This window comes from Nocardia higoensis, from assembly GCF_015477835.1.
Taxonomy (GTDB): Bacteria; Actinomycetota; Actinomycetes; order Mycobacteriales; family Mycobacteriaceae; genus Nocardia; species Nocardia higoensis_A.
The window spans coordinates 342,549-428,783 of record NZ_JADLQN010000004.1 but is presented as its reverse complement, the minus strand read 5'-3'; the positions used below and the strand labels follow the sequence as shown (position 1 = coordinate 428,783).

Annotated in this window: 74 protein-coding genes and 1 pseudogene (1 of these 75 cut by a window edge); 32 read left to right on the top strand and 43 right to left on the bottom strand. The window is 70.5% G+C overall.

Annotation, left to right across the window (positions count from 1 at the left end; all coding sequences use genetic code 11):
* A partial coding sequence (locus IU449_RS22570; protein WP_195004089.1) for an AMP-binding enzyme occupies nucleotides 1-713 on the top strand: 713 nt, incomplete at its 5' end.
* A gap of 55 nt (nucleotides 714-768) precedes the next feature.
* Here IU449_RS22570 and IU449_RS22565 read toward each other — a convergent pair.
* The 3 genes from IU449_RS22565 to IU449_RS22555 all read right to left on the bottom strand — a co-directional run bounded on the left by IU449_RS22565 (nucleotide 769) and on the right by IU449_RS22555 (nucleotide 3,091).
* Complete coding sequence (locus tag IU449_RS22565) at nucleotides 769-1,236, bottom strand: VOC family protein (protein WP_195004088.1); 468 nt, start codon at nucleotides 1,234-1,236, stop codon at nucleotides 769-771.
* Between the two features lie 173 nt (nucleotides 1,237-1,409).
* Complete coding sequence (locus IU449_RS22560; protein ID WP_324188380.1) at nucleotides 1,410-2,141, bottom strand: hypothetical protein; 732 nt, start codon at nucleotides 2,139-2,141, stop codon at nucleotides 1,410-1,412.
* Nucleotides 2,138-3,091 (bottom strand): hypothetical protein, encoded by a 954-nt coding sequence (locus IU449_RS22555; RefSeq protein ID WP_195004086.1) that lies wholly within the window; start codon nucleotides 3,089-3,091, stop codon nucleotides 2,138-2,140. Before IU449_RS22555 ends, IU449_RS22560 begins: the two co-directional genes overlap by 4 nt.
* 147 nt (nucleotides 3,092-3,238) lie before the next feature.
* On the opposite strand from IU449_RS22555, the gene lspA reads away from it, so the two are divergent.
* The 3 genes from lspA to IU449_RS22540 are packed head-to-tail and all read left to right on the top strand — an operon-like array spanning nucleotide 3,239 to nucleotide 5,902.
* Nucleotides 3,239-4,045, top strand: coding sequence for a signal peptidase II (lspA, locus tag IU449_RS22550; protein ID WP_195004085.1), 807 nt, complete (start codon nucleotides 3,239-3,241; stop codon nucleotides 4,043-4,045).
* Nucleotides 4,042-4,968, top strand: coding sequence for an RluA family pseudouridine synthase (locus IU449_RS22545; protein WP_195004084.1), 927 nt, complete (start codon nucleotides 4,042-4,044; stop codon nucleotides 4,966-4,968). The genes lspA and IU449_RS22545 overlap by 4 nt, the downstream gene beginning before the upstream one ends.
* A complete protein-coding gene (locus IU449_RS22540) occupies nucleotides 4,961-5,902 on the top strand; it encodes a hypothetical protein (RefSeq protein WP_228805481.1) in 942 nt (313 codons plus the stop codon). The genes IU449_RS22545 and IU449_RS22540 overlap by 8 nt, the downstream gene beginning before the upstream one ends.
* A 123-nt stretch (nucleotides 5,903-6,025) precedes the next feature.
* Here the strand turns inward: IU449_RS22540 and IU449_RS22535 are convergent, their stop codons facing one another.
* The 4 genes from IU449_RS22535 to IU449_RS22520 form a co-directional block, all read right to left on the bottom strand.
* Nucleotides 6,026-6,853, bottom strand: a complete 828-nt coding sequence (locus IU449_RS22535; RefSeq protein ID WP_195004083.1) for a PhzF family phenazine biosynthesis protein — start codon at nucleotides 6,851-6,853, stop codon at nucleotides 6,026-6,028.
* Between the two features lie 151 nt (nucleotides 6,854-7,004).
* Complete coding sequence (locus tag IU449_RS22530) at nucleotides 7,005-9,425, bottom strand: cation-translocating P-type ATPase (RefSeq protein WP_195004082.1); 2,421 nt, start codon at nucleotides 9,423-9,425, stop codon at nucleotides 7,005-7,007.
* Nucleotides 9,426-9,458: 33 nt separating this feature from the next.
* Complete coding sequence (locus tag IU449_RS22525) at nucleotides 9,459-10,448, bottom strand: serine hydrolase (RefSeq protein ID WP_195004081.1); 990 nt, start codon at nucleotides 10,446-10,448, stop codon at nucleotides 9,459-9,461.
* Complete coding sequence (locus IU449_RS22520) at nucleotides 10,445-11,371, bottom strand: LysR family transcriptional regulator (RefSeq protein WP_195004080.1); 927 nt, start codon at nucleotides 11,369-11,371, stop codon at nucleotides 10,445-10,447. The genes IU449_RS22525 and IU449_RS22520 overlap by 4 nt, the downstream gene beginning before the upstream one ends.
* Nucleotides 11,372-11,538: 167 nt before the next feature.
* Between IU449_RS22520 and bla the strand changes: the two genes are divergently transcribed.
* A complete protein-coding gene (gene bla / locus IU449_RS22515; protein ID WP_324188379.1) occupies nucleotides 11,539-12,474 on the top strand; it encodes a class A beta-lactamase in 936 nt (311 codons plus the stop codon).
* Nucleotides 12,475-12,536: 62 nt separating this feature from the next.
* Here the strand turns inward: bla and IU449_RS22510 are convergent, their stop codons facing one another.
* Nucleotides 12,537-13,289, bottom strand: coding sequence for a serine hydrolase (locus IU449_RS22510; RefSeq protein ID WP_195004079.1), 753 nt, complete (start codon nucleotides 13,287-13,289; stop codon nucleotides 12,537-12,539).
* A gap of 439 nt (nucleotides 13,290-13,728) precedes the next feature.
* Between IU449_RS22510 and rarD the strand changes: the two are divergent.
* Nucleotides 13,729-14,607, top strand: a pseudogene (rarD, locus tag IU449_RS22505) (EamA family transporter RarD); the annotation flags it as partial.
* 271 nt (nucleotides 14,608-14,878) lie between these two features.
* Nucleotides 14,879-15,829, top strand: coding sequence for an ADP-ribosylglycohydrolase family protein (locus IU449_RS22500; protein WP_195004078.1), 951 nt, complete (start codon nucleotides 14,879-14,881; stop codon nucleotides 15,827-15,829).
* 144 nt (nucleotides 15,830-15,973) lie between these two features.
* Here IU449_RS22500 and IU449_RS22495 read toward each other — a convergent pair whose 3' ends face one another.
* From IU449_RS22495 to IU449_RS22485, 3 genes are all read right to left on the bottom strand, one after another.
* Entirely contained in the window at nucleotides 15,974-19,222 is a 3,249-nt protein-coding gene (locus tag IU449_RS22495; protein ID WP_195004151.1) for an arabinosyltransferase domain-containing protein, read from the bottom strand.
* A 143-nt stretch (nucleotides 19,223-19,365) separates the two neighbouring features.
* Nucleotides 19,366-19,866: a hypothetical protein gene (locus IU449_RS22490; protein WP_195004077.1), complete on the bottom strand. Its 501-nt coding sequence runs from the start codon at nucleotides 19,864-19,866 to the stop codon at nucleotides 19,366-19,368.
* 94 nt (nucleotides 19,867-19,960) lie between these two features.
* Entirely contained in the window at nucleotides 19,961-21,598 is a 1,638-nt protein-coding gene (locus IU449_RS22485; RefSeq protein ID WP_324188377.1) for a DNA polymerase IV, read from the bottom strand.
* Nucleotides 21,599-21,826: 228 nt separating this feature from the next.
* Between IU449_RS22485 and IU449_RS22480 the strand changes: the two genes are divergently transcribed.
* On the top strand, nucleotides 21,827-22,711 hold the full coding sequence (locus tag IU449_RS22480) for a UTP--glucose-1-phosphate uridylyltransferase (protein WP_195004076.1): 885 nt from the start codon (nucleotides 21,827-21,829) through the stop codon (nucleotides 22,709-22,711).
* 66 nt (nucleotides 22,712-22,777) lie between these two features.
* Here the strand turns inward: IU449_RS22480 and IU449_RS22475 are convergent, their stop codons facing one another.
* From IU449_RS22475 to IU449_RS22365, 23 genes are all read right to left on the bottom strand, one after another.
* Nucleotides 22,778-23,314 (bottom strand): NlpC/P60 family protein, encoded by a 537-nt coding sequence (locus tag IU449_RS22475; protein ID WP_195004149.1) that lies wholly within the window; start codon nucleotides 23,312-23,314, stop codon nucleotides 22,778-22,780.
* Between the two features lie 486 nt (nucleotides 23,315-23,800).
* Nucleotides 23,801-26,929: an isoleucine--tRNA ligase gene (gene ileS / locus IU449_RS22470; protein ID WP_195004075.1), complete on the bottom strand. Its 3,129-nt coding sequence runs from the start codon at nucleotides 26,927-26,929 to the stop codon at nucleotides 23,801-23,803.
* Between the two features lie 296 nt (nucleotides 26,930-27,225).
* The gene (locus tag IU449_RS22465; protein WP_195004074.1) at nucleotides 27,226-27,423 is read right to left on the bottom strand and encodes a hypothetical protein; all 198 of its coding nucleotides are present in this window, start codon (nucleotides 27,421-27,423) and stop codon (nucleotides 27,226-27,228) included.
* Nucleotides 27,424-27,492: 69 nt separating this feature from the next.
* A complete protein-coding gene (locus IU449_RS22460) occupies nucleotides 27,493-28,335 on the bottom strand; it encodes a DivIVA domain-containing protein (RefSeq protein ID WP_195004073.1) in 843 nt (280 codons plus the stop codon).
* 66 nt (nucleotides 28,336-28,401) lie between these two features.
* A complete protein-coding gene (locus IU449_RS22455; RefSeq protein WP_195004072.1) occupies nucleotides 28,402-28,704 on the bottom strand; it encodes a YggT family protein in 303 nt (100 codons plus the stop codon).
* 68 nt (nucleotides 28,705-28,772) lie between these two features.
* Entirely contained in the window at nucleotides 28,773-29,618 is an 846-nt protein-coding gene (locus IU449_RS22450) for a cell division protein SepF (RefSeq protein WP_195004071.1), read from the bottom strand.
* 107 nt (nucleotides 29,619-29,725) lie between these two features.
* Entirely contained in the window at nucleotides 29,726-30,487 is a 762-nt protein-coding gene (locus IU449_RS22445; protein ID WP_324188389.1) for a YggS family pyridoxal phosphate-dependent enzyme, read from the bottom strand.
* A 154-nt stretch (nucleotides 30,488-30,641) separates the two neighbouring features.
* Nucleotides 30,642-31,373 (bottom strand): peptidoglycan editing factor PgeF, encoded by a 732-nt coding sequence (gene pgeF, locus IU449_RS22440; RefSeq protein ID WP_195004069.1) that lies wholly within the window; start codon nucleotides 31,371-31,373, stop codon nucleotides 30,642-30,644.
* 91 nt (nucleotides 31,374-31,464) lie between these two features.
* A complete protein-coding gene (gene ftsZ / locus IU449_RS22435) occupies nucleotides 31,465-32,727 on the bottom strand; it encodes a cell division protein FtsZ (protein WP_195004068.1) in 1,263 nt (420 codons plus the stop codon).
* Between the two features lie 178 nt (nucleotides 32,728-32,905).
* Nucleotides 32,906-33,607 (bottom strand): cell division protein FtsQ/DivIB, encoded by a 702-nt coding sequence (locus IU449_RS22430; protein ID WP_324188376.1) that lies wholly within the window; start codon nucleotides 33,605-33,607, stop codon nucleotides 32,906-32,908.
* Complete coding sequence (murC, locus tag IU449_RS22425) at nucleotides 33,604-35,043, bottom strand: UDP-N-acetylmuramate--L-alanine ligase (protein ID WP_228805560.1); 1,440 nt, start codon at nucleotides 35,041-35,043, stop codon at nucleotides 33,604-33,606. Before murC ends, IU449_RS22430 begins: the two co-directional genes overlap by 4 nt.
* A 128-nt stretch (nucleotides 35,044-35,171) precedes the next feature.
* On the bottom strand, nucleotides 35,172-36,323 hold the full coding sequence (gene murG / locus IU449_RS22420; protein ID WP_195004067.1) for an undecaprenyldiphospho-muramoylpentapeptide beta-N-acetylglucosaminyltransferase: 1,152 nt from the start codon (nucleotides 36,321-36,323) through the stop codon (nucleotides 35,172-35,174).
* A gap of 28 nt (nucleotides 36,324-36,351) precedes the next feature.
* The gene (ftsW, locus tag IU449_RS22415) at nucleotides 36,352-37,800 is read right to left on the bottom strand and encodes a putative lipid II flippase FtsW (RefSeq protein ID WP_195004146.1); all 1,449 of its coding nucleotides are present in this window, start codon (nucleotides 37,798-37,800) and stop codon (nucleotides 36,352-36,354) included.
* Between the two features lie 113 nt (nucleotides 37,801-37,913).
* Nucleotides 37,914-39,371, bottom strand: a complete 1,458-nt coding sequence (murD, locus tag IU449_RS22410; protein ID WP_195004066.1) for a UDP-N-acetylmuramoyl-L-alanine--D-glutamate ligase — start codon at nucleotides 39,369-39,371, stop codon at nucleotides 37,914-37,916.
* 48 nt (nucleotides 39,372-39,419) lie between these two features.
* Complete coding sequence (gene mraY, locus IU449_RS22405; RefSeq protein WP_195004065.1) at nucleotides 39,420-40,496, bottom strand: phospho-N-acetylmuramoyl-pentapeptide-transferase; 1,077 nt, start codon at nucleotides 40,494-40,496, stop codon at nucleotides 39,420-39,422.
* Nucleotides 40,493-41,992: a UDP-N-acetylmuramoyl-tripeptide--D-alanyl-D-alanine ligase gene (locus IU449_RS22400; protein ID WP_195004064.1), complete on the bottom strand. Its 1,500-nt coding sequence runs from the start codon at nucleotides 41,990-41,992 to the stop codon at nucleotides 40,493-40,495. Before IU449_RS22400 ends, mraY begins: the two co-directional genes overlap by 4 nt.
* A 97-nt stretch (nucleotides 41,993-42,089) precedes the next feature.
* Nucleotides 42,090-43,682: a UDP-N-acetylmuramoyl-L-alanyl-D-glutamate--2,6-diaminopimelate ligase gene (locus tag IU449_RS22395; RefSeq protein ID WP_195004063.1), complete on the bottom strand. Its 1,593-nt coding sequence runs from the start codon at nucleotides 43,680-43,682 to the stop codon at nucleotides 42,090-42,092.
* 148 nt (nucleotides 43,683-43,830) lie between these two features.
* On the bottom strand, nucleotides 43,831-45,708 hold the full coding sequence (locus IU449_RS22390) for a peptidoglycan D,D-transpeptidase FtsI family protein (protein WP_416382225.1): 1,878 nt from the start codon (nucleotides 45,706-45,708) through the stop codon (nucleotides 43,831-43,833).
* Nucleotides 45,705-46,607, bottom strand: coding sequence for a hypothetical protein (locus IU449_RS22385; RefSeq protein ID WP_195004061.1), 903 nt, complete (start codon nucleotides 46,605-46,607; stop codon nucleotides 45,705-45,707). The genes IU449_RS22390 and IU449_RS22385 overlap by 4 nt, the downstream gene beginning before the upstream one ends.
* 61 nt (nucleotides 46,608-46,668) lie before the next feature.
* Entirely contained in the window at nucleotides 46,669-47,643 is a 975-nt protein-coding gene (rsmH, locus tag IU449_RS22380; protein WP_195004060.1) for a 16S rRNA (cytosine(1402)-N(4))-methyltransferase RsmH, read from the bottom strand.
* Nucleotides 47,644-47,977: 334 nt separating this feature from the next.
* A complete protein-coding gene (gene mraZ / locus IU449_RS22375; RefSeq protein WP_195004059.1) occupies nucleotides 47,978-48,409 on the bottom strand; it encodes a division/cell wall cluster transcriptional repressor MraZ in 432 nt (143 codons plus the stop codon).
* Between the two features lie 551 nt (nucleotides 48,410-48,960).
* Nucleotides 48,961-49,392 carry a DUF3040 domain-containing protein gene (locus IU449_RS22370; RefSeq protein ID WP_195004058.1) on the bottom strand — a complete coding sequence of 144 codons (432 nt, stop codon included), beginning with the start codon at nucleotides 49,390-49,392 and terminating at the stop codon, nucleotides 48,961-48,963.
* Between the two features lie 146 nt (nucleotides 49,393-49,538).
* A complete protein-coding gene (locus IU449_RS22365; RefSeq protein WP_195004057.1) occupies nucleotides 49,539-49,964 on the bottom strand; it encodes an SAV_6107 family HEPN domain-containing protein in 426 nt (141 codons plus the stop codon).
* 220 nt (nucleotides 49,965-50,184) lie between these two features.
* On the opposite strand from IU449_RS22365, the gene IU449_RS22360 reads away from it, so the two are divergent.
* The 5 genes from IU449_RS22360 to IU449_RS22340 all read left to right on the top strand — a co-directional run bounded on the left by IU449_RS22360 (nucleotide 50,185) and on the right by IU449_RS22340 (nucleotide 55,401).
* Nucleotides 50,185-50,796 (top strand): GNAT family N-acetyltransferase, encoded by a 612-nt coding sequence (locus IU449_RS22360; protein ID WP_195004056.1) that lies wholly within the window; start codon nucleotides 50,185-50,187, stop codon nucleotides 50,794-50,796.
* On the top strand, nucleotides 50,793-52,355 hold the full coding sequence (locus tag IU449_RS22355) for a phytoene desaturase family protein (RefSeq protein WP_195004055.1): 1,563 nt from the start codon (nucleotides 50,793-50,795) through the stop codon (nucleotides 52,353-52,355). The genes IU449_RS22360 and IU449_RS22355 overlap by 4 nt, the downstream gene beginning before the upstream one ends.
* Nucleotides 52,352-53,191 carry a carotenoid biosynthesis protein gene (locus tag IU449_RS22350; protein WP_195004054.1) on the top strand — a complete coding sequence of 280 codons (840 nt, stop codon included), beginning with the start codon at nucleotides 52,352-52,354 and terminating at the stop codon, nucleotides 53,189-53,191. The genes IU449_RS22355 and IU449_RS22350 overlap by 4 nt, the downstream gene beginning before the upstream one ends.
* Before the next feature lie 180 nt (nucleotides 53,192-53,371).
* The gene (locus IU449_RS22345) at nucleotides 53,372-54,025 is read left to right on the top strand and encodes an LppM family (lipo)protein (protein ID WP_228805552.1); all 654 of its coding nucleotides are present in this window, start codon (nucleotides 53,372-53,374) and stop codon (nucleotides 54,023-54,025) included.
* 80 nt (nucleotides 54,026-54,105) lie between these two features.
* Nucleotides 54,106-55,401 carry a glycosyltransferase gene (locus IU449_RS22340; RefSeq protein ID WP_416382229.1) on the top strand — a complete coding sequence of 432 codons (1,296 nt, stop codon included), beginning with the start codon at nucleotides 54,106-54,108 and terminating at the stop codon, nucleotides 55,399-55,401.
* Between the two features lie 112 nt (nucleotides 55,402-55,513).
* Here IU449_RS22340 and IU449_RS22335 read toward each other — a convergent pair whose 3' ends face one another.
* Nucleotides 55,514-56,479, bottom strand: coding sequence for a methylenetetrahydrofolate reductase (locus IU449_RS22335; RefSeq protein ID WP_416382222.1), 966 nt, complete (start codon nucleotides 56,477-56,479; stop codon nucleotides 55,514-55,516).
* Nucleotides 56,480-56,744: 265 nt separating this feature from the next.
* On the opposite strand from IU449_RS22335, the gene IU449_RS22330 reads away from it, so the two are divergent.
* The 5 genes from IU449_RS22330 (at nucleotide 56,745) to IU449_RS22310 (ending at nucleotide 62,832) form a co-directional block, all read left to right on the top strand.
* Nucleotides 56,745-57,890 carry a polyprenyl synthetase family protein gene (locus IU449_RS22330; protein ID WP_195004143.1) on the top strand — a complete coding sequence of 382 codons (1,146 nt, stop codon included), beginning with the start codon at nucleotides 56,745-56,747 and terminating at the stop codon, nucleotides 57,888-57,890.
* Nucleotides 57,887-58,111, top strand: coding sequence for a hypothetical protein (locus IU449_RS22325; protein ID WP_195004052.1), 225 nt, complete (start codon nucleotides 57,887-57,889; stop codon nucleotides 58,109-58,111). The genes IU449_RS22330 and IU449_RS22325 overlap by 4 nt, the downstream gene beginning before the upstream one ends.
* Nucleotides 58,112-58,276: 165 nt before the next feature.
* Nucleotides 58,277-59,860, top strand: coding sequence for a phytoene desaturase family protein (gene crtI, locus IU449_RS22320; protein WP_195004051.1), 1,584 nt, complete (start codon nucleotides 58,277-58,279; stop codon nucleotides 59,858-59,860).
* A gap of 66 nt (nucleotides 59,861-59,926) precedes the next feature.
* Entirely contained in the window at nucleotides 59,927-61,636 is a 1,710-nt protein-coding gene (locus tag IU449_RS22315) for an alpha-(1->6)-mannopyranosyltransferase A (protein ID WP_416382220.1), read from the top strand.
* A 68-nt stretch (nucleotides 61,637-61,704) separates the two neighbouring features.
* Entirely contained in the window at nucleotides 61,705-62,832 is a 1,128-nt protein-coding gene (locus IU449_RS22310) for a phytoene/squalene synthase family protein (RefSeq protein ID WP_195004142.1), read from the top strand.
* Nucleotides 62,833-62,859: 27 nt separating this feature from the next.
* Here the strand turns inward: IU449_RS22310 and IU449_RS22305 are convergent, their stop codons facing one another.
* Nucleotides 62,860-63,228: an Rv2175c family DNA-binding protein gene (locus tag IU449_RS22305; protein WP_195004050.1), complete on the bottom strand. Its 369-nt coding sequence runs from the start codon at nucleotides 63,226-63,228 to the stop codon at nucleotides 62,860-62,862.
* 99 nt (nucleotides 63,229-63,327) lie between these two features.
* On the opposite strand from IU449_RS22305, the gene pknB reads away from it, so the two are divergent.
* Nucleotides 63,328-65,337 (top strand): Stk1 family PASTA domain-containing Ser/Thr kinase, encoded by a 2,010-nt coding sequence (gene pknB / locus IU449_RS22300; RefSeq protein ID WP_324188375.1) that lies wholly within the window; start codon nucleotides 63,328-63,330, stop codon nucleotides 65,335-65,337.
* A 176-nt stretch (nucleotides 65,338-65,513) separates the two neighbouring features.
* On the opposite strand, the gene IU449_RS22295 is transcribed toward pknB, so the two are convergent.
* A complete protein-coding gene (locus IU449_RS22295; protein ID WP_195004049.1) occupies nucleotides 65,514-66,902 on the bottom strand; it encodes a class II 3-deoxy-7-phosphoheptulonate synthase in 1,389 nt (462 codons plus the stop codon).
* Nucleotides 66,903-67,089: 187 nt separating this feature from the next.
* On the opposite strand from IU449_RS22295, the gene IU449_RS22290 reads away from it, so the two are divergent.
* Nucleotides 67,090-67,578, top strand: a complete 489-nt coding sequence (locus IU449_RS22290) for a polyadenylate-specific 3'-exoribonuclease AS (RefSeq protein ID WP_195004140.1) — start codon at nucleotides 67,090-67,092, stop codon at nucleotides 67,576-67,578.
* A gap of 234 nt (nucleotides 67,579-67,812) precedes the next feature.
* On the opposite strand, the gene IU449_RS22285 is transcribed toward IU449_RS22290, so the two are convergent.
* The 4 genes from IU449_RS22285 to IU449_RS22270 form a co-directional block, all read right to left on the bottom strand.
* Nucleotides 67,813-69,435 (bottom strand): cytochrome b, encoded by a 1,623-nt coding sequence (locus IU449_RS22285; protein ID WP_195004048.1) that lies wholly within the window; start codon nucleotides 69,433-69,435, stop codon nucleotides 67,813-67,815.
* The gene (locus IU449_RS22280) at nucleotides 69,432-70,616 is read right to left on the bottom strand and encodes a ubiquinol-cytochrome c reductase iron-sulfur subunit (protein WP_267468378.1); all 1,185 of its coding nucleotides are present in this window, start codon (nucleotides 70,614-70,616) and stop codon (nucleotides 69,432-69,434) included. Before IU449_RS22280 ends, IU449_RS22285 begins: the two co-directional genes overlap by 4 nt.
* A complete protein-coding gene (locus tag IU449_RS22275; protein WP_195004047.1) occupies nucleotides 70,613-71,476 on the bottom strand; it encodes a c-type cytochrome in 864 nt (287 codons plus the stop codon). The genes IU449_RS22280 and IU449_RS22275 overlap by 4 nt, the downstream gene beginning before the upstream one ends.
* Before the next feature lie 85 nt (nucleotides 71,477-71,561).
* Entirely contained in the window at nucleotides 71,562-72,173 is a 612-nt protein-coding gene (locus IU449_RS22270; protein ID WP_195004046.1) for a cytochrome c oxidase subunit 3, read from the bottom strand.
* 208 nt (nucleotides 72,174-72,381) lie between these two features.
* Here IU449_RS22270 and IU449_RS22265 point away from each other — a divergent pair, with 208 nt between their 5' ends.
* Together IU449_RS22265 and trpD are read left to right on the top strand one after the other, a co-directional pair.
* A complete protein-coding gene (locus IU449_RS22265; protein WP_416382217.1) occupies nucleotides 72,382-72,813 on the top strand; it encodes a ribonuclease E inhibitor RraB in 432 nt (143 codons plus the stop codon).
* Nucleotides 72,814-73,025: 212 nt separating this feature from the next.
* A complete protein-coding gene (gene trpD / locus IU449_RS22260; RefSeq protein WP_195004045.1) occupies nucleotides 73,026-74,132 on the top strand; it encodes an anthranilate phosphoribosyltransferase in 1,107 nt (368 codons plus the stop codon).
* Nucleotides 74,133-74,214: 82 nt separating this feature from the next.
* Here the strand turns inward: trpD and IU449_RS22255 are convergent, their stop codons facing one another.
* Both IU449_RS22255 and IU449_RS22250 read right to left on the bottom strand, forming a co-directional pair.
* Nucleotides 74,215-74,490 (bottom strand): Lrp/AsnC family transcriptional regulator, encoded by a 276-nt coding sequence (locus IU449_RS22255; RefSeq protein WP_195004044.1) that lies wholly within the window; start codon nucleotides 74,488-74,490, stop codon nucleotides 74,215-74,217.
* An 89-nt stretch (nucleotides 74,491-74,579) separates the two neighbouring features.
* A complete protein-coding gene (locus IU449_RS22250; RefSeq protein ID WP_195004043.1) occupies nucleotides 74,580-76,577 on the bottom strand; it encodes a DEDD exonuclease domain-containing protein in 1,998 nt (665 codons plus the stop codon).
* A gap of 707 nt (nucleotides 76,578-77,284) precedes the next feature.
* Between IU449_RS22250 and IU449_RS22245 the strand changes: the two genes are divergently transcribed.
* From IU449_RS22245 to IU449_RS22200, 10 genes are all read left to right on the top strand, one after another.
* Nucleotides 77,285-77,869, top strand: a complete 585-nt coding sequence (locus IU449_RS22245) for a C40 family peptidase (protein ID WP_195004042.1) — start codon at nucleotides 77,285-77,287, stop codon at nucleotides 77,867-77,869.
* A gap of 156 nt (nucleotides 77,870-78,025) precedes the next feature.
* Complete coding sequence (locus IU449_RS22240; RefSeq protein WP_195004041.1) at nucleotides 78,026-79,090, top strand: NlpC/P60 family protein; 1,065 nt, start codon at nucleotides 78,026-78,028, stop codon at nucleotides 79,088-79,090.
* A 7-nt stretch (nucleotides 79,091-79,097) separates the two neighbouring features.
* Nucleotides 79,098-80,168 (top strand): peptidase MA family metallohydrolase, encoded by a 1,071-nt coding sequence (locus tag IU449_RS22235; protein ID WP_195004040.1) that lies wholly within the window; start codon nucleotides 79,098-79,100, stop codon nucleotides 80,166-80,168.
* A gap of 47 nt (nucleotides 80,169-80,215) precedes the next feature.
* Nucleotides 80,216-81,343, top strand: a complete 1,128-nt coding sequence (locus IU449_RS22230; protein ID WP_195004039.1) for a glycosyltransferase family 4 protein — start codon at nucleotides 80,216-80,218, stop codon at nucleotides 81,341-81,343.
* 100 nt (nucleotides 81,344-81,443) lie between these two features.
* Nucleotides 81,444-81,827: a polyketide cyclase / dehydrase and lipid transport gene (locus IU449_RS22225; RefSeq protein ID WP_195004038.1), complete on the top strand. Its 384-nt coding sequence runs from the start codon at nucleotides 81,444-81,446 to the stop codon at nucleotides 81,825-81,827.
* A gap of 57 nt (nucleotides 81,828-81,884) precedes the next feature.
* A complete protein-coding gene (locus IU449_RS22220; RefSeq protein ID WP_195004037.1) occupies nucleotides 81,885-82,322 on the top strand; it encodes an SRPBCC family protein in 438 nt (145 codons plus the stop codon).
* Nucleotides 82,323-82,360: 38 nt separating this feature from the next.
* Complete coding sequence (locus IU449_RS22215) at nucleotides 82,361-83,710, top strand: ArsA family ATPase (protein ID WP_195004137.1); 1,350 nt, start codon at nucleotides 82,361-82,363, stop codon at nucleotides 83,708-83,710.
* A 1-nt stretch (nucleotide 83,711) separates the two neighbouring features.
* Nucleotides 83,712-84,347: a hypothetical protein gene (locus tag IU449_RS29210; protein ID WP_228805476.1), complete on the top strand. Its 636-nt coding sequence runs from the start codon at nucleotides 83,712-83,714 to the stop codon at nucleotides 84,345-84,347.
* A gap of 1 nt (nucleotide 84,348) precedes the next feature.
* Nucleotides 84,349-85,344, top strand: a complete 996-nt coding sequence (locus tag IU449_RS22205; protein ID WP_195004036.1) for an ROK family protein — start codon at nucleotides 84,349-84,351, stop codon at nucleotides 85,342-85,344.
* Nucleotides 85,345-85,521: 177 nt separating this feature from the next.
* Nucleotides 85,522-86,235: the 5' portion of a lysophospholipid acyltransferase family protein gene (locus IU449_RS22200; protein ID WP_195004035.1), read on the top strand. The gene runs 9 nt beyond the window's last position; 714 of the gene's 723 nt are visible here — the first part of the coding sequence; its start codon is at nucleotides 85,522-85,524; its stop codon lies beyond the right edge, outside the window.

Below are 86,235 nucleotides of genomic sequence, written 5' to 3'. Positions count from 1 at the left end.
TCGTCGACACCTGGTGGCAAACCGAAACCGGCGCCATCATGATCTCCCCCCTCCCCGGGGTCACCACCACCAAACCCGGCGCCGCCATGACCCCCCTCCCCGGCATCAGCGCCCGCGTCGTCGACGACGACGGCGCCGATCTCGCGACCGGCAGCTCCGGACTCCTGGTCTTGGACCAGCCCTGGCCATCCATGCTGCGCGGCATCTGGGGCGACATGGACCGCTACCGCGACACCTACTGGGCACGTTTCGCCGAGCAGGGCTGGTACTTCGCCGGCGACGGCGCGAAGGTCGACGAGGACGACGCGCTCTGGGTGCTGGGCCGCGTCGACGACGTCATGAACGTCTCCGGCCACCGCATCTCCACCGCCGAAGTCGAATCCGCCCTGGTCGGGCATTCCAGCGTCGCCGAAGCCGCTGTCGTCGGCGCCACCGACGCCACCACCGGCCAGGGCATCGTCGCCTTCGTCATCCTCACCGCCGACGCCGAGGACACCGGCTCGGCACTCGTCGCCGACCTGAAGGCCGAAGTCGCCCGCGAGATCAGTCCCATCGCCAGACCGCGCGACATCCATGTCGTTCCCGAACTGCCGAAGACCCGCAGCGGCAAGATCATGCGCCGCCTGCTGCGCGATATCGCCGAGGGCCGCGACCTCGGCGACACTTCCACCCTCGTCGACCCGAGTGTCTTCGAGGCCATCGCGCGCGGCTGAATCGGGCGCGGCGTACCCGGTCCGTGAGGGGGATCGGGTGCGCCCGCCCTGCCGATCAGGATTCGCCGAACAGGCGCGCCATGCGCCGGTCCATCTCGTCCGGCGGGACGTCTTCGACGTGGGTGGCGACCGTCCAGCGGTGTCCCCAGGGGTCGATGAAGGAACCGGAGCGGTCGCCGTAGAACTGGAGGGTCACCGGCTCGAGTTCCCGGGCGCCCGATTCCATGGCGGTGACGAAAGCCGCGTCGGCGTCGGGGACGTAGACGTGCAGGCTCACCGGAGTGCCGCCGACAGTCCTGGGATCGAAGAAGCCGACTTCGGGAGCGGGGTCGCCGAGCATCAGCACGGATCCGCCGATCAGCAGTTCACAGTGCGCGATCTTGCCGTCCGGGCGGGGCATGCGCATGCGTTCGGTCGCGCCGAACACCTGTTTGTAGAACTCGACGGCCGCCGCCGCGCCGTCGATGGCCAGCCCGGGGGAAAGCGCCGGGTATCCGTCGGGGATGGGTTCGACATCGGACATGACCGACCTCCAGGTCGAGGCAATTCGTCTGACCTCGCGAGCCTATGCCCCGCCCCGGCCGCGGCACGACCTTCGGTGTGGATCGTCGCGGCTACGGTTCGGTGACGGCGGGGTTCAGGCGGCAGCGGGGTTCGGTGACCGTGGGGTTCGGTAACAGCGATGCTCGGTGACAGCTATGCCCCGCGCAGCGCGCGCACCTGGGCAGCGGTGAGTTCGGCCAGCAGCGCCGGGTCCGACGCTTCCGGCGCGGTGACCGAGATCTGCACGAGGGTGGCGCCGACCTGGACCAGGGTCGCCTGCGCGACCAGAGTCGCGCCCTCGCTGGTCATCCACAACTGGAACGAGGTACTCGCATCGCCGGCGGGCGGCTGGTCCAGCGCGCCGAGCCGGTAGTCGATGCGCGTGTCCTCGCTGTCCTCGCCGAAGTACTCGGTGCAGTTGTGCAGGGTCTGCTGGACAGCGGTGAAGGCCGGGCCCACCTCGGCGTAACTGGCGGCGTCGATATCGATGCCGGCGAACTCCGGGCCCTCGTAGGCGACACCGGTCCAGGTGAGCGCCTCCGGTCGCTGATATCCCAGGGCCATCAGCACTTTGCCGCAGCCGGCGGGAGTGGTCGGTGCCGGCACGGAGGCGGGCCGGGTGGATTCGTCGGCCGGGTCGTAGGCGGCGACCATGCCCGCGGGCAGGTCGTCTTCGCCGAGCAGACGCAGCGCGAGGGTGTCGGCGTCGGTGAACGGCGGGACGGTGACCGGCGCCGCGGGCACGACGGCGCCGAGCGCGCCGAGCTCGATCGGGTCGGCGTCGGAGCCGGTGTCGCCGGAGGATCCGCATCCGGTCGTCACCAGGGCGAAGGCGCAGACAGCGGCGGCGTATACGGCTGTTCGCGCGATGGCGAGAGTCCTCACTCGGCCCACGACACCTGCGTGACGATGCTCTGGCTCAGCAGGCTGACGCTGCGCGGGTCCCGGTAGACCTGGTGGCCGCCGACGGTGATCGACCCGGCCACCGGCAGCGGCAGCCCCAGATCGAAGGTGATGGTGCCGTTGCCCTCCATGAGGTAATCCTCGATGGACAACGTGCCGGTGTCGTTGGGCAGCGCCCACGACGAGGATTTCGGGGTCTGCTCGACCGTCAGTTCGATGGTGAGCCGGTCGCCCTCGCGCTTGGTGAGCGTCGCCGTGGTCACCTGGTCCAACGTCACCCCGCCGGTGACCTCCTGATGCACCGTCCACACCGCGCCTTCGCCGACGGGCTCCTCGGGGAACATGATCGAGCGGTACACCGCCTGGTAGAAGGCGTTCTCCAAGGCCGCGCGCGCGGCGTTCGGCGTGTCGGGGTCGGGGGCGAGGCGAAGGGCGATGATCGCGCCCTCGGCGCTGAAGTCCAGACCGGCCTGCGAACCGTCCGCGGCCGTCAACGCCCGGCTGAGCATGGGGTCGGGACTGGTCACCTCACCGAGAGTGAGATCCACGCCGCCGGTGCCCGCGAGCGCGGTCATCGGGATGGTCAGCGCCGGGGTGGAGAAGTCCCGGGGCGGTTGATCGTTGATCTGCTGTTCGATGTGGTGCTCGGTGTGCAGGGTCACCCGCTGTTCGGTGCCCGGCGCGAAGGTCGGTCGCAGCACGGCGCGCGGCTCGGCGCCCGGGGAGACCAGCGTGGCCGCGGCCACCGAGATCGGCACCGTCACCTCCTTGCCGATGCCGAGCGGCTCGGTGCCCTCGGTGGTCGCGGGCGATTCGGCGTCATCGGCGCAGCCGACGGCGAAGGTCGACAGGCCCAGGGCGATCGCCAGGAGCAGTGCCCGCGGTCGCGCGATCCGGGGTAGATGGGGAGAAGACAACACCGTCACGAGCATCAGGGTACGACCGCTTCCTGAGTGTGGGCTCAGACTCCACCGCGGCCGTGCCCGAGCGTTATCCGCGGCGACGCCGAACGGGCGCGGCATCGCCGGTCCATCGCCGCCCCGGAGGAGGCGCGGCACAGGCGCGGGTGTCCTCGAGCGATGATGGAGAGTGTGAATGACGATCGGCACCCCGAAAACGACGACGCCGCCGACGCTGCCGTCGACGCCGTCGAGGCCGACGCCGCTGTCCCTGGCGACACCGCCGACACCACCGGAAGGGCGGACGAGTCCGCCGGGGAACTCCCCCCGCTACGGCTGCACACGCTGCTGACGCTCGCGGTGGTGCTCTTCGCACTGGACCTGCTCACCAAGTGCATCGTGGTGGCCACCATCACCCCGGGCGACCCGGTCCCGATCATCGGTGACTTCGTGCGCTTCGCGTTGGTCCGCAACCCCGGCGCGGCATTCTCGATGGCCACCGGCATGACGTGGCTGCTGACGCTGGTCGCGGTCGCGGTGGTGATCGGGGTGATCAGGATCGGCCGGAAGCTGCGTTCGCTGTGGTGGGCGATCGGCCTGGGCATGGTGCTCGGCGGCGCGGTGGGTAATCTGGCCGATCGGCTGTTCCGTTCGCCGGGTCCGTTGCAGGGCCACGTGGTCGACTTCGTCGCCGTCGGCTCGTTCCCGGTGTTCAACGTCGCCGACTCGGCGATCGTGTGCGGCGCGGCGCTGCTGGTCGCGGCGACGCTGTTCGGGTTCGAACTCGACGGCACCCGCGTCGGACGCGACAACGAGACCGAATCCGGTGGCGCGGTCGCGGGGGTCGACCGCGAGCACACCGGCGGCAACACGACCGACGACAGTGACACCACCGACGACAGCGTCACGACGAAGGACAGCGTCACGACGAAGGACAGCGCGCGAGAGCGCGGCACCGAGCACACGGGAAAGGGGAACACCACGTGAGAGAGACCAGGGCCATGCCGGTGCCCGACGGGCTGGACGGCATGCGGGTGGACGCCGGTCTGTCCCGGTTGCTCGGGCTCTCGCGCACCGCGGTGGCGGCATTGACCACCGACGGCTCGGTGCTCCTGGACGGGGTCGCGGCGGGCAAGTCCGACCGGCTCACCGCAGGCGCCTGGCTCGAGGTCGAGTTCCCCGAACCCAAGCGCGAATTGACCGTCGAGGTCGCCCCGGTGGAGGGCATGAAGATCCTCTACGCCGACGACGACATCGTGGCGGTGGACAAGCCGGTCGGCGTGGCCGCGCACACCGGGGTCGGCTGGTCCGGACCGACCGTGGTCGGTGGGCTCGCCGCCGCGGGCTACCGCATCTCCACCTCCGGCGCGCACGAACGCCAGGGCATCGTGCACCGCCTCGACGTGGGCACCTCCGGGGTGATGGTGGTCGCCCAGTCCGAGCACGCCTACACCGTGCTCAAGCGCGCCTTCAAGCAACGCACCGTGCACAAGCGCTATCACGCGCTGGTCCAGGGCCATCCCGATCCGAGCAGCGGCACCATCGACGCCCCGATCGGCCGCGCGCGCGGCAACGACTGGAAGTTCGCGGTCACCGCGGACGGACGTCCGAGCGTCACCCACTACGACACGATCGAGGCGTTCCAGGCCGCCAGCCTGCTGGACATCCATCTGGAAACCGGCCGTACCCACCAGATCCGCGTGCACTTCTCCGCGATCCGGCACCCCTGCTGCGGTGACCTGACCTACGGCGCCGACCCGAAACTGGCCGCCCGCCTCGGCCTGGAACGGCAGTGGCTGCACGCGCACACCCTGGGTTTCCACCACCCCGCGGATGGTCGCTGGCTCGAGATCGTCAGCGAGTATCCGGCCGACCTGAGCCATGCATTGGACGTACTGCGCGATGCGTGAGGAGGGCTCGCCCGCCGATCCCGCCGACGAATTCGGCGGGAATTCCGGCCACGCCCCCTCCACACCCCCCGACCGCTCCGCCGACCCCGACGAGCGCCCCGGCAGCCAGCACTCCGGTCCCGCCGCCGAGCCGGGCAGTGGTCCCGACCACGGCGCCACCGCCGAAGCGGCCGTCGGTTCCGGTGACGACGCTGCCCGCACCGCGGGTGCGAGTGCGAGTGCCCACGAGAAGCTCTCCACGGATGCGAACGCGAAAGACGCCTCGGAAGGCGGCAAGGTCCGCGTGCTCACCCTGGTCGTCGTCGCCGTTGTGGCGGTGGGTTTGCTGGCGGTGCTCGGCATTCTGAACCCGCCACGCGATCTCGGGGTGCGCACCGACCGGTTGGGCCCCGAGAACGCCGAGCGGGTGTCCGATTATCTTGCGCGGGCAGCCGATTCGCTGACAGTCGAGGACAACGCCGACCACTGGGCGCTGCTGTCGTTCACCGAGCCGCTGCCACCGGATCAGCTGTCCGCGCACACCGGCGGCCTGCGGATCGGCCAGGTGCTCTATCAGGTGCCCATTCCCCGCGTCCGCACACCACTCACCACGATCCCGGTGCCCGCCAACGAGACCGCCATCCGCGCTTCGGCGGCATCCGCGGCCGGGCTCATGCGCTCCGCGTCGACAGGCGAGGTGTCCGACGAGCGCTACCGCCGGATTCTCCAGGTGAGCGCGCAGCGGCTCGAGGCGGGCTGCGCGTGCGCCGTCGCGGTCGTCGTGCGCGGACCGCTGGACCGGTTACGGGAATTGCGCGCTGATCCGGCGATTCGCGCGGTGGAGGCGTTGCCCGCCGACGCGGTGGCCGGACACTACGGCGTCGCGCCGCTCCTGCCCGAGCACACCGAGACGGTGCTCCCCGGACCGGACGACGGTCCTGTTCCCGGCAACTGAGCCGAGCCGCACAACGCCGAAGCCGGACATATCCCCACCGATGCCGATCGGGCCACGCCGACGCGGGTCGGCGGGGCACTCCCTGGGCCCGCGAGCGCTGTCCGGCCGGACAGCGGCACTGTTTCAATCCGGCAGCTGGACGACCCCGTCGAGGTAGCGGCGGCACCGCCCGATGAGCAGCACCCGGTCGCCGGCCAGTTCACACCGCAGGGCGCCGCCGCGCCGGGACAGCTGGCGGGCGATCACGAGCGGACTGCCGATGCGCTCGGCCCACAGCGGAACCAGCTGGGCGTGGGCCGATCCGGTGACCGGGTCTTCCTGGATGCCGACGCCGGGAGCGAAGAAGCGCGACACCAGGTCCACCTCGTCGCCGGGGGCGGCGATGATCGCGCCGCGGGGCAGCGGTGGGAATGCGCCGAACATCGGCGTCGCCTCGCGTACTTCGCTTTCCGAGACCAGCACGAGGACTTCGTCGGGGCCGCTGTAGGCGCGGACCGGGCGCACGCCGAGCGCCTCGACGAGCGCGGGATCGGGGTCGGTCTCGACAGAGCCGACGGCGGGCAGGTCGAGGACGTATTCGTCGTCGTCGGTGCGGTCGACGTGCAACCAGCCGCTGCGGGTGTAGAAGCTGACGCGATCTTCGCCGGGGTGCAGGTCTTCGAGGATCTGCGCGGCCGAGGCCACGGTGGCGTGACCACACATGTCCACCTCGGCGGCCGGGGTGAACCAGCGTAGGTGGAACACCGGTCGATCGGTGGGGGCCTCCGGGGTCGCGGACGCCTCGGGCGGTAATTGCGAGGTGTAGAAGGCGGTTTCGGCGAGGTTGTTCTCCTCGGCCAGATTCTGCAGCAGCTCGTCGGGCAACCACGACGGCAACGGCATCACCGCCGCCGGGTTGCCGGAGAACGGTGCGTCGGCGAACGCGTCGATCTGGTGCAGCAAGACCTCCATTCACCAGAAGGTACCCCACCGGCGAATGACCGCCCGGCCCAAGGGTTCTCGCGGCGCGGCGGGTCGGACGACCATGTTGCGCCCCGCCACGGGACCGAGTCCCGCGGACCCGCCGGTATCAGCCGTGCGGCGGATCAGCCGTGCGGCGGGATCAGGCCGCTCCGCCCGGCGAGGCCGGGATCAGCCGGTGCTCGCCGTCCTCGGTGGCGCTGAACCACCAGGCGATCTCGACGAGCACGATGCCGAGCGCGCCGAGCGCCAATGCCGTGCCCGTCAGAACGAGGTTCGACGGGTCGAGCGCGAAGAACTCCCGGGTGAACGGCACCGTGAACAGCACGACGTAGGCCAGCATCGACACCACGATCAGCAGCACCTTCCACCAGGCGTAGGGCCTGGCGACGATCGCCAGCACCCACACCGCGATGACGATGAGCGTGATCAGGGCCGTGGTTCCCGCCTGCATCTTCTCCTGTTCGGTGGCATCGACGCCCTGATAGGCGATCAGATAGGCCACGAACGTCGCCACGCCGATGACGATGCCCGACGGGATGGCCTGGCGCATGACCCGGGACACGAACCCGGAGCGGGCGCGCTCGTTGTTCGGGGCCAGCGAGAGGATGAACGCCGGGATGCCGATGGTGAACCAGGCGGCGATGGTGACGTGGCGTGGCAGGAACGGGTAGCCGATGGGGTCGTAGTCGAAGATCTGCGAGCCGAGACCGGCCAGGCCGACCAGGAAGGCCAGCAGCACCGAATACACGGTCTTGGTCAGGAACAGGTTCGAGACGCGCTCGATGTTGCCGATCACCCGCCTGCCCTCGGCCACCACATACGGCAGCGTCGCGAACTTGTTGTCCAGCAGGACGATCTGGGCGACCGCGCGGGTGGCGGGGCTGCCCGAGCCCATCGCCACGCCGATGTCGGCGTCCTTGAGCGCGAGCACGTCGTTGACGCCGTCGCCGGTCATGGCGACGGTGTGCCCGCGCGACTGCAGCGCGCCGACCATCGCCCGCTTCTGCTCCGGGCGGACGCGGCCGAAAGTGGTCTCGTCGTCGAGCACGTCGGCCAGGGCCGAGAGATCCTCGGGCAGCGTGCGGGCGTCGACGGCGTGGTCGCCGCCGGGCAGGTCGAGGGAAGCGGCGACCGCGCCGACCGAGACCGCGTTGTCGCCGGAGATCACCTTGATGCCGACGTCCTGCTGGGCGAAGTACACCAGAGTGTCGCGCGCGTCCGGGCGCACCTTCTGTTCGAGCACCACCAGGGCCACGGGGGTCACCAAGCCGGGAGCATCCGCGGCATCCACCGGGCGGTCACTGTGCGCGAGCAGCAACACGCGCAGGCCCTTGGCGCCCAGTTCCTCGGCCGCGCGAGCGTCCGGCGTCGCCGGGTCGAGCAGGACGTCGGGGGCGCCGAGCAGCCAGTCGCCGTGGTCACCGAAGGAGATGCCGCTCCACTTCTTGGCCGAAGAGAACGGCGCGACCCCGGTGCGCTGCCAACTCGGCGCGGCGGGCAGCGCCTCCGCGATCGCCTGCACGCTGGCATTGGGTCGCGGGTCCGCGGCAGCGAGCGCGGACAGCGCCTCGCGCGCGCCCGCCTCGTCGGCTCCGCCGAGCACCCGGACCTCGGCCAGCCGCATGCCGTTCTCGGTGAGAGTGCCGGTCTTGTCCGCACACACCACGTCCACCCGGGCCAAGCCCTCGATCGCGGGCAGTTCCTGCACCAGGCACTTGCGCTTCCCCAACCGCACCACGCCGACCGCGAACGCGATGGAGGTCATCAGCACCAGGCCCTCGGGCACCATCGGCACGAGCGCGGCCACCATTCCGGTGACCGCGGGCCGCCACGATTCGCCGCTGGAGAACAGCTGGTTGTAGATGCTGAGCAGACCCGCGGGGATCAGCAGGATCGTGATGAACTTCAGAATGCGGTCGATGCCGCTGCGCAGTTCCGAATGCACCAGGGTGAATTTGCTGGCCTCCTCGGCCAGGCGAGCGGCATAGGCGTCGCGGCCGACCTTGGTGGCCCGATAGGCGCCCGACCCGGAGACCACATAACTACCCGACATCACGGGCGCACCGGCTTGCTTGTCGATGGGGTCGGCCTCGCCGGTGAGCAGCGACTCGTCGATCTCGAGCAGCTCGGATTCCTCGACCACACCGTCGACCACGATCTGGTCGCCCGGCCCCAGTTCGATGAGATCGTCGAGCACGACGTCGTGCGGCGAGATCTGCCTCGCCACCCCGTCGCGCCGCACCGTCGGCTTGGCCTGGCTGATGATGGCGAGCTGATCGAGGGTGCGCTTGGCCCGCACCTCCTGGATGATGCCGACCGCGCTGTTGGCGACGATGAGCAGGCCGAACATGCCGTCGATGAGCGAGCCGGCACTCAGCACCAGCAGGAACAGCACACCGAGGATGGCGTTGATGCGGGTGAAGACATTGGCGCGCACGATCTCACGCACCGAGCGACTGGCGCGATCGGGGACGTCATTGGTGAGCCCGTCGCGGCGACGTTGCTCGACCTGTGCCGCGGACAGTCCGGCCGACCCGGAAATCTGCTCGGTTGTCGTCATGAGCGTCAGCCTAAGCGGTCCCGGTGGATGCCCTCATCGGCGAGCGCCGTGTTCAATCGTCCGAGTCGATCGTCCGGGCCGATCGTCCGGGTCCATCGGGTGGCGCAGTGCGGTCACCGCGATCCGGGCGGCCTCGGCGATCGCCGCGTCCACCACGGGAAGCTGCGGGTCGGCGCGCGCGGCGCGCGTGAACACCGCCACAGCGACCGGGTACTCGTGCGGGAACTCGACCATCGCGACTTCGTTGCGGATCACACCGATGGTGCCGGTCTTGCCCGCCACCGTGACCCCGCGATGCGGGAACGCCGCGGTGATGCGGTGCGGCCAGACCTGGCCGGCCATCACCGCGCGCACGAACCCGGTCTGTTCCGGGGACAGGACCGTGCCGGACCAGAGCGCGCGCAGCAGACGGGTCATCTCCTCCGGTGTGGTCGCGCTGGTGTAGGCGGGGTCGTAGGCCGAGACCGACCGGGCTTCGTCGTTGTCGGCCAGCGCCGCGAAGGCCTCGGCGGTGGTGTGGGTGTCGGTGTCACGCAACAGGCTGCGGTGCATATCGGCGGTGCCGCCCACGATCCTGGTCTCGGTGAGGCCGAGATCGGTGAGTACGTCCTCGACCGCGTTCAGGCCGACCTCGCCCAGCAGCACGTCGGCCGCCGCATTGTCCGACACCGTCATCATCGAGGTCGCCAGATCGCGGCGGGTCATGGTCACCGGGTCGTGCAGTGCCGCGATGCCGGTGGGACCAGGGGTGCACTCGGCGGGGTCGATGGTGAGCCGGGAGGTGGGATCGATCTCCCCGGCATCGACGCCGCGGCAGAAGGCCACCAACAGCACCAACTTGTACACCGAGGCGGTCACCACCCGGGCGTGGCCGTCGACCGAGATCTCCGCGTCGGAGAACCCCGCCGCCGAGAACCCCGCCCCGCCGCCGCACCGCCGGGCGTGCAGCCAGCCGGTGCACCCCGCGTCGGCGAAGACGTCACGGATACGGTCCGCCGCCGCGCGACCACGTTCAGCGCTCATCGCAGGCGCTCCCGGTACAGCAGGCGGTCCAACGCTTCGGCGTGCGACTCGGCCTCGGTGCGCGACCCGGCATCGGCCCCTGAACGGGCGCCCGGTGATCGGTCATCCGGGCGTCGCGCGACACGGACCCGCAGAGCCAGCGCCTGAGGCGCCATATCCAGCCAGGTGACCCCCGCAGCGCTCGACGGCGCGGCGGTGGTGAGCCCGAAGCTGGTTCCCGCGGCGACGGCCGCCAGCACGGCACGGTCGTCGCGGGCGGTACCGACCTGCGGGTCGAGCCCGCGTTCCCGCAGCAGGTCGAGGACCGTGTCGAAGGCGGGCGGATTGGCCGCGCGGGGCGGATGCGCGAAGGTCAGATCGGCGAGCATGCGGAAGGTGGGACGTTCGGCGCTCGCGCTGCGATGGTCCGAGGGGACGATCACTCGGCGCGCGATCTTCACCACCGGCCCGGCGTCGACACCGTCGACCAGCGCCGGGTGCTCGATCACCGCCACATCGCACAGGCCCGCGCGCAGATCGGCGAGCAGTTCGACGGTCGCGCCGACGGTGGTCGACACCGTGGCGCCCGCGGCCGACCCGTGACGAAGCGCGCCGACGCAAGCGGTGACCAGCGAGTCCGGGACCGCTGCGGCCACCCCCAGGTGCACGTCTCCGCGGGCGTGGGCGATGCGCTGGGCCTCGGCCAGCAGCCGGTCGGCGTCGTCGACCAGCAGCCGGGAGCGGGGCAGCAGCTGCCTGCCCGCGGCGGTGAGCATCGCGCCCTGCCTGGTGCGGTGCACGAGGTCGACGCCGAGAAACTGTTCGAGTCGACGCAGCCCCTGCGACAGCGGCGGCTGGGTCATGTCGAGCGCGGCCGCCGCCCTCCCGAAATGTCCTTCGTCGGCGATCGAGACGAAGAAGCGGAGGTGACGGATCAGATCCATGCGGCCATTGAACCAACCGCCGCGGCCGAACCGGCGCGGCCGGATCCGCGCCCATCGCTGTTCTGGCGCTGTGCCGACGTCACGACCTGCGACGATATCGAGACCGACTCGCGGCGGGGACCTCACGATATTGGCCGCGCCCCAGCCGACCGTGATCTTCTCGGCCGGTGAAATTCCGCGTACTCGACCTCGTCCCCGTCCATCGCAGGCGATCGCTCGCCGCCGCTGTCCTGGTGCCCGTGCTCGCCGCGTCCGCCGCCTGCGACGCGACATCCGCCACCACCACCGCACCCCCGGAAGTCGTGACCACCTCGGTGGCCGCCGGCCCGCACTTCGCGGCTCTCGAGTCCACCTCGGGCGCGCGTCTGGGCGTCTTCGCCGTCGACACCGGGACCGGGCGCACAGTCACCCATCGCGAGAACGAGCGGTTCCCGATGGCCTCGACCTTCAAGGCGCTGGCCTGCGGCGCTCTGCTGCGCGACCACCCGCTGTCGTCGGGCTATTTCGATCAGGTGATCCATTACTCGGCCGCCGAGCTCGTCGAGTATTCGCCGGTCACCGAACGCCACGTCGAATCCGGGATGACCGTGGCGCAATTGTGCGATGCCGCGATCACCGTCTCCGACAACACCGCGGGTAACCAACTGCTGAAACTGCTCGGCGGACCCGCCGGTTTCACCGCTTTCCTGCGCTCCCTCGGCGACGACACCTCGCGGCTGGATCGCTGGGAGACCGAGTTGAATTCCGCGATACCCGGTGACGAGCGCGATACCACCACCCCGGCCGCGCTCGCCGCCGACTACCGCGCGCTCGTCGTCGGCGACACACTGGCCGAGCCGGAGCGCGCGCAGCTCACCTCCTGGCTCGTCGCCAACACCACCGGCGCCGCCCGCATCCGCGCCGGCCTGCCCGCCGACTGGACCGTCGGCGACAAGACCGGTTCGCCCGCCTACGGGTCGGCACTGGATGTGGCCGTCGCCTGGCCGCCGGGCCGCGCGCCGATCGTCATCGCCGTGTTGTCGACGAAGTCCGACCCCGAGGCCGAGGCCGACAACGCGCTCGTCGCCGACGCCGCCGAAGCCGCCGTGGCAGCGCTCGGCTGATGATGGCTCCGACGGCCGCGAATCCGCGACCAGTCGGCGCCTGAGGCGGTTGCCTCACGGCGTCATGCCCCGCCGACGGCGATGCCCCACTGCTGCAACAAGTCCGGTGAAATCCCGGCCAGCCCGGCCAGCATCTGCGGCAGCGCCGCCAGCACGTCGGCGGTCTGCTCGGCGGGCGTGCCATAGGTGTGGGCCGCCACCGTGAAGCCGGGCCCGAAGGACACCGAGGCCACCTCCGACGTGCCGACATCCGACCAGCCCCATTTTGTGCCGAGCACCCCGGGCAGGCGCGCGGTACCCCAATCCTGTGGCGTGCCGTCGGCGGCGCGGTCTCCGGCGGTGGCCATCCACGCCAGGATCGGCGAGGCGGGATCGCCGCTCGTCTTCGCGTGCAGGAACTCGGCGACATCGGCGCTGCTGGTGGTCGTGGCGCTCCAGTGCCCGCCCGCGCTGGTCGCGGTCAAGCCGTACTCGGCGGCGACCGCGGCTATCGCACCGGGATACTTGCCCGCCAGCGCGTCCGCCGCGGCATCGTCGGAGTAGCGGATCATCCGCTCACCGAGTTCGGTGTCCACGGCCGAACCGTCGCCGTGGCGCAGGGCGTAATCGACCAGATACAGCTTGGCGAGGGAGAGTGCGCCGTGCGGCGCATCCGCGGCACCGAGGCCCCAGCGGTGGCCGAGGTCGGTACGCACGGCGATGGTCGTCCGCGGTGCGGTGACCTCGCCGGCGGGCGCCCGCGCGCCCGCTCCTGCCCCGGGTATCAGGCATGAACCGATGAAGAGCGCCACGACCAGCAATCCGCGATGTCCCATGGTGACTTCCTCTCTCGCCTGAAGACGGGGTCCCCGGGCTCACACCCGGGGTTTCCTGCTTCACCGACAGCTGCCTTCCCACGTCGAACGTGGGACGGACTCACCGCACACAACCGAACGTTCAGGCCACCTGCTCGGCTTGCTCCCCCCGCCGCCCCATTGCGCCAATTCAACACGCCGCACCGCCAGTCTCGAACGGATGTGCGAACTCGATTCGAACAGTGGGGCCTACGCACCACATACTTCGGGTCACCTCCGAGTCCGGTTCCGGTGTCACCTCGGATCGCCACTGCGGCGAAGATCAAACATCACGGTGTCGGCTCCCTGATCGAGGCGAGGGTCGAGGCGTCTGCGATCTCGTTCGCCACGAACAGCGCCCGGGCCGCCGGGGCGATGCTCGACTGCCGGCGGCCCGGGTGAGCGCGGTAGCCTCACCGGAGTGCGCGCAGGCAGATCGCTCCCCGGTGTCGCGTTCGGTGTAGGCGCCTACTTCACCTGGGGCCTGTTCCCCGCGTTCTTCGGCCTGCTGGCCTTCGCGGGGGCCGTGGAGATCCTGGCGCAGCGGATCGTGTGGACGCTGGTGGCGGCGCTGGTCGTGCTCGCGGTGGCCGGACGGCTGCGGGAGTTGCGCGGCATCGACGCCCGCACCTGGCGGCTGGCCGCGCTGGCCTCGGGGGCGATCTCGATCAACTGGGGCGTCTACGTCTATGGCGTCACCTCCGGCCATGTGGTCGAATGCGCGCTCGGCTACTTCACCAATCCGCTGGTCACTGTTGCTTTCGGGGTGCTGATCTTCCGGGAGCGGCTGGCCGCGGCACAGTGGGTGGCGCTCGGACTCGGCGCGGCGGCGGTCGTGGTGCTGACTCTCGACTACGGCAGGCCGCCCTACATCGCGCTCACCCTGGCGGTCTCGTTCGCGCTCTACGGCCTGATCAAGAAGGTGATCCGGCTCGACGCCATGCGCAGCCTCGCCGCCGAGGGGCTGGTCTCCGCGCCGTTCGCGCTGGCCTTCCTGGTGTTCCTGGCGCTGACCGGATCGAACACCCTATTCGAGGGCCCGGTCGAAGCGGGCTTGCTCATATCCACCGGTCCGGTGACGCTGGTGCCGCTGCTGCTGTTCGCGGTCGCCGCCCAGCGGGTGCCGCTGTCCACCATGGGCTTGCTGCAATATCTGACTCCCGCCATGCAGATGGCGTGGGGCGTGGTGGTCGCCCACGAACCGATGCCCGCCTCCCGCTGGGCCGGCTTCGCCCTGATCTGGACCGCCTTGGGCATTTTCACCGCCGACGCGCTGCGCCGTGGTCGCCACGCCCGCCGTGTCCGGCTCACGCCGCCCCTCGGCGGTGAAGCGGCTGCGCCCGGCAGCCCGAATCGAGCTGCACCCGGCGACGACGATCTGGCTGCCGCCGACGACACGGAGGCCGCGCCCAGCGACACGAATCACGCTGCGTCCCGCGACACGAACGAAGCCGCGACCGGCAACGGAGAGCAGGGAGTCGGTGCGGGGCCACGGAATTGATGTCGTTCCTCGGCGGTAGATTCGATCCCGGCACGCAGCCGAGCGTGCCGGAACGAGGGGGACCGTAAAGATGAACGATTTCGCCGACCCGGCGCGAACCGGCATTCAGGACAGGATCGCGGGAGTACTGCTGGGCACCGCGGCCGGGGACGCGCTCGGCGCGGGCTACGAATTCACCCGGCCGGGCCCCGACCGGCCGATCGACATGATCGGCGGCGGGCTGGGCAATTTCGCGCCGGGCGAATGGACCGATGACACCTCCATGGCGCTGGCCGTGGCCCTGGCCGCCGACGAGCACGGTCCCGGCATGAACCTCGACGCGGTCGCCGCGGGATTCGTGCGCTGGTACGAGTCCGGGCCGCCGGATATCGGCGTGCAGACCGCGCGGGTGCTGTCCGGCCGACCAGCGACAGCCGCCGCGATGCGGGCCCGCTCGGACGCGCTCGAGGGGCGCACCGGCGGCAACGGCTCACTCATGCGTACTGCCCCGGTCGCGCTGATCCACCTCGACGACGCGGTCGAATGCGACCGATCCGCCGCGCTTGTCGGATTGCTGACCCACAGCGACCCACAGGCCGTCGACGCCTGCCGCCTCTGGACGCTGGCGATCCGCCACGCCGTGCTCGCCGCGAGCTTCGACGGCGTGCGCGCGGCCGTCGACACCCTGGACGCAGCGGCCGACTGGCACCGGCTGCTCGACGAGGCGGAATCCGGTGGGCCAGGACATTTCCCGAACAACGGCTGGGTCGTGCACGCCTTGCAGACCGCGTGGTGGGCCATCACCCACGCCGACGCGAGCTCGCCGGACCATCTGCCCGCCGCGCTCGAACTGTGCGTCCGCGCGGGCGGCGACACCGATACCACCGCCGCCATCGCGGGCGGGCTGCTCGGCGCCCGCTGGGGCGCCTCCGCCGTCCCCGCCCGCTGGCGCGAGATGCTGCACGGCTACCCCGGTCTCACCGGCGCCGACCTCGTCATGCTCGCCGGACGAATCACCCCGCCGATCCCGGAAGCCGGCTGACCCGGGGCGCACAGGGCGGTGAGCCGCACCGGCCGCGAGCCGATGCGCTCCCGTGTCGACGTCTCTGCGACCGGCGGCCGTACCGACCGCAACGATGTCGTTGAGCCAGGCATAGCGGGTGGACGGCATGCCGCCGTGGTGCCGTCAGTAGGCGGTGTTGATCGCCCCCGGCGACCACAAGCCACTGTGGTCGTGCCGGGTGATCTCCGGTTCGGCGGGCACGGCGGAGTCGTCGATGCGGGTCAACTGTTGCAGCTCACCCCAGTCGCGGTCCCAGTCGCCGTCCAGGTAGGTGGCGAGCGCCTTGGTGTGGAGGAGTTTGCCGGTCCAGCCGAGCGGACCGCCGCTGTCGTGCGACTGCCAGAGGTTGGTCACCGCCGCGCCGCCGCGGTCGGGCAGGATGCGGAAGGCGGGCACCTCGGCGATGCCGTACCGGTGATCGAAGGGGCGTTGCGCGGGGAACTGCAGGCCGACCATCCAGTCGATCAGGACCGGCTGGTCGCTGCCGACGAATTCGTCGAGGGTGACGGTCTTCGGCATCCGGGGCGGGGTCAGCGCGACCCACTGGGCCGGGTTGCGGTCGCGGTCGACAGCGACGATCCGGATGACGTCGGCCTCGGCGGGGATGGCGGTGAAGGGCACCCGCAGGTTGCGCCACGACGGCGCGGGGCCGATGTCGATCGGCGCCACCCGGCCCATCGGCTGGGCATCGCTCCCGGATCCGGCTGTGCCGTATTCGATCTCGACCTGCTGGCCGTCGGTCACCACCCCGTCGGCGTCGACCGATCTGATCCGCCCCGCGGCGCTGAGTGCGAGGATGTCCTCCCGGTCGGCCGGATCGGGCAGCCGGTACCAGCCGGTGGTGAGTTCGGCCGGGCCGGCGTCACCGGAGCGGTAGCTGCCCATGACCGGTACCCGTGTGGCGTCCAGGCCGAACGGCAACGCGGCGGTGGACCTGCCCGCTTCCTCGTTGTCGGAGGAATCCGCGCCCAGCGCGTCGGCGATGCTGCCGGAGGAATTGTCCTCCGCGTCGGGGCGCAGGTCCTGGGCCACGCCTGCCGGGGTGAAACCCGCGCCCACGCCGGTGAAGGTCGACACCACATCGCCGGAAAGCGGTTCGAGCATGCCCTCGTTCGGGTCCCGCTCGACCAGCACGTAGCCGGCCAGCCCGTGCGGCTCGCCGGTCACGGCCTCGATGTTGGACCGGGCCAGCGAGAACGATTCCCCTTGGGCCACTGCGGCTTTGGTGAAGGAACCGAGATCCCACAGGACCAGCACTGCCAGCGCGATCGTCAGCGGCGGCAGGGCCGAGACCCGCCACATGCCACGCGAGACCCGATGCGGCACGCCCCCGCCGGGGGTGCGCACATGCCACCACGCCGCCACGACCAGCAGTGCCAGCGCCAGCGTGAGGAACACCTTGTTCAGGCCGATACCCGCGACCGAAGGCGACTTGTCCCACCACGGCATGCCGTAGGAGGACACATACCACCAGCCGTTGGTGCCGGAGAACACCAGCGCGAGCAGGAAAGCGACGGCCGCGGCGAACAGCGCGCGGTTGCGCGGCGCGCGCAGCACCCGCGGGCTCACCGCCATCGCGGCCAGCACCGCCACGCCGCCGGCCACACCCGCGTACACGCCGAAGTGATGCGTCCACTTGGTCGGGGTGATCATGATCAGCAGCAGCGCGGCCGCGGTGGTGCCGAGCAGACGGCGCGACGGACCCGCGGCGGTCAGCGGAATCCGCCCGCCCCGGCGCAGCAGCACCGCGACACTGATCACCAATCCGGCCAGCATCATGAAGATGCCGATCCGACGGCCGATCGATCCGTCGACCTCCGGCTGGAACAGGTACTGGTAGCGCAGATACTCCTGGAACCAGGGCACATCCGGGCCGATCGCGTGATGCACCCGCTGCATCTCCAGCGCGGCGCTCAACGGCTGGTCGGCGAAGGCGATCGCGAGCACGAGCAGACCGGCCGCCGCCAGCGGAGCCAGCAGGGTCGCGTAGCCGACCACCCGCTGCCGCAGCGAGCCCGCCGCGCCGACCCGGTGCATGATCGAGCGCGCCACCGGGCGGATACCGGCCACCAGCGCCGCGACGCAGATGATCCCGGACGGCCCGGCGGTAACGGTGAACGCGGCCACCAGGATCGCCACCGCCGCGGGCAGCAGCCGACGGGTCGCGATCGCGCGCTCCACCGAGACCCAGGTGAGCAGCAGGCCGAGCGCGACCGGTGGTTCCGGGCGCAGACCGTTGTTGTAGGGCAGCCATACCGCGAGGAACCCGAGCGCGCCGGTCCACAGGGCGAGGTGGTTGTCGCGCACGGCGACGCCGAGCCGCGGCACCACCTCCCGGCTCAGCAACAGCCAGATCAGCATGCCCGCGATCAGGGCGGGCAGCCGCACCCACGGACTGGCGGTGGTCACCTCGGTCATGAGGCGGATCAGGTCGTAGTAAGGGGTGCCGATCGGGTTCTCCGGCACACCGAAGTACGCGAAGTAGTTGGCCATGTAGCCGGACACGCCGGAAGCCCGGGCCATGCCGAACTGGTAGCCGTCGTCGGAGGTGGTCGCGCCGATGAAATGCCAGAGCACCAGCACGCCGATCACCACGCCGTCGAGCACGGTCACGCTACGCAGGCGCGGCAGGATCCGGCGAGCACGCCTGCCGTCCTCGCGGTCGATGCGGTGCAGCGCGATCAGGGCCACGGCGGTGGCGATCAGCGCCAGCCAGATGGCGGCACGCTTGACCGGAGTCGGGGTCGAGGAGAAGCGGCTGTCGATCTCGGCGGTCACCACGGTGCCGTCGGCGACGGCCAGATCGCTGTAGATACCGACCAGCTGCGGGCGGTAGTCGCCGTCGAGCCGGACGGTCGACTCGCCGCCGAAGCCGTTCAATGTCGCCACGGCGGCGGTGGCGTCCGCGCGGACCGACAGTTCGCAGCCGGGCGCCAGTTCGGTGACCGGGACGCTGAACAGGGCCTGATTGCGCAGCACCACGTCCAGCCGGGACGGATCCTCGGTAGTGGCGGCGGTCACGCGTGCGAGGAACCCGTGACGCTCCAGGTCGGGCGATCCGGTGGGGCCGCCGGCAACCAGGACACCGCCCGCGGGGCCGAGCTGGGCGATCGCCGCGCACGGCACGGTCGCCTCGAAGGTCAGCGGCGCGTAGCCGATCAGCGGCGCTTCCACGCTGTCGGCCGAACCGTTCTGCGGCCAGGTGAGCGTGGCGGCGTCGACCCGGACGGGCAACAGCGGCACCGCGATCGCGCACATGACGCCGACCAGCGCGGCGAGCAGAGCGACCGGACGCGCCCACGCGGACCGGGAATCCCGATGCGGCGTAGGGGTTTCCGAATCGTCCGCGGAAGCCGTCCGCGGCCGGACCATGATGTCAGCCACGGCGACCGATAGTAACGGTCGATATCGAGTTCGAGTGACGCCGCGAGCGGCGACGCGGCGATACCGCGTTCGGACGCGAGTACGCACGCGGCCCGGTCCGGTCCGGGCCGCGTACGCTCAGCACGTCGGGATCAGACGCAGGCGGGCGACTGCTGGCCCAGGTTGGTCAGCATGATGCAGGCCCATTCCTTCTGGACCTTCCACTGACCGTCCTCGCTGACGAACGGCACGTCGGCGATGTTCTCCTGGCCGTTGAGCAGGATGGTGGCCTTGGCGTTGACGGTGTCACCGAAGGCGGTCACGTCGGTGACGGTCACGGTGGCGCCGGTGTCGGTGTAGGCCTGGGCCAGGCGTCCGGGGAGCTCGGGGTCGGCCTCGATGCCCTGCACCATCTCCAGCTTCTCGGAGTTGGGCACCGCGGGATCGAGCGCCCGCTGCAGCTGGGCGTTCAGCTCCGCCGCCGTCGGCACCGCCGGCGTGTCCGCCGCGGAGCTGATGGCCGCCGCGCTGGTCGTCGTCTTGGCCGGCTTGGCTTCGTCCCCACTGTCGTCACCGCCGCACGCGGTGAGGGTCAGGGAGGCGATGGCGGCGAAGCCGGCGATCGCGATGCGTCCAGTCGTACGAAGCTTCAACTGCTCGTCCTTTGCGTTCGAGTAAGGGTCGGTATCGGTGCCGGGACAGCGCGCGCTCGAACCGGCAGCGCTGCCCGGCCACCCAGGCTACCGGTCAACCGAGACTGCCGAGCGGGTCCGCCCGGGACAGACTGATGTCGTCGGCGCTGAAAGTACGCGCCGGACCCGGTCCTGTCGAACTCGTCTCGAAGCGCACGGTCACCACCCCGTGGCCGGCGCCCTGAACCCAGCCGTGCCCGTAATCCGGGTGTGACACATCCATTCCCGCGAACCACCGTCGCGCCGCCACCGGTTCGGTCCCACCGATCGAACCCCCGGCGCCCGGCGTAGCCGCGCTGTCGGCCGAGACGCGCCCGGCCGCCCGCTGCGGGTATCCCGCTGATCGCGTGCCCGTCGCACGGTCCGGCTCCCGCTCGACCTGCGAGGCCGCCCCGGCGACCGCGACGGTCGCGCCGATCCGAGCCGGTTCGACAGAGGAGATCGCGGCAGCCGGGGTGAGCCGGCCGGCATCTGTGATCGGGTCGCCCACCGCGACCGGGTGGACAGCCGGGTCCGGACTGCCCGCAGCGTCCGGACCGGGGGCTGTGCCCGGTGCGGCGACCGCGAGATCGCCGCCGAACTCACCGCGATCGAGTTCGGGAAACAGCGACTCCTGCTGAACGGTGGACAGTCCGGCGTAGCCGACGCCGACCAGCCGGATGGGCCCGAGCTCGACGGGGTCGATAGCCGAACGCTGGGCCGCTGCGGCGAGCACCGCGGGGTCGACGGTCGCGTACGGCAGGGTCGAGGAGCGGGTCACGATGCTCATGTCCGCGCGCCGGAGTTTGAGCACCACGGTGCGGGCGGCGCGGCCGTCCTTGCGCAGGCGCGCGTGCGCGGCCTCGGCCATGGCGGCGATGGCCCTCCGCAATGCGGCGAGGGTGACGATGTCGGTCTCGTAGGTGCTCTCGGCGCTGATCTGCTTGGCTTCGGCACGCTCGGTGACCGGGCGATCGTCGATCCCCCGCGCCAGGCGATGCAGTGCCGCGCCGATGCTGCCGCCGAGCAGCGAGACCGCCTCCGATTCCGGCAGCGCGGCGAACGCGCCGACGGTCTCGATACCCACCGATCGCAACCTGCTCTCGGCGACGGGCCCGATTCCCCACAGCTTGCGCACCGGCAGTCCGGCCAGCAGCGCCTGCTGCTCCTCGGGTGCGATCACCCGGATCCCATCCGGTTTGGCCAGGCCGGAGGCGATCTTGGCCAGTTGTTTACCGGTGCCCGCGCCCACCGAGGCGATCAGCCCGGTGCGTTCGCGCACCACCGCGCGCAGCCGGGCGCAGAATTCGCGCACCTCGGTCACGCTCGCTCCGGCCAGCTCGGCCGGTTCGCCGAACGCCTCGTCGAACGACAGCGTCTCCAGCACCGGGACGATCTCGCGCAGCGCCTCGAAGACCTGCCCGCTGAGGTGCGCGTAGACCGCGCCGCGGGGCGGAACCACCACCGCGCCCGCCCCGACCAACCGCCTGGCCTGATGCATGGGCATCGCCGAGCGAGCGCCGAAGGCCCGCGCCTCGTAGCTCGCGCCCGCGACCACGCCGCGCCCGCCTGTTCCGCCGACCAGCACCGGCCTGCCCCGCAGCGTGGGCCTGGTCAACTGCTCCACCGAGGCGAAGAAGGCGTCCATGTCGATGTGCAGCACCCACCGGCGCGCGGTGCGCCCGGGTTCGGGCGACACCCGCACGGTACTCACGCACCGGAATCTACGCCCGGGCACCGACAACCCGGCCCGCCTTGCCGTGGCTACGGACCGCCGATGGCTGTGGACTTGCTGTCGGGCAGCTGTGGATGAACCGAGCTCCCGCGGTGCCACACGGCCGCGTATACCCGCGCCAACCAGCCCTGATAGCGGACACGTCTGGGGCGGATCGCAGGTCCGGTTGGCCCGTTTCCCCGACCGCGATATGTGATGATCGAGGGCATGAAGATCCGAAAGGCCGTCATTCCGGCCGCAGGTATCGGCTCCCGGCTGCTCCCGCTGACCAAGGCGATCCCCAAGGAGATGCTGCCGGTCGGCGACAAGCCGGTCATCGAGCACACCGTCCGAGAGCTGGTCGCCTCCGGCATCACCGATATCACCATTGTCGTCAGCGGTGGCAAGCACGTGATCCAGGACCACTTCCGCCCCAACCCCGGCCTGGTCGAGCAGCTGCGCGCCGACGGCAAGACCGCGTTCGCCGACGCCGTGGCCGAGGTCGGCGAGCTGTCCCGGCTCGGCCACATCACCTATCTCGACCAGCACGGTCCTTACGGCAACGGCACCCCGGTGCTCAACGCCGCGCGCAGCATGGGCGACGAGCCGATGCTGGTGCTGTGGCCCGACGATGTGTTCGTCGCCGAGATCCCGCGCGCCCAGCAGCTCATCGACGCCTACGAGCGCACAGGTGCGCCGGTGCTGGCGCTCATGCCGATGGACCCGGGCGACTCGCAGCGTTACGGCGTCCCGGTGGTCACCGACGACCAGGGCGACGGCCTGCTACGCATCACGGGCCTGCGCGAGAAACCCAAGCCCGAGGACGCGCCGTCGAACTTCGCGGCCATCGGCGGCTACGTGGTGACCCCCGGCATCATCGCCGAGCTGCGCAGGCAGACCGACGAGTGGTACGAGCACCGGACCGGTGAGGTCTACCTCACCGACGCGATCAACGTCCACGCCGCCGAGAACCCCGTCTTCGGCCAGGTCATCCGCGGCCGCTGGTACGACACCGGCAATCCCGCGGACTACCTGGTCGCGCAGTTCGCCTCGGCGCTGGCCCATCCGCAGTACGGCCCGCTGCTGCGGTCGCTGGCCGGCGAACTGGGCTGAAGTGGCCTTCGGCCGGAACCGCGGCGGCCTTCGGCCGGAACCGGCCTCGGCCGGAGACAGCCTCGGTCAGAAGCGGCGAATGGTGTAGATCTCGAATCGGTCCAGCGGGCTGAGCCCGACCGGGACGCCGCGGCCGTAGGCGTTCAGCACCTGACCGAAGCCGGCGTAGATGCCCACGTGCGAGCCGTCGGGGTTGAGCACGACCACATCGCCGGGCGAGAGCGCCCACCTCGGCACCGCGGCGCCGACCTCGGCCTGTTCCCAGGTCGTGCGCGGCAGCGGCACACCCACCTGTCGGAACGCCCACTGCACCAGGGCCGAGCAGTCCCACGAGTGCGGGCCCGTCGCGCCCCATTCGTAGGGCTTGCCGACCTGGGTCGTCGCCGCCGCCAACGCGCCGAGACCGGCGAGGCTGGGCAGCGGGATCGCAGCCGAGCCACTGGCGCTGCCCGCCCCCAGACCGGAACCCAGACCTGAACCGAGGCCGGAGCCCGAACCGGAGCCTGTTCCCGAGCCCGTGCCGCTACCCGTGCCGGACCCGCTGCTGAGGCCCCCGGACACCGGAACGGGGTCGGCCCAGGCGGTACCGCCGAGGACGACCATGGTCACCATGGCGACCAGCAAACCGATGGCAATCCGTCGCAGCGGCCGTCGCACTCGGGCCCGGCACGCCCGGGGATCCGACGAACGGAGCCGTCGGGTCGGGCGCCGTCGCGCGGGGTCGTGTCGCGCCGAGCGATGTCGAGCCTGGAAACGTCTGATCATGCGAACGCGGCCTCCCTGTCGGGCAGATGGTCCGCGACGTCAGCACAGCGGTGGGCGGCGTAGCGGCGGACCTCGGCTCACCCCCGCCGCCGTCGATCTGACACGGCTCGGAGGGACGTCAGGTGGAATCGTCGACGAATCACACCGGCACCAGCGGTTAGCATGTGCCCCACATACAACATGGGCGATTCTGCCGGTCCACCCGGACCGGAAACCAGAGTTCAGCAAATATTCAGCATGTGATTTGAATCACATACTGAAGCCTCGGAGTGGTGACCGGTTGTGGCGGACCGGGGTGCGCCCGGTCCGCCACAGCCGACTCCCTCACTGCCTGACGACCACCGCCCGCATTCCACCGGACAGCTCGACCGCGCCCACACCCGCCTCGCCGAACTCCAGCGTGGTCGCCAGAATCTCCCCGGCGATCAGGTCACGGTGCGCGCGGGCCCAGTCCTGCCGCTCGTCGGACACCTCGAGCACCACCGAGATCCGGTCGGACACCTCGAGGCCGAGCGACTTGCGGGTCTCCTGCAGTTCCCGGATCAGGTCGCGGGCCCAGCCCTCGGCCTCCAGTTCCTCGGTGACGACCGAATCCAAGACGACCAGACCGGCATTGCCGGGCAGCGCGGCGGTGGATTCCGGTTCGGCGGCGACCAGTCGCTGGGTGTACTCCTCCGGCAGCAGCGTGATGCCCGCGGCGCTGACCACGCCCTCGGCATCCTCGCTCCACTGCCCGGCCTTGACCGCCTTGATCACCGTCTGCACGTCCTTGCCCAGCCGGGGACCGGCCGCGCGAGCGTTGACGACCAGCTCGAATCGGCCGTGCACGTCGACATCGGAGGTCAGATCGACCTTCTTGACGTTGACCTCGTCGGCGATGATGTCGGCGTAGGGCGCCAGCCGAGCCGCGTCCGCGGCGGCGATGGTGACCTCCGCCAGCGGCAGACGCACCCGCAGGTTCTTCGCCTTGCGCAGACTCAGCACCGTCGAGCAGACCACCCGCGCCTCGTCCATCGCCGCCACCAGCTCCGGATCGGCGGGCAGCTCACCCTCGGCCGGCCAGTCGGTCAGGTGCACCGAACGACCGCCGGTCAGCCCGCGCCAGATCACCTCGCTGATCAGCGGCAGCAACGGCGCCGCCAGCCGCGTGACGACCTCGAGCACGGTGTGCAGGGTGTCGACCGCGTCGCGCTCCTCGGACCAGAAACGCGAACGCGAGCGGCGCACATACCAATTGGTGAGCGCGTCGGCGAAGGAACGCAGTTCCTCGCAGGCCGCCGCGATGTCGTAGACCTCGAGCGCCTCGGTCATGACGTCGCGGGTTTGCGCCAGCTTCGCCAGGATGTAACGGTCGAGCACGTTCTGCGAGTCCGTGCGCCATGCACCCGGAGTCGAGGCGTAGAGCTGCAGGAACGTCCACGCGTTCCACAGCGGGCGCAGTGCATGGCTGACACCCTCGCGGATGCCGCGCTCGGTGACGATGAGGTTGCCGCCGCGCAGGATCGGCGAACTCATCAGGAACCAGCGCATCGCGTCGGAGCCGTCGCGGTCGAAGACCTCGTTGACGTCGGGGTAGTTGCCCTTGGACTTGCTCATCTTCAGCCCGTCGTCGCCGAGCACGATGCCGTGCGCGGCAACGGTTTTGAAGGCGGGGCTGTCGAAGAGCGCGGTGGCCAGCACGTGCAGGGTGTAGAACCAGCCGCGGGTCTGCCCGTTGTACTCGACGATGAAATCGCCGGGGAAGTGGGAGTCGAACCACTCCTTGTTCTCGAACGGGTAGTGCACCTGGGCGTAGGGCATCGAGCCGGACTCGAACCAGCAGTCCAGGACCTCCGGCACCCGGCGCATCGTCGACTTTCCGGTCGGATCGTCGGGATTCGGCCGGGTCAGTTCGTCGATCGCGGGCCGGTGCAGATCCACCGGACGCACACCGAAGTCGCGCTCGAGCTCGTCGAGCGAGCCGTAGACGTCCACCCGCGGGTAGGCCGGATCGTCGGACACCCACACCGGGATCGGGCTGCCCCAGTAGCGGTTACGGCTGATGTTCCAGTCGCGCGCACCCTCGAGCCACTTGCCGAACTGGCCGTCGCGGATGTGCTCGGGCACCCAGGTGATCTGCTTGTTCAGGTCCACCATCCGGTCGCGGAAGGAGGTGACCGCGACGAACCAGGACGGCACCGCCATGTAGATCAGCGGCTGACCGGAGCGCCAGCTGTGCGGGTAGGAGTGCTCGATGGTCTCGTGACGCAACAGCAGGCCCGCCGCCTTGAGATCCTTGATGATGACCGGATTGGCGTCGAAGACCATCAGGCCCTCGTACGGCGGCACCATCGAGGTGAACTTGCCGCCCGGGTCCAGCGGCTGCACCAGTTCGATGCCGTTGGCCGCGCAGACGTCCATGTCCTCTTCACCGAAGGCGGGCGCCAGGTGCACGACGCCGGTGCCGGAGTCGGTGGTGACGTAATCCGCGTTGAGCACGCGATGCGCGTGGGGGTGACCGACGAAGAAGTCGAACGGCGGGGCGTAGGCCAGGCCGGCCAGCGCCGCGCCGTCGAACTCACCGAGCACCTGGGGGTCCTCGCCGAACTCGCGGACATAGTGCGAGACACGTTCGGCCGCAAGCACATAGCGCTTGCCATCGGCGGCCTTCAGGTGGACGTAGCGCACGTCGGGATGGACCGCGATCGCCAGGTTGGACGGCAGCGTCCACGGCGTCGTCGTCCAGATCAGCGCGTTCGCGCCGTCGAGCTCGCGCAGCGGATGATCCTCGGGCACACGCAGCCGCATGTCGACGGTGACCGCCGGGTCCTGACGCATCTTGTAGGCGTCGTCGAGGCGGGTCTCCTGGTTCGACAGCGGCGTCTGCTCGTACCAGCTGTAGGGCAGCACCCGGAAGCCCTGGTAGATCAGGCCCTTGTCGTAGAGCGATTTGAAGGCCCACATCACCGACTCCATGAAGTCGAGATCGAGGGTCTTGTAATCGTTGTCGAAATCGACCCAGCGCGCCTGACGGGTCACATAGTCGCGCCATTCTCCGGTGTATCGCAGCACCGAGGACTTACACGCGGCGTTGAATTCCGCCAGACCCATCGCGTCGATCTGTGATTTGTCCGTGATACCGAGTTGTTTCTCGGCTTCGATTTCCGCGGGCAGGCCGTGGCAATCCCAGCCGAATCGCCGATCGACGCGTTTGCCGCGCATCGTCTGGAAACGCGGGATCAGATCTTTGACGTAGCCGGTGAGCAGATGGCCGTAGTGTGGCAGGCCGTTGGCGAAGGGCGGGCCGTCGTAGAAGACGAACTCTGCTGCGCCGGAACGATTCTCGATGCTCGCCCGGAAGGTGTCGTCGGCCTCCCATGCGTCGAGCACGAGACGCTCCAGTTCGGGGAACGACGCCCCGGAACCCGAGCCGAAGTCGACGCGGGGATATGCGCTGTTGTTGTCGTCCGCCATCGCGGATCCGTCTCCTCGTGCCACCGCGCCGCAGGCGCGTGTCGATGTGGGCACGGGGACGACATCGGCGCCAGGTGCGCCGAAACCGCGGTACCACCCCGTTTGTCCGGCGTCGAACGCACCGGACCTCTCTTGCGAGCTGTGACGGGCTCACCCGTTCGGTTCTACTGAGTCACTCCCGCGCAGATGCGGAAGTGACCGTTCTTCCGAAGGCTCCCCGGTGATGGCCGGATCGTTGCCGTTGGTTGTGTGTCCATTCTAACGGGCGCTGTCGAGCGGATATCTCCCCGGCCGGTTCAGCGCCGGACGTGCCGACGCGGCGGCGGAGGTCCGCCGTCGGGTCTTCGCGTGGACAGTGCGCTCACCAGCAGCAGCACCGCACCGATGGCACAGACCACGATGCAGCCCCATGCCCACAGCACCGAGCCGGTGGTCAATGCGGTCACCAGCAGCGCGAAACCCACTGCTGCGAGAACGAGCGTCATGACGAGCATGCCGACCCCTCAGGTGTCCCGAGGCCAGATCTGCCTGCGCCGACCGCTGTCCGCTGCGCCCGGGGCGGCTTACTTGCCGCCCTTGGCGAACGAAGCGGCGGGCAGACTGCCGGTGGAACCGCTGTCGGCGAAGGGCTCGCCGCCGTCCACCGGAACCGCCGAACCGCGGTTCTCCAGCTCCTCGAGCTGCGACTCCAGGTAGGACTTCAACCGCACCCGGTACTCGCGCTCGAACGTCTTCAGCTGCTCGATGCGGCTCTCCAGCACGCTGCGCTGCTGGGTGATGGTGGCCATGATCTCGGTGTGCTTGCGCTCCGCGTCGGCCTGCAGCGCGTCGGCCTTCTCCTTGGCCTGGCGCAGCTGGCTGTCGGACCGGGTCTGCGCATCCGACAGCAGGGCATCGGCCTTCTGGCGCGCCTCGGCGACCATCGATTCCGAGCGGGTGCGCGCATCGGTGACCAGACGCTCGGAATTCGCTCGCGCGTTGGCCAGCAGGTTCTCCGACTCGGTCTTGGCGTCGCTGGTCAGGCGATCGGCCATTTCCTGGGCCAGGCTCAGCACCTTGGCAGCCTGCAGATTCGCGTCCGCGGAGTTGTCCTTGGCCGGCGGCGCGGCCGCGATAGGCGCCGGTGGCGCCACGGGGACAGGAGGTTTGATCGGCTCCGGCGGCGCCTGCGGCACCGGTGGCTTGACCGCGGCGGGACCACTGCCACGGTTCTTCTTGGCATCGGCCAGCTCGGCGTCCAGCTCAGCGACCCGCTGACGCAGATCCGCGTTCTCCTCGATCAGCCGCGACAGCTCCTGCTCGACCAGGTCGAGGAAGGCGTCGACCTCATCCTCGTTGTAGCCGCGCTTCCCGATCGGCGGTTTGCTGAACGCGACGTTGTGCACATCGGCTGGAGTCAGCGGCATGGAAGGATCCCTTCACGCGTCTTGTGGAGATCGAGCAGATCTTGCAAGGTATCGTCACCCATTCTGTCACATCGGGGCGACCGGCTGGCCGAGCCTGCTGACGATCGACATCAGGATGAACACGATGAAGAGCAGGACCATTATCGACAGATCCAGGCGGATTCCCCCCAACGACACCGGGGGAATGAGCCGCCTCAGCAGTTTCACCGGAGGGTCGGTGACCGTGAAGATCACCTCCAGGATCACGGCCACGAAGCCGGTCGGCCGCCAGTCCCGGGCGAAGCTACGGATGAACTCGACGATCACCCGGCTGATGAGCAACAGCCAGAAGATGAACAGCACGAAGTACAGCACCGCGAACAAGGCCACCATGTCACTCTGCCCGAAAAACGGCGGTGTGCAAAATGGCCACACCGCCGCACCTCGGAAGCAGGTCGCTATTTCTGGTTGTAGAAGCCGGTTTCCGCGATCCGGCGCCGCTCTTCGGCCGAGACATCGACGTCGGCGGGTGAGAGCAGGAACACCTTGCTGGCCACTTTGTCGAACGAGCCACGTAGCGCGAAGGCGAGTCCGGCGGCGAAGTCCACCAGGCGCTTGGCGTCGGCGTTGCTCAGCTCGACCAGGTCCATGATCACCGGGTTGCCCTCGCGGAACCGCTCGCCGATGATCCTGGCCTCGCTGTAGTCGCGCGGGCGCAGTGTGGTGATCTTGGACAAGGGACCTCCGTCCTCGAAGATCCCGGGACGGCGAGCGGGCGCGGGCTCGGGGCGTAGCCGCTCCTCGAGGCGGCGCTCCTCGGCCACGGGATCGACGGCGAGCGCACCCCGGGTGGCTCCCCGCAACGCCGATGCGCCACCCCCCGCGCGGAACCGGCCGGCGGCGGACGCGGACGCGGACTCGATACGGGTGGGCCTGCGCGGCGGCTCGTAGGGATCCTCGCCGTAGTTGTCCTCCGGGTACTCCTCGCGACGCGGGGGGTATGCCGGCTTGTAGGACTTGTAGGCGGGCTCCGGGTACTCGGCGTCGTCTTCGAAGCGCTCGGCACCGAAGCGCTCGGCACCGAAGCGCTCGGGGCCGAACCGCTCGGCCCCGAAACGATCGGCGCCGTAACGCTCTTCGCCGTAGCGGTCGGCGCCGTAGGCCGGCCGCTCGGAGTACGGACGGGGTCCGCGCGCGCCACCGCGCTCGCTCGCGCGCGAGGCGCGATCGTCGACGTAGTCGTCTTCGTAATCCTCGAGCGGAACCATGCCGAAGTACGCCTTGAACTTGTGCAGCGTGCTCATCTGGTCGACCTTCCTTCGGCCCCGGTGGCGGCCGGGTGTTGAAGACTTGCTCAGCTCCTCGTCCGTCCCAATCTTATGTGTCATATGTGACTGATGAGGTTTCTTTGCTAGCCAGAGGTTATCGGTCGGGCGCCCATCAGAGCGGTACCGACACGCACCCACGTGGATCCGTATGCGATCGCCGATTCCAGATCACCCGACATTCCTGCGGAAAGTTCGCTCGCGCCGGGGTGGCGTTCGCGTAGACGCGTGTGCAAGCTCGCAAGCCGGGCGAACGCGCTATCAGGCTCGACCCCCAGCGGAGGGACGGCCATCAGGCCCGCGAGCCGCAGACTCGAGGCACCGGCGACCGTGTCGGCGAGTGCGTCCAAGCCGTGCGCGGGCACGCCGCCGCGCGCGGGATCGTCGTCCAGACTCACCTGGATCAGCACGTCCAGCGGCTCGAAGCGCTCGTCGGCCTCGAGCGCGGCGCGCGCGCCCCGGTCAAGGGCCGTTGCCAGCCGTTCGCTGTCGACCGAGTGCACCGTGTGCGCCCAGCGGGCCACCGCATTGGCCTTGTTGCGCTGCAACCGGCCGATCATGTGCCACCGGATCCCCTCGTGACCGAGTTCACGCAGGGCGACCACCTTCGCCGCGGCCTCCTGCTCTCTCGACTCGCCGAACTCGCCGAGCCCGAGGTCGGCCAGCAGCGCGACGTCGGACGCCGGAAAGAACTTCGTCACCGGCAGCAACCGAACGGAGTCGCGATCGCGGCCGCTCGCGCGGCAGGCCGCGTCGATCCGAGCGTTCAGCGACGCCAGATTCGCGGCCAGCTCCGCGGTGCGGGCCTGCGCCGCCGCGGCGGTCTGCGGCTGCGCCGCTCCGGTCACGCTGTTCACTTCGTCCTCCGTGTCATGTCCTCGCGAGCGCCGGATACCCGTCCTCGTCACTCTGTCCCCCGCCCGACCTGTCGCGCTGATCACATTCGGCTCGGCGGGCCTGCCGGTCTGCCGCCGAGCCGTCTCTCGGTACTGCCCGCTCGGGTCACTCCCCGCCCCGGGCATCGATCCAGATCACCCCGGCGATGCGCCCGGTCGGCGCACCGCGCCGGTGACTGAAGAGGGTCTTGTCCTCGATGGTGCAGCGCGGATCCTCGGCGATGCCGCCGATGCCCGCCTCGGTCAACTGCCTGCGGATACCCGCCCGCAGATCGAGGCCGGGAGTGCCGCGCACCGTGATGGTGGCGCTGCCGGGCAGATGGGCCTCGACATCCGCGCGCATGGCGGCCGGGACTTCGTACCGACGTCCCGAAGCCGCCGGACCGAGGAAGGCGCCGATGCGTTCGGGGCGCGCCCCCTGGGCGATCATCACCTCGAGCACCCGCGGCACGATGCCGATCCTGGCGCCGATGCGGCCCGCATGCACGGCGGCGATCACGCCCGCCTCGTCGTCGGAGAGCAGGACGGGCACGCAGTCGGCGGTCAGCACCACCAGGGCGAGGCCTGGTTCGGTGGTCACCAGGGCGTCGGTGGCGGGCACCGGCTCGGCGCGCGGGCCGTCGACCACCTCGACATTGCGGCCGTGGATCTGCTCCATCCACACCAGCCGGTCCGCCGGGAGCCCGATGCCCTCGGCGAGACGGAGACGATTGCGTCGCACCGCTTCCGGATCGTCGCCCACGTGATCGCCGAGATTGAACGAGTCGTACGGCGGCATGGAAAATCCGCCGGTGCGCGTGGTGGTGACCCGGCGGACGGTGAGTGTGGGCGCGGTCATGCGTCCCAGGGTATTCATGTGTTCGAGGGTAGTAGCCGCGCGAGCGTGCCCGCACCGGCGTTTCCGGGCACGCTCTGTCGATCGACGTGGATCAGCGACGCATGAAGTCCGGCACGTCGACGTCGTCGTCGTCCGGGTCGGCGTCCTGGATGTGCGAACGACTGTTGTGGGCCACCGTCGGTTCGGCGAGCCGCGGGCGCTCGGTGTCGCGGTAGTTGGGCACCGCGCCGCGGCCGGAACCGCTCGAGCCCGCCGAGGAAGTCGACGAGGTGGAGGCCGTGGAACCACTCACCGGCTCCGAACTCCTCGACGACGACAGCTCGCCCGCCCGGCTGCTGATCTCGCCTGCGCGGCCCGAACCGATGGAGCCCCGGGTGTGCGGCGCGTCGAAGGTGCGCCTGGCCGGACCGCCACCGTCGAAGCCCGCGGCGATGACGGTGACCCGCACCTCGTCGCCGAGCGAATCGTCGATGACGGTGCCGAAGATGATGTTGGCCTCGATGTGCGCGGCCTCCTGCACCAGCGAGGCGGCCTCGTTGATCTCGAACAGCCCCAGGTCGGAGCCGCCCGCGATCGACAACAGTACGCCGTGCGCGCCGTCCATCGAGGCTTCCAGCAGCGGCGAATTGATCGCCGCTTCGGCCGCTTTCACCGATCGTCCTTCACCGCGCGAGGAGCCGATGCCCATCAGGGCGCTGCCCGCGCCGGACATGACGCTCTTGACATCGGCGAAGTCGACGTTGATCAGACCGGGGGTGGTGATCAGGTCGGTGATGCCCTGGACACCGTTGAGCAGCACCTCGTCCGCGGAACGGAAGGCGTCCATCAAGCTGACCGCAGCGTCGCCGAGTTGCAGGAGCCGATCGTTCGGGATCACGATGAGCGTGTCGCAGGACTCGCGCAGCATGTTGATGCCGACCTCGGCCTGGTTGCCCCGGCGCTTTCCCTCGAAGGAGAACGGCCGGGTGACCACGCCGATGGTCAGCGCGCCGAGCTTGCGCGCGATGCTCGCCACGACGGGCGCGCCGCCGGTGCCGGTGCCGCCGCCCTCGCCCGCGGTGACGAAGACCATGTCGGCGCCCTTGAGCACCTCTTCGATCTCGTCCTTGTGGTCTTCGGCGGCTTTGCGGCCGACCTCGGGGTCGGCGCCCGCGCCGAGGCCGCGGGTCAGTTCACGGCCGACGTCGAGCTTGACGTCGGCGTCGCTCATCAGCAGCGCCTGCGCGTCGGTATTGACCGCGATGAACTCGACTCCCTTGAGTCCCTGTTCGATCATCCGGTTGACGGCATTCACGCCGCCGCCGCCGATACCGACGACCTTGATCACCGCAAGGTAGTTGTGCGGGGGCGTCATGGGCTCTCGCCTTCCTTCGATCCAAGCCTGTCATTTCGGAAAACCCTGAACCTCAACCATAGGGTTAGTGTTATGTCAAGTATCCGACTGCTGCCGAACGCTATTCGCCACTGCCGCGATACGGGCGCAGGCGCGCCGAGACGGAGAACAGAATCTCCCTGGACACAGACGGAATCGATCACTTCACCGTGACCAGATTCGGACTCGAAACGTCGAACACCGTGCCCTCTCGCGTCAACAGCGGCAACACCACCGCCGCCTTGCGTTCGGCGTCGTCCGCTGCGCCCCACACTACCGTGCGGCCGTCGGTCAGTTTCAACGAGATGTCCGAAATCGACCGCGCCAGAACCTGGTCCACCTGGATGTTCAGGGCGGGCGGAATCGCGTTGGCCACGGTCACCGCGGCGCGAGTGACCGGGTCGCTGCCGCCGGGGTGGTCGGTGACCAGCTGCGGCACGCCGATCGGTGGCGCCGCGATGGCGAACTCGACGGCGTCGCGGTCGACCAGGTGCGCGCCTTCGGGCGCGTCGAACCAGAGCACCGCGCGGCGCTCGTCCACGGTGACCCGCACGGTCGAGGGGTATACCCGCTCCACCCGCGCCGAGCGCACCTCGGCGATCGAGGCCACCCGCTCGGCCATCGCGACGGTGTCGATGCGCATGAGCGAGAGCCCGTCGGGAATGTCGAGCTGCTCGCGCACCCGCTCCTCGGAAACGGTCGACAGACCGTCGATCTCGATCGTGCGCACCGACAGGGCGGGGGTGAACCATGCGACCGACAGCAAGACGGTGAGAACGATCACCCCGAGCAGCGCCCACCACCGCACCCGTCGCAGACCACCCGGCCCGAGCAGCTCACCCGCCGCGCGCACGCGGCTCACCGACCGTAGCTGGGCCGCGCCCGTAGGCCGTCGAGGATCTGGCTGCCGAGCATGGTGACATCGCCCGCGCCCATGGTGATCACCACGTCACCGGCCCGCGCCAGCCCGGCCACCTGACGGCCGACCCGCGACATGTCCGGCTGGTAGTGCACCGGCGCGGTGACCGTCTGGGCGACCAGGGCGCCGTTCACTCCGGGCAGCGGTTCCTCCCGCGCGCCGTAGACGTCCAGGACGACCACCTCGTCGGCGAGGCTCAGCGCCGCGCCGAACTCGGAAGCGAAAGTGGCTGTGCGGCTGTAGAGATGCGGCTGGAACACCACGATCACCCGGCCCTGCCGGGAACGCGCGCCGTCGCGGGCCTCCTGCTCGACCAGCGCGGCCGCGGCCCCGAGCACCGCGCGCACCTCGGTGGGGTGGTGGGCGTAGTCGTCGAAGACCCGTACGCCGTTCTCCCGACCGACGAACTGGAAACGCCGGTGCACGCCGCCGAAACCCTCCAGACCCTGGATGATCTCGTCGATGTCGGCGCCCGCGGCGCGCGCGGCCAGCAGCGCGCCCAACGCGTTGAGCGCCATGTGCCTGCCGGGCACCGACAGCCGCAACGAACGCGGTGTGTTCTCCTCGCCGAGCTGGAACTGCACCACTCCCCCGACATCACGCGGCTCCCAGCTGTGCATGCGCACACCGACCGGGACCGGAGGGTCGGCGAGTTCGCCGGATCCGTAACCGAGTACGCGCACGCCCCGTTCGGCCAGTCGCGGCCCGACCCGCTCGGCCAGTGCCAGCGAGCCGGGATCGTCGAGACACACCACCAGCAGGCCGCCTTCGGTCAGGCGGTCGGCGAAATCGTCGAAGACCTGGGTATAGGCGGCGTCGGTACCGAAGAAGTCCAGGTGATCGGACTCGATGTTGGTGACGACCGCGACATCCGGGTCGTACTGCAGCAGCGAACCGTCGCTCTCGTCGGCCTCGGCCACGAACGTCTCACCGGTGCCGTGGTGGGCGTTGGTGCCCGCCTCGTTGAGCTCGCCGCCGACCGCGAAGGACGGATCCAGCCCGCAGTGCTGCAACGCCACGATGAGCATCGAGGTGGTGGAGGTCTTGCCGTGTGTGCCCGAGACCAGCAGGGTGCGGTGCCCGCGCATCAGCGAGGCCAGCACTGTGGGACGCAACAGCACCGGGATGTCGCGACGGTGGGCCTCGACCAGCTCCGGATTGGTCTTGGGGATGGCCGCGTAGGTGGTCACCACCGCGGTCGGGCCGCCGGCGAGCAGGTCGAGCGCGCTGGCGTCGTGGCCGATGCGGACCTGGGCGCCGCGTGCCCGCAACGCGAGCACGCCGCGACTCTCCTTGGCATCCGAACCCGACACCTCGCCGCCGCGCGAGAGCAGGATGCGTGCGATGCCGGACATGCCCGCCCCGCCGATCCCGACCATGTGCACACGTCGCAGTTCAGAGGGCAGCGCCGCCGCGCCCGGTGCGTCGGCGCCGCCCGCGGTGTCGGTGCCGCTCCCGGTGTCCGTGCCGTCCATGGCAGGCGTGCCGTCCACGCCGTTCGTGGCGTTCACCGCGCGACCTGCACGGCGATGCGTGCCACCGCGTCGGCGGCGTCGCGATGCCCGGCGCCTGCGGCGGCGCGGCCCATCTCGGTCAACCGGGTTCGGTCGAGCAGCAGCGGAATCACCTCGTCGATCACGTATTCGGGCGTCAGTTCCTGGTCGGGAACGATTCTGCCACCGCCCTGGGTGACGATCGGGCGGGCGTTGAATTCCTGCTCGCCGTTGCCGTGCGGCAGCGGCACGTAGAACGCGGGCAGGCCGACCGCGGAGACCTCGGCGACCGTCATCGCACCCGAGCGGCACACCACCGCGTCGGCGGCGGCGTAGGCCAGATCCATCCGCGACAGGTACGGCACCGCGACATAGCGCGCGGATCCCACCGGCGGGGGCACCTCCAGGGTGTTCTTGGGACCGTGCGCGTGCAGCACCGAGATGCCCGCCGCGGCCAGTTGCGGGGCGGCCGCGGAGACCGCCTCGTTCAGGCTGCGCGCGCCCTGCGAACCACCGAACACCAGCAGCACCGGCCCCTCACCGGGCAGCCCGAAATGCGCGCGCGCCTCGCCGCGCAGTCCGGCCCGGTCCAGCGCGGTGATCGACTCCCGCACCGGGATGCCCACCACTTCCGCTCCGGGCAAGCCCGAATCCGGCACGGCGGCCAGAACCCTCGCGGCCACCCGCGCGCCGATCTTGTTGGCGATGCCCGCCTTGGCATTCGCCTCGTGCACTACCACCGGCACCGCGCGCCTGCGCCGCAGCAGACCGGGGCCCGCCGCGAGATAGGCGGGCAAGGCGACATAGCCGCCGAAACCGATGATCACGTCCGCCTCGACCGCGTCGATCACCGCCCGGGTGCGGCGCACCGAAGCCCGCACCCGGGCAGGCAACTTCAGCAGATCGAGAGTCGGCTTGCGCGGCAACGGAACCGGCGGGATCAGCTCGAGCGGATAGCCGCGCTCGGGCACCAGCCGGGTCTCCAGACCGCGCTCGGTGCCGAGCGCCGTCACGCGGATCGAGGGATCGAGCCTGCGCAGCGCGTCGGCGACCGCCAGAGCCGGTTCGATATGTCCTGCCGTGCCTCCGCCCGCGACGATCACCGAGATCCTCGCGGACGAGGGCAGCGAACCGGAATCCTTCGTGGTCACCTGATACTCCTCCACCGGGCCCGTCGAGCACGTCGCCCGTCACTCACCTGTATCTTCCCCGTTCCTTCGCGTGCGGCATCGGATAGGTCGGCTCCCAGGCTCTGGTGGCCCTGGCCGAGCTGGTACCGCGGCTCTCCCCGGACTTGCGCCGCGGTGCCGGCTTGCCCTGTCCGTTCCCCCGGATCCGGCCACCGTTGCGGACCTGTCCGCTGCCCGAGCGCTGCGCATCCCCGGCGCGCCGGGGCACCCGCGCCCCGGCGCCCCCACGCTGACCGGCTCGTCCCGCCGACCTGGCCCGTGCCGCACCGGCTTTGGCGGGCGAATACGGCTCGGGCTTGGGCAGTCGCAACAACCGGCTGAATCTGCCGTCCTGCCCGGCCTGCAGCGCGGCGACCGCCTCGGGTTCGTGGCGGGCGGCATTGGCGATGATGCCGAACATGAACAGCGTGATGGCCAGCGAAGAACCGCCCGCCGAGACCAAGGGCAACTGCAGGCCGGTCACCGGCAACAGGCCGACGACGTAACCGACATTGATCAGCGCCTGCGCGGTGATCCAGGTGGTGGCCGTCGCCGACAACAGCCGCAGGAAAGGGTCCACCGAGCGGGTGGCGATGCGCAGGCCGGTGTAGACGAACAGCGCGAACAGCCCGAGCACCAGCGCGCACCCGAGGAAGCCGAGTTCCTCACCGATGATGGCGAAGATGAAGTCGTTGTGCGAGTTGGGCAGATAGCTCCACTTGGCGCGGCTCTGGCCGAGGCCGCGACCCCAGATCCCCCCGTCGGCCAGCGAGTACATCGCCTGCCTGGCCTGGTAGCCGATGCCTTGCGGATCCTCACCGGGATTGAAGAAAGCGCGCATGCGATCGGAGCGGTAGCCGGCGGTCAGCGCGAGCACGGCCGCGGCGACGATGCCCGAGAGGGCGATGGTGACGAACAGTCGCACCGGCAGGCCGCCGAACCACAGCAATGCCGCGAGCACGATGCCCAGCGCGATGGTGGTCGACAGGTTCGGTTCCAGCACCACGAGCAGACACACCAGCATGCCCGCGGGTACCAGTGGCACCAGCACGTCCTTGAGCGGCGCCTGCTCGCTGCGCCGGGACGCCAGCAGGTGCGCGCCCCACACCACCAGGGTCACCTTGACGATCTCCGAGGGCTGCACCGAGACGACGCCGAGGTCGATCCAGCGCCGCGAACCCTGTACCTCGGTGCCGATGCCGGGGATCAGTACCAGGAACAGCGCGACCACCGACAGCCCGAACACCGGGAACGACCACTGCCGCAGCCGGCGGATCGGGATGCGCAGCGCGAGGTAGAACAGCACGGTACCGATCAGGGCGAACAGGATCTGTTGCCGGAACAGCGAATACGCGGACCCGCCCGCGGTGTAGGCCTCGACGCTGGAGGCCGAGAGCACCATCACCAGCCCCAGCACGGTGAGCAGGGTGGCGATGGTGACGATCAGATGGAACGACGCGAGCGGACGCGCCATCCAGGTCAGGAACTTGGTGACCGCCGGAGCCCGAGCTCCCGCGGGCCGCGCGGCGCGCGCGCTCTTACCAGGACCGGACTTGGCGCGCCGCAGTCCCCGCCGGCCCTGGTCGGTCACGGCTGCCGCCCGAGGTCACCGTCTTCCAGCGCGTGCACCGCACCGGCGAAGCTGCGTCCGCGATGGGTGTAGTCGGCGAACATGTCCAGCGAGGCGGCGGCCGGCGCCAGCAGCACGGTGTCACCGCTGCGGGCGAACCCGGCGGCCGTGCGCACGGCGCGCGCCATCACGGCGTCGGCCTCGCTCGATCGGTGGGGGTGCGATCGGTTCGGGTCGTCGGCCATGCCAGCATCGTCACCCGCGCGGACCTCGACGACGGGGACTTCGGGCGCGTGTCGCGCGAGCGCGTCGGCGATCACCGGCGCGTCCGCGCCGATGAGCACGGCGGCGACGAGGTGTTCGGCGACCTCTTCGATCAGGTCCTCGACGCCCGCGCCCTTGAGCAGCCCGCCCGCGATCCAGATGACGCTCTGGTGCGCCAGGATCGACGAGCGCGCCGCGTGCGGGTTGGTGGCCTTGGAGTCGTCGACGAACTCGACGCCGCCGAGTTCGCGCACGAACGCCGACCGGTGCGGGCCCACCTTGTGCTCCTGCAGGCCTTCCTTGACGAATTGCGGCGCCACGTCGATCGCCCTGGTCAGCGCGGACGCGGCGAGCGCGTCGGCCACCCCGGCGGGCCCGGGCGGGCTGATGTCGCCGACCTCGGCCAGGATGGCGGCTTTGGTGAAGGCACGGTCGAGCAGTTTGCCGTCGACCACGCCGAGTTCACCGTCGGCGGGCACGCCGACCCGGAAGCCGACGGTGCGCTTGGCCTTGGAGCGCCGGGCCAGCGAGGCCGCGACCGGATCGTCCAGGCCGACCACGCCGACCCGCCCGACCAGCGCCCTGGATTTGGCGGCGGCGTAGGCGTCGAGCCCGCCGTGCCAGTCGAGATGGTCTTCGGCGACATTGAGCACCACGCCCGCTTCCGGGCGCACCGAGGGCGCCCAGTGCAGCTGGAACGAGGACAGTTCGACCGCGAGCACCTGCGGACCGGGATTGCGGCGCAGCGCGTCCAGGATCGGCAGCCCGATATTGCCGCAGGCCACGCTGGGAATGCCGGCCGCGCGCAGGATCGAGTGGGTCATCTGGGTGGTGGTGGTCTTGCCGTTGGTTCCGGTGACCACCAGCCACTTGCGCACCGGGCCGTAGATGCGGGCCTGATCGACCCACCAGGCGAATTCGACATCGCCCCAGACCGGGATGCCCTCGGTGACCGCCGAGACCAGCACCGGTGAGTCCGGCCGCCAGCCCGGGCTGGTGATGACCAGCGCGAACCGGCTCAGGTCGGCCGTCTCCAGCTCGACCGCGGTGGCGACTTCCAGCCCCAGCCCGGCGGCTTCGGCCAAGGCGGCCGCGCCGCTGTCGGTGACCACCGGGTGGGCCCCGATGTCGCGCAACGGCTCGACCAGCGAGCGTCCCGACACGCCCCAGCCTGCGACGAGAACGTCACGGCCACGCAGAAATTCCAGCATGGGCCCGGGTGAGCGCAGGGCCCGCGGAGAATGTTCGACCATCCTGGATCACCCGACCGCGGAGAGGTATTCGCTGTAGAACAGACCGAGTCCGACCGCCGAGGCCATCGCGGCCAGCAGCCAGAACCGAATGATGACCGTCGTTTCCGCCCACTTGCTGAGTTCGAAGTGGTGGTGGAACGGCGCCATCTTGAACAACCGGTTGCGCGTGGTGCGGAACACCGCCACCTGCAGCACCACCGAGGCGGCCTCGGCGACGAACAGCGCGCCGATCACGACCATCAGCAGCTCGGTGCGGGTGGTGATGGACAGACCGGCGAGCAGACCGCCGAGCGCGAGCGAACCGGTGTCGCCCATGAAGATCTTGGCCGGAGCCGCGTTCCACCAGAGGAATCCGATGCAGGCCGCGGTGCCCGCCGCGCACACCAGCGCCAGGTCCAGCGGATCGCGCACGTTGTAACAACCGGCTTCCGGCTTGATCGCGCAGGCGTGGTAGTACTGCCAGAAGGTGATGATCACGTAGCCGCCGAGCACCAGGCTCATCGACCCCGCGGCCAGGCCGTCCAGGCCGTCGGTCAGGTTGACCGCGTTCGACCAGGCGACCACGACCAGACTGACGAAGGCCAGGAACACGATCACGCCCATCGACACGGTGGTGATGTCGCGGACGTAGGACAGGTGGGTGCTGGCGGGGGTGAGTCCGTTCTCGCCCTTGAACTGCAGTGCCAGGATGCCGAACACGACGGCGGCGCTGAGCTGACCGATGTACTTGCCCGCGGCGGTGAGACCGAGATTGCGGCCCTTGCGCAGCTTGATGAAATCGTCGAGGAAGCCGACCGCGCCCAGCGCCGTCGCCAGGCCGAGCACCAGCAGCGCCGAGGCCGAAGGTCCCTCGGCGTCGTAGCCGATGCCGATCAGGTGCGAGCCGAGATAACCGGCCCACATACCGATGAGAATCGCGACGCCGCCCATGGTCGGGGTGCCGCGCTTGGCCTGGTGGCTGGCCGGCCCGTCGACCCGGATCTCCTGTCCGAAGCCCTGTTTGGCGAAGAACTTGATCAGCAACGGAGTCAACAGAATCGACACCGTCAGCGCGATCGCCGCCGCGAATAGGATCTGTCTCACTGCGCTGCCTCCGTGTCGCTGCCCGCCCCGCGGGTCAGATGCTCGGCGACCCGCCACAGGCCCACCGACTTCGATGCCTTCACCAGCACCACGTCACCCGGCTCGACTTCGTCGTCGAGCAGGGCCAGCGCGGCGTCGATGTCGGGCACCAGCACCGACTCCTCGCCCCACGAGCCTTCCATCACCGCGCCCTGGTGCATTCCCCGGGAGGGTCGTCCGGTACCGACGACGACCAGCCGGTCGACATCCAGGCGCACCGCGAGCCTGCCGATGGCGTCGTGCTCGACCACCGATTCCTCGCCCAGTTCGCCCATCTCGCCGAGCACCGCCCAGCTGCGGCGCGGGGTGTCGCCTGCCCTGGCCATCGTCACCAGCGCCTTGAGCGCGGCGCGGACCGAATCGGGGTTGGCGTTGTAGGAGTCGTTGACCACCGTCACGCCCTCGGGGGTGGTGCGCACGTCCATCCGGCGCTCCGAGGCCGCCCGGGCGCCGGTCAGGGCCGCGGCGATGGTGTCGAGGTCGGCGCCGCATTCGGCGGCCACGGCAGCGGCGGCCAGCGCGTTGCCGACCTGGTGTTCGCCGTGCACGGCCAGCCGGATCGGCGTGGACCCGGCCGGGGTGTGCATGGTGAAGGACGCGCGCGCCTCGGAGTCGAGACTCACTTCGCTCGCCCGGAAGTCCGCACCCGCGGCCTGACCGAAGGTGACCACCCTGGCCTTCGTGCGCTCGGCCATCGCGGCCACCTGCGGATCGTCGGCGTTGAGCACCGCGAGACCGTGTTCGGGGAGTGCCTCGACCAGTTCGCCCTTGGTGCGGGCGATGGCCTCGCGGCTGCCGAACTCGCCGAGGTGGGCGGTGCCGACGTTGAGCACCACGCCGATGCGCGGCGGCGCGACCCGCGCCAGCGCGGCGATGTGGCCGGGACCGCGCGCGGACAGCTCCAGTACCAGGAACCGGGTACCCGATCCGGCACGCAGGGCCGTCCAGGGGTGACCGAGTTCGTTGTTGAACGATCCGGGCGGGGCGATCACCGGCCCGAGCGGCGCGAGCACCGCGGCCAGCAGATCCTTGGTGGAGGTCTTGCCGGACGAACCGGTCACCCCGACCACGTCCAGGCCGCCTGCGGCGGTCAGCTTTTCGACGCTGTACCGGGCCAGCGCGGCCAGCGCGGCCAGCACCGCGGCGCCGGAGCCGTCCGGGTCGTGGGCGACCGCGAGCGAACCCACGGGCACCGTGCCCGGGCTCGGCGCCACCACGACCGCGGGCACCCCGACCGGTCGCGCGGCGAGCACCGCCGCCGCACCCGCGGCGACGGCATCGCGTGCGAAGTCGTGTCCGTCGGCCCGTTCACCCGGCAGCGCCAGGAACAGATCCCCGCCGCCGATACGGCGCGAATCGAATTCGGCCGCGCCGGTCACCCGCACCTCCGGGTCTGCGACGTCGTGCAGCGTGCCGCCCACGACCTCCGCGATCTCCCGCAGTGTCATCTCGATCATGAAACCGTCAAGTCCTCCGTGCCCGTCCGATACGGACGGGCATCTCCCGGGCGGCTGTCGCGCCCATCGTGCCGAACATGCTGTATCGCTCCACCGTTCACGTGCGCGCCTCCGCGCCCGTCTTGCGCGCCAGGGCCGCCGCCAGCACCTCGCGGTCGTCGAACGGGTGCTTCACCCCGTCGATCTCCTGCCCCGCCTCGTGCCCCTTGCCCGCGACCAGCACCACGTCACCACGGCGCGCCCAGCGTACGGCGGCCTCGATCGCCTCGGCGCGGTCGCCGATCTCGAGCACCTCACCGCGCACCTGTGCGGGCACGTCGAGCGCACCGGCGCGCAGCGCGGCGCGGATGGCGGCCGGATCCTCGGTGCGGGGATTGTCGTCGGTGATGACGAGCAGATCCGCCCCACGCGCGCCCGCCGAGCCCATCAGCGCGCGCTTGCCCGCGTCCCGGTCCCCGCCCGCGCCGACGACCACGGCCAGCCTGCCCGGCGCGGCCGGATCACCGGCGGCCAGGTGCTCGCGCAGGGTGGCGATGACCGATTCCAGAGCCGCGGGCTTGTGCGCGTAGTCGACCACGGCCAGGAAGTCCTGCCCCGCCTCGACCCGCTGCATCCGGCCGGGCACATCCACCTCGCCCAGCGCGGGCGCGGCAACCGCCGGATCGACGCCCGCGGCCGCGCACACGGCCAAGGCGAGCAACCCGTTGGCGACGTTGTAGCGGCCGGGCAGCCGCAGCCGCATCGCGAACTCGCCCGCGGGCCCGCTCGCGGTGAACTCCTGTCCGCCGCCTTGCGTGCGCACCGGACCCACGACCCGCCAATCGGCGGCGCCGGTGACCTCGCCCGCCGCCGCGACCCGCACCGGGGCGGGGAGGCTGTCGGCCAGCCGCCTGCCCCACGCGTCGTCGACGCAGATCACCGCCGTGCGTGCGGCCACCGGCGAAGACGCCTCGAACAACTTGCGCTTGGCCGCGAAGTAGTCCTCGAAGTCGGCGTGGAAATCCAGGTGGTCCTGGGAGAGGTTGGTGAACGCGCCCACATCGAAGCGCACGCCGTCGACGCGACCCAGTGCCAGCGCGTGACTGGACACCTCCATCACGACCGCCTGCACGCCCTGCTCGACCATCAGTGCGAACATCGCGTGCAGCTGCGGAGCCTCCGGCGTGGTGAGCGCGCTGGGCACCCGCGATCCGCCGATGCGGGTCTCGATGGTGCCGATCAACGCCGTGGACAGGCCCGAGGCGGCCAGCGCGGCCTCCACCAGGTACGAGGTGGTGGTCTTGCCCGAGGTGCCGGTGATCCCCACCAGTCGCAGCTCGCGCGAGGGGTGCCCGTACACCGCGGCGGACAGTTCGCCGAGCACCTCGCGCGGGCGCTCGCGCACCAGCACCGGCACCGGCAGTTCGCCGATCCGCGCGGCGCCGTCGGCATCGGTGAACACCGCCACCGCGCCGCGCTCCACGGCCGCACGGGCGAACCGGGCGCCGTGCGCGCGCGAGCCGGGCAGCGCCGCGAACAGGTCGCCGGGTAGCACCGCGTCGGAGCGTTGCTCGATACCGGTGACACTCACATCGTCGACCGGCACGCCGGGCGTGGCCGGTTCGGCGCCGGTCAGCGCCAGCACCGTGGACAGCGGCGTCGTCGGTGGATCGATCGGCCGCAGTACGGGCTGGCTGGACTGCTGGGGCACCTTGCTCCTCTCCGAGGGGGCGGATTCAGCGGACACCGCGAAGGTGGCGGCAAGTCAGGTTACCGACGTGCGCACATCGACGGGCAACGTGGCTCGGCCTTCCCGCCGCACGCACCCCCGCGACCACGGCCGAGTCCGCCCGGAACCGCTACGCACCGGCCTGCAACACGAACTTTCCGGACGGCTCCGCGCTGGGCGGAATACGGTCGCGCTGCAGCGCCCAGGAAGCGATGGAATGGAACAACGGCGCCGCCGACTGCCCGCCGCTGCCGTCGGAACTGCGCTGCGGATTGTCCAGCATCAACCCGATCACATAGCGGGGATCGTCGGCCGGGGCCATCCCCGCGAAGGTGATCCAGTAGCTCGACGTCGAGTAACACTGGCATCGCGGATCGATCTGCTGCGCGGTCCCGGTCTTGCCCGCGATCGGGTAGCCCTCCACCGCGGCCTGCATGCCGGTGCCGTTCTGATCGGGGTCGGCCGGATCGTGCTGGGTGACCGACTGGAACATGGTGCGCAGCGTGCGCGCGGTCTCCTCGCCGACCACCCGCACGCCCTCGGGCTGCGGTTCGTCGGTGCGGGAGCCGTCCGGCGCGACGATGGACTTCACGATGCGCGGCGGGATGCGCACGCCGTCGTTGGCGATGGCCTGGAACATCCCGGTCATCTGCAGTGTCGACATCGACAGGCCCTGGCCGATGGGCAGATTCGCGAACGTGCCGCCGGACCACTGATCCCTGGCGGGCACCTGCCCCGCGGTCTCGCCCGGCAGGCCGACGCCGGTGCGCTGCCCCAGCCCGAAGCGCAAGAGCATGTCGGCGAAGCGATCCTCACCCACCCGCTGGGCCAGCATCAGCGTGCCCACATTCGACGACTTACCGAAGATGCCGGTGGTCGTGTAGGGCGCGACGTCGTGGCTCCAGGCGTCGCTGACGGTGACCCCGGACATCCGGATCGAGCCGGGGACCTGGTGCACCTCCTCGGGTGTGGTCAGGCCGTACTCGATGGCCGCGGCGGCGGTGACGATCTTGTTCACCGAGCCTGGTTCGAACGGGTCGCTCACCGAGGGATTCCCGGTGGAGGCCCAATCCTTGGATCCCAGCATAGGATTGAAGGTGCTGTCGTTGGCCATCGCGAGCACCTGCCCGGTCCCGGCGTCGAGCACCACCGCCGAGGCGCCTGCCGCGCCGGAGCGCTGCTTGGCCAGCTGCACCTGCTGCTGCACGTAGTACTGCAGATCCGAGTCCAGAGTCAGCTCGACGCGGTTGCCGTCGACGGCGGGCTGTTTGTCGCGCCAGCTGCCCGGGATGACCGCGCCGTCGGAGCCGCGATCGTAGGTGTGCGAACCGTCGGTGCCCGCGAGCACCGAGTCCAGCGCCGACTCCAGGCCGATCAGGCCGTGCCCGTCCCAGCCGGTCGCGCCGACCACATTGGCGGCCAGCGAGCCGCCCGGGTACTCCCGGATGTCCTGGCGCTCCGAACCGACCTCGGGGAACTCGACCATGATCTCGGTGGCGATGCGGGGATCGACACCGCGCGCCAGATACACGAACTGCTCGTCGCTGTTGAGCTTGTCGAGCAGCTCGGACTCCTTCGGCGCGCCGGGGCCGAGCTTCTCGTGGATCGTTCTGGCGATATCGCGCAGTCGCTGCTCCGGGTCGGGCGCCTTGTCGTTCTTCTGCCGCGCCGCGGCGAGATTCGCGCGCTCGGTCACCGGCTGGAACGTCAGGGCCTTGGCCGAGATGGTGAAGGCCAGCGATTTACCGCTGCGATCGACGATGGGGCCGCGGGTGGCTTCGTCGATCAGCCGGGTGGTGCGCTGACTGGCGGCCTGCGCGGAGAGCCCCGGCGCGGAAATGCTCTGCACCCAGAGCAATTGGAGCGCGACCATCACGAGCGCGACCAGCATGACGATCCGGCCGACACTCAAGCGCAGGCGCATCGGATGATCGAGGCCCGCAGTGCCGGCACGTCGGGATGTGGACGGCCCGCGCCGCCGGGGCGGTGCGGGCCTGGACTGCTTCACCGGAGTGCTCCGACCGGCGCGGGCGTCGCGGGAAGCCCCTCCACCGCCGCGGAGGCCGGCTCCGGAGCGGGCGGTGGGACCGGCGCGGGCACCGCGCCGACGGGCAGCTGACCTTGGATCGGCTGTCCCTCGACCGGCGGGACCGGCTGACCGTCCACCCCCGGCGGCGCGGGCTGTCCCTCGACGGGCGGGACGGGCTGAGCATCGGTGCCGAGCGGCGTGGGCTGCCCCTCGGCGGGCGCGGCGGGATCAGCGGGCGGAGCCGGCGCCGGCGCGGGCTGCGCGGGGGTGGACTGCCGATCACCGGCGGCCGGAACCGGCGTACGGGCGGGGGTGAGCGCCGCGGTCAACGGAACGACCTGCTCGCCTTGCGCGGCGGGATTCGCCGGATCACGGGGCGTGGTGTTCAGCGGCGGCGCGGGCGCGCCCTGAACCGGGGTCGGGGTACCGACCACGATCACCGCGCCGTCCGGCGCGATCAGCAGCCGGGCCGGGTCGTCGGCCGGGATCATGCCGAGTTCGCGGGCGCGCGCGGCCAGTTCGGGCGCCGAATCGGCCGCCTCGACCTCCCGCTGCAGCGCCGCGCGTTCCTCGGCCAGTGTGCGGTTGAGCTGCCTGGCGTCACTGAGCTGGTAGCTGTCCTCGGCGGCGCGGGTGGTGAGCAGCAATGTCAGCGCCAGACCACAGCCGAGCATCGCGATGATCGCGGCCACAAAGGGAATCCGCCCCGACATCGCCGAGGTCGTGCGGGGCAGCCTCGGTGTCTCGGTGAGCTGCTCGGCGCGCACCCTCCGCTTGGCGTAGGCACGTTGCGCGGCACCGGATTTGACCCGATCGGCGGCCTGCACCCGGCGGGCGACACGACCCGGCGAAGGAACCGTGCGCGTCCGAATACTCATGGCGTCGTCGCCTCCTCTGCTCCGCATGGACATCCCCACCCCGTCCGTTCCGGCCATCCGCTCACGACGACTTCTCGATCCGCTCGGCCGCCCGCATCCGCACCGGCGCGGCGCGCGGGTTCTCCTCGATCTCCTGCTCGGTCGCCTTCTCCGCGCCGCGGGTCAGCAACCGGAATTCCGGTCCCATGCCGGGCAATTCGACCGGCAGGTCCACCGGCGTGCGGGAGGTGGTACGCGCGGCCAGTTCCTGTTTGACGACCCGATCCTCGAGCGACTGATAGGACATGATCACGATCCGCCCGCCCACGCGCAACGAATCGAGCGCGGCGGGCAGCGCGGCCCGCAGCGAATCGAGTTCGCCGTTGACCTCCACCCGCAGCGCCTGGAAGGTGCGCTTGGCCGGATGCCCGCCGGTGCGGCGGGCGGCGGCCGGGATCGTCGCGTAGAGCAGTTCGACGAGTTCACCGCTGCTGGTGAACGGCCGCTGAGCGCGCCTGCGCAGCACCTCGGAAGCGATCTTGCCCGCGAAGCGCTCCTCGCCGTAGTTCTTCAGCACCCGGGCGAGATCGCCGTGACTGTAGGTGTTGAGGACGTCGGCGGCGGTGATCCCGGTGGAGGGGTCCATGCGCATGTCCAGCGGCGCGTCCACCGAGTAGGCGAAGCCGCGCTCGGCTTCGTCGAGCTGCATCGAGGAGACACCGAGGTCCATCAGGATGCCGCTGACCGAGCCGACCGGATCGAGTCCGGCCTGCACCAGCGCGTCGGCGATGCCGTCGTATCGGGTGTGCACCAACGTGATCCGGTCCGCATACGGCGCCAGCCGTTCGCCGGCCAGGCGCAGCGCCTCGGTGTCCCGGTCGAGGCCGACCAGACGGAGTTCGGGATAGGTGCTCAGGAAATGTTCGGCATGACCGCCCAAACCGAGTGTCGCGTCGACGTATACCGCGCCGGGCTCGGTGAGCGCCGGGCCGAGCAATTCGTCGGCACGGTGCAGCAGGACGGGGACATGACGGGCGCCGCGTTGTTCACGGTTCACCTCGACCTCCCGGATTCTGCCTCGCGTTCATCGGTAGGCGCGACGGGCATCCGGTGGAGTGATCTCCGGCCGGCGCACACGGGTCGCCCTGTTCTGCTTGTGTTTTCGTCCGCATGTGCATCCGTGCGAACCGCGAGGCGAGGCGCCGAGTCCACTCGGGCTGTTCTCGTCGGGGATGTCACGCGGTGAATGCTGCTGCGGGCTGGATCGGACATATCGTTGATGATCACCGGGGCGAGTGCCCCGTGGTCCCTGTCCGAACCGGCACCTGGCGTCGGGGAAGTACGCCAGGGTCCGCGCTCGGACAGAGACCGCGCGGCACTCGCTCGCCCGGCTAGAAGATCCCGCCCAGCGACTCGTCTCTCGCTTGCGCGTAATCCTCCTCGTGCTCGGCGAGGTAGGACTCCCACGCCTGCTTGTCCCAGATTTCGAGGAAGTCGACCGAGCCGATCACCACACACTCCCGTGACAGGTTGGCGTAGCGACGGTGATCCGCCGACAACGTGATACGGCCCTGTGTGTCCGGACGCTGTTCGTCCGTACCGGCTGCCAGCGCCCGGACGAACGCTCGTGCCTGCGGATTGCTTCGAGACGCGGCCGCCGCTCGGCGCGCGAGCGCGGTGAACTCCTCTTTGGGATATACGGCAAGGCTGTGGTCTTGGCTCTTCGTGACCATCAACCCTCCCGCCAGTTCATCTCGAAACTTCGCAGGCAACGTGAGTCGCCCCTTGTCGTCCAGACGCGGTGTGTAGGTACCGAGAAACATCTTCTCGTCACCTCTCTACCGGATCACCGCGCCTGCATGGTCTCTCCTGTAGTGCGCGCTCCACATTACCCCACTTTCCCCCACTTTCAATCGAAACCAGAGGTGATCTGGCTCCCCGCTCGAGCGATTCCGCAGGTCATCCCAGCTATCACTGATGTGGGGGGCTTTGCGCATGTCCTGACGACACGCGGCGGGCACCACACGACAGCCCGGAAACAACCAGCAAACTCCCCGGCGGACGGCCGGATGAGGGGTGCCCGAGGGAGGGCGGTGGAGAGATGTGGGGGGTACCGGATCAGGTGCCGCGGACCCGTCCCGGTGGATGTCGCCGCACCAGGAACGAACTCCGGCGCCCGGCGTGTCGCCTACCGCCGCATCGGGACAGGTAGGCCGGGCACGCCGGGTGCCACACAGCCGGGGAGGTCACCGGGAGCGCGCAGCGCGCGGAGTCCGCGATCGACCGGCGAACACGAGAAGGCGACGCCGTACCCGTCGGGGTCGGCGCCGCCTGTATGAGAATGTCGTGGGCGCGGCGAACCGCACCCACGCGTTCAGTCCTGCTCGAACCTGCGGCGGAAGCGGTCCTCCATGCGTTCGGAGAACCCGCCGGACTTGCGCTGACGCCCGCCGGGGCCGCGGCCGCCGGGACTTCGACCGGAAGGGCCGCCGGAGCCCGTTCGACCGGTGGGCACGTCGCCGCCGGACACCTTGGTGCCGCCGGTCAACAGCAGCACACCGGCGCCGAACATGATCACGAACCCGATCAGGCTGATGATCGGGAATCCACCCGGCTTCGGCCCGGCGATACCCGTGACCAGCAAGAGCAGGCCGAGGGCGAACAGAGCGGCTGCCTGGAGTCGACGACGACTCGTGGTGGTGCGAAGTCGCCCGCCGCGTACGGACGAGGCGAACTTCGGGTCCTCAGCATAGAGCGCGCTCTCGATCTGTTCGAGCATGCGCTGCTCGTGCTCGGAGAGTGGCACGGTACCTCCCCCGGCACTAGGCGTGACTGTCGCCTCCGGGTAGGCGACAGATAGCCGACCTTGGCGGCCATCTGTCCCCATGATACGAGTTCGATCAGGGCCGTACCACCCAATGGGCGCTGTGGAACGAAACTGTCGCCGAGCCGCTACGCGCTCATGCCCGGGGCGAGGCGCAAACGGGCCGCCGACTGCAGCAGATCGGCCACGTCGTGCAGGAATGCGCCCACCCGCGAGGCGAACTCGTCGGCGTCGGCGTCGCCCACGTCACGGTCGAGCCCGGCCTCCAGCGCGGCGCGCAGTTCCGAGCGGGCGGCGAAGTAGTCCGCCCACATGACGAATTCCGGCGCGGCGCGCTGCAACAGCACCCAGGCGTTGCGCGACCTCGCCCGCGGTGCGGCATCGGCTCCGGTGCAGGCCAGCACCGCCCCCGCGCCGCGCAGCGCGGCCAGATAGGCCGTGCGGAACCGTTCGCGCGGGTCGCGCTCCCCCGCCGCCTGCAGGAGCAGTCCGTCGGCCTTGTCGAGCAGGATGCCCGCCTTGCCCGGCCGTTCCCGCGCTGCGTTGCGACTCATCAGCCGTCCCCTTCCGAACCGGCGCGGCACCGCCGCCGGCCCCGCGGACGACACCGGCACCACCGCTCGCGCTCCCCGTCCCGCGCACCGCGCGGACCGAACAGATATTCGAACGTTTGAATTGAGCTTGAATATAGGGACACCCACCGACAAGTTCTGCCGAACGAACCGTCCATCCCCTGCCTGCCCCACCGCCCATCGCGCGACATCGACGAGAGCCATGACCGCCGTCACGCCACATCAGACCCCCGCCCCCGCCGTCGTCGACCTCTCGGTCGCCGACCTGCGCTACCGGCTGCACGATGCGCTGTCGGTGTACGTGGCCGCCATGGAGTACCCCCGGGGCACGGAGAACCACCGCGCCCCCATGTGGAACGAGCACACCACCCGAGCGGGCTGGCAGGCCGTCGCGGCGCTGCTGCCGGACGACAACGGCCGTGTCGACGCGCGTACCTCTCGGATGCTCGGCATCGCCTACGGATACCACGGTGCGCCGAACCAGTGGTGGCATCAGCAGGTGCGCGTCGGTATGCGCCGCTGCGGCTGGCCCGAACAGTCCGCGTCCGAGCTGCTTTCGAACTATTTCGAACTGACCGAGTTGCACGTGCACCCCAGCGCCCAGGGCCTCGGGATCGGCCGGACGTTGTTGCGCAGGCTGCTCACCGGTCGCGCGGAGCGGGCCGTGCTGCTGTCCACACCGGAGGTGCCCGCCGAGGAGAACCGCGCGTGGCGGCTGTACCGCCGGGAGGGATTCGACGACGTGATCCGTGACTTCGTCTTCTCCGGCGACAGCAGGCCTTTCGCCATCCTGGGCAGGCGGTTGCCGCTGTGACCGTCGTCGTGGTCGGCGGCGGCCACAACGCCCTGGTCGCCGCCGCGTATCTGGCAAGGTCCGGGCACGCGGTCGAGGTTCTCGAACGCGACGAGGTGCTGGGCGGAGCGGTGTCCACGGTGGAGCGCTTCCCCGGGCATCGGGTCGATCGCGGATCCTCGGCGCACATCATGATCCGGCACACCGGCATCGTCGAGGATCTGGAACTTGCCCGCTTCGGCCTGCGCTATATCGACTGCGATCCGTGGGGTTTCGCCCCCGCCGCCGACGGGCCGCCGATCGTGTTCCACCGAAGCCTGGACGCGACCTGCGCGTCGATCGAACGTGCCTGCGGCTCCCGCGAGGCCGACGCCTACCGCCGCTTCGTCGGCATCTGGGGACCGCGCAGCACCCGGGTGATGCGCGCGTTCGGCGCGGCGCCGCAGCCGCCGCACCTGCTGCGCTCGTTCTGGGGTCTGGACACCGGATCCGGCGGCAGCGCGCTGTCGCGGGAGTTCCTGCAGTCCGGGGACGCGCTGCTGGACAGCTTCTTCCGGGACGAGCGGCTGAAGGCGGCGCTGGCCTGGTTCGGCGCGCAGTCCGGACCGCCGATGTCGGAACCGGGGTCCGCGCCCATGGTCGGTTTCGCGGCGCTCATGCACACGCTGCCGCCGGGCCGCGCGGTGGGCGGCAGCGGCGCGCTCACCGAGGCACTGGCCGCCCGGCTGCGCGCCGACGGCGCGACCATCAGCACCGGTGAGGCGGCGACGTCCCTGCACCGCGACGGTGCCGGCTGGCGGGTGCGCACCGAGGCGGGCCGGGAGATCCGCGCGGAAGCGGTGATCGCGGGCGCGCACGTGCTGACCACGCTCGATCTGCTGGCGGCGGGCGGTTTCGACGCCGGGGTGATCGAGGACTGGCGGTCCCGTATCCGGGTCGGTCCCGGCATCGGCATGATCGTGCGCGTCGCGACCGACGCGCTGCCCGCCTATCCGGGCGCGAGCGCCGCGGAATCCGCGCGCGGGCTGCAGTTGCTGGTCTCCGATCGCGCGCAGCTCTACCGCGCGCACGGCGCGGCCTTGGCAGGCGATCTGCCGCCCCGGCCCGCGGTGCTCGCGATGAGCTTCAGCGCATTGGATCCGAGCATCGCCCCACCCGGCGAACACCAGCTCTCGCTGTGGGCGCAATGGCATCCGTATCGCCTGGCCGACGGCAGCGCGTGGAGCGAGCACGCCGAGCGCGAAGCCGACCGGATCATCGGCGAGGTGGACGCGCTGGCACCGGGATTCGCCGGTTCGGTGCGGCAGCGGTTCACGCAGACCCCGGTGGATCTGGAGCGGGAGATGGGATTGCTCGGCGGCAATGTCATGCACGTGGAGATGTCCTTGGATCAGGTGATGATGTGGCGGCCGCTGCCGGAACTGTCCGGGCAGCGGGTGCCCGGCGCCCCCGGTCTGTACCTCACCGGCGCGTCGACCCATCCCGGTGGCGGGGTCAGCGGTGCCAGCGGACGCAGCGCCGCGCGGCTGTTCCTGCGCGATCGCCGCCGCTCCCGCATCCCGTTCCTGTCGCGCCGATGAACGAATCGCCGTCGACCGCGGCGCGGTGGACCAGGCACCTGCCGATGCTCTTCACGGTGCTGCTGGTGCTCACCCAGATCGGTTATCCGCTGACCTCCGGCACCGCGCGCGACCGGGTGACGATCACCGTCGTGCTGCTGTCCGCGGCGACCGCGCTCGCGCACGCCACGATGACCCGCGGGTTCCGCTATGCCGCGGGCGTACTGGTCATCATCTCCGGGCTCGGCCTGTCCTCGGAGATCCTCGGCGTCGCGACCGGCCTGCCCTACGGCTGCTACGAATACGCCCTCGGACCGCTCGGTCCCTCGTTCGCCGAGGTGCCGCTGCTGATCCCGCTGGCCTGGACCGGCGGGCTGTATCCGGTCTGGGTGGTGGCCACGCTGCTGGCCGACCGTGCGGGCGCGGCCCGCGAGCCGGCGCGCATCGTGCTCACGATGGCAGGCGCGCTGGGCTGGGATCTGTTCCTCGATCCGCAGATGGTCGACGACGACCGATGGACCTGGTGCGACACCGATTCCGGACTGCCGGGCATCCCCGAGATCCCGCTGACCAACTATCTCGGCTGGCTGGTGGTCGCGCTGTTCATGGCGCTGGGACTCACGATCTGGGAGCGCGCCGCGCCGCCGCCTTCCCGGCAACGGTCGGGCGTGGACAACACCGTGCCGGTGGTGGTCTTCCTGTGGACCTGGCTGGGTTCGGCGCTGGCGCACCTGGTCTTCCTCGGGCTGCCCGTCTCGGCGGGTTACGGCTTCGTCGGAATGGGGGTGCTCGGCGTCCCCCTGCTGGTCGTGCTGGTCCGGCACGGGTTCGCGAGCGTGGTGCGTCCGCCCGGGTGATGCGCCGAATCACCGTGTCGGCGGCTGCCCTTTGGCGCCGGCCGCGGGGGGCCTGGCACGATGTGACCCGTGCGATCGAGTGCAGCCACCCCACCCGCCGCGACCACCGCGGTCGTTTCACGGCCGACGGCGCGGGTTCGCGTCGCGTCCGCCGTCCTGCTCGCCGCCCTGCTGGTGCCGATGCTGGCCGGGTGCCTACGGGTGCAGGTCTCGATGGGGGTGTCGTCCAACGACCGAGTATCCGGGCGGATCGTCGCGGCCGTGGTTCCCGCCTCCGCGGAGGACACCGGGCCACAGCTGACCGCACCGGAATCGTTGGCGTCCAAGGTGCGCGTGGAGCCGTACAACCAGGACGGCTATGTCGGCAGCAAGGTGTTCTTCGAGGACCTGTCCTTCGGCGATGTGCAGCAACTGTCCCAGCTCAACGAGCAGGCTCAGGGCATGATCCAGCTGCAGTTCCAGCGGGTGGGCGACCTGGTGTCGCTGAACGGGCGCATCGACCTGAAATCGGTGCCGCCGCACGGCTCGGACGTGCAGTTCACCATCGCCTTCCCGGCGCGGGTCGCCAAGACCAACGGCACCCGTGAGGGCGACAACACGGTCTCGTGGAAGCTGCCGCCCGGAGAGGTGTCCACGCTGCGCGCCGAAGTGGGCTATCCCGACCCGAACACCCGCTCGTTCGCGGGCTGGGCGGGCATCGTCGGCGGCATCACCCTGGCGGTCGCGGCGATCGTGGCGGGCATGGCCTACCTCAATCGCAACCCGACGCCCGAAGCCCCCGAACACCAGTTCTCCTGGCGGCGCTGGTGGCGCTCGGTCAAGCAGTTCCGCTGAGGCCGGCCGCCGCCGCGACCGGCCTGGGCACGGGCCTCGCGCTGACCGGCTGCGTCATCGCCCTCGTCAACCGGTTCACCGTGCCCCGCCTGCACCCGAGTCTCGCGGTACTCGAACCGGTCACGGTGTGCGTACCCGCACGCGACGAGGCGAGCAGGCTGCCCGATCTGATCGCCGACCTGCGTGCCCAGGTCGGCGTCCCCCGGTTGCGCGTGCTGATCCTCGACGACGGGTCCTCGGACGGCACCGCCGAACTCGCCCGTGCCGCCGCAGGCGAGGACGCGCGGATCACCGTCCTGCGGTCGGAGGATCCGCCTCCGTCGGGCTGGACGGGAAAAGCCGCGGCCTGCGCTCGGCTGGCCGTCCACGCCGGGGCCACCGACGCCCATCCCGCCGCGTTCACCGGTGCCCGCGCCCCCGGCCCGACAGCTCGTGTCGACGCCGACAGCGGTCGGCCCGAGTTCCCTGCCGGTGACCGGCTCGGCCCTACCTCCGGGAAGCGGACCGAATCCGCTGCGCGCGAACATCAGGACGCCCCCGCCGAGACCCCGTCCGGCGAGCGACGCACGTCCGTGGTCGGCTCCCGCGCGGTGGTCCCGTCCGCGCCGTCCGTGGTGGTCTTCCTCGACGCGGACGTACGTCTGGCACCGCAGGCGATCGCGGCGGCGGTAGCCGAACTGCGGCGCAGCGGTGCGGCGATGGTCGCGCCCTGGCCCTGGCAGCGCTCCGGGTCGCGGGCGGAGGCGCTGGTGCAGCCGTTGCTGTGCTGGTCGTGGGCCTCGACTCTGCTGGTGCCGTTCGGTAATCGGAGTCTGCGGCCGAGCACCGTGGTGTCCTGCGGGCAGTTCCTGGTGTTCGACGCCCCGGCCTATCGTGCGATCGGCGGGCACGAGTCGGTGGCGGGCAGCCCGATCGAAGACCTCGACATCGCCCGTGCGTTGCGCCGGGCCGGATCGTCCACCCGGGTGGTGGCGGCCGGTCCGCTGGCGAGCACCCGGATGTACCGTGGCGCAACCGAACTCGAGGCCGGGTACACCCGCTGGCTGTGGTCGGCCCACGGCGGTTCCCCGACGGCGGCGACGGCGGTCGCCGTCGCGGCGGGCGCGGCGTACGTTCTTCCTCCGGCCGCCGCGGTGTTCGGACACGGACGGCTACGCCGAACCGGCGCGCTCGGCTACGCGGCGGCGGTCGCGGGCAGGCTGCTGGCCCGCCGTCTCGAGACCGGGGCCGCGTTGCGCGCGAGCGATGTGAGTTCGGCGCTCGCGCACCCGATCGCGGTGGCGGTTTACCAGTTGCTGACGCTCCGCTCGCATCGCGCGCGGCGGCGGGGCGCGGTGCGCTGGAAGGGACGTCCGGCCGTCACGACGCGGTCGTGAGCGCGCCCGAGCAGAACCGGCTGCGGGGTGGCCGTCGAAGCGGGCGAACAGGATCCGCGTGTGGACGGCGTGTCCGCGACGACCGTGCCGCGGGTGCGGGCGGGCGCGACGCTCAGGCGCGCGCGGGAGCCGGGGACACGCCGTAACCGAGGTTGGTGAGCACCTCGCTGGTCGCTTTGGCGAAGTTCAGTGTGATGAAGTGCAGGCAGGGCGCGCCCTCGTCGATGAGGCGCTGCGCCATCTCGGTGGCGATCTCGATACCCGCCTCGCGCACGGCGGCCTTGTTCTCCTCCGGTCCGTCTCCGGCCGCGCGACGCAGCCGCTCCAGGACCGGGGCGGGCAACGGTCGCCCGCACAGTTCCTCGGCGCGGGTGACGGTGCGCAGCGAGGTGATCGGCATCAGCTCGGGAATGATCGGCTTGGCACCCTCGATCGGGTCGAGCGCGGCGACCCGATCCCGCAGCCGCAGGTAGTGCTCGACCTCGAAGAACATCTGGGTGATCGAATACTCGGCGCCCGCACGCAGTTTCGCGACCAGGAATTCGGTGTCGGAGTCCAGGTCGGGCGAGCGGTGGTGGCCTTGCGGGAAGGAGGCGACACCGACGTGGAAGTCGCCCAGATCCCGGACGATGCGCACCAGTTCCTCCGCGTACTCCACCCCCTCGGGGTGGCGGTGCCATTCGCCGAGCGGGTCGCCGGGCGGGTCGCCGCGCAGCACCAGGATGTTGCGGATGCCCGAATCGGCGTAGGCGCCGACCAGCGAACGCAGTTCGGCCACGCTGTGCCCGACGGCGGTCAGATGGGCCACCGGAAGCAGCGTGGTCTCCTGCGCCAGCTGACCGGTGACCCGCACCGTCCGGTCCTTGGTGGAGCCGCCCGCGCCGTAGGTCATCGACACGAAGGCCGGATGCATGCACTCGAACTCCCGCACCGCGCGCCACAGCCGCGCCTCGCCCGCGGCGTCGCGGGGAGGGTTGAACTCGACGGAGAACGGCACCGCACGGCCCTCGTGGGCCCGCAGGCTCTGCACCACCGACGGTGTGCCGGAGATGGACGAGGGCGCGGGATCGACAGTCACCGGTCCAGTGTAGTGAGACCCCTTCGTGGCGAGCGCCCGCTCATGCGCTCGGGCGCAGAACACCAGGTCAGGGCTCGTTTCGACGCGCGCGGAGAGCCCGCTGATCACACCTTGCGCACATGCGAGTATTCTTCGTGGCGGCGGCATCGTGAGTTCGCGCACTCGCGCGCGCTGACGCCTGCCAGGACGACCCGACAGAACCCAGCCCCGCATACTGCCCGATACATCCCGGCAGCAACGACCGGGCAGCAACGACACCGTGACCTTGGAGGTTCCTCTGTCCGCCGGACCCGGTACTCCGACACGAATCCCTGCCGCCGGGACACCGGCGCCGACGCTGGGATCCGCGGAATTCGTCGTCTCCGTGGAAGCCGCGCTCGTCGCGTTCTTCGCCGACCGCCGCCCCTCGGTGAGTGCGCTCGGCCCGGTCTTCGAGGAAGCCGCCGACACTCTCGAAGCGTTCGTGCTTCGCGGCGGCAAGCGCACCAGGCCCGCCTTCGCCTGGCACGGCTGGCTGGGCGCGGGCGGCGACGAGGACTCGGCCGAGGCCGACGCGGTCCGCAAAGCCTGCGCCGCGCTGGAACTGGTCCAGGCATGCGCGCTCGTCCACGACGACATCATCGATTCCTCGCGCACCCGGCGGCGCTTCCCCACCGTGCACGTCGACTTCGAACAGCGTCACCGTGAGCGCGGATGGTCCGGCGACCCGGCCCACTTCGGTGTCGGTGTCGCCATCCTGATCGGCGATCTGGCGCTGGCCTGGGCCGACGACATGGTGCACGCCGCGGGCCTCGACGAAGCCGCGCTCGCGCGCTTCGCCCCGGTGTGGGCCGCGATGCGCACCGAGGTGCTCGGCGGACAGCTGCTCGACATCAACGGTGAAGCCGGCCGGGACGATTCGGTCGAGGCGGCGATGCGGATCAACCGCTACAAGACCGCCGCATACACCGTGGAGCGGCCGCTGCACCTCGGCGCCGCGATCGCGGGCGCCGACGACGGCCTGATCAGCGCCTATCGCACCTTCGGAACCGACATCGGCCTCGCCTTCCAGCTACGCGACGACCTGCTCGGGGTGTTCGGCGACCCGGAGGTGACCGGCAAGCCCTCCGGCGACGACCTGCGCGAGGGCAAACGCACCGTGCTGCTGGCCGAGGCACTGCGCCGGGCCGACGCCACAGACCACACCGCGGCGGCACTGCTGCGGGACAGCATCGGCACCGATCTGGATGCCGAGGACGTGGAACGCCTACGCGCCGTGCTCGTCGAGCTCGGCGCCGTCGACGATGTGGAACAACGCATCGCCGATCTCACCGAACGCGGCTTGGCCGCATTGGAAACCAGTTCGGCCACACCCGCCGCGAAGCAGACCCTTCGCGGTATGGCGCTGGCCGCTACCAGGAGGACTGCATGAAAGCCGTTGTGTCGCCCGCCCATCGGGTGATCACCGTCGGGGCCGGGCCCGCCCCGCGCGGCACAGGCAAGCGCCGTGGCAAGGCACTGGCCGCCCTCACCGAACGCCGGGTGATCCTCGGCGCCTCGCTGCCCACGCGGCGCGACTTCCCCGTGCCCAGGTCGTGCTCCGCGCTGCCCGAGGACACCCTCTTCGAAGAAGAAGACTTCATCGAGGACTGACACGCCGACTCCCACCACATCCGATTCCAGCCTCGCCGGGTCCGGCTGCGGGGCCGTGCCCTGATGCGCCCGGGTAACCTGCGCACCGGGGCGCCCGCACGCACGCGGCACGGAGGACGAGCGTAGTCCGGGGCGGTAACGACACTCAGGTGACGAGGAGTCCAGATGAAAACCGTTGCGGGACCGACCGACCGGGTCGTGGTGATCGGAGCGGGCCTGTCCGGGCTGGCCGCGGCGCTGCATCTGACCGGGTCGGGGCGGCAGGTCACCCTGCTCGAGCGTGCGGACCATCCCGGCGGCCGGGTCGGGCGCTACATCGGCCCCGACTATCGGATCGACTCCGGCGCCACCGTGCTCACCATGCCCGAGCTCGTCGACGAAGCGCTCGCCGCCGTGGGGCACACCCGCGCCTCCGCGCCGGTGCCACTGGAGGTCCTCGCGCTGTCGCCGAGCTATCACGCCCGCTACGCCGACGGCACCGACATCCGTGTCTTCGCCGATCCCGACCTGATGGCCGAGGAGGTCGCGCGCACCTGCGGCCCGGACGAGGCCGTGCGCTACCGACGGCTGCGGGACTGGCTGGCCGCGATCTATCGCGCCGAGTTCGCCGAATTCATGGACGCCGACTTCGACTCGCCGCTGGACATGGTGCGCACACCGGCGAAACGCGCCGCACTGCTCGACCTGGTCCGGCTCGGCGGATTCGGCAGTCTCGGCGCGAGGATCGACCGTCTGCTCACCGACCGCCGCCTGTCGCGGCTGTTCACCTTCCAGGCCCTCTACGCGGGCATGGCCCCGGCCGACGCGCTCGCCGTCTATGCCGTGATCCCGCACATGGACACCTCGATGGGCGTCTACTTCCCGCGCGGCGGGATGAGCGCGGTCGCCGAGACCATGGCCTCTGCCCTCACCGACGCGGGCGGCACGCTGAGACTGAACAGCGAGGTCGCGCGGATCGACTACGCGGGCAAGCGCGCGACCGGGGTGGTGCTCGCCGACGGCGAACGCGTGCCGTGCGACGCGGTCGTGCTGACCGCCGACCTGGGGTCGATCGAGCGTTTCGGCGGCAGACTGCGACGGGGACTGCGCGCGTCTCCCTCGGCGGTCGTCGCGCACGGCACCATCCCTGCCGAGGTCGCCGCGAGCTGGCCGATCCAGGCGCACCACACCATCGATTTCGGCGCGGCCTGGGAAGAGACCTTCCGCGAGATCGCCACCCGCCGCGGCAAGGGCAAGCTGATGAGCGAACCCTCCCTGCTGCTGACCCGGCCCGCACTGACCGATTCGGAGCTGTTCGTCACCCGCGCCGACGGCCGTCACGAACCGCTCTCGATCCTCGCGCCGTGCCCGAATCTGGACAGCGCGCCGCTGGATTGGGACCGCCTGGCCCGGCCCTATCTCGGCGAACTGCTGTCGCTGCTGGAACAGCGCGGCTACCGCGGCATCGCCGAGCACTTCACCGTCGATCACCTCGACACCCCGTACACCTGGCGCGCCCGAGGGATGCTGGCGGGCACGCCGTTCGCGACCGCGCACCTGTTCCGGCAAACCGGCCCGTTCCGCACCCGTAACATGCCCCGCTTCGCCGACAACGTGGTCCTCGCCGGTTGCGGCACCGTCCCCGGCATCGGGGTACCGACCGTGCTGCTGTCAGGCAAACTGGCGGCACACCGGATCATCGGCGTCGCGGAACAGACCCCGGGAGAACCCGCCCGGTCCAGGGCGAGCGTCCCGCCGGACAACTACTAAACTGACTGCCGACCATATCCACACGCGGTTGCGACCGCCGATCTCGCCCGGGGGAACCGACACGACATGCATCCCCCCGACACGAGCACCGCAGCCCCCGCCCAAGTCGTCGTGACCGGCGCCGTTCCCGGCGGAGGCCGCACTCGGATGCAGGCCTGGGCCGACTTCGCCCGCAGTCCCGAGGGCCACGCGGCACTGCTCGGTTTCGTCGGCGCGGCGCTGATCACCTTCGGCGGGTTCGGCGCGGGCAGCGTCCGCACCCGCGATCCGCTGCTCGAGGCGCTGCACCTGTCCTGGCTGCGATTCGGCCACGGGTACGCGCTGTCGACGATTCTGATCTGGGCAGGCGTGCTGGCCATGATCACCGCCTGGGTGCGGCTGGGTCGCAGCACCCTCGGCTTCGGCGGCCGCCCCGTGCACGTGACGCTCAACGAACTGCGCGCCATCGTCGGCATCTGGATCTTCCCGCTGCTGTTCGCGGTGCCCATGTTCAGCCGCGACGCCTACTCCTATCTCGCCCAGGGCGCACTGCTGCGCGACGGATTCGATCCGTACACGGTCGGTCCGGTCGCCAATCCCGGCGTGCTGCTGGACAATGTGAGTCCGGTGTGGACCACCACCACCGCTCCCTACGGTCCGGCCTTCCTCTTGCTCGGGCGCGCGATCACCGCGATCACCGGCGACGACGTGGTCTCGGGCACCATCGCCCTTCGCCTGGTGATGTTGCCGGGCCTGGCGCTGATGATGTGGGCGGTGCCGTACCTGACCAAGCACCTCGGCGGCAGGCCCACCGTGGCCCTGTGGCTGGCGGTGCTCAACCCGCTGGTGCTCATCCACCTCATCGGCGGGGTGCACAACGAGATGCTGATGGTGGGGCTGATGTGCGCGGGCATCGCGCTGGTGCTCGAACGCCATCATGTGGCGGGCATCGTCGTCGTCGCGATAGGCGTGGCCATCAAGGCGACCGCAGGCGTGGCGTTGCCGTTCCTGGTGTGGATCTGGATGCTGCACGAACGCGAACGGCGGGCGCTCGAACGCGCCGCGCTCGACCCGAACGCCGAGCGCGATCCGGCCTCGAGCGAGAAATCCGGGCAGCCCGACGCGGCCAAGCCGGGGCCCGACATGCCGCATCCCGTGCTGACCTTCGCCAAGATCGCCGGTCTCGGCCTGAGTGTGTTCGCGGCGGTGTTCGTCGCCGCCTCCGCCATCGCCGGCGTCGGGATCGGCTGGCTGACGGCGTTGTCGGGGTCGAAGAAGATCATCAACTGGCTGTCGCTGCCGACCGTCATGGCGCACGCCACCACCTGGATCACGAACCTGCGCCTGGAATCGGTACTGAGCGTGACCCGCACCCTGTGCGCGGTCGCGCTGGTGGTGGTGCTGGTGGCGACCTGGTGGCGGTTCCGCCACAGCGAGCGCGAGGCCGTCTTCGGCATCCTCATCGCGTTCGTCGCGATCGTGATCCTCTCCCCCGCCGCGCTGCCCTGGTACTACTCGTGGCCGCTGGCGCTGGCCGCCGGTTTCGCGTTGTCGACAACGACCTCGATGGTGCTGGTCGGTATATGCACCTGGCTGATGCTGGTCTTCCAGCCCGACGGCTCCATCGGCCTGTACAACTTCTGGCATGTGGCCGCGGCGACCTTCGTCGCCGTGGTGGCCGCGTTGTCGCTGCGGCACGTGGACCCGCTGCGACTGGGCACCTCCTCGGCGGCACCGCGTGAACCCGTGGCACTCTCGGCGCCCGCGGCGGAGCCCGCGACCGTCGCCCGCGCGTGAACGACCACGCCGACGACGCGCGTAGCGCCCCCACAACGCCCGATCCGGCGTCACCCGCCTCCACCGCGGTGGACCCGGCCGCGGTGGATCTAGCCGCGGCGTATCGCCGCTGTCGCGACGTCTCGGCGGCGCACGGGCGGACCTACCACCTGGCGACCAGGCTGCTGGCCCCGCACCAGCGGCCGGCGGTCCACGCGCTGTACGCCTTCGCCCGGGTCGTCGACGACATCGTCGACGTCGCCGAGTACCCGAATCTCGTGCCGCCGACCGTCGGCGGCCCGACAGCGTTTCGCCGAGCGGCAGCGGTGGCGGCGAGGCGAACGCCAGGGGCAGGTCGGGCCGCGACACCCGAGGGCGTGGTCGGCGACGACGCCGCAGCCACCCTCGGCGACGCCGCCGCAGCCACCGGGAGTCGACCGGGGCCGGTCGACCTGCTGGACGTCATCGAGGCGCAGGTGCACGCCGCGCTCGGCGTACCGTCGGATCGTCCGCGCGACCACGCGGGCGACGCCGAGATCGCGCGGGCGCTGCCCGAGATATGGCCCGCGGCGCTGGCCGCGTTGACCGACACCGTGCGCCGCTTCACCATCGCGCCGGAGCACTTCTGGACCTTCCTGGACTCCATGCGGATGGACATCCCCGGCTCGCCGACCTTCCGCGACCGGTACGCCGACTTCGCCGAGCTGCGCGAATACATGCGCGGCTCCGCGGCGGCCATCGGCCTGCAGTTGGTGCCGGTGCTCGGCACGGTCGGGCCGCGCGCGGAGGCCGAGCTTGCGGCCGCGGCGCTGGGCGAGGCGTTCCAGCTCACCAACTTCGTGCGCGACGTCGCCGAGGATCTCGACCGCGGGCGGATCTATCTGCCCGCGGAGGAACTCACGGCCTTCGGCGTCACCGAGGAACTGCTGGCGCACTGCCGCGCGACCGGGAACACCGACGCCCGGGTGCGGCGCGCGCTCGCCCACCTGATCGCCGTCGACCGCGACCTGTACCGGCGCGCCGAGGCGGGCATCGATCTGCTCACGCCGCGAGTGCGCCCGGCCATCCGGACCGCGAGTGTGCTGTACGCGGGGATCCTGGAGCGCATCGAGGACTCCGGGTACGCGGTGTTCACCGAACGCGCGGTGGTGCCGCGACGACGCAAACTCGCCGTCGCGGCGGGGCAGTTCCTCAGGGCCGCGATGTCCAGCCGGTGACCGGGACGCGACTCGTCGAACCGCCGGTCAGAAAGGCTCGGCGGCGGCCCGGCGCACCACTTCGCGGGCGAGCGGCCCGTGCAGTGCTTCGACCGGCGTGCCCGGCAGGCTCGGGTCGTCGGTGAAGATCCACTCCAAGATCTCCTCATCGGTGTACTTCGCGTCCCGCATCACCGTGATGAGACCGGGCAGCATCTTGACCACCTCGCCGGAGGAGTCGAAGAAGATCTCCGGAACACCGGCCACGCCGTCACGGCGCACCGCGAGGAGCTGATGCTCGCGCAACATCTGATGTACGCGGGTCACCAGCACCCCGAGCCTTTCGGCCACTTCCGGAACCGACAACAGGGGCACCGAGTCCGACAGCACGTCCTTGCTGCAGGGGAATGAGCTCACGGTAGACAACGGTAGTCGGTGTGGGCCGCCCACATCCAACGGCATGGTTACCATCAGGGGGTCGCAGAGCGCGGCCGCTGATTTCGGAGGACATCACTGGTGATCGGGCAGATGCTGGACGGCCGCTATCGGATCGACGCGCCGATCGCCCGCGGCGGCATGTCGACGGTCTTCCGTGGCGTGGACACCCGGCTCGACCGTCCGGTCGCCATCAAGGTGATGGACCCGAAGTTCGCGGGCGACCCGCAGTTCCTGACCCGCTTCGAACTCGAGGCGCGCACCGTCGCCAGGCTCAGCCACCCGGCGCTGGTGGCAGTGTACGACCAGGGCATCGACGGCGAACATCCGTTCCTGATCATGGAGCTGGTGCAGGGCGGCACGCTGCGGGAATTGCTGCGCGAACGCGGTCCGATGCCACCGCACGCCGCGCGCGCGGTGGTCGAGCCGGTGCTCGCGGCGATCGGCGTCGCGCACCGTCAGGGCCTGGTGCACCGCGACATCAAGCCGGAGAACGTGCTCATCTCCGATGCCGGTGAGGTCAAGATCGCCGATTTCGGCCTGGTGCGCGCGGTCGCCGCGGCCAACACCACCGCGGCAGGCGTGATCCTCGGCACCGCCGCCTACCTCTCGCCCGAACAGGTGACCACCGGCCAGACCGACGCCCGCAGCGATGTCTACGCCTTCGGCATCCTGCTGTTCGAACTGCTCACCGGTCAGGTGCCGTTCACCGGCGACAATTCGCTGTCGGTCGCCCTGCAGCGGGTCGACAACGACGTCCCCAGCCCCAGCAGCTACATCGACGGCGTCCCGATCGAATTCGACGAGCTGGTCGCCAAGGCCACCGCGCGTGAACCGGCGCACCGTTTCGCGAATGCCGACGAGATGCTCGCCGAACTGCGCCACATCGCCGCGCAGCTGGATCTGCCGCCCTACCGGGTACCCGCACCGCAGGACTCCGCCGAGCATCTCAGCGCTCGCCATCGCGCCGCCGATCTGTCCCAGGCAGCCTTCGGCCAACCGCCCGCGCACCCTCCCGCCGAGCAACCGCACCACCACCGGACCAGGGTGGTGACCGGTCCGCAGCCGCACCAGGACGACTACGACGACTACGACGACCACGGCGGCTACGCACCCGCCGACTACGCGCCCAGCGCGTACAACCAGCCCGGGCGCCCGGCGGCGCCACACTACGAGCCCGCGGGCGCGCACTCGCCCTACCGCGCCGCGCAGTCCAACTCGCGGCGCACCACGCTGATCTGGGTCGCCGTCGTCGCCGCGCTCACCCTGCTGGTCGGCATCGGCGGCTGGTGGCTCGGCGTCGGCCGCTACAGCGCGGTCCCGCCGATCGCGGGGTTGACCGCCGAGCAGGCCACCGAGGCGATCATCGAGGCCGGGTTCACCGCACAGACCGAGCCCAAGGCCTCCGACACGGTGCCGGTCGGCGGCGTGGTGGGCAGCGATCCGCCCGCTGGTGCCAAAATCACCAAGGGCTCCACGGTCTCGGTGCTGGTATCCAACGGCAAGCCGAAGGTTCCCGCGGTACAGCCGGGCGACGACATCGACTCGGTGATCGCGCAGATCGAGGACGCCGGGCTCACCCCCGTGCGCGCCGGGGAGACCGGCAGCGCCGCCCCCGAGGGCACCCTCGCGAAGGTCGAACCCCAGCCGGGCACGGTGCTCCCGCTCAACGGACAGGTCAAGGTGTACATCAGCAACGGCGCACAGCCCGTGCAGGTGCCCGATGTCCGCGGCAAGACCGTCGAGGAGGCTGAGGCGGCGCTGGCCGCCGTCGGCATCACCGTGCGCAGCACCACCGAGACCTACGACAAGACCATCGAAGCGGGCAGCGTGATCAGCACCGATCCGGTCGAGGGCACCACGATCGACCCCGGTCAGGGCGTGTCCCTGGTGGTGTCCAACGCGGTGAAGATCCCCGGCGTGATCGGCAAGAGCGTCGCCGACGCCCGCGAGATCCTCGAACAGCTCGGCCTGCAGGTGCAGGTGCGTCAGCTGACCCCGCGCGACAGTTCGGTGGTCATCTCGCAGAGCCCGACCATTGCCAACAAGGTCCAGCCGGGTTCGACCGTCACCCTCATCGCGCTCCCCTGAGCCGCGATGCGGTTCCGGCGACGGCCTCGTCCCCCGTACCCGACCGCGCACCTGCGATCGGGTTCACCGTCCCGGACCGGGCCGTCTCCACGAGCGCGTCCCACCCCGCCCGATCCCGCACAAGCGCCCAGGACACCAAAGTCCTGGGCGCTCCGAGCGGGCGGGTCAGCCGAGTATCAGCGCAGCATCTCCGCGACCAGGAAAGACAACTCGAGCGACTGCTGGGTGTTCAGGCGCGGGTCGCAGGCGGTCTCGTAGCGGCCGCTGAGATCCAGATCCGAGATGTCCTGGGCGCCGCCGAGGCATTCGGTGACATCCTCGCCGGTCAGCTCGATGTGCAGGCCGCCGGGGTGGGTGCCCAGCGCGCGATGCACCTCGAAGAAGCCCTGCACCTCGTCGACGATACGGTCGAAATGCCTGGTCTTGAAGCCGGTGGAGGCCTCGTGGGTGTTGCCGTGCATGGGATCGCACTGCCAGATCACTTGGTGACCGGTGGCCTGCACCTTCTCGATGATCGGCGGCAAGGCGTCACGCACCTTGCTGTTGCCCATTCGCGAGACGATGGTCAGCCTGCCCGGCTCGTTTCTCGGGTCGAGCCGCTCGACGTATTCGACCGCCTGTTCGGGAGTCGTGGTCGGCCCGATCTTCAGGCCGATGGGATTGGCCAGCAACTCGGCGAAGGCGACATGTGCGCCGTCGAGCTGACGGGTGCGCTCACCGATCCACAGGAAGTGCGCCGACAGGTCGTAGAGCAGCGGCTCCCCGGTCACCGGGTGCTCGCTCAGGCGCAGCAGCGCGCGCTCGTAGTCGAGGACGAGCGCCTCGTGGCTGGCATAGATGCGCGCGGACTGCAGGCTCGGGTCGTTGACCCGGCAGGCCTTCATGAAGGCCAGGCCGCGATCGATCTCCTCGGCCAGCGCCTCGTAGCGCGCGCCCGCCGGGGACTTGGCCACGAAGTCACGGTTCCAGTCGTGCACCTTGTGCAGATCGGCCATGCCCGCGCTGGTCAGCGCGCGCACCAGGTTCATCGCGGCGCTGGCGTTGGCGTAGGCGCGCACCAGGCGGGACGGATCGTGTTCGCGCAGCGCCGGGTCGTCGACCAGCGAGTTGACCATGTCACCGCGGTAGGACTTCAGGCCCTTGGCGTCGATGTCCGACGAGCGCGGCTTGGCGTACTGGCCGGCGATGCGGGCGACCTTCACCACCGGCAGGCTCGCGCCGTAGGTCAGCACCACGGCCATCTGCAGCAGCGTGCGGATGTTGCCGCGGATGTGCGGTTCGGTGTTGTCGGCGAAGGTTTCCGCGCAGTCGCCGCCCTGCATGAGGAAGGCTTCGCCGCGCGCGACCTCGGCCAGCCGATCCTTCAGTTCCTCCACCTCGGTGGGCAGGCAGATCGGCGGCACGCTCTCCAGGACGGTGCGCATGTCCGCCGCCAGTCCGGCGTCCCACGACGGCTGCTGCAACGCGGGACGGGCCAGAGCGTCGTCCAGGCGCCTGCGCAACTCCACAGGCAACGGGGGCAGTTCCGGCAAGCGATCGATGGGTACGTCGACGGTCCAGTTCACCAGTTCAGAATACGTACCGGCGGGTCCGGCGACATCGCGCGGGATGGGTGAAAAATCCTCCTCGCGGGGGTGGACTCTTTCACTCCGGCGACCCCTTGCGCCCGCGCACCAGACCCGGCACATAGGGTGAGGTGTGCGCGGGCAACCCCGCAGGCACCAGGGGAACAATCGAGGAAGGTCGATCGCGCTGCGGTATTTCTACGACTGCGAGTTCATCGAGGACGGTCGGACGATAGACCTGATCTCCATCGGGGTCGTCTGCGAGGACGGGCGCGAATACTACGCGGTATCCACCGAGTTCGATCCCGAGCGGGCCGGGTCGTGGGTGCGCAAACACGTCCTGCCGCAGCTGCCCGCCCCGTCCTCGCCGCGGTGGCGCAGCCGGGCGCAGATCCGTGACGACCTGTTCGCCTTCCTCGTCCCGCGCGCCACCGTGCAGCCGGAGCTGTGGGCCTGGACGGGCGCCTACGACCACGTCGCGCTGGTACAGCTGTGGGGGTCGATGACAGGTCTGCCGACCGCGCTGCCGCGCTACACCAACGAACTGCGCCAGCACTGGGAGGCGCACGGGCGTCCCCCGCTGCCTCCGGTGCCGCAGGACGCGCACGACGCGCTGGCCGACGCCAGGCACAACTTCGCCAAGTTCGAGGCCATAGAGGCTGCGCGCAGGCGCTGAGGTCCGCTGCGCGCAGGCGCTGAGGTCCGCTACGCGCAGGCGCTGAGGTCAGCCGCACGCGAGACATCGAGAACACGCCGCGCGGGGTGGAACCGCCACCGACGCGCGTACGCGACGGGCCCCGCATCGCTCGATGCGGGGTCCGTCGGCGTTCGGCAGCAGCAGCCTCTTCGGCTCCGGACAGCCCGAAGGCCCCGAGTCGTCGGACTCGGGGCCTCCGGGAAGGGTCCGCGCTCAGTGCGCGTGCGAGGAGCCCTTGGCCTCCTCCTGGACCTTCTGCAACGCCTCGAGCTGGGCGTGTTCGGCCGCGTGCTCGAGAGCCACATTGCGGGCGGCCTCCTCGGCCGGGTCCGCGCGCAGGAACGAGCCGGTGCCGGGCTTGCCCGCCAGGCCGAGCTTGTTCATCTTCTTCGGCACCGCGGCGCCCTGGTACTCCAGCGGCAGCGGGTGTCCGTGCGCGTCGACCGGGCCGAGCGGCTGGTGCACCTCGATGTACTCACCGTGCGGCAGGCGCTTGATCACGCCGGTCTCGATGCCGTGCTCGAGCACCGCGCGGTCGCTGCGCTGCAGACCCAGGCAGAACCGGTAGGTGACGAAGTACGCCAGCGGCGGGACGACCAGCAGGCCGATGCGGCCCATCCAGGTCGTCGCGTTCAGCGAGATGTCGAACTTCAACGCGATGATGTCGTTGACGCACGAGAGCGTGAGCACCACGTAGAACGCGATCGCCATGGCGCCGATCGCGGTGCGGACCGGAACGTCGCGCGGACGCTGCAGCAGGTTGTGGTGCACGTCGTCGCCGCCGACGAGCCGCTTCTCGATCCACGGGTAGGCGATCAGGACGGTGAACACCAGACCCATGATCAGCGCGACCCAGAACGCCGCCGGAATCGTGTACCGACCCAGGTAGAGCTCCCACGCCGGCATCAGGCGCGCCATGCCGTCGGTCCACATCATGTAGAAGTCGGGCTGCGAACCCGCCGAGACCTGGGAGGGGTTGTACGGCCCCAGGTTCCAGATCGGGTTGATCTGCAGCACGCCGCCCATGATGCCCACGATGCCGAGGGTGAAGGCGAAGAACGCGCCCTGGTCGGCGGCGAACACCGGTACGATGCGCGCGCCCACCACGTTGTTCTCGGTACGGCCGGGGCCGGGGAACTGGGTGTGCTTCTGGTACCAGACCAGCGCCACGTGGGCGGCGATCAGGGCCAGGATGATGCCGGGCAACAGCAGCACGTGCGCGATGTACAGACGCGGGATGATGATGTCGCCGGGGAAGTCGCCGCCGAACATCAGCCAGTGCAACCAGGTACCGATCACCGGGACGCCGATGGTGATGCCGGAGAACGCGGCCCGCAAACCGGTGCCGGACAGCAGGTCGTCGGGCAGCGAGTAGCCGAAGAAGCCTTCGAACATCGCCAGGATCAGCAGCAGCGAGCCGATGACCCAGTTGCCCTCACGCGGCTTGCGGAACGCGCCGGTGAAGAAGATGCGGAACAGATGGATGATGATCGACGCCGCGAACAGCAGGGCTGCCCAGTGGTGGATCTGGCGCACGAACAGACCGCCGCGGACCTCGAAGGAGATCTCCAGGGCCGTCTCGTACGCGCGGGACATGCCGACGCCGCGCAGCGGCTGGTAGGCGCCGTTGTAGGTGACGTGCGCCATCGACGGGTCGAAGTACAGCGTCAGGTAGATACCCGACAGCAACAGGATGATGAAGGCGTAGAGCGCGATCTCACCGAGCAGGAACGACCAGTGGGTCGGGAAGACCTTGTTGATCGAACGCTTCATGAACGCGGCGGCGCGATACCGCTCGTCCACCCCGTTGGCTTGGGCTGCGACTGAAGGGCTCATGAACGACGCTCCCAGAAGGCCGGTCCGAGCGGCTCGATGAAGTCGCCTGCGGCGACCAGGAAGCCCTCGGAGTTGACGGTGATCGGCAGCTGAGGCAGCGCACGAGCGGCGGGACCGAAGATCGGCTTACCCCACTCGGTCGCCGAGAACTGCGACTGGTGGCAGGGGCACAGGATCCGGTTGGTCTGCTGCTCGAACAGCGAGGTCGGGCAGCCGAGGTGGGTGCAGATCTTCGAGTAGGCGAAGTAGTCGCCGTAGTTGAAGCTCTCCTGGCCCTTACGCTTGATCGCCTTGTCGGCGTCTTCGGTGCGCAACCGGATCAGCATGACAGCGTTACGGATGCCGCGCAGCGACTGCAGAGTCGCGTGGCTGTCGCCGCGCCACGATTCCTTCCACGGGAACACGGTTTCCATGGAACCGGCGTCCAGATCCTCCGGACGCACCAACACGATGTCCTCCGGGCGACCGGTGTCGCGCCGCAGGTAGATGGTCTCGCCCGGGTAGTCGGGGGTCCAACCGGACACCCACAGCGGCGACTTGTCGCCCTTGGCCCACGGGTTCTTGACCATGCCGCCGACGAAGACCAGCAGCGAGCCGATGCCGAGAATGCCGACGCCCGCACCCGCGGTACGGGTGATCATCTTGCGACGTCCCAGCGTGGAGGTCTCCCCCGCGTCCTGCAACTGCGCGATGAGGGTCCGCCGCTCCACCTCGGGCGAGGGGCCGTCGTGACGTTCCTGCACCGAGATCTCGGCCGGGATGAACTTCTTGCGGATCAGCAGCACCGCGATGCCGATGACCAGCACCGAGATACCGAAGGTCAGGCCGACCAGCGGGGTGAACAGCGAGTAGGCGCTGTGGCCTTCCTCGCCGTAGCCCTTGAATTCCCACGGCCAGAACAGGAACACGCCCACGAGAGCGGCGGCCGCGAGACCGGACACCGCGAACCAGAAAGTCACCTGGCGTTCGGCGCGCTTCTCGGCCCGGGTGCCCGGCACCGGGAAACGCTCGGCGCGGTAGACGACCTCGACGCCGTCCCGCTTGGTGCCGAGTGCGACGAGTTCGTCGCGCGTCATCGCGTCCAGCTCGTCCTCGGTCGGGTCGGCCGGGGTGGTCACCGGCTCCTTCGACACTTCTGGCCCCTCGTCCGGCCGGCTCACGTCTCGCTCCTGTTCACTCATGATCGGGATCCGATCCACATCGCCGCACCGACGGTGAGCACGATTCCGACGATCCAGATGGCCACGGCCTCGGTGGCGGGTCCGAACCCGCCGAGCCCGTACCCACCGGGGGTGGCCTCTTCGGCCGCGTTCTTGATGTAGGCGATGATGTCGCGCTTTTCCTCCGGCGTCAGCTGACGGTCGGAGAACTTGGGCATGTTCTCCGGGCCGGTCAGCATGGCCGCGTAGATCTGCTGTTCGCTGGCGGGTTCCAGCGGCGGGGCGTACTTGCCGGAGGACAGCGCGCCGCCCTTGCCGGTGAAGTTGTGGCACGACGCGCAGTTCATCCGGAACAGCTCCGAACCGCGGCCGATGTCGTCACCGCGCAGGGACTCCTGGGCGATCTCGCCGTTCTCGTCGCGCACCACGGTGGGGCCACCGCCGTTGGCGGCGATGTAGGCGCCGAGGGCGTCGATCTGGTTGGCGTCGAACTTGGCGGGCTTGCGCGCGGCCTGCGCCTGGTTGGCGGCCAGCGGCATACGCCCGGAGGACACCTGGAAGTAGACCGCCGCCTCGCCGACGCCGATGAGGCTCGGACCGCGATCGGTCACGCCCTGCAGGTTGGCACCGTGGCAGGTGACGCAGGAGGTGTCGTAGAGCTGTTGTCCCTCGCGGATCAGCGCGGACTGGTCCTGATTTGCCGTGGCGACCTGGGGCTCAGGAGTCAACGCGGTAGCGAGGAAGCCGGCTCCGACCAGGCCCACCAGGAGCGCGAGCCCGCCCGCGACGCGACGACGGGCGCGCCGCTGCTTGCGGGTCTTGCTGGCCTGGCCGTTCCCGGGGCTGGCGGGCTCTGGCGCTGACGGGGGAGATGAACTCATCTGTGTCCCTTATGGAGTAGACGGAACCGACTTGTGCGAAGTGTGGAGTCCGAGCGTCGTATCGTCCGACGCCGGCCCCGGCGACTCAGCGAACGAAGTAGATCGTGGCGAACAGACCGATCCAGACGATGTCGACGAAGTGCCAGTAGTACGACACGACGATCGCGGCGGTGGCCTGCGCCGGGGTGAACTTGCTGACCTTCGTGCGGATCAGCAGGAAGACGAAGGCGATGAGACCGCCGATGACGTGCAGGCCGTGGAAGCCGGTGGTGATGTAGAACACCGAACCGTAGGCGCTGCCGGAGATCGACGTGCCCTCTTCGACCAGGTGGATGTACTCGTACCCCTGGCCGAGCACGAAGAACGTGCCCATCGCGAGGGTGAGCAGATACCAGCGGCGCAGGCCGAACACGTCGCCGCGCTCCGCCGCGAACACGCCCATCTGGCAGGTGAACGACGACGCCACCAGCACGGCGGTGACCGGCACGGCGAGCCCGAGGTTCAACTCGGTCGGTTCCGGCGGCCAATTGCCCTGAGCTTGGGCGCGCGCCACGAAGTACATCGCGAACAGGCCGGCGAAGAACATCAACTCGCTCGACAGCCAGATGATGGTACCGACGCTGACCATGTTGGGCCGGTTCAGCGAATGCACACGCTGAGTAATGGCCGATCCTGGGGTCCCTACTGCGGTCGTCACAGGGGTAAGTATGACTCTTCGTAGTACGACGCGGGTACCGGGGTCGGAAAGTGGGCCCGACGTGTCGGAAATGGCGGGCGGGGAGATGGTCTCGACCACGCGCGCGGCGATCCGGGCCGACGCCAGCATGACAGGCTGATATGTGGAAATCCTGAGACGATGTGGAAATCCTGAGACGAGGCCCAGAACTTTCGAGCGAGGAGTACACGTGGCCGGGCGATCACCGATCGGACGTATCTGGCGACGGCTCGGCGGGCGCGGCGCCGAAGTGGAACTGGACCCACGGGCGGCCGACCTGACCGTGGTGGCCGAGAGCTTCGACGACGCCGAAGCATGTTCGACCGCGCTCGACCGCGCCGCCCGGTTCGACGCGACGCGACCCGCGCTGCTCCGTCATCACCTGCGGGTGCCCGACCGGCAGGTGGAACGGGTGTGCGAGATCGCCGCGCAGGACGGCTACGCCCCCGCGCCGGGCTCGCCTGCACCCGACGGCGAGTGGATGCGGGTGGTGCTGTGCCGTACCCAGGTGGTCGACGCGCTGCACTGCGCGCAGGAACGCTCGAGGATGGCCGGGCTGGCGCAGCGACACGACGGGCACGCCGACGGATGGGACGTGATGCAGCCCCCGGCCCGCGGATGAGGTGTCCCCGCGACCGGACACGCCCCTCGCTGCGACGCGAAGGTGACCGGGCGGGCGCGACGGCGCACCGATACTCGATCCGCACCGGCGCCCGCGCGCACTAGGCTGCTCGACAGGACCGGGCTCCTCAGCGATCGGTTCATGTGTCGGATCTCGATGCGCACCCGATTCCGCGCCGGTCGGCGGGGACGGGCGCCGGAAGGAACAACAAGATGAGCGGTCAGCTCCCGGAAGCGCAAGCCGTACCTGCCGAGCGGGACCGCGCGCGCGACTGGCCGCAGATCCTCGGCGCGCTCGCCGACGGACGTGACCTGACCGCCGCCGACACCGCGTGGGTGATGGACGAGATCATGTCCGACAACGCCACCAGCGCCCAGATCGCCGCCTTCGGCGTCGCGATCAAGATCAAGGTGCCGACCCCGGCGGAACTCGACGGCTTGGCCCGCGGCATGTTCGCGCACGCGCGCCTGGTGAGCATCGACGGCGACGCGGTCGACATCGTCGGCACCGGCGGCGACCGTTCCGGCTCGGTGAACATCTCCACCATGTCCTCGATCGTGGTCGCCGCCGCCGGGGTACCAGTGGTCAAGCACGGCAATCGCGCGGCCTCGTCCAAGAGCGGCGGCGCCGACGTGCTCGAGGCGCTGGGGGTGAAGCTCAACCTCGGTCCCGAGGCGGTGGCGCGGTGCGTGCGCGAGGTGGGCATCGGTTTCTGCTTCGCGCCCGTCTTCCATCCCGCGCTGCGGTTCGCGGGCGCCGCCCGCAGGGAGATCGGGATCCCCACCGTCTTCAATGTGCTCGGTCCGCTGACCAACCCGGCCCGGCCGCGCGCCGGGCTCATCGGCTGCGCCTTCCCCGAACTGCTCGAGGTGATCGCCGGGGTCTTCGCCGACCGCGGCGCGGGTGCGCTGGTGGTGCGCGGCGCCGACGGCCTGGACGAGATCACCACCTCCGATGTCACCGACGCCTGGATCGTCGCCGACGGTCGCAAGCGCCGCACCACCATCGACCCGACCCGCCTCGGTATCGAGCGCGTCCACCTGGACGCCTTGCGCGGCGGCGACGCGGAGGTCAACGCGGGCGTGGCGCGCTCGGTGCTGGCCGGAACCACCGGCGCGGTCCGCGACGCGGTGCTGGTGAACTCGGCGGCCGCGATCGTCGCCTACGACCTGTCACGAGGGGTGGGCGATGCGGACGCCGACGTGCACGAGGCGCTCGGCGCGGCGATCGAGCGCGCCGCGGCGGCCATCGACAGCAGCAAGGCGGCCGAACTACTCGACCGCTGGGTGCAGCTGACCCGTTCTCTCGGCGACGCCTAGCGACGGCACCTCGCCTGCCGGGGTGCCGGTCCGGGGCCGTCGAGCGCGGGCGCCGACGGGCTGGACCGATCCGCGGGCCGAGTCACTCACCGATCGAGAAGCCGTTCTCGGTGTCCGCGCGCGAGTAGGACTTGAAGGCGATGTGCGTGGTGGTGCGCTCGACACCGGGCACCTTGCCGATCCGCCCGGTGACCACCTCGGCGATCTGCTCGTGGTCACGCACCCGGACCATCGCGATCAGGTCGACGTCCCCGGCACAGGAATAGACCTCGGTCACGCCCTCGGTGTCGGCCACGGCCTGCGCGGTCTCCGGGATGCGGGCGTTGTCGGCGTGGATCAGCACGATCGCGTTAATCATGGGATCAGCCTAGTGCGGACGGTGCCCCGCGCTCGGCCGCGCACGCGACGTGCGCCCAGGCCGCGGCGAGCGCCGACCGGCCGCACCGTTCAACCGGTGCGCTCGACGTAGTCCGCACCCTCCAGCCGCACCCTTGCCGCGGTCTCGGCCGTCTCCGCCCAGGCCAGCAACCGGCCCGCACCGTATCGGGGTTCGTGGTACCCGTGGCTCGTCCGAACGATCCGTACCCCCGGCCGGTCCAGCCAGCGCGCGATCAGCGCCACCTCCTCCGGTGACGCGCCCAGCAACGGGGGCCCGACCCATTCGATCTCGTCGCACCCACCTCCTCGGCCCGCCCCGCCTCCCTGGCCGGGGGCGCCCCGCTCGGCCGGCCCGTCGGCCACGGCCGATGTGTCGGCATGCCCGGCGGCCGCGGCGGGCGAGGGGCGCCGGTCGGGCGCGACCTCGGGAGCCACCGGCCCGGCAGCGCCGCCCACGGGCGATTCCGGCAGACCCGAGGACCCCCGCGCAGCGAACAGCCCTGGCGGGGCGGTGGGGACGCGGCGTCCATCGGGGACCACGGTTTCGGCGGCTGCGACGAGGTGTTCGACGACGGGCATCGGGGGTGTGCCGCGGCGGGCGACGCCTGCGGCGGCAAGCCTGCCGTGGCGGATCACGGCGAATTCCCAGCCGCCCGCGCCGTCGGGATGCGCCGCGACCAGTTCGGCGATGCGAGTCAGCGCGGCCAGGCGTTGAATGCGGCGCAGGGCGCGGATGACGGCGGCGGCGCGGTCGCGCAGGCGAGCGGCGGTCTCGAAGTGCTCTGCGCGAGAATGGACTTCGATGCGGTCCAGCATGGCGGTGAGCACGGTGTCGTCGCGGCCCGCGATCAGATCACGGACGGCGGCGGGCCTCGGCGCGTATTCGGCGGCGGTCAGGGGCATTTCACGATCGCGCGCGGCCGGGCAGCCGCCGACCACGGCCGGCGGGCAGTCGTGGGCGGCCGTGCGGGCGAGCCGGGTCGAGCAGGTACGCAAGCCGGCGTGCTCGGCCAGGGTCGCGGCGATGTCGGCCGCGTCGGTCCGGGAACGGAAGGGGCCCAGCGCGTCCGGCGTGGGCGTGCGCACCACGGCGAAGCGAGGGAACGCCTCCTCGGTGAGTGTGATCCACCAAGCGCGCGCGGGGAATTTGGAACGCCGGTTGTACGGAGGGGCGTGCGCGGCGAGCAGGCGCAGTTCGCGCACCCCGGCTTCGAGGCCGTGCGCGCACACGACGTGGTCGACCCGCGTCGCGAGCGCGACCATCTCCTTCATCCGGACGCGGGTCTCCGATCCGGTGAAGTAGGTGCGCACGCGACGACGCAGATTCACCGCCGTCCCTATATAGAGGACTTCGTCGGCGGGACCGCGAAACAGGTACACCCCCGGCTCGGCGGGCAGTCCGGTGGCGAAGACACGTTTGGCGCGCTGCCCCGAGGTGACGTCGGGCAGGTAGTCGAGCAACTCGGTCAGGCTGTGCACACCCTGATTGCCGACCCGGGCGATGAGGGCGTGCAGCACGTCGACGGTGGCGCGGGCGTCGTCGAGGGCGCGGTGAGTCGGCTGGGTGGTCGCGCCGAGCAGATGAGCCAGCGCCGACAGCCGCACCGATGGCGCCTCGTCGCGCCCGAGCACGCGCCGGGCCAGCTTCACCGTGCACAGCACCGGGGCATTCGGCCACGGCAGCTCGCTGCGCGCGGCCGCCGCGCGCAGGAAGGCGGTGTCGAAGCGGGCGTTGTGAGCCACCAGCACCGCGCCCGCCGCGAACTCGAGGAACGCGGGCAACACCGCCTCGATGCGCGGCGCGGCACAGACCAGGGCGGTGGTGATGCCGGTGATCCGCACGACCTCCGGCGGGATCGCCCGGCCCGGGTCGACCAGGGTGGCGAATTCGCCCAGCACCTCGCCGCCGCGCACCTTGACCGCGCCGATCTCGGTGATGGCATCTCCCTCGGGGCTGGTACCGGTGGTTTCCAGGTCGACGACCACGAAAGTGGTGTCGTAGAGCGGGGTGTCCAGCTCGTCGAAGGCCAGCTGCCGGGCGGCGGCGAGAGGTTCGGAGTCGGGCACGGCGGTCAGAGTAGGACCTTCCCCCGACAACTCCGCCAACACTGCCAACACTGCCAACGCCGACAACACCGCCAACACCGCCGATATCGCAACGTCGACACCTGCCGCCCGGCGTCGATGCGCCACCGAGCAACATCGGCAAGATCTGCGGGTAACTCGGCACCAGGCAATTCGCCACGGAATTCACGGCGCATTTCGCGGCCGAAATCCAAGAGATGATCTAGAAACACCTATAGTGTGGCGCAGGTTACATTTGCACGGGAAAACTATTATTGTCCGGCACGGCGACCTCCCCGCACGAAGCAGAAACCGACCGGCCGGGCCGAACAACCACAGAGTTGTACGATCGTCCACAACGTCTCCCGACACACGCCCCTCGACAGCCTGCCCACCTGCACATATGCCGACAATCAAGCGAGTCGTACGATCGCTCCCAGGAGCGCGAGACCAGCGAAACCACCGGGACGAAACGGACAGTGAAACGGTTCTGTAACTGTTCCGTGATTGTTGTGAGATCTATCGCAGATTTTCCTGCGACACATTCGGCAAACGCGCGTTCGACAGCGGAGCGGCTTTACAAACTTCCGTGATCGGTTCGTAATCGTTTCGATACCTCACGGAGTTCGTCGCACCGAGCCGGTGCGTTCGTCGCAGTCCGCCGCACCACCGGGTGTGGCGTCGTGGGGCAGATTGGAAGTAACCGCAACATGGCGACCAACACCGTCAAACGGCAGGCGCGGCGTGCCGTTGCCGCCGGAGCGATCGGCGCTGCCACCATCGGCGCGTTCCTCCTTCCCGCGACGGCCTCGGCCCAACCACTGACCATCCCGGGCGTCGGCACTTTCGAGGTGCCCAACGAGATCCCGATCCCGCCGGGAATCCCTGCCGTCCCCGGCATCGCGCCGGGCCCCGGCGCGCCGTTCGCGCCGCCGTTCGTCGCGCCGCAGAAGGCCCTCGGCGAGGTGGCCCTGGATGCCGCACTGTCCAAGGTCGGTTCTCCTTACGTCTACGGCGCCGCGGGCCCGAACGCCTTCGACTGCTCGGGTCTGGTCCAGTGGGCCTACCGCCAGGCGGGCAGGGAACTACCGCGCACCAGCGGCGCACAGCTGGCCTCCGGCGCCCCGGTCTCGCTGAACGACCTGCGCCCCGGCGACGTGGTCTCCTTCTACGGCGGCGGCCACTCCGGTCTGTACGCGGGCAACGGCAATGTCGTGCACGCGGCCAGCGCCGGCTCCCCGGTGCATGTCGCGCCGATCTCGTCGATGCCCTTCGCGGGCGCGCGCCGGTACTGAGTCTCCGGACCGCGACACCGGCGACCGGCGCGGCGGCCCGTGTCCACCTGGACACGGGCCGCCGCCGTTTCGTAATCTAATCGAGACCGAACGGAGTGCGGACCGGTGACCTTCGCCGGACCCGAGCGCTTCGGCAACGAAGGAGCACGTCGGGCTGTGGCAGTCGATCAGCGCACCTATCGCACCAAGCGCCTGCTCTGCGGCGTATTCGCCGCGAGTGTCCTGGCCACCGGAGTGTCCGCCGGGTCCCCCGCCCTCGCCGATCCGGTGATGATGCCCGGCACCGCGAGCGAGGCGGTGCAGAAGATGATCGAGCTCTCCCGCCAGTCCGAGCAGCTCAACGAGCAAGCGCTCGGCGCGCAGGAGGACTTCGACGCCAAGCTCGCCGTCCAGCAGGCCGCCGACGCCGAACTCGCCACGCGCACCGCGGTGGTCGAGGCAGCCCGCGCGGAGGTCCGCGCCTTCCAGCCCGTCATCGACCGCACCGCCATCGCCGCCTACCAGGGCGTGCGCACCAACCGCATGTTCGCGGTACTGGTCAGCGACTCACCGCAGCAGATGCTGGACCGGATGTCCACGATGGACATGCTCGCCACGCAGACCACCGACGAACTGCGCCGGTTCAAGAAGGCCGACGACGCGGCCACGGCCGCCGAGAACACCGCCCGTGCCGCCGCCGACGCCGCCCATGAGGCAGCGCGCAAGGCCGACGAGGTGCGCGCCGATCTCGAGCACAAGCGCAGCGAACTCGCGGGCGCCATCGCCCAGGTCGTTCAGGCGTGGGGCGCGCTGTCGGCGGCGGACCGCTCGGCGCTGGCCGGTTCACCCTTCCCTCCCGGCTTCGACCGCGACACCCTGCTGCAGGGCCTTGTCCCCGGCAGTGGCACCAGCGCGCTGGCCGCCGGTCTCACCCGGGTCGGCGATCCGTATGTCTGGGGCGCCACCGGCCCGAACCAGTTCGACTGCTCGGGCCTGGTGCAGTGGGCGTTCAGACAGGTCGGCAAGAACGTGCCGCGCACCAGTTCGGCGCAGGCGAACTACGGCACTCCGGTGGACAAGGACGATCTCCAGCCCGGCGACGTCGTGTTCTTCTACCCCGAGGTCTCCCACGTCGGCATCTACGCCGGCAACGGGATGATGCTGCACGCGTCGACCTTCGGTGTGCCGGTGGCGGTCGCCCCGATGGGCTCCACGCCCTATCACTCCGCGCGGCGGTACTGACGTCGACGTGACAGACCGTCACCCTCTCGGTCCTCCGGCCGCTGCTCGCGATCGGGGGCAGTTCCTGTTCACGGTGGCGGTGATCGCGCTGCTGACCGTCTCCGGCTGTGCGCTGATCCGCCTGCTCCCCGAAACCGCCACGCCGCTCGCGGACGCGGATCTCGCGGGCACCGCACACCTGGAACCCGCGCGCCGGATCATGGCACCGTTCGGCGAGCTGCGCGAGATCCGGCCGCCGGACACCGAAGCCGTCGTCCTCGCTCATCCGGGCGACGAGGCGCTCGCCGACCGGCTGGCCGCCGAACTGCCCGCGGCCCTGTCCGCCGTGGCAGGCTTCTGGGATACCGGCGACACCGCGTGGACCCGCGCCGTCGTGGTGGTCGTCGCCGCCGACCGCGCCGAGTTCGCCGCCCTCCTGCGTCCACCCCGACTCGCCACGGGCCCGGAGACCGACACCGATCCGGGCGCGGGCGGCGATGCGGGCAGCATCACGAGCGGAAGCAGCCGAGCGGACAGCGACGAAACGGCCGCCGCCGCGACGACCGCCGACATCGCGGCCGCCGCGTTCTCCGACCCGTTCGTCTTCGGCACTCCCCCGACGGGCCGGCGAGTGGTCTTCGCCCCCGATGCGGGCGCACGCCTGACCCCGGACCAGCTACGCACCCTGCTGCGCCACGAACTCACCCACCTCGCCACCCGCGCGCACACCGCGGCAGACGCCCCGCAATGGCTGGCCGAGGGCTTCGCCGACTACGTCGCCCATCGCGGTCTCGGTCACACCTTCGCCGAGATCGCCCCGACCGTACGCGCCGCCGCCCGGTCGGGTGCCCTGCCCGACGCGCTGCCCGCCGACGCCGCGTTCAGCGGACCCGGCGCGGTCGAGGCGTACGAACAGGCGTGGACGATCTGCGCGTTCGTCGCCGCCACCTACGACGAACCACGACTGCTCCAGCTGTACCGCGCCCTCGCCGGGAACGGCCGTGCGGACGAGGACCGGCTGCTGCGCGAGGTACTCGGTACCGACCGCGCGAGCCTCGTCGGCCGGTGGCGTTCCTGGATCGCGGACCGCTCGGGCTAGCGCGACCACGACAGCGCGGGCTATCCGCCGCCGAGTAGGTTGTCCGTATGGCCCGAACTCTGCTGGTTACCAACGATTTCCCGCCCCGGCCGGGTGGTATCCAGTCGTATCTGCAGGCACTCGCCGGGCAGCTGCCCCCGGAGGATCTGGTGGTCTACGCACCCCGCTGGCGCGGCGATTCACACGTGAAGTTCGACGCGGGCCAGAAGTTCCGGGTGGTCCGCCATCCCACCACGCTCATGCTGCCGACCCCCGCCGTCGCCCGCCGCGCCGCCCGCCTCCTGCGCGAGGAGAAGTGCGACACCGTCTGGTTCGGCGCCGCCGCGCCGCTGGCTCTGCTCACCCCGGGACTGCGCCGCGCGGGCGCCGAACGGGTGCTGGCCAGCACCCACGGTCACGAGGTCGGCTGGTCGATGCTGCCCGGCGCGCGGCAGGCTCTGCGGGTGATCGGCGAGAACACCGACGTGGTCACCTATGTCAGCAAGTACACCCGCGGCCGGTTCGCCTCCGCGTTCGGCGCGAACGCCGCGCTCGAGTACCTGCCCCCGGGGGTCGATCCCGAGGTCTTCCGTCCCGATCCGGCCGCACGCGCGCACCTGCGCGACCGTTACGGGCTGGGCGAGCGCCCGACGATCCTGTGCCTGTCCCGGCTGGTACCGCGCAAGGGCCAGGACGCGTTGATCGTGGCCATGCGCGAGATCCGTACCCGGATCGACGGCGCGGTGCTGGTGATCGCGGGCGGCGGCCCCTACGAAGAGAAGCTGCGGGGGCTCGCGCAGGCACTGGAGGTGTCCGGCGACGTCGTGTTCACCGGGCGGGTGCCCTCGGCCGAACTGGCCGCGCACCACACCATCGCCGACGTGTTCGCCATGCCCGCCCGCACCAGGGGCGCGGGCCTGGATGTCGAGGGCTTGGGCATCGTCTACCTGGAAGCCTCGGCCACCGGTGTCCCGGTGATCGCGGGGTGTTCCGGTGGCGCACCGGAAACAGTGCGTGAGGGCGAGACCGGCCACGTGGTGGACGGCAGACGGGTGGATCAGATCGCCGACGCGGTGGTGTCCGTCCTGTCCGATCGCGACGCCGCCGCCGCGATGGGCGCGACAGGCCGGGCCTGGGTGCGAGAGCACTGGCACTGGGACGCCATCGGCGCACGGTTGCGCGAACTCCTGCGCTGATACCGGCGTGCCACGTCGGCGTCGATACAGACGTGCCACGTCGGCGCCGATACAGACGTGCCACGTCCGGGGCACGGACGCATCCATTACGCTCAGCGGAGTGAGCAGCATTCAGGTCGCCGACCAGACGTTCGTCGTCGCCTCCGGCGCTGCCGTCGCCGAGGTGCTGGCCGATCGGAGCCGGTGGCGCCGGTGGTGGCCGGACCTTCAGCTCGAGGTACGCGAAGACCGCGGCGACAAGGGCATCCGTTGGATCGTGCGCGGTCCGCTGACCGGCACGATGGAGGTGTGGCTGGAACCGTCGCTGGACGGGGTCATCCTGCACTACTTCCTGCACGGCGAACCCGAGCCGCCCCAGACCCTCGCGCCCCGCGCGGCGGCCGCCGCCGATCGGGCCAGGCGGGTAGCGGGCAAGAGGATGTCGTTCGAGGTCAAGGCACTGCTCGAAGCCGGGCGCCCGGCGGGCGTCACTCCTGCCGCCTGACCCGTCCACACTCGGAGCCACCCCAGCAACGTCGCCGGAAAGGAACCGCTGAACCCCATGGCCGACCGGACCCAGAGGTCGATCCTCATCGAGGCACCCGCCGAGCGGGTGATGGCTGTCATCGCCGATCTGGAGTCCTATCCGGAGTGGGTGGCGGCGGCCAAGTCCGTCGAGGTCCTCGACCGGGGCGCCGACGGACTGGCCCGCACCGCGCGCTTCGTGCTCGACGCCGGAGTCGTCAAGGACACCTATGTGCTGTCCTACGCGTGGCGGACCGACGAACGGGCGGTGACCTGGCGGCTGGTCGAAGGCGAGTTGCAGAAGGCCCAGGACGGCAGCTACGTGCTGCTGGAGAGATCCGGCGGCTTCACCGAGGTGATCTATGAGCTGACCGTCGATCTGAACATCCCGATGATCGGCATGTTCAAGCGCAAGGCCGAGAAGGTCATCACCGACACGGCCCTCAAGGAACTGAAGAAACGGGCCGAAGGCTGACGGCCGCGCACCACGGGCCGCGGCGCACCCGGCTCGAACTGTTCGTCGGCAAGGGCGGTGTCGGCAAGACCACCCTCGCCTGCGCGGGCGCGTTGTCCTACGCGCGTGCCGGGGAGGACGTGCTGCTGGCCTCGCTGGACCAGGCGCACTCGCTGGGCGATGTCCTCGGTTTCCGGTTCCCGCACGACCCGGGCACGGTCGCCGGTATCGCGCGAGTGGCGCCGGGGCTGGACGTCATCGAGCTCGATTCGCTCGCCCTCCTCGAGGACCGCTTCGCCGAGGTGACCACGATGCTGTCCGCGGGCGGCTCGCACAGCCACGCCTTCGGTATCGATCCCGCCGCGCTCGATCCCGCCGAGCTGACCGGCCTGCCGGGCGTGCAGGAACTGCTCATGCTCACCGAACTGGCCGCGCTCGCCGAGGACGCCGACTGGAGCGTGCTGGTCGTGGACTGCCCGCCCTCGGCCGACATGCTGCGCATCGTCACCGCCCCGCAGACCCTGCTCGACTATCTCGAACGCCTGTGGCCGCCGCACGCACGCGCCATGAGCGTCAGCGGCTTCGATCCACGGCGCGCCGTGCTCGCCGCAACCGTCGAACGGATCGTGACCGCGGTGACCCGGGTGCGCGACCTGCTCGCCGATCACGAGCGCACCGCCCTGCGCCTGGTCACCGCTGCCGAGCGGGTCGCCGTCGCCGAGACCCGCCGGGTCCGTTCGGCCGCCGCCCTACTCGGCCTGCGATTGGACGCGGTACTGGTGAACAAGGCCCTGCCCGCGACGCCGGCCCCCGCCGGTCCGCTGGAAGCCGCCCATCCGGCCGTGCACTGGTACCGCAACCGCCGCGCCGATCAACAGGCCGTCATCGCCGAACTGCGCGCGGAACTCGACGACGTGGCGGTGCTGGTGTCCGCGGACACGGGCACCGAACCGGTCGGCCCCGACGCGCTCGCGGCCCTGGCTCCGTCGTCATGGCACTCCGACTCCGACGACGCACCGACGACGCGGACGGCACACCGGGACAGCGGCCAGGTGCGGGCCACCGATCCGACCCGTGGCGGCCGGAATGGCGAATCCGCGGGCGATGACGCACCGACGCGTGTCGACGTGCGTTCCGGGGAGCCGGTGGTTCGATGGGAGTCCGGCACCGGGCTGGACTCGGTGTACGCGTTGTGGATGCGGCTGCCCGTCGTCGATCCGGCGACGCTGCGACTGGGACGAGTGGAGGACGATTTGATCGTGGGAGCGGACGGGGTGCGGCGCCGGGTGCGCCTGGCCCCGGTGTTGCGTCGATGCACGGTCTTCGACGCCGAGCTGGACACCGGCTGCCTGGTGGTGCGATTCCACCCCGACCCGGCCCTGTGGCCGGCGAGCACGGAAGGCCGCTGACGTGCCCCGACCCTCCGCACACGAACACCAGCCGGATGCTTTCGCCGAATTCGCCGCGGAACTGCGCATGCTCGCCGAGACCGTCCTGGAGCGGGTGGAACCGGCTCTGCGCAGCGCCGCCGACGACCGACCCGAGTGGTCGAGTTGCAGCTGGTGCCCGGTCTGCGCGACCGCCGCCCTGCTCCGCGGCGAACACCACGACGTGCTGACCGCGATCGCCGACCACGGCACCGCCATCGTCACCGTCCTGCGCGAAGCACTGGCGGGCGCGCCCGTCGAGCCGGTCCTGCCCACCGACGCCCCCGCGGGTCCGCACACCCACCGCGACTCGCACACCCACCGCGACTCGCACGTCCGCACCGGCACCGCCCCGTCCGCGAACCCACACGCCACGTCGGATCCCACCCCCGCGAAGGCAGCGGGCACCACCGAAAGTCCTGGCGCGACAGCGGAATCCGGCACCACGGCAGACCCCGGCACCACACACGAGGACACCACCACCCGCGACGCGGGCGCCGACGGCGGACGCGGCGACCGGACGGGCGGGATCGGCGACCCGACCCGATCATCCCGACGCTCGGCATCGACCCGCAAGCGCTCCGGCTACACCGACATCCCCGTGACGATCAGGACCTGACGTGACGGGCGCTCCCCTGACCGTCGGCATCGATGTCGGCGGCACCAACATTCGCGCGTCCGTGGTCGACGCGGGCGGACAGGTCCTCGACACCGTCCAGTCCCCTACGCCGCACAGCGCCCGCGCGCTCGAGGACGCCTTGGCCCGCGCGGTGCGGGAACTGTGCGCGCGCCACCCGATCGCCGCGGTGGGCCTCGCGGTCGCCGGTTTCGTCAACGAACACCGCGACACCGTCCGGTTCGCCCCGCACCTGCCCTGGCGCGACGCCCCTGTCGCACAGCAGTTGACCGAACGGCTCGGCCTGCCGGTCATCCTCGAGCACGACGCCAATGCCGCCGCGTGGGCCGAGTACCGGTTCGGCGCCGCGGCGGGCGGACACAATGTCGTGCTGGTCGCGATCGGCACCGGGATCGGCGCGGCGCTGCTCGTCGACGGCACGCTCTATCGCGGAACCCACGGCGTGGCCCCGGAACTCGGCCACCTGCAAGTGGTCCCGAACGGCCGCAGCTGCGCATGCGGCAAGCGCGGCTGCTGGGAGCGCTACTGCAGCGGCACCGCCCTCGCCGAGACCGCGATCGAGATGCTGGCCACCGATCCGTCCGAGTCGACACTGCTGGCAGCCGAGGTCGCCGCCGAACCGGGCGCGCTCACCGGTCGGCGGGTGGCGGGCGCGGCGCAGGACGACGACCCGGTAGCGGTGGCGGCGGTCGCCGATTTCGGCCGGTGGCTCGGTCTGGGTCTGGCTTTCGTCAGCGACATCTTCGATCCGGATCTGATCGTGGTCGCCGGCGGGGTGAGCAGTTCGGCGCCACTGTTCCTCGACGAGGCGCGCGAAGAGTACGCCCGCTCGGTCACCGGCGCCGGACACCGTCCGCTGGCACGCATCAGGACCACGCAATTGGGTGAGGCGGCCGGCGAGATCGGCGCCGCCGAACTCGCCAGAGCCGCGATTTCCCGGACCGGTTCGGCGTCGACGAGATCGCCTCGCGGACAATAGCCGCAGCGCGCCCGCAACCCGCCGGTAACCGCATTGTGACCAGACCGGCGCGGTGCGGCGCGGCGAATCCGCATCACCGCAACCTCCGTGGTTGGATGAGTACTCCGACCAGCGGTAAAGTCGCATAGGTCGCACGTCTGCCACCCACCGATCCCGGTCCCCTGGGGGAAGGATGTCATGTTCTACTGGCTTCTGAAATTCGCGCTGCTGGGGCCTTTCATCCACGCCTACAACCGCCCGACCGTGGAAGGCCTGGAAAATATTCCGGCCGACGGCCCGGCGATCATGGCGGGTAATCATCTTTCTTTCGCCGACTGGCTTTTCGCTCCCCTGTTGAGCCCGCGCCGGATCAACTACCTGGCCAAGGCCGAGTACTTCACCACCCCCGGGATCAAGGGGCGTCTGCAGAAGTTCTTCTTCAGCGGCACCGGCCAATACCCCATCGACCGCAGCGGCGCCGACGCCGCCGAGGACGCGCTCAACGCCGCCCGCAAGTTGCTCGACCAGGGCAGGCTGGTCGGCCTCTACCCGGAGGGCACCCGCTCGCCCGACGGCCGCCTCTACAAGGGCAAGACGGGTATGGCGCGACTGGCGCTGGAGACCGGCGTGCCGGTCGTCCCGGTCGCGGTCATCGGCACCGACAAGGTGTCCCCGCCCGGACCGTTCCGCTGGCGCAGGCACAAGGTGACCGTGAAATTCGGCGCCCCGATCGATTTCTCGCGCTACGAGGGCATGGCGGGGAATCGATTCGTCGAGCGCGCCGTCACCGATGAGGTGATGTACGAATTGATGCGTTTGAGCGGCCAGGAATACGTCGACGTCTACGCACACAGTCTCAAGGGCACTCCGTCGGGTTCCCGGCCGGAAGCCACCCGGATCCCGGATTCCGCG

What these genes read in the sequence shown, in the direction of transcription:
- IU449_RS22565 (WP_195004088.1), bottom strand. Translation starts at nt 1,236, where the DNA reads ATGTCCGATGTCGAACCCATCCCCGACGGATACCCGGCGCTTTCCCCC.
- IU449_RS22555 (WP_195004086.1), bottom strand. Translation starts at nt 3,091, where the DNA reads ATGCTCGTGACGGTGTTGTCTTCTCCCCATCTACCCCGGATCGCGCGA.
- lspA (WP_195004085.1), top strand. Translation starts at nt 3,239, where the DNA reads ATGATGGAGAGTGTGAATGACGATCGGCACCCCGAAAACGACGACGCC.
- IU449_RS22540 (WP_228805481.1), top strand. Translation starts at nt 4,961, where the DNA reads ATGCGTGAGGAGGGCTCGCCCGCCGATCCCGCCGACGAATTCGGCGGG.
- IU449_RS22535 (WP_195004083.1), bottom strand. Translation starts at nt 6,853, where the DNA reads ATGGAGGTCTTGCTGCACCAGATCGACGCGTTCGCCGACGCACCGTTC.
- IU449_RS22530 (WP_195004082.1), bottom strand. Translation starts at nt 9,425, where the DNA reads ATGACGACAACCGAGCAGATTTCCGGGTCGGCCGGACTGTCCGCGGCA.
- IU449_RS22525 (WP_195004081.1), bottom strand. Translation starts at nt 10,448, where the DNA reads ATGAGCGCTGAACGTGGTCGCGCGGCGGCGGACCGTATCCGTGACGTC.
- IU449_RS22520 (WP_195004080.1), bottom strand. Translation starts at nt 11,371, where the DNA reads ATGGATCTGATCCGTCACCTCCGCTTCTTCGTCTCGATCGCCGACGAA.
- IU449_RS22510 (WP_195004079.1), bottom strand. Translation starts at nt 13,289, where the DNA reads ATGGGACATCGCGGATTGCTGGTCGTGGCGCTCTTCATCGGTTCATGC.
- IU449_RS22500 (WP_195004078.1), top strand. Translation starts at nt 14,879, where the DNA reads ATGAACGATTTCGCCGACCCGGCGCGAACCGGCATTCAGGACAGGATC.
- IU449_RS22495 (WP_195004151.1), bottom strand. Translation starts at nt 19,222, where the DNA reads ATGGTCCGGCCGCGGACGGCTTCCGCGGACGATTCGGAAACCCCTACG.
- IU449_RS22480 (WP_195004076.1), top strand. Translation starts at nt 21,827, where the DNA reads ATGAAGATCCGAAAGGCCGTCATTCCGGCCGCAGGTATCGGCTCCCGG.
- IU449_RS22475 (WP_195004149.1), bottom strand. Translation starts at nt 23,314, where the DNA reads ATGGTCGTCCTCGGCGGTACCGCCTGGGCCGACCCCGTTCCGGTGTCC.
- ileS (WP_195004075.1), bottom strand. Translation starts at nt 26,929, where the DNA reads ATGGCGGACGACAACAACAGCGCATATCCCCGCGTCGACTTCGGCTCG.
- IU449_RS22465 (WP_195004074.1), bottom strand. Translation starts at nt 27,423, where the DNA reads ATGCTCGTCATGACGCTCGTTCTCGCAGCAGTGGGTTTCGCGCTGCTG.
- IU449_RS22460 (WP_195004073.1), bottom strand. Translation starts at nt 28,335, where the DNA reads ATGCCGCTGACTCCAGCCGATGTGCACAACGTCGCGTTCAGCAAACCG.
- IU449_RS22450 (WP_195004071.1), bottom strand. Translation starts at nt 29,618, where the DNA reads ATGAGCACGCTGCACAAGTTCAAGGCGTACTTCGGCATGGTTCCGCTC.
- pgeF (WP_195004069.1), bottom strand. Translation starts at nt 31,373, where the DNA reads ATGACCGCGCCCACACTCACCGTCCGCCGGGTCACCACCACGCGCACC.
- ftsZ (WP_195004068.1), bottom strand. Translation starts at nt 32,727, where the DNA reads ATGACGCCCCCGCACAACTACCTTGCGGTGATCAAGGTCGTCGGTATC.
- murC (WP_228805560.1), bottom strand. Translation starts at nt 35,043, where the DNA reads ATGGTCGGGATCGGCGGGGCGGGCATGTCCGGCATCGCACGCATCCTG.
- ftsW (WP_195004146.1), bottom strand. Translation starts at nt 37,800, where the DNA reads ATGGCGCGTCCGCTCGCGTCGTTCCATCTGATCGTCACCATCGCCACC.
- murD (WP_195004066.1), bottom strand. Translation starts at nt 39,371, where the DNA reads ATGCTGGAATTTCTGCGTGGCCGTGACGTTCTCGTCGCAGGCTGGGGC.
- IU449_RS22400 (WP_195004064.1), bottom strand. Translation starts at nt 41,992, where the DNA reads ATGATCGAGATGACACTGCGGGAGATCGCGGAGGTCGTGGGCGGCACG.
- IU449_RS22385 (WP_195004061.1), bottom strand. Translation starts at nt 46,607, where the DNA reads ATGAGTATTCGGACGCGCACGGTTCCTTCGCCGGGTCGTGTCGCCCGC.
- mraZ (WP_195004059.1), bottom strand. Translation starts at nt 48,409, where the DNA reads ATGTTTCTCGGTACCTACACACCGCGTCTGGACGACAAGGGGCGACTC.
- IU449_RS22365 (WP_195004057.1), bottom strand. Translation starts at nt 49,964, where the DNA reads ATGAGTCGCAACGCAGCGCGGGAACGGCCGGGCAAGGCGGGCATCCTG.
- IU449_RS22360 (WP_195004056.1), top strand. Translation starts at nt 50,185, where the DNA reads ATGACCGCCGTCACGCCACATCAGACCCCCGCCCCCGCCGTCGTCGAC.
- IU449_RS22350 (WP_195004054.1), top strand. Translation starts at nt 52,352, where the DNA reads ATGAACGAATCGCCGTCGACCGCGGCGCGGTGGACCAGGCACCTGCCG.
- IU449_RS22345 (WP_228805552.1), top strand. Translation starts at nt 53,372, where the DNA reads ATGCTGGCCGGGTGCCTACGGGTGCAGGTCTCGATGGGGGTGTCGTCC.
- IU449_RS22325 (WP_195004052.1), top strand. Translation starts at nt 57,887, where the DNA reads ATGAAAGCCGTTGTGTCGCCCGCCCATCGGGTGATCACCGTCGGGGCC.
- crtI (WP_195004051.1), top strand. Translation starts at nt 58,277, where the DNA reads ATGAAAACCGTTGCGGGACCGACCGACCGGGTCGTGGTGATCGGAGCG.
- IU449_RS22315 (WP_416382220.1), top strand. Translation starts at nt 59,927, where the DNA reads ATGCATCCCCCCGACACGAGCACCGCAGCCCCCGCCCAAGTCGTCGTG.
- IU449_RS22285 (WP_195004048.1), bottom strand. Translation starts at nt 69,435, where the DNA reads ATGAGCCCTTCAGTCGCAGCCCAAGCCAACGGGGTGGACGAGCGGTAT.
- IU449_RS22280 (WP_267468378.1), bottom strand. Translation starts at nt 70,616, where the DNA reads ATGAGTGAACAGGAGCGAGACGTGAGCCGGCCGGACGAGGGGCCAGAA.
- IU449_RS22275 (WP_195004047.1), bottom strand. Translation starts at nt 71,476, where the DNA reads ATGAGTTCATCTCCCCCGTCAGCGCCAGAGCCCGCCAGCCCCGGGAAC.
- trpD (WP_195004045.1), top strand. Translation starts at nt 73,026, where the DNA reads ATGAGCGGTCAGCTCCCGGAAGCGCAAGCCGTACCTGCCGAGCGGGAC.
- IU449_RS22255 (WP_195004044.1), bottom strand. Translation starts at nt 74,490, where the DNA reads ATGATTAACGCGATCGTGCTGATCCACGCCGACAACGCCCGCATCCCG.
- IU449_RS22245 (WP_195004042.1), top strand. Translation starts at nt 77,285, where the DNA reads ATGGCGACCAACACCGTCAAACGGCAGGCGCGGCGTGCCGTTGCCGCC.
- IU449_RS22230 (WP_195004039.1), top strand. Translation starts at nt 80,216, where the DNA reads ATGGCCCGAACTCTGCTGGTTACCAACGATTTCCCGCCCCGGCCGGGT.
- IU449_RS22220 (WP_195004037.1), top strand. Translation starts at nt 81,885, where the DNA reads ATGGCCGACCGGACCCAGAGGTCGATCCTCATCGAGGCACCCGCCGAG.